General features: G+C 40.4%; 102 protein-coding genes, 1 tRNA gene, 1 pseudogene and 1 riboswitch (2 of these 105 cut by a window edge). Of the genes and pseudogenes, 49 read left to right on the forward strand and 55 right to left on the reverse strand.

Going from position 1 to position 115,343, the window contains the following annotated elements; all coding sequences use genetic code 11:
- Nucleotides 1-535, forward strand: partial view of a hypothetical protein gene (locus tag HRT96_RS00630; protein WP_293150758.1) — the 3' portion only. The gene continues 71 nt to the left of window position 1, outside the view; only the last 535 of its 606 coding nucleotides appear in the window; its start codon lies beyond the left edge, outside the window; it ends in the stop codon at nucleotides 533-535.
- A 228-nt stretch (nucleotides 536-763) separates the two neighbouring features.
- On the opposite strand, the gene HRT96_RS00635 is transcribed toward HRT96_RS00630, so the two are convergent.
- The gene (locus HRT96_RS00635; RefSeq protein ID WP_293150761.1) at nucleotides 764-1,702 is read right to left on the reverse strand and encodes a DMT family transporter; all 939 of its coding nucleotides are present in this window, start codon (nucleotides 1,700-1,702) and stop codon (nucleotides 764-766) included.
- A gap of 127 nt (nucleotides 1,703-1,829) precedes the next feature.
- Between HRT96_RS00635 and HRT96_RS00640 the strand changes: the two genes are divergently transcribed.
- Complete coding sequence (locus HRT96_RS00640; protein WP_293150763.1) at nucleotides 1,830-2,696, forward strand: LysR family transcriptional regulator; 867 nt, start codon at nucleotides 1,830-1,832, stop codon at nucleotides 2,694-2,696.
- A 294-nt stretch (nucleotides 2,697-2,990) separates the two neighbouring features.
- A complete protein-coding gene (locus tag HRT96_RS00645; RefSeq protein ID WP_293151372.1) occupies nucleotides 2,991-3,548 on the forward strand; it encodes a YdcF family protein in 558 nt (185 codons plus the stop codon).
- A 106-nt stretch (nucleotides 3,549-3,654) separates the two neighbouring features.
- Here HRT96_RS00645 and HRT96_RS00650 read toward each other — a convergent pair whose 3' ends face one another.
- Nucleotides 3,655-4,032, reverse strand: coding sequence for a thiol-disulfide oxidoreductase DCC family protein (locus HRT96_RS00650; RefSeq protein WP_293150765.1), 378 nt, complete (start codon nucleotides 4,030-4,032; stop codon nucleotides 3,655-3,657).
- Between the two features lie 65 nt (nucleotides 4,033-4,097).
- On the reverse strand, nucleotides 4,098-5,705 hold the full coding sequence (locus tag HRT96_RS00655) for a cation:proton antiporter (protein WP_293150767.1): 1,608 nt from the start codon (nucleotides 5,703-5,705) through the stop codon (nucleotides 4,098-4,100).
- Between the two features lie 312 nt (nucleotides 5,706-6,017).
- On the opposite strand from HRT96_RS00655, the gene HRT96_RS00660 reads away from it, so the two are divergent.
- From HRT96_RS00660 to arsJ, 4 genes are all read left to right on the forward strand, one after another.
- Nucleotides 6,018-6,365, forward strand: a complete 348-nt coding sequence (locus tag HRT96_RS00660) for a metalloregulator ArsR/SmtB family transcription factor (protein WP_293150769.1) — start codon at nucleotides 6,018-6,020, stop codon at nucleotides 6,363-6,365.
- Nucleotides 6,366-6,373: 8 nt separating this feature from the next.
- Nucleotides 6,374-7,402, forward strand: a complete 1,029-nt coding sequence (gene arsB / locus HRT96_RS00665) for an ACR3 family arsenite efflux transporter (protein ID WP_293150771.1) — start codon at nucleotides 6,374-6,376, stop codon at nucleotides 7,400-7,402.
- Nucleotides 7,403-7,490: 88 nt separating this feature from the next.
- A complete protein-coding gene (locus HRT96_RS00670) occupies nucleotides 7,491-8,498 on the forward strand; it encodes an ArsJ-associated glyceraldehyde-3-phosphate dehydrogenase (RefSeq protein WP_006031859.1) in 1,008 nt (335 codons plus the stop codon).
- Nucleotides 8,495-9,712 (forward strand): organoarsenical effux MFS transporter ArsJ, encoded by a 1,218-nt coding sequence (gene arsJ, locus HRT96_RS00675; RefSeq protein WP_293150777.1) that lies wholly within the window; start codon nucleotides 8,495-8,497, stop codon nucleotides 9,710-9,712. Before HRT96_RS00670 ends, arsJ begins: the two co-directional genes overlap by 4 nt.
- A 63-nt stretch (nucleotides 9,713-9,775) precedes the next feature.
- Here the strand turns inward: arsJ and HRT96_RS00680 are convergent, their stop codons facing one another.
- The 3 genes from HRT96_RS00680 to HRT96_RS00690 all read right to left on the reverse strand — a co-directional run bounded on the left by HRT96_RS00680 (nucleotide 9,776) and on the right by HRT96_RS00690 (nucleotide 11,880).
- Entirely contained in the window at nucleotides 9,776-10,351 is a 576-nt protein-coding gene (locus HRT96_RS00680) for an NnrU family protein (protein WP_293150779.1), read from the reverse strand.
- A gap of 111 nt (nucleotides 10,352-10,462) precedes the next feature.
- Nucleotides 10,463-11,407 (reverse strand): alpha/beta fold hydrolase, encoded by a 945-nt coding sequence (locus HRT96_RS00685; RefSeq protein WP_293150781.1) that lies wholly within the window; start codon nucleotides 11,405-11,407, stop codon nucleotides 10,463-10,465.
- On the reverse strand, nucleotides 11,404-11,880 hold the full coding sequence (locus HRT96_RS00690) for an ASCH domain-containing protein (RefSeq protein WP_293150782.1): 477 nt from the start codon (nucleotides 11,878-11,880) through the stop codon (nucleotides 11,404-11,406). The genes HRT96_RS00685 and HRT96_RS00690 overlap by 4 nt, the downstream gene beginning before the upstream one ends.
- Before the next feature lie 489 nt (nucleotides 11,881-12,369).
- On the opposite strand from HRT96_RS00690, the gene HRT96_RS00695 reads away from it, so the two are divergent.
- A complete protein-coding gene (locus tag HRT96_RS00695) occupies nucleotides 12,370-13,695 on the forward strand; it encodes a serine hydrolase (RefSeq protein WP_293150783.1) in 1,326 nt (441 codons plus the stop codon).
- Nucleotides 13,696-13,717: 22 nt separating this feature from the next.
- Here HRT96_RS00695 and HRT96_RS00700 read toward each other — a convergent pair whose 3' ends face one another.
- A complete protein-coding gene (locus HRT96_RS00700) occupies nucleotides 13,718-14,692 on the reverse strand; it encodes an alpha/beta fold hydrolase (RefSeq protein WP_293150784.1) in 975 nt (324 codons plus the stop codon).
- Nucleotides 14,693-14,888: 196 nt separating this feature from the next.
- Between HRT96_RS00700 and HRT96_RS00705 the strand changes: the two genes are divergently transcribed.
- The 5 genes from HRT96_RS00705 to HRT96_RS00725 all read left to right on the forward strand — a co-directional run bounded on the left by HRT96_RS00705 (nucleotide 14,889) and on the right by HRT96_RS00725 (nucleotide 19,538).
- Complete coding sequence (locus tag HRT96_RS00705; protein ID WP_293150785.1) at nucleotides 14,889-16,034, forward strand: ABC transporter substrate-binding protein; 1,146 nt, start codon at nucleotides 14,889-14,891, stop codon at nucleotides 16,032-16,034.
- Entirely contained in the window at nucleotides 16,035-17,774 is a 1,740-nt protein-coding gene (locus tag HRT96_RS00710) for a thiamine ABC transporter permease (RefSeq protein ID WP_293150786.1), read from the forward strand.
- The gene (locus tag HRT96_RS00715; protein WP_293150787.1) at nucleotides 17,740-18,393 is read left to right on the forward strand and encodes an ATP-binding cassette domain-containing protein; all 654 of its coding nucleotides are present in this window, start codon (nucleotides 17,740-17,742) and stop codon (nucleotides 18,391-18,393) included. The genes HRT96_RS00710 and HRT96_RS00715 overlap by 35 nt, the downstream gene beginning before the upstream one ends.
- Entirely contained in the window at nucleotides 18,386-18,991 is a 606-nt protein-coding gene (locus HRT96_RS00720) for a CDP-alcohol phosphatidyltransferase family protein (RefSeq protein WP_293150788.1), read from the forward strand. The genes HRT96_RS00715 and HRT96_RS00720 overlap by 8 nt, the downstream gene beginning before the upstream one ends.
- Before the next feature lie 226 nt (nucleotides 18,992-19,217).
- Complete coding sequence (locus HRT96_RS00725) at nucleotides 19,218-19,538, forward strand: cytochrome c (protein WP_293150789.1); 321 nt, start codon at nucleotides 19,218-19,220, stop codon at nucleotides 19,536-19,538.
- Between the two features lie 48 nt (nucleotides 19,539-19,586).
- Here HRT96_RS00725 and HRT96_RS00730 read toward each other — a convergent pair whose 3' ends face one another.
- The 6 genes from HRT96_RS00730 to HRT96_RS00755 all read right to left on the reverse strand — a co-directional run bounded on the left by HRT96_RS00730 (nucleotide 19,587) and on the right by HRT96_RS00755 (nucleotide 28,313).
- Nucleotides 19,587-20,021: a bifunctional diaminohydroxyphosphoribosylaminopyrimidine deaminase/5-amino-6-(5-phosphoribosylamino)uracil reductase RibD gene (locus HRT96_RS00730; protein WP_293150790.1), complete on the reverse strand. Its 435-nt coding sequence runs from the start codon at nucleotides 20,019-20,021 to the stop codon at nucleotides 19,587-19,589.
- 221 nt (nucleotides 20,022-20,242) lie between these two features.
- Nucleotides 20,243-21,166 (reverse strand): M14 family metallocarboxypeptidase, encoded by a 924-nt coding sequence (locus HRT96_RS00735; RefSeq protein ID WP_293150791.1) that lies wholly within the window; start codon nucleotides 21,164-21,166, stop codon nucleotides 20,243-20,245.
- A gap of 224 nt (nucleotides 21,167-21,390) precedes the next feature.
- Nucleotides 21,391-23,259, reverse strand: a complete 1,869-nt coding sequence (locus HRT96_RS00740; RefSeq protein WP_293150792.1) for a M4 family metallopeptidase — start codon at nucleotides 23,257-23,259, stop codon at nucleotides 21,391-21,393.
- A gap of 232 nt (nucleotides 23,260-23,491) precedes the next feature.
- On the reverse strand, nucleotides 23,492-25,300 hold the full coding sequence (locus HRT96_RS00745) for a hypothetical protein (protein WP_293150794.1): 1,809 nt from the start codon (nucleotides 25,298-25,300) through the stop codon (nucleotides 23,492-23,494).
- A gap of 350 nt (nucleotides 25,301-25,650) precedes the next feature.
- Nucleotides 25,651-26,838, reverse strand: a complete 1,188-nt coding sequence (locus HRT96_RS00750; RefSeq protein ID WP_293150796.1) for an acetate/propionate family kinase — start codon at nucleotides 26,836-26,838, stop codon at nucleotides 25,651-25,653.
- Nucleotides 26,839-27,125: 287 nt separating this feature from the next.
- Nucleotides 27,126-28,313, reverse strand: coding sequence for an acetate/propionate family kinase (locus tag HRT96_RS00755; RefSeq protein WP_293150798.1), 1,188 nt, complete (start codon nucleotides 28,311-28,313; stop codon nucleotides 27,126-27,128).
- 300 nt (nucleotides 28,314-28,613) lie between these two features.
- On the opposite strand from HRT96_RS00755, the gene HRT96_RS00760 reads away from it, so the two are divergent.
- From HRT96_RS00760 to HRT96_RS00775, 4 genes are all read left to right on the forward strand, one after another.
- Nucleotides 28,614-29,222 carry a hypothetical protein gene (locus tag HRT96_RS00760; RefSeq protein WP_293150800.1) on the forward strand — a complete coding sequence of 203 codons (609 nt, stop codon included), beginning with the start codon at nucleotides 28,614-28,616 and terminating at the stop codon, nucleotides 29,220-29,222.
- Between the two features lie 40 nt (nucleotides 29,223-29,262).
- Nucleotides 29,263-30,210, forward strand: coding sequence for a LysR family transcriptional regulator (locus tag HRT96_RS00765; protein WP_293150802.1), 948 nt, complete (start codon nucleotides 29,263-29,265; stop codon nucleotides 30,208-30,210).
- Nucleotides 30,211-30,389: 179 nt separating this feature from the next.
- Nucleotides 30,390-31,499: an NAD/NADP-dependent octopine/nopaline dehydrogenase family protein gene (locus tag HRT96_RS00770; protein ID WP_293150804.1), complete on the forward strand. Its 1,110-nt coding sequence runs from the start codon at nucleotides 30,390-30,392 to the stop codon at nucleotides 31,497-31,499.
- Between the two features lie 18 nt (nucleotides 31,500-31,517).
- Nucleotides 31,518-32,921: a YfcC family protein gene (locus HRT96_RS00775; protein WP_293150806.1), complete on the forward strand. Its 1,404-nt coding sequence runs from the start codon at nucleotides 31,518-31,520 to the stop codon at nucleotides 32,919-32,921.
- A 191-nt stretch (nucleotides 32,922-33,112) separates the two neighbouring features.
- Here the strand turns inward: HRT96_RS00775 and HRT96_RS00780 are convergent, their stop codons facing one another.
- Together HRT96_RS00780 and HRT96_RS00785 are read right to left on the reverse strand one after the other, a co-directional pair.
- The gene (locus HRT96_RS00780; protein ID WP_293150808.1) at nucleotides 33,113-34,999 is read right to left on the reverse strand and encodes an EAL domain-containing protein; all 1,887 of its coding nucleotides are present in this window, start codon (nucleotides 34,997-34,999) and stop codon (nucleotides 33,113-33,115) included.
- 272 nt (nucleotides 35,000-35,271) lie between these two features.
- Entirely contained in the window at nucleotides 35,272-36,108 is an 837-nt protein-coding gene (locus HRT96_RS00785) for a TOBE domain-containing protein (RefSeq protein ID WP_293150810.1), read from the reverse strand.
- Between the two features lie 364 nt (nucleotides 36,109-36,472).
- Here HRT96_RS00785 and HRT96_RS00790 point away from each other — a divergent pair, with 364 nt between their 5' ends.
- From HRT96_RS00790 to modC, 5 genes are all read left to right on the forward strand, one after another.
- The gene (locus HRT96_RS00790) at nucleotides 36,473-37,747 is read left to right on the forward strand and encodes a serine dehydratase subunit alpha family protein (RefSeq protein ID WP_293150812.1); all 1,275 of its coding nucleotides are present in this window, start codon (nucleotides 36,473-36,475) and stop codon (nucleotides 37,745-37,747) included.
- A gap of 152 nt (nucleotides 37,748-37,899) precedes the next feature.
- On the forward strand, nucleotides 37,900-39,063 hold the full coding sequence (locus HRT96_RS00795; protein ID WP_293150814.1) for a diguanylate cyclase: 1,164 nt from the start codon (nucleotides 37,900-37,902) through the stop codon (nucleotides 39,061-39,063).
- A gap of 117 nt (nucleotides 39,064-39,180) precedes the next feature.
- On the forward strand, nucleotides 39,181-39,978 hold the full coding sequence (gene modA / locus HRT96_RS00800; RefSeq protein WP_293150816.1) for a molybdate ABC transporter substrate-binding protein: 798 nt from the start codon (nucleotides 39,181-39,183) through the stop codon (nucleotides 39,976-39,978).
- Nucleotides 39,979-40,024: 46 nt separating this feature from the next.
- On the forward strand, nucleotides 40,025-40,711 hold the full coding sequence (gene modB, locus HRT96_RS00805; RefSeq protein WP_293150818.1) for a molybdate ABC transporter permease subunit: 687 nt from the start codon (nucleotides 40,025-40,027) through the stop codon (nucleotides 40,709-40,711).
- Nucleotides 40,711-41,799: a molybdenum ABC transporter ATP-binding protein ModC gene (gene modC / locus HRT96_RS00810; RefSeq protein WP_293150820.1), complete on the forward strand. Its 1,089-nt coding sequence runs from the start codon at nucleotides 40,711-40,713 to the stop codon at nucleotides 41,797-41,799. The genes modB and modC overlap by 1 nt, the downstream gene beginning before the upstream one ends.
- A 77-nt stretch (nucleotides 41,800-41,876) precedes the next feature.
- Here modC and HRT96_RS00815 read toward each other — a convergent pair whose 3' ends face one another.
- The gene (locus HRT96_RS00815; RefSeq protein ID WP_293150822.1) at nucleotides 41,877-42,362 is read right to left on the reverse strand and encodes a hypothetical protein; all 486 of its coding nucleotides are present in this window, start codon (nucleotides 42,360-42,362) and stop codon (nucleotides 41,877-41,879) included.
- Between the two features lie 147 nt (nucleotides 42,363-42,509).
- Entirely contained in the window at nucleotides 42,510-43,181 is a 672-nt protein-coding gene (locus HRT96_RS00820; RefSeq protein ID WP_293150825.1) for a hypothetical protein, read from the reverse strand.
- Between the two features lie 180 nt (nucleotides 43,182-43,361).
- On the opposite strand from HRT96_RS00820, the gene HRT96_RS00825 reads away from it, so the two are divergent.
- A complete protein-coding gene (locus HRT96_RS00825) occupies nucleotides 43,362-44,069 on the forward strand; it encodes an AraC family transcriptional regulator (protein ID WP_293150828.1) in 708 nt (235 codons plus the stop codon).
- Between the two features lie 115 nt (nucleotides 44,070-44,184).
- The gene (locus HRT96_RS00830) at nucleotides 44,185-45,042 is read left to right on the forward strand and encodes an EamA family transporter (RefSeq protein ID WP_293150831.1); all 858 of its coding nucleotides are present in this window, start codon (nucleotides 44,185-44,187) and stop codon (nucleotides 45,040-45,042) included.
- A 27-nt stretch (nucleotides 45,043-45,069) separates the two neighbouring features.
- On the opposite strand, the gene HRT96_RS00835 is transcribed toward HRT96_RS00830, so the two are convergent.
- Nucleotides 45,070-45,825: a hypothetical protein gene (locus HRT96_RS00835; protein WP_293150834.1), complete on the reverse strand. Its 756-nt coding sequence runs from the start codon at nucleotides 45,823-45,825 to the stop codon at nucleotides 45,070-45,072.
- Between the two features lie 121 nt (nucleotides 45,826-45,946).
- Nucleotides 45,947-46,046: riboswitch (purine riboswitch) on the forward strand.
- 29 nt (nucleotides 46,047-46,075) lie between these two features.
- On the opposite strand from HRT96_RS00835, the gene add reads away from it, so the two are divergent.
- Entirely contained in the window at nucleotides 46,076-47,071 is a 996-nt protein-coding gene (gene add / locus HRT96_RS00840; protein ID WP_293150837.1) for an adenosine deaminase, read from the forward strand.
- Nucleotides 47,072-47,208: 137 nt separating this feature from the next.
- On the opposite strand, the gene HRT96_RS00845 is transcribed toward add, so the two are convergent.
- Nucleotides 47,209-48,153, reverse strand: coding sequence for an ornithine cyclodeaminase family protein (locus HRT96_RS00845; RefSeq protein WP_293150840.1), 945 nt, complete (start codon nucleotides 48,151-48,153; stop codon nucleotides 47,209-47,211).
- A 41-nt stretch (nucleotides 48,154-48,194) separates the two neighbouring features.
- Nucleotides 48,195-49,373, reverse strand: coding sequence for a DSD1 family PLP-dependent enzyme (locus tag HRT96_RS00850; RefSeq protein WP_293150843.1), 1,179 nt, complete (start codon nucleotides 49,371-49,373; stop codon nucleotides 48,195-48,197).
- Between the two features lie 119 nt (nucleotides 49,374-49,492).
- Here HRT96_RS00850 and HRT96_RS00855 point away from each other — a divergent pair, with 119 nt between their 5' ends.
- From HRT96_RS00855 to HRT96_RS00885, 7 genes and pseudogenes are all read left to right on the forward strand, one after another.
- Nucleotides 49,493-50,407 (forward strand): LysR family transcriptional regulator, encoded by a 915-nt coding sequence (locus HRT96_RS00855; protein WP_293150846.1) that lies wholly within the window; start codon nucleotides 49,493-49,495, stop codon nucleotides 50,405-50,407.
- Nucleotides 50,408-50,446: 39 nt separating this feature from the next.
- Entirely contained in the window at nucleotides 50,447-51,436 is a 990-nt protein-coding gene (locus tag HRT96_RS00860) for a ribonuclease Z (RefSeq protein WP_293150848.1), read from the forward strand.
- A gap of 27 nt (nucleotides 51,437-51,463) precedes the next feature.
- A pseudogene (locus tag HRT96_RS00865) lies at nucleotides 51,464-51,937 on the forward strand (LysR family transcriptional regulator).
- A gap of 270 nt (nucleotides 51,938-52,207) precedes the next feature.
- Complete coding sequence (locus HRT96_RS00870) at nucleotides 52,208-53,920, forward strand: ABC transporter ATP-binding protein (protein ID WP_293150851.1); 1,713 nt, start codon at nucleotides 52,208-52,210, stop codon at nucleotides 53,918-53,920.
- Between the two features lie 94 nt (nucleotides 53,921-54,014).
- Nucleotides 54,015-55,565 (forward strand): ABC transporter substrate-binding protein, encoded by a 1,551-nt coding sequence (locus HRT96_RS00875; RefSeq protein WP_293150854.1) that lies wholly within the window; start codon nucleotides 54,015-54,017, stop codon nucleotides 55,563-55,565.
- 156 nt (nucleotides 55,566-55,721) lie between these two features.
- The gene (locus HRT96_RS00880) at nucleotides 55,722-56,696 is read left to right on the forward strand and encodes an ABC transporter permease (RefSeq protein ID WP_293150857.1); all 975 of its coding nucleotides are present in this window, start codon (nucleotides 55,722-55,724) and stop codon (nucleotides 56,694-56,696) included.
- A gap of 5 nt (nucleotides 56,697-56,701) precedes the next feature.
- Nucleotides 56,702-57,646 (forward strand): ABC transporter permease, encoded by a 945-nt coding sequence (locus HRT96_RS00885; RefSeq protein WP_293150860.1) that lies wholly within the window; start codon nucleotides 56,702-56,704, stop codon nucleotides 57,644-57,646.
- Nucleotides 57,647-58,102: 456 nt separating this feature from the next.
- On the opposite strand, the gene HRT96_RS00890 is transcribed toward HRT96_RS00885, so the two are convergent.
- From HRT96_RS00890 to HRT96_RS00900, 3 genes are all read right to left on the reverse strand, one after another.
- Entirely contained in the window at nucleotides 58,103-58,258 is a 156-nt protein-coding gene (locus HRT96_RS00890; protein WP_293150863.1) for a hypothetical protein, read from the reverse strand.
- A 77-nt stretch (nucleotides 58,259-58,335) separates the two neighbouring features.
- Nucleotides 58,336-60,705, reverse strand: a complete 2,370-nt coding sequence (locus HRT96_RS00895; RefSeq protein WP_293150866.1) for a cytochrome c peroxidase — start codon at nucleotides 60,703-60,705, stop codon at nucleotides 58,336-58,338.
- Between the two features lie 674 nt (nucleotides 60,706-61,379).
- A complete protein-coding gene (locus tag HRT96_RS00900) occupies nucleotides 61,380-62,849 on the reverse strand; it encodes an oligopeptide:H+ symporter (protein WP_293150869.1) in 1,470 nt (489 codons plus the stop codon).
- Between the two features lie 336 nt (nucleotides 62,850-63,185).
- Here HRT96_RS00900 and HRT96_RS00905 point away from each other — a divergent pair, with 336 nt between their 5' ends.
- Complete coding sequence (locus HRT96_RS00905; protein ID WP_293150872.1) at nucleotides 63,186-63,767, forward strand: prepilin-type N-terminal cleavage/methylation domain-containing protein; 582 nt, start codon at nucleotides 63,186-63,188, stop codon at nucleotides 63,765-63,767.
- Between the two features lie 144 nt (nucleotides 63,768-63,911).
- Here the strand turns inward: HRT96_RS00905 and HRT96_RS00910 are convergent.
- The 3 genes from HRT96_RS00910 to HRT96_RS00920 all read right to left on the reverse strand — a co-directional run bounded on the left by HRT96_RS00910 (nucleotide 63,912) and on the right by HRT96_RS00920 (nucleotide 68,197).
- Nucleotides 63,912-63,987: transfer RNA gene (locus HRT96_RS00910), tRNA-His, on the reverse strand.
- A gap of 266 nt (nucleotides 63,988-64,253) precedes the next feature.
- Complete coding sequence (locus HRT96_RS00915) at nucleotides 64,254-65,498, reverse strand: SGNH/GDSL hydrolase family protein (protein WP_293150875.1); 1,245 nt, start codon at nucleotides 65,496-65,498, stop codon at nucleotides 64,254-64,256.
- A 524-nt stretch (nucleotides 65,499-66,022) separates the two neighbouring features.
- The gene (locus tag HRT96_RS00920) at nucleotides 66,023-68,197 is read right to left on the reverse strand and encodes a TonB-dependent hemoglobin/transferrin/lactoferrin family receptor (protein ID WP_293150878.1); all 2,175 of its coding nucleotides are present in this window, start codon (nucleotides 68,195-68,197) and stop codon (nucleotides 66,023-66,025) included.
- Between the two features lie 555 nt (nucleotides 68,198-68,752).
- Here HRT96_RS00920 and gltS point away from each other — a divergent pair.
- Entirely contained in the window at nucleotides 68,753-69,976 is a 1,224-nt protein-coding gene (gene gltS / locus HRT96_RS00925) for a sodium/glutamate symporter (RefSeq protein WP_293150881.1), read from the forward strand.
- A 197-nt stretch (nucleotides 69,977-70,173) separates the two neighbouring features.
- On the opposite strand, the gene HRT96_RS00930 is transcribed toward gltS, so the two are convergent.
- From HRT96_RS00930 to HRT96_RS00945, 4 genes are all read right to left on the reverse strand, one after another.
- The gene (locus tag HRT96_RS00930; RefSeq protein WP_293150884.1) at nucleotides 70,174-70,602 is read right to left on the reverse strand and encodes a tetratricopeptide repeat protein; all 429 of its coding nucleotides are present in this window, start codon (nucleotides 70,600-70,602) and stop codon (nucleotides 70,174-70,176) included.
- A gap of 96 nt (nucleotides 70,603-70,698) precedes the next feature.
- Nucleotides 70,699-72,186, reverse strand: coding sequence for a sigma-54 dependent transcriptional regulator (locus HRT96_RS00935; RefSeq protein WP_293150887.1), 1,488 nt, complete (start codon nucleotides 72,184-72,186; stop codon nucleotides 70,699-70,701).
- 72 nt (nucleotides 72,187-72,258) lie between these two features.
- A complete protein-coding gene (locus HRT96_RS00940; RefSeq protein ID WP_293150890.1) occupies nucleotides 72,259-73,662 on the reverse strand; it encodes an oligosaccharide flippase family protein in 1,404 nt (467 codons plus the stop codon).
- A complete protein-coding gene (locus tag HRT96_RS00945; protein ID WP_293150893.1) occupies nucleotides 73,659-73,859 on the reverse strand; it encodes a hypothetical protein in 201 nt (66 codons plus the stop codon). The genes HRT96_RS00940 and HRT96_RS00945 overlap by 4 nt, the downstream gene beginning before the upstream one ends.
- A gap of 228 nt (nucleotides 73,860-74,087) precedes the next feature.
- Here HRT96_RS00945 and HRT96_RS00950 point away from each other — a divergent pair, with 228 nt between their 5' ends.
- Nucleotides 74,088-74,891, forward strand: coding sequence for a class I SAM-dependent methyltransferase (locus HRT96_RS00950; RefSeq protein ID WP_293150896.1), 804 nt, complete (start codon nucleotides 74,088-74,090; stop codon nucleotides 74,889-74,891).
- Here HRT96_RS00950 and HRT96_RS00955 read toward each other — a convergent pair.
- The 7 genes from HRT96_RS00955 to HRT96_RS00985 form a co-directional block, all read right to left on the reverse strand.
- Nucleotides 74,877-75,779 (reverse strand): metal ABC transporter permease, encoded by a 903-nt coding sequence (locus tag HRT96_RS00955; RefSeq protein ID WP_293150899.1) that lies wholly within the window; start codon nucleotides 75,777-75,779, stop codon nucleotides 74,877-74,879. The two genes, HRT96_RS00950 and HRT96_RS00955, sit on opposite strands and share 15 nt — an antisense overlap.
- A gap of 14 nt (nucleotides 75,780-75,793) precedes the next feature.
- Nucleotides 75,794-76,687, reverse strand: coding sequence for a metal ABC transporter permease (locus tag HRT96_RS00960; RefSeq protein ID WP_293150902.1), 894 nt, complete (start codon nucleotides 76,685-76,687; stop codon nucleotides 75,794-75,796).
- Entirely contained in the window at nucleotides 76,681-77,535 is an 855-nt protein-coding gene (locus HRT96_RS00965) for a manganese/iron ABC transporter ATP-binding protein (protein WP_293135026.1), read from the reverse strand. Before HRT96_RS00965 ends, HRT96_RS00960 begins: the two co-directional genes overlap by 7 nt.
- A complete protein-coding gene (locus tag HRT96_RS00970) occupies nucleotides 77,535-78,446 on the reverse strand; it encodes a metal ABC transporter substrate-binding protein (protein WP_293150905.1) in 912 nt (303 codons plus the stop codon). Before HRT96_RS00970 ends, HRT96_RS00965 begins: the two co-directional genes overlap by 1 nt.
- Before the next feature lie 92 nt (nucleotides 78,447-78,538).
- The gene (sodX, locus tag HRT96_RS00975; protein WP_293150908.1) at nucleotides 78,539-78,838 is read right to left on the reverse strand and encodes a nickel-type superoxide dismutase maturation protease; all 300 of its coding nucleotides are present in this window, start codon (nucleotides 78,836-78,838) and stop codon (nucleotides 78,539-78,541) included.
- Nucleotides 78,839-78,855: 17 nt separating this feature from the next.
- Entirely contained in the window at nucleotides 78,856-79,359 is a 504-nt protein-coding gene (sodN, locus tag HRT96_RS00980) for a superoxide dismutase, Ni (protein ID WP_006031411.1), read from the reverse strand.
- Between the two features lie 9 nt (nucleotides 79,360-79,368).
- The gene (locus HRT96_RS00985; RefSeq protein ID WP_006031412.1) at nucleotides 79,369-79,578 is read right to left on the reverse strand and encodes a hypothetical protein; all 210 of its coding nucleotides are present in this window, start codon (nucleotides 79,576-79,578) and stop codon (nucleotides 79,369-79,371) included.
- A 229-nt stretch (nucleotides 79,579-79,807) separates the two neighbouring features.
- On the opposite strand from HRT96_RS00985, the gene HRT96_RS00990 reads away from it, so the two are divergent.
- A complete protein-coding gene (locus HRT96_RS00990; protein WP_293150912.1) occupies nucleotides 79,808-80,098 on the forward strand; it encodes a nitrogen fixation protein NifW in 291 nt (96 codons plus the stop codon).
- An 8-nt stretch (nucleotides 80,099-80,106) separates the two neighbouring features.
- Here HRT96_RS00990 and HRT96_RS00995 read toward each other — a convergent pair whose 3' ends face one another.
- Nucleotides 80,107-80,697: a DUF938 domain-containing protein gene (locus HRT96_RS00995; RefSeq protein WP_293150914.1), complete on the reverse strand. Its 591-nt coding sequence runs from the start codon at nucleotides 80,695-80,697 to the stop codon at nucleotides 80,107-80,109.
- 129 nt (nucleotides 80,698-80,826) lie between these two features.
- Here HRT96_RS00995 and HRT96_RS01000 point away from each other — a divergent pair, with 129 nt between their 5' ends.
- The 3 genes from HRT96_RS01000 to HRT96_RS01010 all read left to right on the forward strand — a co-directional run bounded on the left by HRT96_RS01000 (nucleotide 80,827) and on the right by HRT96_RS01010 (nucleotide 83,657).
- Entirely contained in the window at nucleotides 80,827-81,048 is a 222-nt protein-coding gene (locus HRT96_RS01000) for an acetyltransferase (protein WP_293150917.1), read from the forward strand.
- Nucleotides 81,049-81,440: 392 nt separating this feature from the next.
- On the forward strand, nucleotides 81,441-81,779 hold the full coding sequence (locus tag HRT96_RS01005) for a universal stress protein UspB (protein WP_293137104.1): 339 nt from the start codon (nucleotides 81,441-81,443) through the stop codon (nucleotides 81,777-81,779).
- A 279-nt stretch (nucleotides 81,780-82,058) separates the two neighbouring features.
- Nucleotides 82,059-83,657 (forward strand): AMP-binding protein, encoded by a 1,599-nt coding sequence (locus HRT96_RS01010; RefSeq protein WP_293150920.1) that lies wholly within the window; start codon nucleotides 82,059-82,061, stop codon nucleotides 83,655-83,657.
- Nucleotides 83,658-83,715: 58 nt separating this feature from the next.
- On the opposite strand, the gene HRT96_RS01015 is transcribed toward HRT96_RS01010, so the two are convergent.
- From HRT96_RS01015 to HRT96_RS01025, 3 genes are read right to left on the reverse strand one after another with little or no spacing between them, the layout of a single operon-like run.
- Entirely contained in the window at nucleotides 83,716-85,128 is a 1,413-nt protein-coding gene (locus HRT96_RS01015) for an ATP-binding protein (protein ID WP_293150923.1), read from the reverse strand.
- Nucleotides 85,115-85,813 carry a response regulator transcription factor gene (locus HRT96_RS01020; protein ID WP_293150926.1) on the reverse strand — a complete coding sequence of 233 codons (699 nt, stop codon included), beginning with the start codon at nucleotides 85,811-85,813 and terminating at the stop codon, nucleotides 85,115-85,117. The genes HRT96_RS01015 and HRT96_RS01020 overlap by 14 nt, the downstream gene beginning before the upstream one ends.
- 55 nt (nucleotides 85,814-85,868) lie before the next feature.
- Complete coding sequence (locus tag HRT96_RS01025; protein WP_293150929.1) at nucleotides 85,869-87,584, reverse strand: hypothetical protein; 1,716 nt, start codon at nucleotides 87,582-87,584, stop codon at nucleotides 85,869-85,871.
- 269 nt (nucleotides 87,585-87,853) lie between these two features.
- Between HRT96_RS01025 and dinG the strand changes: the two genes are divergently transcribed.
- The 4 genes from dinG (at nucleotide 87,854) to rsmS (ending at nucleotide 91,564) form a co-directional block, all read left to right on the forward strand.
- Complete coding sequence (gene dinG, locus HRT96_RS01030; protein WP_293150932.1) at nucleotides 87,854-89,917, forward strand: ATP-dependent DNA helicase DinG; 2,064 nt, start codon at nucleotides 87,854-87,856, stop codon at nucleotides 89,915-89,917.
- Nucleotides 89,917-90,696 (forward strand): TSUP family transporter, encoded by a 780-nt coding sequence (locus tag HRT96_RS01035; protein WP_293151375.1) that lies wholly within the window; start codon nucleotides 89,917-89,919, stop codon nucleotides 90,694-90,696. Before dinG ends, HRT96_RS01035 begins: the two co-directional genes overlap by 1 nt.
- Nucleotides 90,684-91,346, forward strand: coding sequence for a primosomal replication protein PriC (gene priC, locus HRT96_RS01040; RefSeq protein WP_293150935.1), 663 nt, complete (start codon nucleotides 90,684-90,686; stop codon nucleotides 91,344-91,346). The genes HRT96_RS01035 and priC overlap by 13 nt, the downstream gene beginning before the upstream one ends.
- Before the next feature lie 65 nt (nucleotides 91,347-91,411).
- On the forward strand, nucleotides 91,412-91,564 hold the full coding sequence (gene rsmS / locus HRT96_RS01045; protein ID WP_293150938.1) for a pleiotropic regulatory protein RsmS: 153 nt from the start codon (nucleotides 91,412-91,414) through the stop codon (nucleotides 91,562-91,564).
- Nucleotides 91,565-91,598: 34 nt separating this feature from the next.
- Here the strand turns inward: rsmS and HRT96_RS01050 are convergent, their stop codons facing one another.
- Nucleotides 91,599-93,746: a UvrD-helicase domain-containing protein gene (locus HRT96_RS01050; RefSeq protein ID WP_293150941.1), complete on the reverse strand. Its 2,148-nt coding sequence runs from the start codon at nucleotides 93,744-93,746 to the stop codon at nucleotides 91,599-91,601.
- Between the two features lie 67 nt (nucleotides 93,747-93,813).
- The gene (locus HRT96_RS01055) at nucleotides 93,814-95,205 is read right to left on the reverse strand and encodes an O-antigen ligase family protein (protein ID WP_293150944.1); all 1,392 of its coding nucleotides are present in this window, start codon (nucleotides 95,203-95,205) and stop codon (nucleotides 93,814-93,816) included.
- Nucleotides 95,206-95,471: 266 nt separating this feature from the next.
- On the opposite strand from HRT96_RS01055, the gene HRT96_RS01060 reads away from it, so the two are divergent.
- Nucleotides 95,472-97,094 carry a phosphoethanolamine transferase gene (locus HRT96_RS01060; RefSeq protein WP_293150947.1) on the forward strand — a complete coding sequence of 541 codons (1,623 nt, stop codon included), beginning with the start codon at nucleotides 95,472-95,474 and terminating at the stop codon, nucleotides 97,092-97,094.
- A gap of 111 nt (nucleotides 97,095-97,205) precedes the next feature.
- Here the strand turns inward: HRT96_RS01060 and HRT96_RS01065 are convergent, their stop codons facing one another.
- The 4 genes from HRT96_RS01065 to HRT96_RS01080 all read right to left on the reverse strand — a co-directional run bounded on the left by HRT96_RS01065 (nucleotide 97,206) and on the right by HRT96_RS01080 (nucleotide 101,107).
- Nucleotides 97,206-98,300 (reverse strand): acyltransferase family protein, encoded by a 1,095-nt coding sequence (locus tag HRT96_RS01065; protein WP_293150950.1) that lies wholly within the window; start codon nucleotides 98,298-98,300, stop codon nucleotides 97,206-97,208.
- Nucleotides 98,301-98,346: 46 nt separating this feature from the next.
- On the reverse strand, nucleotides 98,347-98,739 hold the full coding sequence (locus HRT96_RS01070; RefSeq protein WP_293150953.1) for a diacylglycerol kinase: 393 nt from the start codon (nucleotides 98,737-98,739) through the stop codon (nucleotides 98,347-98,349).
- Nucleotides 98,740-99,129: 390 nt separating this feature from the next.
- Nucleotides 99,130-99,651: a hypothetical protein gene (locus HRT96_RS01075; protein WP_293150956.1), complete on the reverse strand. Its 522-nt coding sequence runs from the start codon at nucleotides 99,649-99,651 to the stop codon at nucleotides 99,130-99,132.
- A gap of 34 nt (nucleotides 99,652-99,685) precedes the next feature.
- The gene (locus tag HRT96_RS01080; RefSeq protein ID WP_293150959.1) at nucleotides 99,686-101,107 is read right to left on the reverse strand and encodes a hypothetical protein; all 1,422 of its coding nucleotides are present in this window, start codon (nucleotides 101,105-101,107) and stop codon (nucleotides 99,686-99,688) included.
- A 17-nt stretch (nucleotides 101,108-101,124) separates the two neighbouring features.
- On the opposite strand from HRT96_RS01080, the gene HRT96_RS01085 reads away from it, so the two are divergent.
- Complete coding sequence (locus HRT96_RS01085; protein ID WP_293150962.1) at nucleotides 101,125-102,300, forward strand: hypothetical protein; 1,176 nt, start codon at nucleotides 101,125-101,127, stop codon at nucleotides 102,298-102,300.
- A 192-nt stretch (nucleotides 102,301-102,492) separates the two neighbouring features.
- Complete coding sequence (locus HRT96_RS01090; RefSeq protein WP_293150965.1) at nucleotides 102,493-105,348, forward strand: methyl-accepting chemotaxis protein; 2,856 nt, start codon at nucleotides 102,493-102,495, stop codon at nucleotides 105,346-105,348.
- Here HRT96_RS01090 and HRT96_RS01095 read toward each other — a convergent pair.
- The 4 genes from HRT96_RS01095 to HRT96_RS01110 form a co-directional block, all read right to left on the reverse strand.
- Nucleotides 105,345-105,842: a protein disulfide oxidoreductase gene (locus HRT96_RS01095; RefSeq protein WP_293150968.1), complete on the reverse strand. Its 498-nt coding sequence runs from the start codon at nucleotides 105,840-105,842 to the stop codon at nucleotides 105,345-105,347. The two genes, HRT96_RS01090 and HRT96_RS01095, sit on opposite strands and share 4 nt — an antisense overlap.
- An 83-nt stretch (nucleotides 105,843-105,925) precedes the next feature.
- Complete coding sequence (locus HRT96_RS01100; protein WP_293150971.1) at nucleotides 105,926-106,687, reverse strand: DsbA family protein; 762 nt, start codon at nucleotides 106,685-106,687, stop codon at nucleotides 105,926-105,928.
- 116 nt (nucleotides 106,688-106,803) lie between these two features.
- The gene (locus HRT96_RS01105) at nucleotides 106,804-108,858 is read right to left on the reverse strand and encodes a protein-disulfide reductase DsbD domain-containing protein (RefSeq protein ID WP_293150974.1); all 2,055 of its coding nucleotides are present in this window, start codon (nucleotides 108,856-108,858) and stop codon (nucleotides 106,804-106,806) included.
- 298 nt (nucleotides 108,859-109,156) lie between these two features.
- Entirely contained in the window at nucleotides 109,157-109,528 is a 372-nt protein-coding gene (locus HRT96_RS01110) for a hypothetical protein (RefSeq protein ID WP_293150977.1), read from the reverse strand.
- Nucleotides 109,529-109,875: 347 nt separating this feature from the next.
- Here HRT96_RS01110 and HRT96_RS01115 point away from each other — a divergent pair, with 347 nt between their 5' ends.
- The gene (locus HRT96_RS01115) at nucleotides 109,876-110,199 is read left to right on the forward strand and encodes a DUF3622 domain-containing protein (protein ID WP_293150980.1); all 324 of its coding nucleotides are present in this window, start codon (nucleotides 109,876-109,878) and stop codon (nucleotides 110,197-110,199) included.
- A gap of 64 nt (nucleotides 110,200-110,263) precedes the next feature.
- Here the strand turns inward: HRT96_RS01115 and HRT96_RS01120 are convergent, their stop codons facing one another.
- Both HRT96_RS01120 and HRT96_RS01125 read right to left on the reverse strand, forming a co-directional pair.
- Nucleotides 110,264-110,923 carry a glutaredoxin domain-containing protein gene (locus HRT96_RS01120; protein WP_293150983.1) on the reverse strand — a complete coding sequence of 220 codons (660 nt, stop codon included), beginning with the start codon at nucleotides 110,921-110,923 and terminating at the stop codon, nucleotides 110,264-110,266.
- A gap of 289 nt (nucleotides 110,924-111,212) precedes the next feature.
- Nucleotides 111,213-111,428 (reverse strand): hypothetical protein, encoded by a 216-nt coding sequence (locus tag HRT96_RS01125; RefSeq protein ID WP_293150986.1) that lies wholly within the window; start codon nucleotides 111,426-111,428, stop codon nucleotides 111,213-111,215.
- 313 nt (nucleotides 111,429-111,741) lie between these two features.
- Here HRT96_RS01125 and HRT96_RS01130 point away from each other — a divergent pair, with 313 nt between their 5' ends.
- Nucleotides 111,742-112,074, forward strand: a complete 333-nt coding sequence (locus HRT96_RS01130; protein WP_293151378.1) for an HAD-IA family hydrolase — start codon at nucleotides 111,742-111,744, stop codon at nucleotides 112,072-112,074.
- Nucleotides 112,075-112,111: 37 nt separating this feature from the next.
- On the opposite strand, the gene HRT96_RS01135 is transcribed toward HRT96_RS01130, so the two are convergent.
- Nucleotides 112,112-113,020: a LysR family transcriptional regulator gene (locus HRT96_RS01135; RefSeq protein WP_293150989.1), complete on the reverse strand. Its 909-nt coding sequence runs from the start codon at nucleotides 113,018-113,020 to the stop codon at nucleotides 112,112-112,114.
- Between the two features lie 173 nt (nucleotides 113,021-113,193).
- Here HRT96_RS01135 and HRT96_RS01140 point away from each other — a divergent pair, with 173 nt between their 5' ends.
- The gene (locus HRT96_RS01140) at nucleotides 113,194-114,363 is read left to right on the forward strand and encodes an FAD-dependent monooxygenase (protein WP_293150992.1); all 1,170 of its coding nucleotides are present in this window, start codon (nucleotides 113,194-113,196) and stop codon (nucleotides 114,361-114,363) included.
- 233 nt (nucleotides 114,364-114,596) lie between these two features.
- Here HRT96_RS01140 and hemB read toward each other — a convergent pair whose 3' ends face one another.
- Nucleotides 114,597-115,343 carry the 3' portion of a porphobilinogen synthase gene (gene hemB / locus HRT96_RS01145; protein WP_366051112.1) on the reverse strand. It continues 246 nt past the right edge of the window, so 747 of the gene's 993 nt are visible here — the last part of the coding sequence; its start codon lies off the right edge, out of view — the gene reads right to left on this strand; it ends in the stop codon at nucleotides 114,597-114,599.

The following is a 115,343-nucleotide window of genomic DNA, read 5'->3' on the forward strand; positions in this document are numbered from 1 at the left end:
GCGTCAATGGAAAAAACAATTACAAGCATCAAATGATAATGTGGAAATTGCACGTGAAAGAGTAAATAACTTTCACCGGCAGATTTATCTTTCTGGACTGTATTTGCATAATTTAGCACCCGAATTACCGCTGATTTTATCGCAAAACTTCACTCAAAATGTGGAGTTAAAAACATTTGTTAACTTGTTAGCCGCAGTTGGAGTAACTGCAGATATCACGACTGCAGCGCCAAGTCCAACAGAGGCTATATTATCTGAACAGCAATGGCAAAAGCTGACGGGCTTAGTTAGCGATATCAAAACTCAGCAAAGCCAAGTCGTCGAACAGCAAAATGTGACAGCAACACCCGACGATGCGTTATTGTTCACCTTACAGCAAAATCAAACCAAGGCCTTAGCGCAATTAAAAGCGATTCGCAGCCAGATTGATAAATTGAGTAATGGTGGAATGGTGTCAGTTGAAAAAGATGAAGTGCCTGATCTTGATGATCAACTCGCTAAAGCAAGTCGTGTGAAAGCGAAAGGTTTATGGTAGTAAGAACATTAAGATTATAACGTCATAATTAAGTATTTTCATGCTACGTCAGTAACAACAAAGGTTGATATTCCTCAGGGATATCAACCTTTTTTATAACCACGATTAATATACTCGCCGCGGTACGCACACCACAACGAATTTAAAATTAGATCATATATTTATTTTATTCTTACGGTCATAATGCCATCATCCAACCTTGAGATAACAGACTTAATTTATACTTAGTCATTCGTCGAATCTGTTGTTTTTTATTGGCCGATTGCTTTTATTGGCAAAGTACTTTTTATTAGTAAAATACTGAGTATTAGCAAACCAAACACCAATACTCACCGTTGCCATAGCAATGATTAAACTTACTTTAACAGGTTCATCAAATAAAAATAATGCACTCACACCAGCAATAACCGGTACCATCGCCATCATAGTGCCCATGTTCGCCGCACCAATAATCTGCACAGCGCGCACATACAACAGCATTTGAACTATCGTCGCCATGAAACCTTGATAAAAACTTTGCAGTAAAATGTCACCCCACAATTCTGACATTCCTAAACTGATATTTTTGGGTAACCAAAGTAAGTAAATCGGCATATAAATAGTACAAGTGATAATGGCCAAACTCGCGGTTGCTTGCCATGGCGTGATCTGCCAACGACTCAGTAATACTGAAAATATGCCCCAACAAAACGCAGCACCAGCCAGGCTTAAATGACCAATCGATAATGTTCCCTGCGCTAAAAATTCTTGTAAAAATAGCACCGCAATACCCGATGTTATCACCGCAACACCAAACCACTTACTCCAAGCGTGCTTTTGCTTGTTAACCACAACCGATAAGACAATAATCATCACAGGAATCAAGCCCGGTAGCAGTACCGCTGACTGTGAACCAGGAGTCGTTTCAAATCCTTGAAAGGCAAATAACGCATATCCTAGGCCACCAAACAGGCTACAAATAATGAACTTGGGTTGCCATAATTTGAACCTAAATTTAAACCACCAGATTGGGAGTACCAAAGCCGCACAGGTTGCATAACGAATAGCGATAACATCATAGGACAATAAGGGACTGATCCCACCCATACGTGACACTAAAATAAACCCCGACCAAATAAGCACGGCCCCAAATGCAGCCAAATAACCTTGGCGTGTTGAATTATCCATAATCGATTCCTAACTAAACTTATGAATTGGAGTATAAAAGCAATATACTGTTATTAATAATGAATTATTATGAATCCATCTTTCTCATTTGAAGAAAGTAATACAGTATAACGTGGAGATATAAACAGTGGAATTGTCTGACCTTACTATTTTTTGTGCTGTAGTCGAAATGGGCGGGATAAGTCCTGCAGCACATGCATTAAATCGTGTACCTTCCAACATTACATCACGAGTCAAAAAGTTAGAAGCTGAGTTAAATACCGATCTATTTATTCGAGAAAAAAACCGGTTAAGGCCTTCCCCTACCGGTGAACAGTTTTTTACCCACGCTAAAGAAATTCTCGCCATGGCAGAGTCAGCGGTACTACAAATCAATAATACGACACCATCTGGCAGATTACGCTTAGGCAGTATCGAAGCTGTCGCAGCATCTCGGCTATCTAACGTATTAATGGATTTTCACCAAACCTACACGGAAGTCGAGTTAGAAGTAACGACCAGCCCTACAGGTACACTCATCGAACAGGTTATTGATGGCCAATTAGACTTAGCACTCGTGTCCGATCCTCCCCAAGATCAACGGCTGCAAATAACGCCGGTATTTAGCGAGACCCTAGTGCTGGTTTCTAGCTTGCGTAATGAGGATATTAATTCACCATTAGACTTAGGACATAATCCCACGTTGCTGGGTTTCTCAACCCAATGTGTCTATCGCACACGCTTAGTCAACTGGGTGAAACAAGCAGATCTGCACCCCAAAATTGTGGAAATTAACTCCTATACGGCGTTATTAAACTGTGTAACAGCGGGTATGGGGGTTGGTTTTGTGCCAGAAAAATTATTGACGGTATATCCATTTAAAGACGGTATTAAAACCCATCCTTTACCGACCGCGATAGGTACTACAACGACTAATTTAATTTGGCGCAAGGACTCGGTAAAATCCAGTATGGAAGCATTTAAGAACATATTAATGGCAATATCAAATATTTAGTTTAACAATGAAAAATTATTTTATTGCTTTATACTGCGATGAAATACTGTGTTTTCCGTACTTCAACAAGGACAATCAATGAGCCTGCTGCTTATATCGTTACTTATCATTATCTGCCTATTATTACGTTTTTTTAACTTTCATCGCACCAAGTCAGCCGTATTATGCTGCACAATTTTGCTTACAGTGCTTATCAGTATCGGGGTCGTTCCAAAATATTTATTGGATAAATTACAGTAAGATTATGTAGCGAAAACCCCGATTCATTGGCAGGACAATAACGCTATTATCTTACTGGGTGCCGGCCTCGAAAAAGTTGGCGATACTATTAATAATGTTGATAGTATTGAACCGCCCTTCCATGCTTTTAGCCGGATCTACGAAGCGGCAAGACTTTATAATGAATGTATTGACAGTAATCAACAATGTAAAATCATTGTAAGCGGTGGTGATACCAAAAAACTGGGTGATACAGAAGCTGCAGTTTATAAAGAACGCTTAGTGTCTATTGGTATTAATGCCGTTGATATTATCACCGAACCAAACAGTCTTAACACATGGCAGAATGCACAATTCACCAGTGAAATACTCCGCAAAGGCGATTTCGACAACTGCGTTTTAGTCTCATCTGGATTACACATCAAACGTAGCCAATTGTATTTTGAACATTTTGGTGTACGTGCGACCCCAATCAGAGCGGATTATATGTCGGCAAGCATATCATTCATCCCACTTGGGTATAACTTTGCACTGACTGATTTTGCATTACACGAATGGATTGGGTTTTGGCGATATGATATCTACAACATGATTGGCGCAAATCAAAAGCGCACTAATGCGGGTGACGCCTAGTTAATGGTCTAACGTTAACCTAGATACTTAGCACAAAAGTGATAACCAAGGTAACGCGCAACAAATTAAATAATGCGAGGTACCTTCGTATTTAAAATAGATAAACTTAGTACGGCCAACGACCAGTGCGTTTAAGCCTGCGAGTCACCAAGTAATGATAATAGCGAGCCAACATAGGTTTGAGCAGTGGCAGGCCGATGAGGTAAGCCAAAGGTCGCAGCAACAACACCCGCAGCATCAGCTCAATATAAGCATCAAGTTCAGCAAGAATGCGACCGTCACTGGTTTTAACATGCAGCTCAGTTAAAGCTTTTATCGGATCAATACCCAGCGCTAGCAATACCTGCTCTTGGCCAGTAATATCAAACCAATATACCTGTTTTGCGTTACTGCCTGCCAATTTCAGGTAATTATCACGGTCTTTCACACAACGCGGGCAGGCACCATCAAAATAAACCGTGAGTTGAATACCATGATCACCCACACATACCACCAATTATATACAATACCACCTTAATCATAGCCTGTTATAACAGCCATAGCATATGCTTATTTAGTCTGCGAACCCGTAACCGGTAGCTGTAACTCAGTCCAAACATGGTGAGCGAAACCCGCACCCGCTTCTTGATATATGTTATAAACAGGATTAACCCCAAGTGCTCTCAGTTCATCTTCATCACTCTTAAAATGTGCCAATGCAGCAACTTGGAAACTACAACGATCCATTTTATGTAACTGCTCTGCGGCATAATGATTACCGTGATGATCTGGCATCGCTAATAACACCAATTTAATGTTATCGGTCATCTCCAGTTTATTCCAAAAATCAGTATCAAGCGCATCGGCAGTGATCACGCGTCGACCGACTTCACAATGATCTAAGGTCTTTTGGTTATTATAATCAAGGCCTAATACCTTATCACCATACTGGGATTTCAATTCATCATACGCACCAGCACCAATTCGACCCATACCCATCACTAATATTTCGGCATCGCCAAGCGACACGGGACGATCATCAATGTGTAAATCTGATGCTTGGAAACGCGCTAGTTTACCGGTAAAGCGGCTATAGATATCATCAGCATACTTATTAAGTAACGAGGCAATAACAAAACTGATCGATACCGCCAATGCAGTAATAATTAACCAGTCCTGCGATAACCAACCTTTATAAGTCGCTAACGCCGCCACAATCAAACCAAACTCACTGTAGTTTGCCAACGAAAATGCCGCAAATAGTGACGTACGAGCACGTAATTTAAATTTAGTCAGCGTAAAGAAATACAAGGCAATTTTACCAAACAATAAGACCGCTAAAATACCGGCCACAAACAAGTGATCAACCGTCGGCAGTCCACCTAGCCCAATGCTGAGGAAGAAACAAACAAGCAGCATCTCTTTCATGTTAAATAAAGACTTTGCCATCTGTTTGGCACTGGGGTGACCCGCTAATAACATACCCGCAATCAACGCACCCAAATCCGCTTTCATACCCACCGATTCAAACAACCCAGCGCCAAGTACCAGCGAAAGGAAAATACCGTACAGAACCAACAGTTCACCGTGACCGACTCGGTCTAACAATTTAAACAACAGTGGTCGAATTAACGGTAATACTAATAAAATAACAGCAAACAACGACGGGATCTTACCAACTGATACCGTTAAAAATACCACGGCGAAGATATCTTGCATGATCAGAATACCAATCGCGATACGGCCATATAACGAGTTTGTTTCACTCTTTTCTTCTAGGATTTTTACTGCAAATACCGTACTAGAGAAACTTAAGGCAAAGGCAACCAGTACCAATGAGAAAGTATCGAGGTTAGTAAAGAAGGTTAAGCCAACCTGCTTTAAGATAAATAACACTACTGCATAAAAAGCAATGCTGGCAAAAATATGCACACTTGCCCCACCCCATACTTCAGCCTTAAACAAAGTACGTATATCTAACTTTAAACCAATAGAGAAAAGTAACAGGGTTACACCGAGATCCGCAAATGTCTGTAGTCCTTCAGTCGCTTCAAAACCATAAAAATTAAGCGCAAAGCCCGCCAATAAGAAACCAACCATAGGTGGCAACCCGGTGAGATTAACAAGCATGCCAAAACTGAATGCGGTGGCAATAAAAAGTAAAAGAGTCGTATCCATTAGCGATGGCCTATATGAAGTGAGCGAGCTACTGAGAAAATCCAAATAAAGTATTTATCATCAACAAAACAATAGTAGCTATTGTTGCTGAATTAAAATATTAAACATTAAATTAGTTTACTAATTTTAAGATAATTAATGGCATAGAACAATCTCTTTATACTATATAGGTATTAGTTTTATATTACATATAACGAATACCTATACCTAAGCCGTAAATAAACATAACAAAAAACATATATAACGTTTGACACATATAACGAGTTGTACATATACTTAGAACATAACAAAAATCATATATGGTGAGACAGTATGGAACCGACACAACTTTTTAAAATTCTTTCTGACGAAACCCGTCTCAGAATTTTAATGTTAATTGATATTGAAAAAGAGCTTTGCGTATGTGAATTAATCACCGCTATAACAGCAAGTCAGCCAAGCATTTCCCGTAATTTATCTCAACTCCGTAAGTCTGGTTTATTAGTTGATAGAAAGTATAAACAATGGGTGTTCTATGCTATTAACCCTCAATTACCGGAATGGCAAAAAGCCATTATAGATCTTAGCGCACAACAAAATAGCAACTTAATCAGTACTGATATACAACGACTTAACGATATGGGGAAACGCCCTGAAAGAACACAACAACACTGCGAGTAGGAACGAACATGGGTATATTTGAACGGTATTTATCAGTATGGGTAGCACTTGCTATCACCACTGGTGTGATTTTAGGCGCTTGGCAACCAGGCATTTTTCAGTTCATTGCAGATTTAGAAATTGCACATGTTAACTTAGTTGTCGCCGTCTTTATCTGGATAATGATTTATCCAATGATGGTACAAATCGATTTTTCAGCCATTAAAGATGTCGGCAAAAATCCCAAAGGATTATTCCTCACCGTATTCATTAATTGGATCATTAAACCCTTTACGATGGCTGCTTTTGCCTGGTTATTTTTTAAAGTGTTTTTCGCTGACATGGTCGATCCCAGCTCTGCACAAGAATATATCGCGGGGATGATCTTACTCGGTGTCGCGCCTTGTACTGCAATGGTATTTGTTTGGTCACAACTAACCAAAGGGGATGCAAATTACACCTTAGTGCAAGTGTCCGTGAACGATATTATTATGGTGTTTGCATTTGCTCCTATCGCGGCATTCTTACTGGAAGTCAGTGATATCAATGTGCCTTGGGAAACCTTGTTATTCTCTGTTGTGCTCTATGTCGTCCTGCCATTAATTGCAGGTATCCTGACACGTAAGAGATTAAATAAATCAGCTGACAAAGCAGCAGTTCAGCATGCACTAGCGAAACTAAAACCTTGGTCTATCTTAGGCTTGCTCGCCACGGTTGCTTTATTGTTTGGTTTTCAGGCTAACACTTTGCTTAACGATCCTAAGACCATTGTCCTCATCGCTATTCCGCTGGCATTACAGACATACATGATCTTTGCGATTACTTTTTTCGCTGCAAAACGCCTTAAACTACCGCATAACATCGCAGGTCCGGCTTGCTTAATTGGCACCTCCAATTTCTTTGAGCTCGCTGTCGCCGTTGCTATCTCGTTATTTGGTCTACATTCTGGCGCGGCACTTGCCACTGTAGTGGGGGTGCTCGTCGAAGTACCGATTATGCTATCGCTCGTCGCCATTATTAATCGTAGCCAAGGTTCTTTTAACTATTCAAAGCCTTAGTGACTAAACTTACGTTAATAAAAAGAGTAATCTACGCAGTAATGAAATAAACACATAAATTGAAATAATTTGTATTTTGGAGAACGAAATGACTATTAAAATCGGTATCAATGGATTTGGCCGTATGGGTCGTCTAGCAATGCGTGCAGCCTTTAATTGGGATGATATTGAGATTGTACAAATTAATGATCCTGCAGGTAATGCAGAGACGCTGGCACATTTACTTAACTTTGACTCTATTCACGGCCGCTGGGAACACCAAGCTGAATTTCTTGGCGATCAAATGATCATCGCCGATCGTTTTATCCCTTGTACTCGCAATACAGCCATTTCCGATACTGATTGGTCACAGTGTGACGTGGTACTGGAAGCATCTGGGAAAATGAAAACATCCGCGCTGCTGCAAGGTTATTTAGACCAAGGTGTTAAGCGTGTCGTTGTCACAGCCCCAGTCAAAGAAGAAGGTGTGTTAAACATTGTGATGGGGGTTAATGATGATCTTTACAACAAAGACCTGCACCCGATTGTGACCGCAGCATCGTGTACTACCAACTGTCTCGCGCCAGTGGTTAAGGTATTAAACGAAAAAATAGGCATTAAACATGGTTCAATGACCACGATCCACAACATCACGAATACTCAAACCATTCTTGATGCACCACACGCTGATTTACGTCGAGCCCGTGCTTGTGGAACGTCATTGATCCCAACAACGACAGGCTCTGCAACAGCCATTACCAATATCTTCCCAGAATTAACCGGTAAGTTAAACGGTCATGCTATCCGAGTGCCATTAGCAAACGCATCACTCACCGATTGTGTTTTTGAAGTAGAACGTGAAACAACAGCAGAAGAAGTGAACAGTTACTTTAAGCAAGCGGCAGAAAACGAACTTAAAGACATCCTTGGTTATGAAGAACGCCCATTAGTATCAGTTGATTATAAAACCGATCCGCGCTCAAGCATTATTGATGCCTTATCAACGATGGTTGTTAATGGTACCCAAGTAAAAATATATGCTTGGTATGACAATGAATGGGGTTATGCAAATCGTGCAGCTGAATTAGCACGTATGGTCGGTCGTTCAGACAAATGATAAAAGCGTTAGCGGGTATTTCGCCACAAATAAAACAATATCTGATCATTACCGGTAATTATTGGGCGTTCACCTTAACGGATGGCGCATTGCGCATGTTGGTTGTGCTGTATTTTCACCAGCTTGGTTACAGCCCGATTAATATCGCTATGTTGTTTGTGTTTTATGAAGTGTTTGGCGTCATCACCAACTTAATTGGTGGTTGGCTAGGCGCACGGTGGGGGTTAAATAAAACCATGAACATTGGTCTGGGGATGCAAATTGTCGCCTTGATGATGTTAACCGTACCCGCTGATATGCTTACCGTTGTTTATGTGATGATCGCACAAGCATTATCCGGTATTGCCAAAGACCTGAATAAGATGAGCGCCAAAAGTGCCATTAAACTGCTGGTACCAAAAGGCAGTGCTGGTAGTACTAACAAATTGTACCAATGGGTCGCGGTTTTAACGGGATCTAAAAATGCGTTAAAAGGCGTAGGCTTTTTCTTGGGTGGTGTACTGCTCACCACATTTGGCTTTAAAGGCGCCATTCAGCTCATGGCGGTAATGCTATTATTCGTCTGGATTTGGAGCTTGTGCAGTTTAAAATCCGAACTCGGGAAAGCCAAAAACAAGCCTAAGTTTACCGAGATTTTTTCTAAAAGTAGCTCGATAAACTTACTTTCTGCAGCGCGGTTGTTTTTATTTGGTGCCCGAGATGTGTGGTTTGTGGTTGCCATGCCAGTGTTCTTAGCAACAACCTTTAATTGGGACCATTGGTGGGTTGGCGGCTTTATGGCGAGTTGGGTTATCGGATATGGCATGGTGCAGTCTATCGCTCCGCGCTTCACCGGTAAATCACCATCACCAAGATCAGCAGCACGATGGGCAGGTTATTTAGCCATTATTCCAGTGTTGATCGCCATTGCACTGCATTATCAATTCTATGTGCAATTCTCGATTATCGTCGGCTTATTAATCTTTGGCGGCTTGTTTGCTATCAACTCATCACTGCACAGTTACTTAATTGTGAGTTTCGCCAGCAGTGACCGCGTATCAATGGATGTTGGCTTTTACTATATGGCTAACGCAATGGGACGTCTGATAGGTACTGTATTATCGGGCTGGGTATTTCAAGTTTATGGCTTGGAAATGTGCTTGTGGATCTCCGCGTTATTTATTGCTACTGCGGCGGTTATTTCGTTACAATTAGACCACCGAGCCACAGGCTAAGCAACTAACATAACTTGGCAATAACACAGGCTGTTGCCAAGTTTCTACATGTAAAGTGATCAATCAATTCATCACAAACGGCGCTATACCGATTAATCGTTGATGTAAATACATAGCAAACACACCGTAAAAACCAAGTCCCAACACCACAATAATCACATCGTTCATAAGAGCACGAGGTAAATGATGTACCAGTCGTGAGCTACGCTTTTTCATTGAAATTCTATCCACCACAGCCCAAATTAAAAACGCCCCAAATAAGATCACATCAGCCAACATGCCATTGACTAATAGATGACTTACCGCCCACAGTTTCACGGCTATTAACTGCGGGTGTTTGGTCATCGCACGGATCTTACCGGGGAAATAAGGCGCAATAAACAAAATAAAAACAGGCAACATTAATAATGCACTCACATGCCCTAACCAAGGTGGTGTTACATATAACAACGTCGGTGCCAGTTTGGCTTGTGCGTAACCTTGAACTATGAGAAAAAAACCTATTAATGCAATGATGCTATAACCCGCTTTCCAAGCCAGATGATTTTTTTCTATTTGCCGATTACGGAAATCCAGGGCAAAAATTGAAATAGAATGCATCCCCAAAAACAACAACAGACCAATAATGAGTAGTGTCATATTCTAGATTCCTTAATAAATTGAATGTGAAAAATTAAGTAATGAAGTGTTTGAGTGCATAACTTAGTATTATAGACAAAAATATGGTTACGTTAGTATGACTGATACTGCTTAGCGTGACCGAACAAGCCAAGGGCCAATGTATTTAGCGCCGGATAAGATAATCGAAAAATGATTTTCATCCTGCAACATTTTTATTTCGTTACGATCTTCACCTGCATTCTCTTGCGCAAACGCGATTACTTTTACAGCATCAAAAGCTTCGTCTTGAGCCCCTATCCATAAACCAAATGGGGCGATATCAGCTAACTGCGAATCAGGTGAACGCGGCGTTAATGCATTAGCCATATTGACCGTATTAAACGTCACTATCTCTGGGTTATTTTTCAATACTTGCTCAGGAAAATGAAATATCACGGCTTTATCGTGCCCCGCAAGCAAGCCAAAAGACACCGTATTAAGTATGAACTTAGCTGTCTTGACGCTAGAGAATTTCACGCGTTCACTCTTATCAGCATCGTGATTAGTTTCTGATTTATAGCCAAAATAAGGCGCAAGAAACACATAACCGTCAATCTCGGCACGTTGCTGCCAGCTCGAATAGTTTAATGCCAGTCCGGCACCACTTGAATGACCACCAACAAAAATAGGTTGTTGCGGATATCGGCTTCTTGCTTGTTGTACTATGGTATTTATATCAGCCCAGACTTGTTCTTTATTTGGCGCATCACCGCGGGCGCCTTCAGAGCCGCCATGACCACGGATATCAGGCATATATACCGCGATATCAAAGTCATCGCGTAGACCCACACCAATATGATGATAGGACAGCCCGCTATGTGCACCACCACCGTGTAAAAAGATCAACACGGCTTGCGCTTGTTGCGGAAAATAAGGGCGATAAGCCAACAACAGGCCATCTGTTGCTTTGACATATTGGAGTGAAGATAACGGCTTTTTATCCGCTGCTTTTAACGCTGACAGCGAGAAGAAATCACTGGCGCTTGTCATCGGTGGAGACATTAATAGAAGAGTGAAAATCAGTGTTTTTATCATCCGACCGCCGCACCATGCACAACTTGAAAATGCTCTAATACCAGCACCATGTCTTCATTGGCTTCGATCTTGATCTCATTACATTCACGCGCAAAGAAATCCCAATGGGCAGCGCGCCACCAATCAAGCGTTTGATCCCCCTCACCTTCAGCATAAGCAAATTCGGCCGTAACGTCCGAGTATTTACATTCACTCACTGCCGTTATCTCGACGATTGACGTTGGTTCACCGTGCCAGTCTGTCACGACAAGCAGATGTCCTGTTTGTGGCATCACTTCTTCGCCAGAATCATACCAATACTTCATACTGCAAGTGGCGGTTTTGATACCCTTACTAATTAAATCTGCACACAGATTGGCATTGATTTCATCCGCGCAGAAGTAGTCGGCACTAAATGAGGTATAACCTTTACGCTCCGAATCAGTTAATGTGGCTAAATACTCATTAAGATAATTTTGCGTTCTTTTTTCCATACTGGCTCCGTTATATTTTAATAATTTCCTTTACTATCAAGCACCTTTACTTGTTGTTTGTTTCAACATGATAATCAGCGCTTCTCATCGAGTATATTGTTCTTCATAACTGCAAACAAGGTGCTAGTTCAAAGTTATTCAAATTGTATTTACCGGTATAACTGACGTATTTATTTCCTATTCACAGAAGATCTAAACTGAACATGGATTATTATCACTTTACTGCTAAGGTTTAGGTATTCTAAAACCATTATTTCAGCGTGGCAGTCGGCGTCTACATGGTTAAACCCGCAAACGCGAAAGAGTATATTTCCAAAGCACAAGTAAAAACACCCTATCAAGCGCCAATACCAGGTTTGCAAGGCAAAGAGATGATCGTTAAAGTGAAATAAACAATGATAACTAGCGATCTAATTGTTTATTCTAAAATATAACTCTATCGTCATTATCTAGTCACCAATACTTATTCACCTATACCTAGGCCGTCATATGATTATCGATTTTGGATTACAGAGTTTAGTTCGCATAAATAGACACCTACGCATTGGCAAGACCATCCGAATACCAAAATCACTAGCGACAGTGACGAGCATCAAACATACCGATGAAGTAGACCCCGTATCCGTCGGCATGACGGAAGAAGGGGTGGAATCGATCTGGCGTTCCGTTGAAGAAATTTACCGAACAGGTACCCATCCCGCTATTTCATTGTGCTTTCGTCGTCAGGGTAAAGTTGTTTTAAACAGAGCCATTGGTCATGCAAGTGGTAATGGGCCAAGTGCAACAGATAATAAGATCCAAAAGCTAATGCAGCCAGAAACGCCTGTTTGTTATTTTTCGGGTTCCAAAGCCATCACCGCCTTTTTGATCCATTTATTAAATGAAGATAAGCTCATTGATTTACACGACCCAGTGAGTTTCTACCTGCCTGAATTTGGCCAACACGGTAAGCAAAATATCAGTATCCATCAGGTTTTATCGCATCGCAGCGGCATGGCACAGATGCCGGATGCACTGCATATCGACTCGCTTGCAGATAATGATGAAATTTGGCAGCACTTGTGTGCAACTAAGATCCCAGCGGCACAAACAGGCAAGCTTGCTTATCATGTGCTCACAGGGGGTTATATTTTAGAGCGTATAATCAACAAAGTAACGGATATGAGTATACAAGAATTCCTCGATATACGTGTTCGTAAACCAATGAAGATGAAATACTTTCGTTATGGATTACCCCCAAAACAAGCCTGTGATTTGGCAGACAATTATGCAACCGGATTTAAGCCTGTATTCCCGATTTCGACCTTGATTAAACGAGCGTTAGGCGGATCCTTTGAACGCGTGGCAAAAACAAGCAATACCGCAATGTATCATAATGCCATCATTCCATCGGCTAACTTAATGGGGACAGCGGAAGAAATGGGACGTTTTTATCAAATGTTATTAAATGATGGTATTTGGGAGGGGACACAAATCTGTCAGCCAATGACAGTGCGACGATTAACCCGAGAATATGGTTCGCTAGAATGTGATCGCACCCTGCTGATCCCAATGCGCTACAGCGCTGGACTCATGTTAGGTGGCGAACCACTAGGCCTGTGGGGATCACACAGTGCGCAAGCCTTTGGTCATTTAGGTTTAATTAATAAACTGCTGTGGGCCGATCCAGAACGTGATATTTCAGTGTCGTTACTCAATACGGGTCTACCGCTGATCGCGAACAATGTTCCCTCATTAATTAACTTTATGGCGAGTATTAATGCACATTGTTCAAGAGAAAATAAGCAATGTTCTGAACAGTCGTTAGTCACATAAAGACGGCTATTTATGTCGTTATTTAGCTTACTAGCTCGACAATACGATCACTCGCCCAACTTTCAAATTTCCAATTTTTTATAAATGCACAATGTCCGCCTTTGGCTTGTAATTCGATGCTTAACCACCTTGATTGATGTAAGCTATTAAGGTGCTTAGCGGGGATCATCGGATCATCTTCAGAGGTAATAATCGTAGTGGGTATAGCCAGTTGACTTAAACCATTATCAATGACTGAGTAAGCTTCAAAATAGTCATCTCGGCTAGAGAAATCGGTAAAACCAGCAACAAAAAATAAGTTCATGTCGTCGAGTGTTTTTAGTTTTTTTAATGCCCTGCCATACCCTAACTGCGGGTGATGACGCAATTTTTTGATTAACGAACGTTTCCACTTAGCGACAAAATATTGTTCATATAATGGAAAGCCAGAACTTAATTCAGCCATTGTGGTAGGTGGATGTAATACCGGACAAATGGCGATAGCTTGATGTAAGTTAATGTTCGCTGTTTTTGCGATGTTAGCCACGCGTAAACAAAAATTTCCACCGAGCGAATAGCCGCATAACAGATTATGTTTGCCACCAAACTCTACACACAAGTATTTAACTGCTTCGGCAACTTCTTCTAAACGAGCGGAATTAAAGAGTTCAGCGTTTAAATGGTGGGTATCACCATGATCACGGAAGTTAAGCCGAAACACATCATAGCCAACATCAAGTAATTTTTGCCCACTGGATAATACATACAACGAATCAGCGCACCCTTCCCAACCATGGAGAATAATAGCAAGTCCTTTGGCGGATGGCGTAGCCGAGTTATGTCGGGTTAGAAAACCTTCTAACTTCACCCCTTGCGGTGTAGTGATAATATGCTGCTTAGCGAGGCGAAGTAATTGGTTAGCGCGTCGTTTTTCCAAAAACTGTCGAGGGCCTGAGCTAGACAACATTGATTGAAGATGGTTATTACTCAACCCTAATGCCGGTTTAAATTTAGTCATGCTTTTTATTTTCAACACCATTACCAAAAATGAAGCATTATATTACACCAAAATTAGCCATAGATAATTCTGTTCTTTTTAGAGTGATACCCAATGCCCACAGAGATGGGTATATTAATATAAATACAATCAGTTATAATTAAATTCATGTACATTGCAGGTTGTAATGTGGGTTTATCTAAGAAAAGGATATTTCATGCGTAAATTATTCGTTGGTCTTGGCTTATTACTTGTCAGCACCTTCAGTCAGGCAGCTAAATTAGATTGGCAAGCCGTTGAAGAAAAAGCCAAAGGACAAACTGTCTATTTTTATGCATGGGGTGGAAGTCCAGAAATAAACAACTATTTACGCTGGGCAGATAAACGGTTAAGCACAGAATACGGCGTGCGTCTAAAACACGTTAAAGTCGGTGATATAGCCGAAGCAATTACCCGTTTAGCCGCAGAGAAAACCGCACAAAAGAACAGTAACGGCAGTGTTGATATGGTCTGGGTCAACGGTGAAAACTTCAAATCAATGAAGCGCTATAACCTGATCACCGATTCATTCGCGACGCAATTACCAAACTGGCAATATGTTGATAAAACGTTACCCGTTGATAGCGACTTTTCTGAACCAACCTTAGGGCTAGAAGCACCTTGGGGTGTCGGTCAACTGGTGTTTATTTACGATACTCAAACCTTAACCAAACCACCAGCAAGCTTTAACGAACTGCTTGCTTACGCGATTAAACATCCGAATAAACTGAGCTACCCGAAACCACCTTCGTTTCATGGTACCAGTTTCCTAAAAGCCGCATTATTAGAATTAACCAACGATAATACGCCCTTATATAAGGCGGTAGACACCACGACGTTTGCAGCTATATCAGCACCGTTATGGGATTATCTCGACAAGTTTCATGCTGTAGCATGGCGTCAGGGTAAACAGTTCCCAGCCAGTGCTGCGGAAACAATTCAGTTGTTAGACGATGGTGAACTCGATATTGCGATATCATTTAACCCTAACGAAGCGACGACATCACAACAAAGTGGTAAGCTTAGCGAAACAACCGTTGCGTATGCGATGAAAGCAGGTGCGTTATCAAACATTCATTTCCTATCAATACCTTGGAATGCAGCCGCAAAAGAAGGCGCATTAGTGGCGATTAACTTTCTGTTAAGCCCAGAAGCACAGTCGCGTAAAGGCGATTTAGCGATTTGGGGTGATCCGACTGTATTAGCACCGCAACACATCACTGGCTCAGCCAAAAATACCAAGCTATTTAAATCGATTCCTGAACCACATCCAAGCTGGCAAACCGCGCTTGAAGCGGAATGGCAAAAACGCTACGGACACTAATTGAACGCTAAACTCTGCAAGTCAGTAGCCTCATTCACGTTTAACCTGATCGTGTTACTGACTGTTCTTATCAGCTTTTTACCGCTAGTACCTGGGCTGATGGGATTACTGCTCGCTGCGTTTGGTTATATACCAGCAATCGATCAATACACCTTGTCGATTACCGGCTTTAAGCAATTATTTGCTTGGCCAGGACTATCGCAATCAGTTGTACTGACGTTATTTATCAGTATGGTGAGTACCTTAGTTGCCGTCTTATTTAGCTTTGCCATTTTACAATCATGCTGGCATAGCCGCTGGTGGAAACAACTCGAAACCTTATTAGCGCCGATCATGGCCCTCCCTCATGTTGCTTTCGCGGTTGGTTTTGCATTTTTATTTACCCCCAGTGGCTTTATCGCACGCATTCAGGGTGACCAAATTAACTGGCAACTGGTGCATGACCAATATGGACTTGGCCTTATTGCAGCGTTGACACTCAAAGAGATCCCATTTTTACTGTTTATGAGTATACCGCTGCTCAAACAATTAAATATCAATACCACGCTTATCACCGCACGCAGCCTAGGTTATAACAATGCACAGGCGTGGCAAAAAATAATCCTGCCACTATGGTTGCCAAAGATCCGTTTCTCGTTATTTGCGGTGATGGCCTATAGCATTTCTGTCGTTGACGTTGCTCTCATCATAGGTCCAACTCGACCTCCGACGCTGGCAGTGCTAGTTTGGCAATGGTTGAATGATGCAGACCTTGCGACACTACCAAAAGCATCGGCTGGCGCCTTACTCTTATTACTCATGTGTTTAGCCATCTTACTCAGCATACGCTTTACTGAATGGTTAATAACGATAAAATGTCGAACTTGGCTGTCAAGTGGCCGCTACTCGCTGCCAATTGGCGGTAAAAGTATTATTATCATTACTTATTTGATAACCCTTGCGACCTTACCTATTCTACTGATGTGGTCCTTTGCTCAACGCTGGCGATTTCCTGATATTGTGCCGTCGCACTGGTCACTGCGATTTTGGCAACAAGAATGGGGGTATTTATTAAATATAATGGCTAATAGCATCATGATCGCCTTAGTTAGCGCCACGATCGCATTATTTTTTGCGATCATAATTCATGAACACAGCATTAAAGCGACCGCTAATAAACGCTTTTTAAAGGTACCTCGCTTGCTCATCGCGATCCCTATGCTGGCACCACAATTATCGCTATTGTTTGGTATCCAAGTTGCCACGTTATACATCGCCCATCAGTATTATTATTTATGGGTAACTTGGGCGCACATTTTCTTTGTTTTTCCCTACATATTTCTTGCGCTTGATGGCCCTTGGCGCAGTTATGATCAACGCTTAGATAAAGTTGCCTTGAGCTTAGGGTTGTCCCCCTTCAATGTATGGTGGCAGATAAAACGACCATTATTATTACCAGCGATCTGGATAGCCTGGGCTGTTGGTATCAGTGTTAGTCTGGCGCAGTATTTACCCACCTTAATGCTTGGCGCCGGGCGAATATCGACATTAACAACTGAAGCAGTTGCGCTATCGAGTGGTCAAGATCGCCGTATCAGTGCTATTTATGCGTTATTGCAGTCTTTAACACCGTTTTTATTTTATATCATTGCCATTGTAGCCAGCCGTAAAAGTGGTTCGCTAGAGCAACAACGCTCCGCATCAACCAGTAGGATATCGACACCTAATGTCTCTGTCAGTCAACAATCTAACCATCCTTGATAACAATCACCAGCCCTTGTTCGCACCTGTTTCCTTTACGATTGAACCAGGTGAAGTATTAACCTTAATGGGACCCAGTGGCTGTGGTAAGTCGAGCTTGTTAAGTGTAATTGCCGGACATACGTCCGCCGATTTCAGCTATCAGGGTGAGTGTTATTATCAACAACAATTATTAAATGACGTGCCTGCAGAAAAGCGCAATATCGGTATTTTATTTCAGGATGATTTATTGTTTCCTCACCTTAACATATGGGAAAATCTCGCTATCGCCCTACCCAATCACGTTAAAAAAACACAGCGAAAACAACAGGCATTAGCAACACTTACCGAGATCAACTTAGTCGAACTGGCGGACAAGTCGCCAATGCAAATATCCGGGGGTCAACGAGCACGGATTAGTATGATGCGACTATTATTAGCAGAGCCTGCGGTTGTGTTACTCGATGAACCTTTTAATAAACTAGATAAATCATTGCGCAGTGAATTTAGACATTGGGTGTTTACCCAAACCACCAGCAGACAACTTCCTGTGTTAATGGTGACGCACGACGCTGACGATGTCCCTAGCAACAGTAAATGCCTACACTGGCCATGGAATAAGGAAGCTCAAGATGCTTGATCGTTATACAATAAAAATGATCCGCGGGCCTATCAATGCCACCGCGAAACTAGTACATAAGACGGGAATAAAAGCCGATCAGGTTACCCTCGTTGGCTTTATGTTTGGGTTGATGTGTTTTCCAGCATTGGTACTACAAGAATATAACATCGCGTTGGGTTTCATACTTTTAAACCGAATTCTTGACGCGGTAGATGGCGCAGTGGCGAGGATCCAAGGGATAACCGACAGTGGTGGTTTTTTAGATATCACCTTGGATTTTTTGTTTTATTCACTGGTGCCGTTTGGCTTTGTGGTCGCAAACCCGGAGGCGAATGCTGTCGCAGGCGCATTTTTGATTTTCTCATTTATAGGTACTGGTTCAAGCTTTCTAGCCTTTGCCATCATGGCAAGTAAACGAAATATTGAGAACCCTGTTTACCAACATAAATCACTGTATTACATGGGCGGATTGACAGAAGGGACTGAGACCGTACTTTGTTTTATTCTACTGTGTTTGTTCCCTGCGTACTTTGCCACCATTGCATACACTTACGCGGCATTATGTTGGATCACGACAACAACAAGAATTTGGGCCGGTTATCAAACGTTAAAGTAACAAAGCCCAAATATGCCTCTTGAGAGCTGTATCCGCGCGCACATCAAGTTTAAGGAACACAACTCAATATCGAAATAAGCCGATATACGGCAATTAACACTCGCATTAATAGACACGGATCAAAGGTCATTCTAAATACTTTGATACACTTGCTTGCAAACGGCACAACGTAAGCATGTTGCTATGTTGAATAGCGTCCAGATCAGTTGAAAGAGTAAACTAGAAAATGAAATTCCCAGTATCTATGTTAGCCGCTTTACTTGTTGTTGCCACGAATGCGACAGCTGATTCTATCAAGGGAAATCCCACGTTAGGAAAGATAAAAGCACCAAGCTGCCAGTTCTGTCATGGCATTGATGGTATCGGAGTGAATGCTGATTATCCAAACTTGAACCACCAGCATGCAGAGTCTCTATTTGACGCCATGAAAGCTTACCAAGACGGCGAACGTAAAGGCAGCTTAGCTGAAATAATGAAACAGCGATTATCTAAGTTTAATAATCAAGATCTAGCCGATATCGCGGCTTATTATGCAGGTATGAATTAATGCGCCTTGAGTGCTGCACAAGCAGTTAATTAGCATAATGTAAACTTGCTATGCTAATAAGTAAGGGGTGATAAACGCACTAACATCGCGCTGGCAAACCCCTACTTCGACATCAATTCCAGCATTCGTCAATACAGATAGGCCTTTACCACTGTTACGCGGATCAGGATCAACTGTGGCGACAACCACACGTTTTATATTACGGCCAACAAGTGTATGTGCACAGGATGGTGTACGACCGACAAACGAACAAGGCTCTAAAGTAACATAAGCCGTAACCCCTTCCAGCGAATTTTCATATTGAGCGATAGCTTGTGCTTCGGCATGATGTTGACCAGGTGCTTGCGTATAGCCTTCACTTACGATGATGTTATCTTTGACCAATACACAACCAACAGGCGGATTAGGACGACAATTTGGTAGGGCTAATTTAGACAGTTCTAGTGCTCGAAGCATAAATTTTTCATCATTCAATAAATCCACAACTTATCCTTATAACGTAACTTTCGGTCAGACGACTCTGCTTAACGTCATATTATTACAATGCAATATTAACAGCGGCAGTGCGTAAACACTGATTAAGCTTTGATGGTAATCGTTTTACCTACAAAGATCGAATCGTGTACAAAATTACCGCAGTTTATATTAACAACAATATCGCCCAGTCCACCTTTAGCCCGTCATTTCGACTTAGCTTCAATTGTCTATTTTGATTTTTCAAGTAGGTAATCAAGACCACTGGTAATAGCGATAACTTGTGCTTGAATGCAGTTTTCATCATCAACTAATGGACTATCTGGATATACTTCTGTTGTGGTGCCATAAATACAATCACTAAAGCCAGAGCATAAACCTAACGCCTTAGTTGCATAATTAATGACGCCAAACTGTGCCAGTTTTTCACCAATAATACGACCGCTATCATCTGCGGGTGCAATGTGGGTAACTTTACTCACGGCATTAATAATATGCGTTTGGAATTCAGTATTAGGATTAAGCGTATCACCTACTAAATAAAATCCGTCGGGGATATTCCAATGATCATGCACAACCGCATCACGGGCTGCTAATGCAGGTCTAAATTCGCTATTATCGGTATCCGTCGTTTCGTGTAAATCGATATGTGCTGTGATCGTTACATTCAGATCCGCAATACATTGCATTAATGCGGCAGATTCTTCAGCTGGACTGTTTTCAACAAAAGAACGGTTTGGATCAACCGCGTTTGGGTTCCAGCGATTAATCGTTTCATAACCCCAAGGGCTCACACAAGGTGCGACAATAATATTAAACTGCGCACTATAATTCAGCGCTTGGGTTTCGATGAAGCGAATAGCACCTTGAACCCCACTGGTCTCATATCCGTGCACGCCGCCAGTCACCAAAATAGTCCGTTTCGTATTATCCCAATCTCGTGTTTTAACCACAAATAACGGAAAACGAGCAGGATCATAAGACAAGGCTCCATATTGCTCGATATTAAAATCCTGCTGTAGAGCCTCTAACTTTGCCAGCACTTCCTGCTGATAAGGTCGAACCACAGTTTGTTTCGCTAACCATGCCACTTTATCTTCCGCTGTCCATTTTTGACCTGCTGTACCAATCTCATATGCTTGTGCGTGATCCATCTTGTAACTTTCCTTAAAGATAATAATGCTATATTTTTGCGTTATTATAATGCTATATTTTTGCGTTATTATAATGCTATATTTTTGCGTTATTATAATGCGCTAACAAGACATGGATTAACAAGAGAAAGTTTTACGAAGAGTAAATTGAATGAAATGATCACCTTGTTCAACAATACAAGGCAACCACTTATTTTATGACCAATAAAACAATTCTAACATTGTTATTGTGCCTGAATGTTGAGGATCACACCCGACGTTGAACCATAACCGCGAACATCAATCTTCCAATGTCCAGCCTTTGGATTATCAATCACACAGGTTTCAATATTACCCGGTGTGTTGGAGATGCAATCCGATTTAGAGAATAATGATTTATCCTCATGTTTTACATAAAGATCGGCATTACCCGTTCCACCAGCCAATGTCACAATAAGACGCGTGTACCCTTCACCTAATTTTTGTTTAAAAGTAGCGGGCCTGAAAAAACTTGTCGATATATTTTCTTCTGTTCTATCAATGGCGCTGACCGGTGGTTTCGTGACACTACATTTGCTGCCATCGCTCACATCGGCAACAACGCCGACCGCGGTTAACGAAGCTTGTACATCATCGACGTTATAATCCAAGTCACAAGCCGCATCCATCACCCCGTTACCGGCATCATTCCAATTACTATTTGACGTCCAGTAATGTTGATTGGCCGCGGCGTATAATACAAATGCTTTTTGGGTATCCCAGCCAGCAGTTGTCGCGAGATTATAAAACGCTTTGTTATATACGCCAGAGCTATGATGGACATCCATATTAAAACGATAATCAGCTTGGTTATCTATCGAGCTACCATCCACCGGCGGATGACTCATCGAACGTAACGCTCCATTGGTTTTTAGTATTTGCCCACCGACCAGCCAATCATTACTGCCGTGCATATAAAACTTTGCCGCTTCACCGGCCATGTCAGAAAACGATTCATTCAAACCACCGGATTTACCTGAATAAACAAGCCCCGAATGTTGTTCGGTAAAACCATGGCTCACCTCATGTGCCGATACATCTAAACTAACCAAAGGATAAAAGATATCAGCACCATCACCGAAAGTCATCGATTCACCATTCCAAAACGCATTCTCATAATTTTTGTCGTAATGAACACGCATGACTAATTGCGATGTTAGCGGTGAGACATTAAGCCAGTCTTTGTACATATCAAAAATAATACCACCAAAATAATGCGCATCATTGAGTGGTGAATAAGCACCATTAATTGATTTAACTGTATTTTCAGGACAGGTAAAGCTAAACGCATCTGACCCTTCAGTGCCGTGATTTAAGTTAACAGTTTTAACCTGTGCATTGTTCATCACACAGATATCACCAGCTTGGGATACATTCAGCGCGCTGAAATCAGTGCCATAACGATACGCCCCTGTTTTTTCATTACCACCAGGGCCTGTTGCATCTGCGGTCTGCAAATTATCATAACTAAGCAGCACTGCACCAGAATGTGCATCGATAATGTAGTAAGGACGTGACGGTTTATCTGCCTGTTGAAAGAAGCTCACTTCATATACTAACTTGGCAACACCATCATCCCCCTGCCAAACAGCTAATCGAGACGTTTCATTTTCCGTTACGACCGACCTATTCGCAGCCAACGGAGATGCAGGCATACTTAATCGCTTGGTTTGTAGTAGTGCATTTACTGTCGTTATTGATGGCGTGATATCAACAATATCATCCGCAATATTATTTAATATCGCGCCGTGTGCGCGTTTAAATAACCCCTTGCTAGTACGCGCTATAATAGCTTGTTCGCCAATAACAGGCAGTCCAAAGTAGGTTTGTTGGTAACGGGTAATGCTATCACCCTTGCTGTTTCGATATGTTTTGATCACACTTAAGCCATCGTTCAATGACAAACCTAAGAGTTGTGCTGGTGCACTCATTAATATCCCCGGTTCGGCTAACGCAGCGCTTGCCAATTGCTGAATATTATCACGTAGATTCACTCTTTCAGCCGCTATCGCGTTTGCAGAGCCAAGCAGACTAACTGCGACGGCAGAAAGTATAAATTTTTTATTCATCATCATATTAAATCCATTTAATTATGCATGTAGAATAATGAGTACAACATGATTAATAGCTGGCTACGTACTAAAGTGAGCACTACAAAAGTACCAAAACTTTAATACCTTGATCAGGTATCAATTATTTTCGACTAAATCTAATACCAATCACAATAAATTAATGCCCACCAGTAAACTGATGGGCATTACATTATTGACTCTTTGATTATGCGATATTAAACACTTTCAACGCTAACTAATCATCATCAGGTACGTTCAATACTGTACTCCATAAATCCCCCCCCGCGGCATCACCCAGACCTTCAAAGGCGGTACTGCGGCTAAAGACTTTGACGCTATAATCAATACCGTTCGTTTCAATAATCGCGAGATAATTATGTGCCGTTTGGGCTAGACTATCGCCATCGATATAATCAATAACAACCTTCACAACATCGTCTTCATGCATTGTCCAAGTCATTGGCACGATAATATCATCAGCACCCTCATTATACGTGAATACGCCACTACCATTTTCATTAAATTGATATGTATCAACGTCATCGGCTTGGCTTACCGCATCACTGGTGGTCAATGTCATACCGCTGCTAATAAAACCAGTACTGAATGCAGTAAATAATTTACCTGCCTGACAAGATGTTACCGCTTGTTTAAACTCATCGTAACTTCGATAAGCTAACGGCAGATCAGTCTCATAATTCCGACCTGAGTCAAGATCTTCACACGCGAGGATATCAACAGACAGATCAACATCTGTAAAATTCCAAGTGTATATGGATTGACTGCTATTCGCATATACGCCAAATTTCAAATTGCCCTCTGTATCATCGATAAGCCGCATGAGATAATCAAGTGTCAGCCCATCTCCATAATATAATGCTAAGTTACCATCGTCATTGATTTCCCATATACGATTATACTGCACGCCATTTTGGTAAAAAGGGGCGGTATTATCGAGATTAAAGGTATACATTCTCGTTTGATCGGAATCTAGGATGCGTATAATCGAATTACCTGCTAAATCCATTTCGGGTATAAGATCACAGCTTGCTAACTGTGCATTGAAGTCATCAATAGATGCACCTGTCGGCGTATAATTAACGACACAATCATCATATTCACCGACCGTCGGATCGAGAGGATCGGCATCTATACTATCTTCAACACCATCATCATCATCATCTGGATCTGCATTATTACCAATACCATCACCATCAGTGTCTAACCACTCACTGGCATCATCATCGAGTGCATCAAGTGCATCAGGCACACCATCACCATCCGAATCGGTATCGTAATCATCTTCGCTATCGAACACGGCGGCTTGTGTATCAAAATCTTCTTCCGCAGTGGTTCCAACTACAGCTTTAATCATGCCGCTGGCTGCTGCGACTTGTTTATTAAAGGTTGAAGTATCAGAATTATCGGCAATAACGACTATAAATTCATTTTCATCATCAGGGAGTATTTGAGAATTTGCAATGTTCTCTGCCACAAATGTCGCGCTTCCGGTGCCGCTTGCAATGTAATCACTTAAAACATCGGTTTCTTGAATACCAAAATCATAGGCAACCTTATCTATCGCTGCTTGTTTTATTGCAGCCAATACTGCGACAGATTCAGTGCCATCGGTGTTTTGTTCAATATAAATATCAACCAATGTCGACAGCGGAGTAATGTCTGTCTCTCCAGGTGGCGCAGACATTATATAATCGCTTGCGACAGCGCCGTTATCTTCATCGATGGTTTGGCCAAAAATGACTTTTGCATAAATCGAATATTGCTCAGGACTTACAATATTCGTGACATCTAATTTAGCAATACCACTATCCCCAGAGAACACCAATGGTTCATTACTATCAAGCTGCTTATCACCATCAATATCAAGCCAAACTTGGGCATTTTTCAAATAACCATCAATAACTTTGACAGTATAAAAAACGGATGTAACCGGGTCCTGAATTTCATCACCTCCACTACCGCAACCAACCAACGCGATAGAGCTGGATAGGCCAAGGGCTACGACTAATAATTTTTTCTTCATGTTTTTATCCTTAACACTTCCATAACAAGAGTCAAATACAAACAAGAAAATGGTAAATACGCACAACAAATTAGAGGAACATACCATCAACACATCTTTACTATACTAGACACGGATATAGCGCATCGCACAAGATATTGGCAGCGTCAAACACTAAAATATAGCATTTAATGTTAACTAATGGTTAAGTTTAAAGTTAATGCAATGTAAACGCCATTGAATTTGTTATATTTAACAACACCCAAATTGCAGGTTCTAAAATACAGCATGACGTGTTAAATCAGCTGAAAAAAACTTAAAAAAAAACCGCTATCAAAGCGGGTTTCATTGTCATTTTAATTTAAACATGATTACAGTAGTTCGACTGACTGCTGTGCAATGACAAATTCTTCGTTGGTCGGAATTACCATAGCAACCGGTGTACCAGCTTCAGTAATTAGTCCAGCATTACCAAATCGAGCCGCTGCATTGGCTTTTTCATCTTCTTTATAACCAAATATCTTCAAATAAGCCAATACTTCGCTACGAATTGGCAGCGCATTTTCACCAATACCACCAGTGAAGATAATACCGTCAAGCGATTCAAGTGAGACCATGTATGACGCAATGTATTTAGCAACACGATAAGTAAATACTTGGAATGCTAATGTCGCGCCTTGGTGGCCCTGTTCCATTGCATCGATAATACCACGACAGTCACTGGTTAAACCTGATACGCCCATAAAGCCTGAATTAGTATTAAGCTCTTTATAAACTTCATCTTGTGACCAACCTTTGTTCAGTAAGAACTCGATAATGCCTGGGTCTAAATCACCACAACGTGTACCCATCATCAAGCCAGCTAACGGGGTAAAGCCCATGCTTGTATCAACACTTTGACCATCACGAATAGCACAGACAGACGCACCATTACCTAAGTGAACAGAAATAAAGCTGCTTTCTTCAACCGGCTTATTAATCATTTTAGCGGCTTCGCGGCTAACAAAATAATGGCTGGTGCCGTGGAAACCATAACGACGAATACCATAGTCTTTGTAAAGCTTATTAGAGATCGTACTAGTAAATGCTTTGGCTGGCATAGTCTGGTGGAATGCCGTATCAAATACTGCGAATTGTGGTAATGATGGGAAGGCATGCATTGCAGCTTCAATACCTTTTGCACCTGCAGGATTATGCAACGGCGCAAGATCTGAAAGGTCACGAATTTCGCTTAATACCGACTCATCAATTCTAATTGTATTGGTAAATTTCTCACCACCGTGCACAATACGATGACCAACAGCCACAATCTGTGACGTTAAGCCTAAGCTTTCGATTAGTGCGACGATACGGTTAATCGCCAGCTCGTGATGATTACCTTCACCTGTGATAGCTTCTTCAGACTTCTGTCCTTCATACTTCCAGCTAACAACTGCTTCAGGAAGGCCAAAACACTCTCCTAATCCATTAAGAACAGCATCACCAGTATTTGAATCGATCAGTGCGAATTTTAACGATGAACTACCAGAGTTGATCACAAGTACAAATGAGTTAGACATGTAGGTGTTGTTCCTGTTTATAATTACTATTGTGATTGATATCACTTATTGGGTAATACTCATTATTCAATAATTCAATAATCTTTCAACAAAATTCATCCACAATCAGATAACTGCTCACCATTTCGTTGATCTAAAACAACCGTAACCTCTATTCATTAACAAATTAATAAGATTTAATCTTGTTAAATAGCAAATACGCACGATTAATTAACGTCCATAAAAAAAGACTCAAACAATGTTTGAGTCTTTTACAATCACGGTGACGAATTTTAACGATAATAGAACTAGAGTAGTTCTACTGACTGCTGAGCAATAACAAATTCTTCGTTGGTTGGGATAACCATTACAACAGGCGTACCAGCTTCAGTAATTAGTCCAGCATTACCAAATCGAGCCGCTGCATTGGCTTTTTCATCTTCTTTATAACCAAAGATCTTCAAGTAAGCTAATACTTCACGACGAATTGGCAGCGCATTTTCACCAATACCACCGGTGAAGATAATACCGTCAAGTGATTCAAGCGATACCATATATGATGCAATGTATTTCGCAACACGGTAAGTAAATACTTGGAATGCTAATGTCGCACCTTTATGGCCCTGTTCCATCGCGTCGATAATACCGCGGCAGTCACTGGTTAAACCAGAAACACCCATAAAGCCTGAGTTAGTATTCAGCTCTTTATAAACTTCATCTTGTGACCAGCCTTTTTTCAATAAAAATTCGATAATGCCAGGGTCTAAATCACCACAACGTGTACCCATCATCAAGCCAGCTAACGGGGTAAAGCCCATGCTTGTATCAACACTTTTACCATCACGAATTGCACATACAGATGCACCGTTACCAAGATGAACAGAGATAAAGCTGCTTTCTTCGATAGGCTTATTAATCATTTTAGCGGCTTCACGGCTAACGTAATAATGGCTTGTGCCGTGGAAACCATAACGACGAATACCATAATCTGTATAAAGTTTGTTTGAAATCGCACCGGTAAATGCTTTGGCAGGCATAGTCTGATGGAATGCCGTATCAAATACAGCAAATTGTGGTAATGATGGGAAAGCTTGCATTGCAGCTTCAATGCCTTTTGCACCAGCAGGGTTATGTAACGGTGCAAGATCTGACAGGTTACGAATTTCGTTTAACACTGATTCATCAATTTTTACTGTGCTGGTGAATTTCTCTCCACCATGAACAATACGATGGCCAACAGCAACAAGCTGTGACGTTAGCCCTAGCGTTTCGATGAGTGCAACAATGCGCTTAATCGCCAGCTCGTGATGATTACCCTCACCAGTGATAGCTTCTTCGGACTTCTGTCCTTCATATTTCCAGCTAATTACCGCTTCAGGAAGGCCAAAACACTCTCCTAATCCACTAAGAACAGCATCACCGGTGTTTGAATCGATAACCGCGAATTTTAAAGATGAGCTACCAGAGTTGATCACTAGTACAAATGAGTTAGACATGTGAATATGATTCCTGTTTCAGACTATTGTTGTGACTTGGGTCACTTATAATGTACCTTCTATTATTCAATATTTATTGAATAATTCAACTTAATTTTACATCAAGTTGATTAACAGCCACATTTCGTTGATCTAAGACAGTTATCCAGCGACTAAAGCCAATAAAGTAGCCTTAATGCCATTTCGTGTGAAATAAAAAACTAGTTTTAACCTTGCACTCATTCATATATTTCAGTTTACACACAAAATATAATTTTTTATAATAATTAAAATAGATCGTATTTTACAACAAGGGATCACATGAAAAAGCTCATACTCACCTTATTATTATCAAGTAATGTTTATGCAAGTACAGACATTGCTGATAACTTTTCATATTTTGGTTTTGGTTATAAAGCAACTAACTATTCATCGGATGCAATGACACCTTATTTTGGTAAGCAATACCATAACTCAGAAAATAAAGATTTAGCTGGGCTGTATCTTGATGCAAGTGCTAATATCGTTGACGATATATTTATTGAAGGTTATGCAGACTTCAGGACTCGATTTAGTTCTGACATAGATACCAAGTCAGCAGGTGTTGGTTATGTGTTTGCACGTTCAGCAACATTTTCACTACCTGTCTCTTGCGGTGTGGTTAATTATCGTGGTGATAGGCAGGAACGCCCTTCTTTTTCTGAAACTGCAGGTTATTGCAACATTGGTGTAAAATCTCAAATCGCTAAACATTGGATGGCTGACCTTTCGTACCAATATGAAGCAGTTGAAGAACATAAGAATACTATCGGATTAAAAAATGTTTTCCAACTTGGTTCAACCTTTGGGCTAGTTGCTGGCCTTGAATATGCGAATAGAACCGACAATGAATTTAGCTATAATTTAGGTATACAGTTCTCGTTTAAATAATTGTAAATACGCATCTAATCTAAAGAAACATCTTATAACAATGAAACTAACCCAACTTAATGCCTTTAAAGCTGTAATCGAATGCCAAACAGTAACAGCTGCTGCTGAACGCCTCTATTTAAGCCAACCCGCCGTCAGCCGCCTTATTGCTGGACTTGAACAACGTATTGGTTTTAAATTATTCATCCGTAAAGGTAACCGCTTAATGCTAAGCGATGAAGGCCAGGCATTCTATTTTGAAGTCGCGAAGGTATTTGATGCGATTACAGGTTTGGATAGTGCAGCAGAATCTATACGAACCAACCATTTTGGTAGTCTCAATATTGCAACAATGCCATTATTGTCGCATGCTTTTTTACCTCGTATTTTAGCTTCAGTAATCAAACAATCACCACGCATGAAAGTCGCCGTCAAAACCGAGCGTTCAGAAGGCGTTGTACGACGAGTTCAGAGCCAAACCTGTGATATTGGTTTTGCCTTTATAACTCAAGATTTCCCAGGAGTAATGGCACAACAAGTGATCTGTGAATGCGTTTGCTTAATTCCAGCAAAATCTCCATTAGCTAACCTCGCTGCAATAGATATTCAAGATATCGCAGGACAAGTACTTATTCGTCATGAAAAGGACTCCACACAGTTAAAAATAGATCGGTTATTACGTCGCTATAACTTAACCACGATTGAATGTGTCGAAGTCTCACTTGCGAACACTGCTGCGGCATTAGTACGCGAAGGTGTTGGCATTGCAATCACAGACCCTTTTACTGCGCATATGGCCAGTGAACATGAACAGGTTGTCATGCGACCACTAAAATTTTCTTTACCCTTTGAATTCGAGATCTTATACCCTGCATTAAAACCTTTACATCATCATGCCGAACGGTTCGTCGAACAATTTATGTTACAGGCCGATGAAATGGGTATTTATTTAAATATTGGAGCTATGCGTGACCTAAATGACAGCAAAACCAACCAAGATCACAATTAACAGTTACAATCTGGCCATAACAAATTTAAATAAATATTAATTTAATCAACACTATAATCAATTAACATTGCAGTGGTATTACATTTTTGCATACAACCAAAACTATTCTACATTGTTCAAAATAGATGACTATTCCTTACACTGATGACGAAATTTAATCATCATAAAAAGGTATCACTATGTCTACTCGAGTATCCGTTATTGGTTCAGGTAATGCAGGATTAACTGCAGCTTATCATTTTTCATTGCACGGTGCGCAGGTATGCTTATACGGTTCGAGCGGCTTTGATCAACCGCTTAGCGATATTGAACAGCATGGTGGTATTACTGCATTAGCTGAATTTAATAATGTTGCTTTGACTTACGCTGGTTTTCAATCCATAGCTAAAATAAGCCGAGACTTGGCTGAAACCGTCGCATTTTCTGACCTACTTATTTTACCCGTGCCATCATTTGCCCAAGAGCCTTTATTCATCGATATGTTACCTCATCTACGCGATGGTCAAATCATCATGTTAATGCCAGGTAACTATGGCTCACTGGTTCTCAACCGCATAAAAACAGAGCAAGGTTATCAAAATCTTGACATTACCTTTGTCGATGCAATTTCAATCCCGTGGGCGACCCGTATCGTCGGTCCTGCACAGTTAGCCATTTTGGGTATGAAAGAGTTCTTACCTGTCGCCGCTTTACCTGCGCATAAAACCGCAGAAGCAATCGCCAAACTACAGCCAATCATGCCATTACCACTAACACCTTTGGCTAACGTGATCAGTGTCGGACTGGAAAATATCAACTTTGGCGGCCACCCATTATTAACAACCTTAAACATGGGTTTGTTAGAAAACTTCGACGGTAAGTTTAATTACTACAAAGATTGTTGCTCTCCATCAACGGCTAAGGCAGCCGCCGTAATGGAAAATGAACGTATGCAAATTGGTAATGCATTAGGCTTAGCCTTAGTACCAGAGTTAGAGTCAATGAATGCCCTGTATGCAATGCAATGTGAAAATGTTTACCAAGTTAATCGTACTTCCGAAACCCACGGTAAGTTAAACAGTGCACCAAATTCGGCATCTAACCGTTATATCACCGAAGATGCAGCGTATTTATTAGTACCTTGTCATGAATTTGGTCGTTTAACCAATATTGAAACACCGATAGTTACCGCTTGTTTACACCTAGATAATGCGTATAACGATACTAATTATTTTACTGCAGGACGCACCCTCGAAAAAATGGGCTTAGCACATATGTCGGTAGCTGACATCATGCACTTCGTGGCTTAATATAAGGAAATACCAGTAATGAGACTTAAATTCCCCTCTACTTATACGATTTTATTTCTGCTCACGGTATTGATGGCTGCACTGACTTGGGTGATCCCAGCAGGTAAATATCAAATGGCAATGAATGACGACTTGGGTAAAAAAGTACCGCAAGTAGGTTCATACCAAACCGTAGAAGCCAATCCACAAGGCATAGTTGAAGTATTAATGGCACCTGTACAAGGTTTCTATGATCCATCAAGCTATGCTGCTCGCGCTGTCGATGTCGCATTATTTGTGTTAATCATTGGTGGTTTTATTGCAGTGGTTACCCGTACTGGTGCCATTGATGCAGGTATTGCAGCAACAATGAAACGCCTTGATGGCCGCGAAAAGTGGATGATCCCAATCTTGATGGGGTTATTTGCAATGGGCGGTACTGTTTATGGCATGGCAGAGGAAACGCTGCCATTTTATACCCTATTAATTCCGGTAATGATTGCTGCGGGTTATGACAGTATTGTCGGGGTAGCAATAATTATGATCGGTGCAGGTATTGGTTGTTTAGGTTCCACTATTAATCCTTTTGCAACAGTAATCGCTTCTAATGCGGCAGAAATCAACTTCATGGAAGGTTTTGCATTACGCGCTGTTATTTTGGTATTAGGTTGGTTACTTTGTGTTATTTATGTCATGCGTTATGCAGAAAAAGTAAAACAAGACCCGTCAGCATCATTAGTATTCCATCAAAAAGAGGATAATGAGCAGCACTTTCTACACAGTAGAAGCCAACAAATACCAGCATTAACTGGTACGCGCAAAGCAGTATTAGCTATTTTCGCGGTCTCATTTGCAACTATGGTTTGGGGTGTATCCGCTGCAGGTTGGTGGATGGCAGAGTTGTCTGCGTTATTCATCGGTGCGAGTATTGTCATTGGCATTGTAGGTCGTTTGTCAGAAAGTGAACTAACTGACAGTTTCATTAATGGCGCACGAGATTTATTAGGTGTGGCCTTAATCATTGCTATCGCACGTGGTTTAGTTGTGGTGATGGATAACGGTAATATTACCCATACTATTTTAAACTTCGCCGAAGGTCTACTCGGCGGTTTAAACGAGATCGCCTTCATTAATGCAATTTACTGGATTGAAGCTGTGCTATGTCTTATCGTGCCCTCTTCTTCTGGCCTTGCTGTATTGACGATGCCGATCATGGCACCGTTAGCAGATTTTTCTGGTGTAGGTCGTGAGTTAGTGGTTACCGCTTACCAATCTGCATCCGGTTTACCCAATATCATTACCCCAACATCCGGTGTAGTCATGGGCGCGTTAGCAATTGGTCGTGTGAGTTATTCATCATGGCTTAAGTTTACCCTGCCGTTAGTAGGTATGATCTCAGTATTAGTCATGATACTACTCAGTCTCTCGGTCGCGTTTAGTTAATAGAACAATCATCAATAAGCCCCAGCCGGTGACCTACCGGCGATGTTAGAGCACCAACGGCTTAACCTACAAGCTATAGCAATACAAAACGCCTATCCGTTAACGCTGATAGGCATTTTGGCTTACGCAATTAAACAAATTTAAGCGCAGTTGAAGCAAGCCAGAAAGGTTAACCACTTATGCTAGCAAGCTTAATTAACTAATAATGATAACGGATTAACATACAACCGTGTAAACTCATCCGCACCTACCGGACGTCCAAAGAAATACCCTTGGTAAATATGCCCACCTGCATTTTTAATAAAACTCGCCTGTGTCGCGTCTTCAATCCCTTCTGCTACCACTTTTAAGTTAAATGCTGTTGCCATGGATATAATCGCTTTAACCAAATGCTGATTTAACTCCGAAGTAGCTAGACTCGCAATAAAACTGCGATCAATTTTAACCGAACTAAATGGAAAACGCTGGATGTAACTGAGTGATGAATAACCCGTCCCAAAATCATCCAACGCAATACGGATCCCCAAAGCATCAATATCTTGCAATATTTGTAGTGCGCCATCTTGATCGCCTAAAAATACATTTTCGGTAATTTCTATTTCCAGCGAATTGGCACTCACATTATAGGTTTCTAATAAATCTTGGATTTTATTAACCAGCTCTTTATCTTGAAGTTGTAGTGGCGAGAGATTAACAGCAATAAAAAATGCTTCATTGTGTACTTGTTGCCAGCGGGCTAATTGTTGGATCGCAGAGCGAAGAACAAAATACCCAATTTCAACCATCATTCCGGACTGCTCCGCGATGGCAATAAATTTATCGGGTGCGACATAGCCTAATAAAGGATTATGCCAGCGTAATAATGCTTCCGAACCTATTAGTTGATTATTAGCCACATCAAAAAATGGTTGATAATGCAAGCTCAGCTCATCATTTTCCAAGGCATTATACAGTTGCGATTCGATTTGAAAGCGATCCATTAGATCCGTTTTCATCACCGCATCAAAGAACTGATAGCTCTTATTATTTAGCTGACATTGTGATGTTGATACACTGGTATTATTCATCAATTCCAAAAAACTGCGGCTATTATCTGGGTATACAGAAGCCCCCACACAATAAGTTAAGCTAATGCGGTGCTCTTGAAATGCAACCTTCATATCAAGCAACTCTAAAATATCATCAATAATCACCATAATCGTTGGCATAAAGTCATTATTATCCTGACGATACAACAGGGCAAAACAATCATCCGAAAGTAAGGCGACATAAACACCTTTCGAGTATAACAGCCTTAATTTATCTGCCACATACTGAGTAATATATTGTGAACATAACAAGCCCAAATTATTGCGGATATGAGTTAAGTTAGTTATCCGTAAATGCAATAATGCGGTTTTGTTAGCTGATGTAAGGATATGGTCATTGAAATGCTTTTCTAATTGGTTAATATTCGGTAACCCGGTTAATATGTTGCGATACTTTTGCAACTGAATCGTTTGCTCTGCAGCAGCATGCAGATCAAGCGTCTTACTCAACTTATGATTAACCCTTTCTAGTTCAGCGGTGCGCTGCTTTACTTTCTGTTCCAATACGTACTGTTGATACAAGATAGTGAGACTAGCCTCAACCATCTTTTTAAATAATTGTAATAATTCACGCTGTGGTAGCGTATAGCTATTATCTTTAATATCGAGCATACAGAGAGTACCGAATGGCTTACCTGTCGGCCAATTAAGCGGCAAGCCGCAATAAGCAATCACCCCTAATTTAACATCTGGATTATTACACCAATGTAGATCCCGCAACATATTGGGTACCAGCAATTCCTGTTGTGAATCAATCACAGCTTCACACAAAAGCTCACCATTTAATGCCTCTCTATCTCCTACCTGATAAGGGTTGTCAATATGTGTATTTGTGACACAGACTTCTATTTCATGAGATTGTAAACGCATCACGAGTGATATCGGAATCGAGGTGATTTCCGCAATGTGTTCTATTAACCCTTGCCAATTTTCAAGTATGTCAGCAGGTATCTCAATATCGCTATAACTCTCTTGATTCATGATTTTCATCTACTCTTTAAGACATTAATTCAATTAAACAATGTGTAAAACCTTATATTTAGAGTGCCATTTATAATCTAAATAACCCTAAACATAAAATACCACTGTTTAATCAGATGAAATATCAATTTTGATAATTACTTTAATTTTAGAACAAAAATCATTTAAGAGTTCACCAACACGGAAAAAACCTAGTGACCTGTACCTAACAACCTTGGACAACGCTGAAATACTCGACTACCGCTATTGGTTAGACTGGCGTTGATATACAAAAAATACCACTAGCCCATACAAGCAACGATAGTTTGACTGGATGAAAACACCGCATAATACTCACCACCAACAACAAGCTTTAGCTCATTCGCTAATTGCGTATCAATAGAAGCGTAAATCATTTGTGGCGCCGTTTCACCTTGCGTGCTTTTCTCTAGCAGCGCAAGTGTAACTTCAGTCGTCTGACTGTTACTGTGAATTTCATGCACAATGCCCCGCAATTGATTTTGATGCTCTCCAGCTTCTTTATCACGACTAATCGTCACAGCTGGCGCTTTAAATAATAATAAAATTGGTTTGCCAATTGCTAATGACAATCGTGCACAGCTGCTTTGAGTCACACAAGCATTAAGTCGTAGTCCACTAGTTAGCTCGACCTCAAGGTGTACATTTAAATCATCATGATTAAAGCCAGCACCCGTGAGATTATTGCCTAAGGATACAATGGTGCCAGACAATTGATTGCGAGCACTGGTTTTCAAGGAAAAGTGTCCCATCACATCCAGTAAATTATTCATTGGGATAGTTTGATCTTGCAAGGCTTCTAATACCATACCTTGCATTTGGTCAGTGAGTGCATACATTTTCAATAAACGTTCACCAAAGGCTGTTAACTTAGCTCCACCACCACCTTTACCACCCTTTTCACTATTTACAACAGGTTCTGACAGACGAGTATTCATATCTTTAACCGAATCCCACGCCGTCTTATAACTCATACCAGCAAGCTTAGCTCCCTGACTAATCGAACCACAGGTTTGTATCTGTTGTAACAACGCGATCCGTTTGGGGTTAGCAAACACTTTATCGGCAACCGAGATGGTCAGTAATGCTTTAAAATCCATGGTATATCATCAGCTAAAAATGAAGTTCATATTGTGCGCCATCAGTACAATAATAACAACTCCAGCCCAGTGTACAGCCGTAGTCAGCATCAACAGTAAAAACCACACAATCAAATCAAATTAGCCAAGCTTTACATTGAAGAAGAAGAAGAAATGAGCACAACTCCGAAAATAATAGGTTATCGAGTCATCATGGGAAAATTTATGCTCTTTAATCGTGTAAATACTTTGATATAAGAAAAAATATTCTCCATGCACAGGCGTAGAGTAATAACATGAATGTAAGGAAGTGTAAGCCCGCGTATATTAACGTCAAGAGCAGGATGATGCTGAAGGTAATCTTCAGTATCAATAAGGAATATCTATGAACAATCAGTGGCAACAATATAAACATCTACTTAACACCTATGTGAAACCAGCATTAGGTTGCACCGAACCAATCTCAGCAGCATATGCATCCGCCATTGCAGCGAGCATGCTGTCGCAAACACCTGAACAAATTACGGTTCAGGTATCAGACAATTTATATAAAAATTCAATGGGTGTATTTGTACCTGGCACCGGAAAAATAGGCTTACCCATTGCGGCTGCAGTTGGTGCTATTGCTGGTGATCCGAATGCGGGTTTAGAAGTACTCGCCAAAATAACTGCAGAGCAGGTTGAAGAAGCCCAAGGGCTAATTGATGCGGGTAAAGTCATCGTTGAACGCACCCACTCCAGTGAGTTCATTTATTGTCATGTAAAAGCACAGTATCAGCATGATATTGCAATTGTCGAAATCAGTGGTGGTCACACCCACATAACAAAGACGACTCTAAACGGTAAACTCGTATTCAGTAATAATAGCTGCTCACCTACCAACGCGAGTCATATTTGCGACGATATCGATATAAGCATTCAAGGTATTTACGATTACGCAATGGGCGCTGATTTTGCCGATATTGCCTTTATCCTCGATGCCGCTAAATTAAACTCACATTTAGCTGATGAAGGTTTAAAACATGCTTACGGTCTACAAGTCGGTCGCACCATCGAAAAAAATATTCAAAGTGGTTTTATGGCTGCCGATCTTAACAATACCATTGTGATGCGTACCTCAGCAGCATCGGATGCAAGAATGGGTGGCGCAACATTACCCGCAATGAGTAATTACGGCAGCGGTAATCAAGGTATCGCAGCTACCATTCCCGTTGTGATGATTGCAAAACATTATCAAGTTAGTGATGAGCAACTTGCTCGCGCACTGATCTTAAGTCATCTTGGCGCTATTTATATAAAACAACACTACCCACCATTGTCTGCATTTTGTGGTAATACAGTGACCAGTGCAGCAGCCGCGATGGCAATGGTTTATCTTGCTAATGGCAACTATGAACAATCATGTTATGCCATCCAAAATGTATTAAGCGACTGCTCTGGGATGGTATGTGATGGTGCAAAGTCGACATGTGCAATGAAAGTAAAAACATCCACCAGCAGTGCAATAACCGCCTTTATGTTAGCGATGAATGATGCACATGCATTTGACCAAGGGATTATTGCACGTGATATTGAAACCAGCATCCGCAATATCGGTAAGTTAGTGACCAACGGTATGGCTAACACCGATGCGACAATTATTAATATCATGTCAGCATAATCAACGACGTATTTAAAAAATAAGTAAATTAATCGAAAATGATAGCGCTAACTTGACCATTAATGTATATAATCGCACGCTATGTCACATTCTGTATGTGCATAAAGATTGCACGACCTCATTAATGGAATCAAACGTTATTAGGAGTAACAATGGACAACCTATCCTCAAAGTCGTATCGACTACCACTCCAAAATAAATTGGTTGGTCTGTCAATTATGATTATCATCGGGATCGTTGCCTTTCTATTGTTCTTCTATCATTCTTTTTCAGCCAGTTTAGAAGAAGAAAAAAAAGCCCAATCCAAAAATTTCATTGAATCAGCCCTCGGTATTATTCAACACTTTCATCAACTCGAATTATCTGAAAAACTGACCACTGTCGAAGCTCAACAAATGGCGATGCGGACACTCGAGTCGGCAACGTATGGTGATGATGGTTATTTTTGGATCAATGACAGTAAAGGCAAGATTTTAATACAGCCTTACATGCCTAATTTAGTCGGCTTAAATATGATGAATTGGGCAGACAGTACCGGTAAATATATTTTCCAAGAGTTTGATCGCGAAGCCAGAAAAGGTGGGGGCTGGGTTTCTTATACTTGGCCTAAATTAAACACATCTGAAGAATTCCCGAAAATATCTTATGTAGCCCATTACGCAGCTTGGGATTGGCTTATTGGTACGGGACTTTACCTTGACGATATGAAATCAAATATTTTCTGGGCGGTATTAAGAACCTCCGGCGTCTTGTTATTTGGTTTTCTCATTTTTATTTTTACCATGGTTCTCATTATTAATTATTTTGTTCACCAATTGAGTGAACTATCGGTTCGTGACGCGCTCACCAATTTGTATACAAAACGCTTCTTAAAAGAGATCATACCGTCATTGCTTAATCAAAATAAAATGACGAATCATCATCTTGTAGCAATATTTATCGATCTTGATCATTTCAAAAAAGTAAATGATATGTATGGTCACGTCAATGGTGATCATGTACTACAACAAGTTGCAAACGTGATGAGCAAGAATGCCAAATCAAGCGATTATTGTATGCGCTATGGTGGTGAAGAATTTGTGCTTATCGGTTTCTTTGATAATGTAATTTCAGCGATTGATATGGCAGAAATGATCCGCCATCAAGTCTCTGAGTTACGCTTTCCAAATGGTGGTAATGAGTTCTCTGTTACGCTAAGTGCAGGTATTGCTTTACATAATAAAAGTCGTGATAACTGTTTTGAAGATACACTTAAGCGTGCTGATATGAAGCTGTATGAAGCAAAAGTAGCCGGGCGAAATCGCGTATCGAGTTAAAATAGCCTTGTTAATTTACGTTAACAGGGCTAAAATTTGCTTATCGATATATAACCAACTATATAACGCTTGGGTGTTTACCTCTCATTCAAATAAAATATACATAAGGCATTACTAATGACACAGCGCTATCGCAACAGATTGAAGCAACTCGTTACCATTATTTTATTAACACTCAGCAGCAGTGTAATGGCAGAAGAACGAGTCCTCATTTTTGCAGCCGCCTCATTAACGAATGCCTTAACTGAGGTCGGTGAGATATTTCAAGCAGATCCTATAGCAAACCCAACAACAATAAATCCGGTATTCTCTTTTGCATCATCTTCAACCTTGGCAAGACAAATTGCCCAAGGTGCTCCCGCACAAATCTATTTATCTGCAAACCAAAAGTGGATGGATTATTTAGTCAAGCAAAAAGCGGTCGCCGCTAACTCTAGAGTGACCTTATTGCGTAATTCACTGGTACTCATCGCACCAAACAACAGCCTTGTAGATAACATCACATTAACCAAACATTGGAATATAACGCAAGCTGTTGGAGATAGCAGAATTGCAGTGGGCGATCCCGATCATGTACCTGCGGGTCGCTATGCTAAACAAGCGTTAGAAAGTTTAGATTTATGGCAACAAGCGATGCCGTTATTAGCCCGTGCCAATAATGTTCGCGGCGCATTAGCGCTTGTTGAGCGTGGCGAGTCACCTTTTGGTATTGTGTATGCGACTGATGCACAAATAGCTAAAAAGGTAAAAACAGTTGCTACCTTCCCTGCAAGTAGCCATAAGGCCATTGAATATCCATTAGTCATGGTCAATAGTAACGCCAACGCTGCAACCTCAAGCTTCTATCAATACTTACAATCAGACGCTGCACAAACAATATTTGTCAAATACGGTTTTAAGGTACTCTCTATTTAAGGTCAACTATCTATTTAAGGTCAACTCTATTTTAAGGTAAATAGCTTTGTTAAGTGATTATGAAATTGCAGCCTTGCTGCTGAGTTTAAAAGTATCGAGTGTGGCGGTGTTATTCAGTCTGCCCTTTGGTATCGCTTGCGCATGGATACTCGCCCGTTGTGAGTTTCCGGGTAAGTCGCTGTTTGACAGCCTGATTCACTTACCTTTGGTCTTACCGCCCGTGGTGATTGGTTATATATTATTAATCTCTATGGGGCGTCAAGGCAGCATTGGCGCGGTACTTTATGACTGGTTTGGTTGGAGCTTTAGCTTTAGTTGGCGTGGCGCAGCATTAGCAGCGGCAATCGTCTCGTTTCCGTTAATGGTACATGCGATCCGTTTGTCATTTGAAAGTGTCGATATACGCTTAGAACAAGCCGCACGAACCCTAGGTAGTAATCGCTTACGGGTATTTTTTACCATTACCCTGCCGTTAACCCTACCCGGTATTGTTTCTGGTATGGTGCTGGCCTTTGCCCGTAGTTTAGGTGAGTTTGGCTCAACCATTACCTTTGTGTCTAATATCCCCGGAGAGACGCGTACTATTCCATTAGCCATGTACTCTTTTATTCAAACCCCAGGTGCTGAGCATGAAGCTGCACGCTTGTGTGTGATTGCTATTGTTATTGCCGTATTATCATTAACTGCATCACAATGGTTAGCCAAAAAAGCCCAACAGCGAGTCGCGTCATAATGTTAACTATTGATATAAAGAAACAACTGGGTGACTTAGATTTGCAAGTGAATGCTCAAATTCCGATGCAAGGTATCTGTGCTGTGTTTGGTCGTTCTGGTGCAGGTAAGACCTCGTTGGTGAATATTCTTGGCGGATTATCTACACCTGATAAGGGGCAGCTAACCTTAGGCGATACGCACCTTTACCACCAGCGACTGCGGATTAATTTACCGCCAGAACGTCGCCGTATCGGTTATGTATTTCAAGAAGCGCGTTTATTCCCCCACTACAGCGTGCGCGGTAATCTCAATTATGGCAATAAGGATAAAGACCAGGTTCATTTTGATTCTGTGGTGAAGTTACTTGGTTTAGATGAATTATTAAACCGTTATCCATCGACCCTTTCTGGTGGTGAAAAACAGCGCGTTGCCATTGGTCGCGCCTTGCTCACACGCCCACAAATGTTATTAATGGATGAACCATTAGCAGCATTAGATTTACCCCGCAAGCGTGAGCTTATTCCTTATTTATTACAACTTGCTAAGACCCTTAATTTACCGATTATTTATGTAAGCCACAGTTTAGATGAGATCTTACAGCTCGCCGATACCATGCTGGTATTAGACAAAGGCAAAGTGTTGGTGAATGGTCCGTTGCAAGACGTTTGGGACAGTGCAGAAATGCGCCCTTGGTTGCCAGCCAAAGAGCAAAGCTCATTATTGATGGCGACGGTCACTGAATTGAATGAAGGCTACCGCATGAGTAAGTTAGCGCTCACTGATGGTACTTATCTGTGGATCAATGGTTTACCTTTACCTGTGAGCAGTAAACTGCGTGTACGTATTCATGCTAACCATGTATCTCTGTGTAAAACACGTCCACAAGACAGTAGTATTCGTAATATTCTACCGACGACAATTACCGAGATTATACATTCGCAATCAAGTGATAATGTGCAGGTTAAATTGGCGTTTGGTGATGACCACATATGGGCAAACATCACCCCATGGGCCTGTGATGATTTAGCACTAACCGTTGGGCAAAGTGTATATGCTCAGATCAAAGGCGTAAGCATGACAGAAAGTGAATTAGCGCAGTCGTTTTGAGGGATAACGATTCTAATGATTCGCTAATCTAGTTGATGTAGATATTGCCCTTAGTATAAGTAGATAATTACACAATCTTATTTGTGAGCATCTTTGCGTTTTTCATCATCTTTTTTCTTTATCAGTGATGATAAATTATCAGTTCCAAATATTGTATTTATTCTTATTAGTGGAAATTTGTTATGTTCAAAAATAAAATCACATTGCTTTGCAAACGCAATTCTTGTAGCTGCTGTATGGTATGTTAAGTAACCTAAAGAACTACCGGCCTCAGAAATGTCGATGCCTTTTTCACCCTTATAAAGCTTGTAATAACTATATTCATTGCCCTTCTCTTTTTGCAAAATAGTAAAACCATTAATCATCAAGACTCCATTTTTTTTGCAAACCGAAAATCCCCTTGGTTCTAAATAACCTACCCCACCCATTTTCATATTGTCCACATTATAAAAGCCAAGCGAGTTTATGGCGTCGGAGTTCTCCATATCAATAGTAAATGCCTTAGCATTACTCACACAAAATAGCGCAAAAAAAACAAATGCATTATTTACAAACCTATTCATAACTACCTCTAACGTTAAAAATACCAAGCCAACTCTATACTACTTCGCTATAACATCTGCATCCAAAAAATCTCGCAGTTCAATTAATGCCATATTCCTGAGCTTTTTCGTGAAATAATTAGTCCATTAATATTATTAATTTAAGTATTACCAATCTTGTAAATAATCATCGATATCATCCCTGAAATTAGGTTTTACACTCTTAAGCTCAATCACCTTAACTCTCGCAGCCTCAGTACCAATAAGGTGCAATGCAGATAATACATCGTCAATAATTGTCTCTTTTTCAGACTCTAGAGCTAATCTTCCTAGTGCATCAACCGCAGCCTCATCTTTAAATACCGCAGTAGCATCAATAGCGGCCCCTACCTCATAAATATCCCCATTAAAAAGTATCTCTAATACTTTATTTTTTTCTGATTTTTTGACTCTATTATTTACCGAGGATAAATGTTCAATTCGGCTAAACAATGCCGTTAATAGAACATTCCTATTTCGAATAAAAAACCTGTTATCTTTTTTAGTCAGGCATATTTCAATATCCTTAAATTCATCATACGATATTGAAATTGAACCAATCTCATTTAAATAAGCATAAAGAGGTTTAATTTCATCTCTTCTTCTCTCAACACCAAAGAGCAGTTCTGATAATTCACTCTGGTCAATATAGGGTTCTTTATCATGAGTAAATGACTCACAACTTAGTGGCGCAGCTAACGCTAAATTAACAGGCAGTATCATGTACCATAAAAGCGCTTTGCTCACTCGGCAGAGATGTACAACTAGATACTTTAGCTGTTTTTCTTGTGTGTCATTCATATCGTCATTCTAATATCTTATAATTACTTAATATTATTCTATTAAATCATAATTTAAATGATTTTTCAGCTACAAAACACAAAATTAGCGCTATGTACTTAGATACATTTACCTATCAAAATAAACACTTACCCTTTAAGATATTAAACATTGCTCAAAGCTAAGGAAAAGCGAATTAACATGCCTAACAACCTTTCTATTCGCGCTTATACCAGCCAAATACGCAGTCATTATCATGAGTTCCACCAGCTGGTGCTGCCGTTACATGGCGCGATTAATATTAAGGTTGGCGATTACACTGGTAAAGTCAGTATTGGTGATTGTGTGATTATTAAAGCTGGGCAACAACATGACTTTCGGGCAGATGATGCAGCCCGTTTTATTGTGGTTGATATGGACAGTTTTCCAGAGAATATTACTGAATCGGGTATTGAAAAATTCTCGATAAACCCTCCTCTGCTTGCTTATATACAGTTCATCGACAAGCAGCTAGCACATCAAATAAATAAACAGCTTGAATCAACTGCGTTTGCATTGTTTTATCAACTCCTTGCTCAACAAACATGTCATGACCGTATCGACGCTCGAATAGCAGAGGTTATCCATTTCATCAAGCAAGATGTCAGTGTGCTATTTAGCATCGAGCAGTTAGCTAAAATTGCGTGTTTAAGCACCAGCCAATACAAGAAGCTATTCAAACAGAATATCAATATGACTACGCATAAATACATCACCCAATTACGTATGGAGAAGGCCTCTGCCCTGCTCGCTCATACCGATCTGCCTATTCGTATTGTCGCAGCACAAGTCGGTTATCAAGACCTGTCCGCCTTTAGTCGACGTTTTTCTAACTATTTCGGCCAATCTCCCAAAGCATTCAGCCATTAGTTAGTCAGCTATAAACAAGTAGCGTTTCAGTCAATAAAATCGTCCTTTCAGCAAACTTTACTATATATTTAAGGTTTATTATTCAGTCATTAAAATTACTTAAGGATAATAAATAATGGCTACATTATACGGTTTGATGGCAATTGGGTTATGGGGCACTTTAGCGCTGTTAGGCACAGTTACTGCGAATATACCTGCATTTCAATTACTCTCACTGTGTTTTACTCTCTCCGCAATCATTGTCATCATCAAACGGATCACCGTTAAAAAGCCCGTTTTCACCAAACCAACATTAACCCTCAAACAATGGCTGTTTGGCATAATTGGATTGTTTGGGTTCCACTTCTGTTATTTCATGGCACTTAAATTCGCGCCTGTTATCGAGGTCAGTTTAATTGTGTATCTATGGCCATTATTATTAGCCACACTGGTCGCCAACAAACAAAGTCGATTCAGAGCACTCATCGGCGGCGGCTTAGGTTTTATCGGCATCGCTTTCATTATCGTTGGTAATGGTGAACTAACGTTAAATAGCGACTATCAAATTGGTTATTTTCTTGCTGCTATTTGCGCTGTTATTTGGGGCAGCTATTCATGGTTCTTATCCACATCAAACAACGACGTGGAAGATATCGCCTGGTTATCTGCAGCAGTTGCATTATTGGCATTAATCGCACATTGGCAATTTGAAACCAGTAATTGGAGTTTTAGCGTGGCTGAATGGGGCGGAATATTGTTACTCGGATTAGGTCCTGTCGGGGGCGCTTTTTACTTATGGGACATCGCCTTAAAAAAAGGTAACCAGCAATTGCTCGCGTCATTAAGTTTTAGCACACCACTCATTTCATCTGTCATTTTGGCCATTGCAGGCTTTAACGCTTGGTCTACTAACATCATCATTGCACTCGCATTGATATTATCCGGAGCAATTATTGCTAATACGAAGACAAAACTAGCCGCTATAAAGGTCTAGTAGTAGCTGGTCTAAGTTATACCCAAGTTACTTCAATTTTTGTTTACGGAAACTTGTTAGGCAAACCACATTATCAGGTATCGCTTTGTGTTCTTGTTTACTCTCTTCAGTAATTTTTGGATAAGGGCTGGGGAAATGACCGTTGGCTGTGTCAGGATAACTATCACGGGCTAAACCTTTGGCAAAGCGAAATAAAGTATCATCAAGCAGTCGTGCGACCGGAATAAAACGCTTGTTACGCCCTTCGCTGGCAATGCGTTTCCGCATTTCATTTATGTGCATAGACAAACCATACGCTTCATCATCGTTATAAGCCGTTACATCGTTATTTTCACCACTTTGACGGATCCAAGACTCTGTATCGCTGACATGACCGTTCACACTTAAGTCAGTATTTTTAAACCAACAAAAACCCTCGGTTTCGCTGAGGAATTGCGAGGTAACTATGTCAGCAACAGATTCTTCAATCGAACCACTGTGCAGCATCAGATTAACCATTTCAATAAATAATCGCCCTAAAAATAGCGCTTCAAATTCAGCTTGAGTGGGTGGAGCCAGGTCAGGAAAGATCATCACATAACGGCTGCGGGATTCAACGGCTATCACAGTCCCGTGATGAGACTGAGCATTGTTTTTTATAACATGGCATTGCCAGGCAAGCGTCTCGGCATCAGTAGTGATTGTTTGTGTTCCAATACGTTTACCGTCGACACTTGTTATTCTGGCTAAGTCCAGCTTCATCCATTTACACAGCGCATTACTTGCTGATATTTGAATCTTCATAATAAAATCCTATGCCTTATTCAATACTAAATAGTGCTATCGTTAATCAATATGATAACACCAAGATTGACAGCGCCAAAGGATAGCCCCCACGAATTGCAGTGTTTAAACCATACTGCTAAACTACGTCATTAAATCACTTCGTATAATCCCAATAATATGGTTTGGGAGTTTCTACCAAGATCCTTAAACTCTTGATTATGAAGTCTGTAACTTTAAAACCTAAAATAATACATAAAGGTAGAGACTCATGAATTACTTTGACTTACCGAAGATTGACCTACATTGCCACCTAGACGGCAGTGTTCGCCCAGAAACAATCATTGCGCTTGCAGCTGAACAAAACATTACCCTACCAAGTAACGACATTGAAGCGATCAGAACGTTAATGATCGCACCTGAAACATGTACCGATCTTGGCGAATATCTACAGCGCTTTGACCTGCCATTGTCAGTAATGCAAACAGCGGAAGGCATTGAGCGCATCTCTTTTGAAGTATTTGAAGATGCAGCACAAGAAAACGTAAAATACCTAGAAGTACGTTTTGGTCCTATGCTACACCTCGAACAGGGTCTAACCCTTGAGCAAGTATTTGACAGTGTTGTTGCAGGTATGAAACGTGCCGAAGCCATGTATGACATCAAGGGTAACTACATTTTATCTATCTTACGTCATATGCCAAAAGACAGAATCAAAGAAGTACTGGATACGGCTGCTAAATACTTAAACGGTGGTATTGTGGCATTCGATTTAGCAGGTGGTGAAGCACCAGGGTTCTGCGCTGAATTTGTGCCTTATGCACAATACGCCATTGAAAAAGGTTACCGTGTAACCATTCATGCTGGTGAGCAAGGTGTGGGTCAAAACGTATTTGATGCAGTTTCATTATTAGGTGCAGAACGTATTGGTCATGGTATTCATATTACTGGCCATGAAGATGCGTACAAGCTTGTTAAAACCCAGAACATTGCATTAGAAACCTGTCCAAGCAGTAATGTGCAAACCAAAGCGGTTGAAAACTTAGCCAACCATCCAGTTAAAGCGTTCTACCAAGACGGCATTCAAATCACCATTAATACTGATAACCGAACTGTGTCAAATACCACCATGACCGATGAAGTACGTAAAGTAATGGAAGAGTTTAGCTTAAGCCGTGAAGACTATTTCAACATTTACAAGATCAGCATTGAACATGCGTTCGCATCTGACTCTGTAAAACAACATTTATCGACGTTTGCTGAATAAAAAACTTAAGCTTCTTGTTCATCAATCAATACAGAACATAAACAGCAAGCATCAATAATAACGACGAATAATCAGTATCAAGGCGGGCATCAAACCCGCCTTTTTAATGCCTGCGATTTGTCAACTAGCCTTCAACATCAGCACTCCATAGCATGCCCAGCATCTAGCGCTGCATTCAATAAATGTTGTCCGACAAACAAGTCCTGCACAGCAATACCCGAACTATCAAAAATAGTAATATCGCTATTATTGATACGCCCTTGTGCGCGCCCCGATAATACCGCACCAATCATGGTTAATTTATTGCTTACCACGTCTTTGTCAGCGTGCTGAAATTCGCCAATCACCACCGACTGCGACGTAAAATCACAGTATAAATCAGCGTTATCAAACAAGGCCAAAGGTAACTCTTGCTTACCTTTGGTATCAACCCCCATTGCCGAAATATGCGTGCCCGCTTGCACCCATTCTGCAGAAAACAGTGCTTCACGAGCCGTTGTTGCGGTAATGATAATATCCGCAGCGCGACAAGCCTCTTCAGCCTCTGTTACTTGAGCGTTAATCCCCACAGCCGCTAATTTATCAACCATAGCTTGTGCTTTATCATTATTACGGCCAACCACCAGAACACTACGGATATCACGTACCCGACAAACCGCAACACCTTCATAAAATGCCTGATGACCCGTGCCAAAAATAGCTAAACAGTTCGCGTCTTCACGTGCTAATACCGATACTGCAACCGCATCCGCTGCTGCCGTGCGGTAAGCATTCACAGTACTGCCTTCAATCACGGCATCCAGACGCCCGGTTTCTTGATCTAATAGAAAGATCGTCGAGGCATGACAAGGGATATTTTTCGCGGTATTACTAGGCCAATAACTCCCCGCTTTCCAACCCACTAGTTCTGCTGTGTTAGCTGATTTAAGCGAAAAGATACTGTTTTCAGCATGCCCCTCTGCGATCACAACGGGGAATAACTTGGCTTGCTCACTCGCCGCAATTAACGCTGCGGATACCGCATTGAATGCCAGTTCATGACTGATTAATTGACTCGATAATGCTTCACTCATGTATTTCATATTGTCTGAATCTTCCTATAAAATTACTGTAACAGGTATTACTACCAGCCTTGAATTCGTTGCCAATAATCAAGTTCAATCTGCGCGGGATCTGCCACGTAATAACCCGCGTGCATGGCTGCAGTAGCGCAAGCATGATTGGGTAAAATGCGTAACTGCGTGCCTACCGCTATATCCATTAACTTTCCGCTATCAATCGCACCATCAATATCGTTACTAACTGCAGCAATAATGCCATGTTCCTGATTGACGCCGATAACCTGTAAGCCGGAGATAATATTGCCGTCGTTATCGCAGACTAAGCCATAACCACAGTCTTGACGTTGCGACTGGGTACCGCGGTCTTGCGATAATGACATCCAACCCGCATCAATAAACAACCAGTCTTTCTCTTCGTTATGACCAATCACACTGGTGACAACCGACAATGCAATATCGTCAGGTTTACATACACCAATGCCCGCCATGACTAGATCAAAAAAGGTATACACGCCTGCTCTCACTTCAGTTACGCCATCTAAGTTCTCGGCAAAATGAGCTGTAGGAGTCGAACCAACGCTCACCACAGGACAAGGTAATCCACTTTCAATTAACTGAGTAGCAGCAACCACCGCGGCACTGCGCTCCCCTTCAGCCGCAGCGACTAACGCCGCTTTACTGATACAATCATAAGATTCGCCCGCATGGGTCAGTACACCTCGTAACTCAGCACCACCTTGATGCAAAATTCTGGCAATCTCGACTAAACGCGTATCGTCAGGTTGAATACCACCGCGATGGCCATCACAATCAACTTCCAATAACGTCGGGATCTTAATATTTTGCGTCTGACAAAATGCGGCTACCGCTTTTGCTTGCGCAACACTATCAAGCAAAATACTAATATTGATGCCATTATTAAGCAGTGCTTGAATACGCGGTAATTTTTGTGGGACGATACCAACGGCATAAATAAGATTGCTATAACCCGCGTCTGCAAATGCTTCCGCTTCTTTAACGGTCGAAACAGTCGCTGGTGAATCAAAACCTTCGAGTATATGCTTCGCACCCGCAATGGATTTAACAGTTTTTAAATGCGGTCTTAATATCACATTATGCGGGGCTAACGTTGCTCTTAAAAATGCCACGTTAGTATCAAACTTGGCTTTATCGACCAACAAAAAAGGCGTGTCTATCTTTGCTAAGCTTGTTGTGATTGGCATCGTGTTTCCAATTAACATAGTGCTCGTTCCTTATATTCATTCTACTGAGTTACCTGCTTGGTAATATGCGCATTGTGGTGTATCGGGATTTAGAATAATATTAACGATTACTAACTATCATATTAGGTTTGAACTTAATGCTTACCAGCGAAGATTTGCGTTTTTTCTATGTAATATCGACTCAACCCTCTTTAACCGCGGCTGCGCGTAAGCTTAATGTGACGCCGCCAACAGTGACTCAACGCCTGCAAGCAATTGAATCCAAAGTGAGCGTTAAATTGGTACAACGCCAAGCCCGTGGCATAAGCCTGACCGAAGAAGGTTATTTACTACAAAAAAAAGCCCGCTTTATTCTCGCTGAACTGGATCAAATACACACATTAATGGCCAGTAAAAAGAACCTAATCAGTGGTACACTCAAAGTATTAGCCCCCTTGGGGTTTGGTAATGATTACATAGCCCCCTTAGTTGGCGAATTTCAACAGCAACACCCAAACCTAATTGTCGAATTAGAGCTCTCGGACAACCCAAGCTGGGCGGAAAGCCACAAATGGGACATCATCATTTATATTGGTGAGTTACGGGATTCGACATTGAAGCTAGCGACGCTTGCGCCTAATCAGCGTTTTCTTTGTGCTTCTCCTCATTACTTAAAAAACCATGGCCCGCTTAAATCGCCCCGAGAATTACGAGACCACATTTGTATTGCGTTACGGGAAAACAGTGAAGACGTGACATTATGGCGTTTCACCCATAATGACAGCCAAGAACAAGAGTCGATTCGCATTACCCCCACTTTTACCAGTAACGAAGGTAGCGTTGTGAAAAACTGGGCAATCGCAGGCCATGGGATCATTATGCGCTCAGAATGGGATGTGCAACCTGAATTAAATAGTGGAAGATTAGTGCAGTTATTACCAGACTATAGCTTGCCGAGTGCCGATATTGTGGCGTTATTAGGTACTGATTCAGGCGCTCGTTCAGCCAGAACAGCACATTTTTTACAATTACTAAAAGCACGTTTTGCACAGCAACCTTGGTTAAAAAAATAGTCATTTTAGACCAAGATAACAACACAAAAGAAGCGCATCATGGAAATCGTATTTTTAGGTACATCGGCAGGTACACCGACCAAAACCCGTAATGTATCGGGGCTGGCTATTCACCGGGTTAATTCCAAAAAATGGTGCTTAGTTGATTGTGGTGAAGGTACTCAACATCAGCTATTACATACCAAACTGTCTTTAACGCAATTACAGGCGATCTTTATTACCCATATCCATGGCGATCATTGTTATGGTCTACCCGGGTTATTAGCCAGTGCCGCAATGCAAGGCAGGACAGAACCACTTTGGATTGTAGGGCCATCAGAAATTAAAACCTTCATCGAGTTGATGCAAACTGCTGTGCACCTCAATTTAAACTATGAACTAAAGTATAAGTGTATTGATGAGCCAAATAATACACTCGACGACCTAGCCATTGAATTTGATGTAGAGACGACTGAACTCTCTCACCGCTTGCCTTCTGTGGCTTATAGTTTCATTGAAAACAGATTAAGCAATAAGCTCGATGTCGATAAGTTAGCACAAGACAAGATCACTCGCGGCAAGCTTTGGGGCGAGTTGCAACAAGGGTTAGATGTACAACTCGATGATGGGCGCATTATTTGTGCACAAGATTACTTATTACCGATTCAAGATCCACGAAAAATTATCATCTCAGGTGATAACGATAAGCCATCACTGCTCACTCAAGTAGCCAAGACCGCAAACGTATTAGTGCATGAAGCAACGTATACTCAAGATATCGCCATCAAAATCGGCTCGGGGCCACAACACAGTTACGCCAAACTGGTTGCTCAGTTTGCCAATGATATTGGACTTGATAACTTAGTGTTAACCCACTTTAGCCCACGTTATCAATACGCGATAAACAGCAGCCCTTCTATCTTCGATATCGAAAACGAAGCCCGTACTGTTTATAGTAAAAACCTGTTTCTAGCCAACGACTTTGACCGCTTTATATTAAACAAACAAGGCGTTTTAACTAACGCTAACAGCCATTCAGTTTTCAAATAACAATATGATAAACAAGCGAGATATACAGTGAATTGGACGGTCGATCAATTAGAAGCATTTGTAACCGCAGTAAAACTCGGCTCTTTCTCTGCCGCTGCACGCCATTTGGGCAAAGCACAATCACGAGTCAGTACCGCAATCGCTAATTTAGAAACTGACCTTGATGTAACCTTGTTTGACCGCAGTGCACGACTACCGATACTGACACCCGCAGGCGAAGAGATATCGATAACTATCGCCATGGATGAAGCCGCACAGCTCATGGCATATTGACAGTTATTATTACATTACCGAATTAGTTATCAGAGGTATTGGCTGGGCGTTAGTGCCTGAGCATATCACTAATATACATTGTATAAAGACGCTTTATTAGAATTATCCACTGCTCACATTACCGACCCTTTATTGATTGAAATGGGCATAGTTAAACGTCGAGATCAAGCCAGTGGTCCGGTCATGAACTGGATATACCAAGTCTTAAATCGGGGTGTTATAAAATAGTAACCATATTACTTATTAGTTAATTTTACGTAAAAAGTCTATAATCCTGCGCGTAACTATTTTTGAAAAATCTAAATATACTATGGATAACCTGCCTTTTAGTGCAAAAAAGTTGCTGAATCTAGATTTTTATACCTTTTATGTTGATTTATCGCAGTTTTTTTGTCAGATTAATACCCACGTAACATATCAGTGACATCTACTGCTGATAATGAATGGAATCAATTTTTCAGACTGGATGGGGAATCATCGAGTTATAAGGGTCTGGTAATGTCTTTATTAGAAGTAAAAAATCTTCGCATCGAATATCCATCTCGACATGGGGTTCACGCTGCAGTGAAATCATTGTCTTTTTCTATCGAACGCGGTGAAATCGTTGGTATAGTTGGCGAATCTGGTGCAGGTAAATCAACTGTGGGTAATGCTGTTATTGATCTATTAAGCCCACCAGGTGTGATTGCTAGCGGCGAAGTATATCTTGACGGTAAAAAAATATCGGGATTAACAGCCAAAGAGATGCGCAAAATACGTGGCTCAAAAATCGGCTTCATCTTCCAAGATCCAATGACATCACTAAATCCTCTTTTTACCATCGAGCGTCAAATTACCGAAACTATTCTAGCCAATCTTGATGTAAGCAAAAAAGAAGCGTTCTCTCGGGCCATTACCTTAATGGAACAAGTCGGTATTCCTGAACCAGAATTACGTATTAAGCAATACCCGCATCAATTCTCAGGTGGTATGAGACAGCGTGTGGTTATCGCTATCGCATTGTCTTGTGAACCCGATTTAATCATTGCCGATGAACCAACAACCGCACTTGATGTTTCAATTCAAGATCAAATTCTAAAACTGATCCGCGAATTATGTATTAAGAAAAACGTGGGTTGTATGCTGGTTACCCACGATATGGGTGTGGTATCGAATGTAACAGATAAAATTGCCGTGATGTACCGCGGTGACCTTGTTGAATTTGGTCCAACCAAGCAAGTATTGAGCGATCCTTCGCATGAATATACCCGTAGCCTTATTTCTGCGGTACCGCGCTCTGATATCAAGTTAGATCGTTTTCCGCTGGTAAGCTATATCGAAGAAGCCGAAGAAATGAAGCAAATCGATATTAAAAACCACTGGTTAGGTCAAAGTCAGGATCAACGTGAATACACGGGTCCACTACTGACAGTAAATGATGTCAGTCTGCGCTTTGTAACTAAAGATTCATTCTTTGAAAGCAAACGTGAATACGTCCAAGCATCGAACAAAGTAAGCTTCCATATTAACGAAGGTGAAACCTTTGGTCTGGTGGGTGAATCTGGTTCAGGTAAATCAACGATTGCACGTATTATCGCCGGTCTTTATACCCCGAATGAAGGTAATATCACGTTTGAAGGCATTGATTTAACCGCATTGAAATCTGAAAAAGAACGTCGCCCAATTCGTCGTCAAATGCAGATGGTGTTCCAAAATCCATATACGTCGATGAATCCACGAATGAAGGTTTTTGATATTATTTCAGAACCAATTCGTTTCCATAAACTGGCATCATCTGAAACTGAAATTCGTCAAATTGTACACGACCTACTGGATCATGTCGGACTAGGTAGAATGGCAGGGGTTAAATACCCACACGAGTTCTCTGGTGGTCAACGTCAACGTATTTCGATTGCCCGCGCGCTTGCAACACGGCCGCGTTTATTAATTTGTGATGAACCGACATCAGCACTTGATGTGTCAGTACAAGCACAAATTCTTAATCTACTTAAAGATTTACAAGACGAACTCAATCTAACTATGCTGTTTATTAGTCATGATTTACCGGTTATTCGTCAAGTGAGTGATCGCGTCGGTGTAATGCAAAAAGGTAAACTGCTTGAAGTAGCGGCAACGGAAGACTTATTTACTAATCCACAGCATGAATACAGCCAGCATCTTATTTCGTTAATGCCTGAATTTAAAGGTTTGCGTGACAAGTTAGCGAGCTAGTTATTATTATAAAAACGAAGAAACAACTGTTTAATAAAAACAAAAAAACACAACACATTCGGGAATCACGTCCCAGCATGAAGGAGTTATGCAAATGAAAACCTTAAAGACCAAACTCGCCATTGCCCTAATGGCCGCAGGCCTAAGCTTTAGCGCTGCAGCAGCAGATATCACAGTTGCTTATGATGCAGATCCGGTATCGCTTGACCCGCATGAGCAATTATCTGGTGGTACACTACAGATGTCGCACATGCTGTTTGATCCGCTGGTTCGTTTTACCAAAGATTTCGATTTTGAAGGCCGTATCGCTGAAAAATGGGAACGTGTAAATGACACAACTTTCCGTTTTCACCTACGTAAAGGCGTAAAATTCCACTCTGGTAACCAACTAACTGCTGATGATGTTATATGGACATTCGACCGTCTAAAATCATCAATTGATTTCAAAAACGTTTTCTCTCCATACGAGAAAATGACCAAGATTGATGACTACACAGTAGAAATCATATCTTCAGAACCCTACCCTCTGGTATTACAGACAGCAACTTATATCTTCCCAATGGATAAGAAGTTCTACTCTGGTCAAGCGAACGGTAAAGACAAATCTGCCATCGTTAAACACGGTAGCTCTTTTGCATCAACCCACGTATCAGGTACAGGTCCTTTCACTATTGCTTATCGTGAGCAAGGCGTAAAAGTGGTATTCGAACGTTTCGACGGTTACTGGGATAAAAAATCACCAGGTAACGTAGACAAGCTAACGCTTGTGCCAATTAAAGAAGATGCGACACGTGTTGCGGCACTCCTTTCTGGCGACGTTGACATGATCTACCCTGTTGCACCAAACGATCAAAAACGTGTTTCAAAAACAAAAAATATCGATCTGGTAACCGTATCTGGTACCCGTATTATCACGTTCCAAATGAACCAAAACAGCAATCCAGCGCTTAAAGATGTGCGCGTACGTCAAGCTATCGTACATGCCATCAATAACGACGCGATTGTTAAAAAAATCATGAAAGGCTTCGGCACAACTGCTGGCCAACAAGGTCCTGCAGGTTACGCTGGCTATGACGCTGACTTAGTGCCACGTTATGACTTGAAAAAAGCCAAACAGTTAATGAAAGATGCTGGTTATGAAAATGGTTTTAAACTGTCAATGATGGCACCAAACAATCGTTATGTTAACGATGCTAAAATCGCACAAGCAACCGCATCAATGCTATCTAAAATCGGCATTAAAGTTGACCTTAAAACAATGCCAAAAGCACAATACTGGCCTGAATTTGATCTTTGCTCAGCTGACATGATGATGATTGGTTGGCATGCCGATACTGAAGATTCAGCGAACTTCTCTGAATTCTTAACAATGACACGTGACGAAGAAACAGGTCGTGGTGCTTACAACTGCGGTCAATACTCGAACGCTGAAGTTGATAAATTAGTAAACAGTGCAAACGCAGAAACAGACTCAGTAAAACGTGGTGTTATGCTGCAACGTGTTGAAAACATCTTGTATGACGAAGCTGCTTTCGTGCCACTACATTGGCAAGATCTAGCTTGGGGCGCAAAATCGACTCTACAAGTTGCTCCAATTGTAAATGCATTAAACTTCCCGTACTTCGGTGACCTAGTAGTTAAATAAACTTTTACAGTTAAATCAACTACGAAAACTTATCGGTATTTCATACCGTGACTACGCGGTGTTTTTATCACGATAATCTGATAAAAACACCGATTATTTTTACAAAAAATATAGCGATAAACGCTATAAATTTAATAATACTTTGGGAGACAAGGAATGTTCACATTTCTGATCAAACGCCTGTTTCAAGCCTTGATAGTAATGTTCGTGATCAGTTTGGTAGCATTTTCCATTCAAGATAATCTAGGCGATCCATTACGTGAATTAGTTGGTCAATCTGTATCTGAAGCAGAACGACAAGCACTTCGTGATGAACTAGGTCTTAATGATCCTTACATGACTAAATATAGTCGTTTTCTTGTTAATGCAGTGCAAGGTGATCTCGGCACTTCGTATTTCTTTAAAAGACCTGCAGCAGAAGTTATCTTAGATAAACTTCAAGCAACACTTGAATTGGTGTTTGGCGCAGCATTAATTATCGTTTTTGTGTCAATTCCGTTAGGAGTTTACTCCGCTATTCATCCCAAAAGTACACTCACTAAAATAATTATGGCGGTCAGTAGCATTGGTATCTCGGTACCGGTATTCCTTACTGCGATCATACTGATGTACATCTTCTCCATCGAACTAGGTTGGCTACCCTCTTATGGACGTGGTGAAACGGTCAATATCATGGGCTGGAATACCGGTTTCCTGACTAAAGATGGTTTATTGCATTTAATCTTACCAAGTGTTTCACTTGCTTCTATCATGCTGCCACTTTTCATCCGCTTGGTTCGCTCTGAAATGCTAGAAGCATTGAGCTCGGAATACATCAAGTTTGCGAAAGCAAAAGGCTTATCACTAAACAAAATTTATTATATACATGCGCTTAAAAATACCATGCTGCCAGTTATTACGGTTGGTGGTGTACAAATCGGTACTATGATTGCGTACACAATTTTGACCGAAACGGTATTTCAGTGGCCAGGGACAGGTTTCCTATTCTTAGAAGCGATTAACCGTGTAGATACACCTTTAATTACTGCTTATGTCATCTTCGTTGGTTTAATTTTTGTGGTAACAAATACCCTAGTTGACCTGTTATATGGGGTGATTAACCCTACCGTAAACATCACAGGTAAAGGATAATAGGTATGAACACAATAACGTCGTCTCATGTTCCTACTCGCTGGGAACGCTTTAAAAACTCAGATCTTATTTATTATTTCTTAAGAGATAAGGTCGCTATGTTCAGTTTTGCGATCTTTATGACTTTCTTGATCGCAGCGTTAGCAGCACCGTTAATCGCACCAACAGACCCGTATGATATCACCACTATTGATATCATGGATTCAGAGTTACCGCCGTCTTGGTTAGAAGAGGGTGACGAACGATTCCTATTAGGTACTGATGATCAAGGCCGTGATATTTTATCAACTATGCTTTATGGCTCGCGTTTATCACTGACCATTGGTTTCTTAGCCGTTGCTGTACAATTAGTCTTAGGTATTGCGATTGGTCTGTCTGCAGGTTACTTCGGTGGCCGGATTGATAGTTTCCTGATGCGTGTTGCTGACGTACAACTCTCATTTTCGACCATGATGGTAGCGATTATTGTTTCGGCGATCTTTAAAGCCAGCTTTGGGAGTGAATTCTTTAGTCAATATGCGGTGGTCATGCTCGTGGTGATCATTGGTATTGCCGAATGGCCGCAATATGCGCGTACTATTCGTGCATCGGTATTGGCCGAGAAACAAAAAGAATACGTAGAAGCAGCGCAAGTGATGGGCTTGAAATCAATGCGCATTATGTTTAGACACATACTGCCAAACTGCTTGTCCCCTATCCTAGTGATCTCAACGGTACAGATTGCCAATGCCATTATGTCAGAAGCTGCGCTGTCATTCTTAGGCTTAGGTTTACCGGTTGATCAACCTTCATTAGGTGCGTTAATCAGTACCGGCTTTAAGTATATCTTCTCTGGTGCTTGGTGGATCACAGCCTTCCCGGGTGTATTACTGGTAACACTTGTGCTGGTAATTAACCTACTAGGTGACTGGTTACGTGATGCATTTAACCCGAAGATCTATAAAGGTTAAGCAAATAAGCGTTATTGTTTATGTGTAAGTAAATGATAGTAATAAAAAAGCACTGTTCGTAAATGCGTTCAGTGCTTTTTTTATGATATGAAAACAACCTTCCACAGTATTGCGATCTGTTATTCTTATCTTCCAGTCAGGACAAAGTCCCTTGGTAGTTATGGTACGACAAAGTCCCTTGGTGTTCACACGACTTAGAGCGACACCCTAAGCCATTGATAGACAAAACCTTGATAGAGTTGTTGTACTAGCCGATAGTAATATCATTAGATTTTGTAGGGGACGTGAAGGATTTTGAATCCCTCCCATGGTCTTTTAACTAGCTATATTTACTAGGATCTAGTCAGATATTAAAAACCATGCATTTAGATTACGTTGGATCTAGCTTACTGTCATTGAGCACAGAACCAGAACATGCAAATTGTCTACAAACTGGTGGCCAGTTTTACTCATCCACTACACTCTCATAGCTCTCGACATCAGGAGATATATTATTTTCCTCTCCTCCACAGCACTCTGCATGTCTTTAATTAGCCCTGGATTTTCAACCTTTAGCTTTTGTAAAAAACCAGTTAATAAATATAAAGCTGCATCTACTTTAGCGTTATCCATACCAACTTTCCAAAGTGCTGGGGCAGGTTATGGATAAATTCGGCGTCAACTTTTAACGCCGAAATACACGAAAAGTATTAGTCACTAAGCTCAACCGAAGTGATACCCATCTCTTCCGGAGTTGCACTGTCTGTCCGCACATCAGCAGAAATAGCAGACATGAAAGAATCAAGAGCTTGGAGTTCTGCTAATGTCATGCCAAGTCGTTCTATTAGCGGAGAAACGGTAGGAAAGTTACTATCATATTTAGATTCATATTGTGGGAAGTTGCCACTACGGTTTCTTGTCATGCCGTTGTTATACATTGCCAGCAACCCAAAAGCTTTGAAATTAGGAATAGTCCACATGAGCTGGAAGAAACCAAGGTGGGTCGTTGGGTCTGTTGCTTTGATATCTCGTAGCATCGGTACTCTGAACCGGCCCATATCTTCAGGTTTGAATGTCACACTATAACGACCACGGTCTTCTAAATTGCGACCATAATAGGTTAAGCCAATGTTCTCGAACTTATTATTGGTCATCATCGAGCCACTATGACAATTCATGCAGCGTGCTTTGGTTCGGAAAAGGTGCAGTCCATGCAATTGTTGATCGGTCAATGCATTTGTATCCCCTTTCAGAAACTGATCAAAGGCACTGTCTTTGCTGATGATTGTTCGCTCGAAGGTGGCAATTGCTTTAGCAATCCGGTCAAGGGTTATGGTTGTATCACCAAATGCTGCATTAAATAACGCCGGATACTGCAGTTCTTGATCCAATTTTAGCAGCAGTTCATCGAGAGGTTGGCCCATTTCAATGGGGTTGGCAATTGGATGTAAAGATTGTTCTTCCAGCGATCCGACACGCCCATCTAAAAACAAGGTGTCATAGTAGGCCGTATTGATGATGGTTGGCGTATTTCTTGGCCCTTTTTGACCATCAATACCAATTGCAGTACTTAAACCATCAGCCCATCCTTTGGCCGGATCGTGACAACTTGCACAAGAGAGAGTGTTGTCCTTAGAAAGAGTTTTATCGAAAAACAAGGTACGGCCAAGAGTCACTTTTTCTTTAGAGTAGGGGTTATCAGCAGGAAATGGCACCGCCGGACGTAGACCTAATTCTTGCCATTCCACTCCTTCAGCTACTCTCGGCTCCGGCCAAGCTGACGGAGACTGTGAATAGACCTTTCGTAGTTCGGGTAGATTAACGGGTGTATTAATTGAAATGATATTGGACCATACATCATAGGACTCAAAGCTATACAGCAGAGCTATTCCATTATCTTCTTCTGTCGGTTGTGCTATCACCTCACCACCTGATGAAAAAGAGACAAGCACCTGCTGGCTATCTTCATCTGTTGCCCAGTATCGAGCGGATATCTCTAGGCTCGGAAATGTATTTGGAAACTTGATATCAGTGCCAGAAAATAGTGCTGATAGCTCAGTCACTGAAGGGAGGCGCCAATTCGACTTCTTACATACTTCCGAGTCATTGAGCGTTTGAATCATAGTACCGAGATCCTCTTTGGCCGAGTTCTTTTCTGCCCGTTCATTAGTATTCCAGAGCCGGATCCCATAGTCGCTGATTGGAACTCGTCGAATATCATCAACACATGACCAAGGTTGTTCATTATAGGTTAGCGTTTGATCACTAAGAGGCCAGCCACTGCTATCTAAGCGCAGGAAGTCACTAGTTTCGTCATTGGGCGTGCTTGTTTGATTGAATAATGACTTGCGTGCAGCTTGAATCAGAGTGCTGTGGGTGGCAAAGAAAGCATTTTTGGCCATTTTATCCACTTGGAATTTAGCCATCATTTCATAGGTGGTTTTATAATAGAGCTTTGATGGGGTCTGGCGAGCCACTTCTGCGGCAATCATCAAATCTTTTACTTGTGTTAAATAGTCATCTTGAGCGCTATCACTGTGCTTGATCTGGATTTCCTTTATAGATAGCCATCCATTTAGATCAGTATCCGCCTGAGCAAATTCAGCGGTTGATTGTAAGCTCACTTCAACAACAGGCGAAGAAGCCCCCTCTTGGTTCTTGATAAATAGGTTGGCTCTGGCTAGTTGAGAAGCGGCTTGGTTTTCGACAATTTTACTGAGAGTCTCGACGTTTTCACTCAGATACTTAAATGTATCTACATTCAGCGAGACACTGATCTGTAAGGGGTGATTAAGATTTGTACCGACCGGAACGGTCACATTAATACGAGCATCATTATCTACTGTACCCACTATTGTCAACTTCGTGCTGGGCTGGGAGACAGTAAAGGTGCTTCCTGCAGCTTCATCATGGGTTACTTTAGCTGAGAAAGTAAATGCTTCCTCTGACATTTCTGGCTGTGGTGTAGGCAACGGAGCCGATGAGGAGCGATTCTCTTGGCAACCATTTAGGACGAACAGTGTGCCGATAAGCACTGCCGTTGATATTGCTCTACGAGCAAATGGGAAATTGTTGGACATACTCTTCCTGTAAATGCAAATGATAACTGCTTTCATTTTAATTAAGGTCGGTGAATTTACACTGAATTTGAGTAATATTCAATATATAAATTAAGTTCTTAGAAGTTTTTTTTGTATGATATTAGAACGCTTCACTGGGTTTAAAAAGCAACTGCGATGCTATCATTTATTGTCGATATGGTTTCAAAGCAGCTTGGTATTTTAAATGCTGTTGGGATCGCGATAGTGGAAATCAGGATTACGAGTTACGACAAACCCAAGTACATAAGTGACTTGGGTTTGTTAATGCCAATAATTTTATTGCATCAATGGGTTATCAATACGTTATCAATGGGCCCACCAATATCAGGTAGAGGTAAGTGTTAATATATATTCTACCCCAACGGCCTACTTACTTGACCACAACAGATATGACAAATCACTCCAATCCCTCACATGAGAAAATATATAGCACATCGATATGCAAATATTATGACAGAGTAAGGACTCTAAGCCATTTCGGGGCAAATTCGGCTTAGCATTATTGCACTAGCCAGATCTGGACAATGCTAAGTTAGCGGTGAAATAATAAATAAAGCTTCTAATATCAATTTAGAAGCCTTCTTTTCGTCAGTAAATTCGTAGGTCTATAGCTTAGGTCATAGCCCTACCGTATTATTTAAAACCATGTGTAATTACGCTTGAGCTGTTGTCATGTCTTCAGCTTCTTTACTCTTCTCAAGCATCTTACGAATCACAAACGAAGCCATAAATGCGACTACTACCATCACTACCGCTAATCCGGTCAACAAGCTGAAGTAGTCACCGTAAACTGTTTGTACAATCTCTTGGGTGATCTCTTGGCCCTTCTCCATCGCAATCGAAGTCGAGAATACCGCACCAACAATACCACTCATTGCAATAGCAACAGAGAATAGACTTACCGAGAAATTCTCTATGTGCTTCGGCGCGACAGACAAGATAAATGCCACCACCATACTGCCTACAATAACTTCAGCGAATGCTTGGAAGAAATGAATTGCCAAGAATACTTCAGGGCGGATAATTACATTTTCTCCCACATTGAGTACTGCCATGGTAAGAATACCAAACGCAATCGCCGTTAGGATAAATGCGAAACCCACTTTCGTCGCGGTAGTAAAGTAAATATTACGTTTTTCAAGTGACGAAAATACATAGGCGATCACTGGACCACCAACAATACACCAGAGTGGGTTCATTGCCATTGCCGCTTCAGGTGCAATTGGAATGAAACCAAACAGATCACCACGCATGGTATTGATTGTGACCATCGTCATTGATGTCATCATTTGACCGTAGTAAACAAAGAACGCAGTCGTTAATACCGTCATGATAAGAATAGTACCCATCTTTAATGCATCTGCACGTTCAGCTTTAAACATCAACGAGATGAAATAAAGGATCGCAGCAACACCAATTGCATATACGATGTTTTGGCCGATATTCATGTTAGAGAACATGAAAAATACTAAACCAATCATACCTAACGATAGTACTGTAAATGCAATCCAGTTTTTTGTGCTTACCGGCGCTTGGTCAATCTCAGCACCTACTGTTAATAATGGTTTGCGTGAAACAACTAGAATAATGAAAGCAATAGCGGCCATCGTTGCTGACAACATGAAGCTGCCATTAAAGCCAACCATAAGCACCAACATCGGGAATAAGTACTGACCTAAGAAGGCACCAATATTATTCACAGAATAGTTAACTGAGTAACCATTTTCAAAGTCTTCCTGACTCGCAAATGTACGTTTGTATAAGCTTGGGTAAGAAGGCGACATAAGGCCGCGACCATAACTTGCCAATGCAATACCCACTAAACTTAATGGCACATTACCTGCTGACGCACCTAACACAAGTAAGGTATAACCAATGGTAAAGCCAAGATAAGCAATCGTTAGCGAGCGATAAGCACCTAAAAACTTATCAGCAATGAAACCACCAGCAATCGCAAACAACGGGCCGATAGAAGAAAAAGCACCAACAACCATCATAGTGTCAGCTTCGCTATACCCTAAATCTTCTAAAAAGAAGCGGGTTAAAACAACCATTACGCCGTAGAAAGATAAGCCAAATAACATTTGGCAACACATCATAGATTTATTCAATCGATTCCACATAACTTAATCTCTTATAGTATGGGTAAGTAATGAAAGGTAATTCGTCGAGATGGTAACACTTAAGGAGTAACCAGTTATAGGCGAAGATCGCATAAATAAACACAAGTCCACTATATTTTTCTATCTAAAATTGAATAAACCAAACATATACAACACCTACAGGTCATTTTGCAGATGATCACGCTAAGCCCAAACAATAATTAATATTATATAATGACAGTCCATCACTAAGTAAGCATAATTGACTAAAAACGCTAACAATAAATACCCCAATCATTTACCAATTACACACCATTAAGTGACACTTAAGACGAGTAAGCATAAAATAGGCGCGGAATGACATCTCAATCAAGAACAGCAAATGGGTTTACCCTTATTGAATTAACTATCACTATTATAATTTTGGCGGTGATGACTGCTATCGCGCTCCCTAAATTTTTAAACTTCCGTGAAGATGCGGAAATAAGCCGCGTTAAAGCGATTGCAGCCGGTTATCAACAAGCTGTTAGCTTTGTACAAATCCGCTACCAAATACTGGGGAAAAGTGAGTACATGGTTGATATCCCAGGTTATGGCAGCGGAGAACTCGATGTCAATCCAAGCGGATTTCCTATCGGTATCAACAAAGGTAATAATCAAGGTGTAATAAAAAACCCACATAATATAGGTAAAGGCACGCAAGGTTGCGTCTCATTATGGGAAGAATTATTAGCTGATCCGCCATCAGTATCGCGAATTAAAGGTGATGGTTCGGATTTTACGGCCTACCGCCACAAAGCAGACGGTGGCACAGATCAAAGCCAGTGTACTTACATTTTGAGAACACTCGGTGATACGACCAATAAACCTGCAAAAGCAAAAATATCGATAAACTATGACTCTAAAACAGGAAGAGTGACATCTATCTTTAAGGATTAACTAAAATACTGCATCTAAGCTGCTTCGGTTTTGATTCAGATAGCAGTAGTAATGGTATTGTTAAAAGATAAATGAAAGAAGTGGTTTATATTTTTATATTCATAAAATCAAAAAAGCCTGCTTATATAAGCAGGCTTTTTAATATGGGGCGACTGAAGGGATTTGAACCCTCGACAACCGGAATCACAATCCGGGGCTCTACCAACTGAGCTACAACCGCCATTAACTATCGACTTATCCCGCTAAACATTGTTAGCCAGACGTCTATCATTTCAATGCGATGGAGTATGCAGCAGTTAGTTTCAACATGCAAGCCGACTTACTGCGCATGAACACTTTCCACGCCCTTCGATTTAAATTTAAGCAAACACCCAGTAATAGAGGGGGATAACAACCGCCCCCTCTATTACAAAACAGGAATTCTACTTAGTCTTTGCTTTTAAAGATAAGTAGATTACTGAAGCATTAAAGCTAACTAGATGTAAACTAGAAATTAAACATTTCTAACCCGCTATCTAATATTTCATCCGCAATATACTTATGTGTAGCGGTTGTAGGATGGGTAACACCCCAAAATACATATTTGTCAGAACCGTTACTAGCACAGTCGTTGGTTAACCTATGACTAAGCATATAATCAATAGCAGAACTACGGTTAATATCTAAACACGCATCACTCGCGTTAGCAAAACCGTATTGCTCTGGACTTTCTGTCAACCCTTCAAATAATGCGTACGTATCATATAGTTTGACATTGTAACCTAGAACAAGGTAGTACGCCGCCTGCTCTTTAATGAAGGCATTAAGTGCTACGATTTTAGCGCGTACTTTTGCGACTTCTTCTTTAGTCGAATATTTAAACTGTGGCGCTTTTGTCGCATCTGGCAGCGTCATTAATAACAAATTCTTAGCACCTGAATCAATCAAACGAACCAATGCACTACTATAGTCAGCCTTTACATCACCCACTTCTCGGTTGTAGTTCATAAAGTCATTTAGACCAAATTCTAACGTAAAAAGAATATTCTCAGGATTATAGTGATTCGCCATTTTCATATACGTAAGATAAGACGTAACTTGCTCATAGATACCTGTTAAAGCTACATATTGGTTGGTACCTGCGGCACCACCAACAGACCAGTTATAGAGCGGTATATTTTGTGCGTTCGCAACATATTCAGTCCACACAAAACCGTTCGAAAAATGGCCTAGGAACCAAGAGTTAGGGTTAGGAAAACGCCATTGCGATGCGTTAAACATGTTTCCAGTATCAGACAAGCTATCACCAAATGCGACAACTTTATTGATCTTATTTGGTTGCATTACGACATCATTTGTCCAAATCGAGTGATTATATGAAAAACGATTATTTGCTGCAAAGAAGGTCATATCAGCATTGTCATGATCGACCCCTAAAGTATCAGCACAGCTCTTCTTTATTACGTTCTGTGGCGTATTCGTATAGAACATATTTTTAAAAGAAGTCGAAGACCACCAATATCCATCAATCTTTAAGTCATCACCATCAGCATTTTCCGCCCACTTCCAATCCGTTGCAGCATCATCATGTGAATGACTGGTGCGATACCAACAGCGTACATAGGTATATGTGTTTTCATCCTGAGTGCTACTAGCTTGTGCTGCCACAATAGGCTCAGGAACCATAGTGGTTTCACTTGCAGCAGCAGTGAAAGACAGTATCGCACTGAGTAGAATAGTTAATTTCTTCATCGCTTACCTCTTATTGACTAAGTCATCAAAAAACAATGAGAACGATTCTCACCGTGGTGATATTTTGAATAAATGCTCTATAAAGTCAACGCACTACTAATATAATTGCTCTTACTTGGGAGGCTAATTCAAGCAATACCAGCTATCATCAGTTATGTTCATGTTATAAATTAAGAGCATTTCCTGACAGTGGGGTTGGAAAATAAGCGACTGATTTGATATACTTTTATTTGGTAACCAGTTCAGTCCAAAAATTTAAAAACATAATAATTTAAACGTGAAAATTTGAGCGTTTAGCTCATAACTAAATAGAAAATTAAACCACCAAAATAATTATAGATTATGTATACCAAGTCGAGATTGTTCAATAATCAAACAAATCATATTGTCTCTTTTATACAAACAGTCAAAACCCTCAATTCGAAAGAAGCTAGCTCGAAAATTACAGACATAAAAAATCCGCTGACTAAAGTCCAGCGGATTTATAGGCTAATTAAAGCAAACAATTATATTATCAAATTTAATTAAAACGCATATTTAACAGTCACACCGTAGTTACGTTCAGCTTGAGACTGATCATTATCTTGTGTAGTTAAACCACGCACATCACTCCATGACCAGTACTGCTCATTTGTTAGGTTATAAACACCAGCGCGTAATGTTAAGTCTTCCATCGGCTTGTAGTATGCCGTTAAATCAACAACTGTTGAACTCGGGTTTTCAATTTGGTTTTCATTACCCGTTACGGTTGTATTAATATCACTTGAACCTTTCTTCGCTGTATAAACCGTTTTCAGTGACGTCCCCCAATTCGCACTCGGGCTATCATAGTTAAGACCAACGACCATGTTCCAAGGTGCGACACTATTAAGTGCTAAACCATCTTGATCTTCGCCCTCAGTATAAGCAGCAGCTAAACGTAACGTAGTACCGTCAAATGCGCCAATTAAGCTGTCTAACCAAAGGTTAGTAGCAATTTCAGCACCTTTAATCGTTGCTTTGTCTAGATTGTCATAGGTCGTAATATCAATACCATTCTCTTGATATTTAATCTTATCAATAAAATCATCATAATCACTGTAGAACAAGGCAAACTCATAATTACCCGCAGCGAAGTTCCCGCGTAGACCAGTTTCATATGAGATACTTGTTTCTGCTTCTAAATCTGGATTAGGCTGGCTTTTATAACCATGGGCAGTATTGCTCCAAGAATAATACAGTTCTTGAAAATCTGGGGCTCTAAAACCTTGGCTCACCTGTGCGAATATCTTAGTATCATCAGTTAGGTTATATAATGCACCCAATTTAGCTGTTACCGCTGAATCTGAATATTCTTTATAATCTGTCGGCTCATAACCACTGACATCATTATATGATGTTGTTGGGTCTGTATTGTCCGGCTTAGTACTGAAACTATCAAAACGAAGGCCTGGAGTTAATACGAGAGCGCCATCAAGCAATAAGATCTGATCCTGCAAATAAGCGCCCCACTTAGTATCTTCAGCTTCAGGCATATAGTAATAAAGCTTAGTACCAGTATCGCCATTTCCTTTTACATAATGGGTTAAATTAGTGTTTTCAATATCACGAGTAGCATAAGATAGACCGTAAATTAAGTGATGCTCCATTCCCCCCAATATTAAAGACTTCTCAAACTGAGCACTTACTTCATAACCTTGCTCGGCATAAAGGTATTCTTTAACTTCATCCGTATTAGGTGTAAACATACTGGTTGTTGAACTACTGCGCGTTGTTTGCGATGCTTGCTTACTTTTCTGCCAATCAAATTGCACTGACATAGTGTCAAAAGCAGCATTATTGGCGGTAAGGATATATTTAGCCCCTAAGCGTTGACGTTTACTTTGATCCGCTGCATCAACACTTTTATCCCAATTGGCATATGGAGGGTTAATATCAAGTGGAAGGTCGGTATCCGTATCTGAGACAACCTGCTCCCCGGTAAACTCAATGCGGTGATTTTCATTTAACTGATATTGCAGCTTCACTAACACATTATTATTTTCAGTTTCTTGCGGGTCCGGCTCACCAAAGTTTTGCTCTTCTTCACCAGCCCTGTTTGTATAAGCCACTAACGTCTCTAAATCACCAGTACGGTTCGCTAATGCCACCGATTGAGAAAAACTACGATCAACCGAGTAATAACCTAATTTTAGGTGACCACCGCTATTATCCCCAGCGTCCAGAAAATCACTTGGATCTTTCGTTTCAAAGGCAACAATACCAGCAATGGCATCACTACCATATAAGCTCGATGCGGCACCTTTTACCACTTCAACTGATTTGATCATATCAGGGTCAATATCTAATCGGCCTGCTTGGATGAAAGACTGACCAGAATCAAAACGATTTGCCTGTGATACACCATCAATAACAATCTTAACTCGGTTTCCTTCCATGCCGCGAATATTGATACTTTGAACACCATATCGAGGATCACTTTCGACTGTTACGCCCGGCGTATAGTCAAAGATTTCACCTACATTTTTCACTATATTTTCTTCAATATCATCAGCGGAAATAACACTGACTGACGCTGCAACATCGGTCAGTAATTGTTCTGAGCGTGTCGCTGACACCACGGTAGTCGCATCAGCCGTGTTGTTATTTGATTCAGCAATTACTGGCATTGATAAAGCTAATAAAATAGATGTGGTTAAATACTTCTTGTTCCAAGACATCGAGAGTTCCTTACAGCATCATTAATATTTAAGTGACGTCAATATAACAAGATCAAATGAGAATTGCTATCATTCTCATTGGCGTTTACATTGGGTGAGCTGGAACTGGACAAAGAATAAAGTATTTTATGTTTATTAATGGTAGTGGTTGGTTTATCACCTAGTTATTATTAGTAATTCAATTAGTTCAAATATCGGCATTTAACTATAAATAATGAATAACCATGAAAATATGCTATATTCAGGCACTATATTTCAATTAACCTATCTATAATAGATAGCTAAACTGCAAAGCTAGCCACTCACAGTGGTAAACGCTTGCATATATACTTAGGTATGGCACCTCTGTATTTAATAAGTATTTAACGCGCAGAGTAAACAATTCGGTCATCAATCATGAGACTGTGAATATCAATGGACAGGAATCATTCATCCACACTTTTTACTCCGTATTAAATATCAACTTCAATCATAAATCAGCATTTTGATCTGCTTATTCACATTCATTTCAGATTAAGCAATACCGATCAGGCTGATAAATAACCAAGAGGTAATATGAATACTATTTATTCAATTGGTGAACTCGAATCTTTTTTAATTGCATTTTTAGTGCTGTTCTTAGGGCACATCGTTAATAAAAAAATCCCCGCACTACAGCGCTTTAATATCCCAGAACCGATAGTCGGTGGGTTAATCGTCGCAATTACCATCACCCTATTACACTTTCAAAATATCACGCTTGAATTCTCTCTGCCCTTACAAAGCACACTAATGTTAATGTTCTTTAGTACTGTAGGTTTAGCGGCGAGTTATACTCAGCTATTAAAAGGCGGCTCGAAAGTATTCCTTTTCTTAGCCATAGCATCTTTCTATATTATTATTCAAAATGGTATTGGCGTGAGCTTAGCCACCATGCTTGGACTTGAACCGATCCTTGGTTTAATTGCTGGCTCAATCACCCTATCAGGTGGTCATGGTACAGGTGCAGCTTGGTCGCAAACATTTTACGACATTTACGGAATCAACACCCTTGAACTGGCAATGGCGGCAGCGACATTCGGTCTAGTTATTGGTGGCATTATCGGTGGGCCAATTGCCCAACGCCTCATCACCAAGAATAACTTAGTATCCGACTATGGTATTGGTACCAACCATCACGAACAATTCCCTGAGTTGGTGACTTATAATGAGTTAGAAGAAGACCGCATTACAGGTAAAAGTATCATCGAAACACTGTTTATTCTATTAACGTGTGTTGTCGGTGCTGGTTATGTCGAACAAGCAGTTTCATTGCTCAACATTAGTTGGTTACGCATTCCAGACTTTGTCTATGCGCTATTTTTAGGCGTGATCTTCACCAACACCACAGAAGTAACCAAAAGTTATAAAGTAAACAGTGAAGCTATTGATATCCTTGGTACCGTCGCTTTATCACTGTTCTTAGCAATGGCATTAATGAATCTTAAATTGTGGAATATTTTTGATTTGGCCTTACCACTGCTTATTATCTTAGCGGTGCAAGCCGTGGTACTCGCGCTTTTTTCGTATTTTGTCACCTTTAAAGTAATGGGTTCAAACTACGATGCCGCAATTATTGCCGGTGGTCACTGTGGCTTTGGTCTGGGTGCTACACCAACCGCGGTGATGAACATGGGCTCGCTGGTATCACGCTACGGACCTTCACCACAAGCATTTATGGTGGTGCCTATTGTTGGCGCATTCTTCATTGATATTGTTAACTTGATTATTCTACAAGGCTATATCAGCTTTATTGGATAAATTTCAGCCTATCAGGTCTGTAAGTTACAGGCCTGGTAATCGCTATACCCATTACCGCCGCTTTGGCTTAATTCTATTCGCGCGTCGAATACATATCACGATATAAAAAAACACAAGCATCACAGGTACAGCCCATAATAAATGCATAATTCCCCTCCCCTATTCCATAAACAGATGATGACTTAATGAACCTAAGATTAATGCATTGTTGGATGAGGATCTTCAAGCCATTCAGGTGATACCTGTAAAGCATCAAAGCAAGAGTCACAGATAGGGTGGCGATGGCTAAAGTCCAATAACGGCACTAAGGTAACTTTGACCGCTTGTGTGGCTAACGCCTTCAAGGCATCAGATGCAGTTTCACCGCGCAGTAATGACATCATCCACTGATGAGGCATGGTTAAATATCGTAGTGCAGTATAATGTTGACCTTGTTCTTCATACACTGCTGCTAAGTTATGTTGAGCAGATATCCAAGCCATGAATAGTTCCTCATTTTCGGGCTTCTCATCCCATTCTAGCTTTATCTGTTCAACTGCATGTTGATAGCAAACCTCAGCATCTTGCCAAAATTTTGAGTTAAAACAACTACGACCATTTTCCATTAACACTTTCCACGTTTGCATAACAACCCCCAAATAGTAATGATTCTTGTTTATGTTTGATAATCATTATCATCTAAAGCCAAGGTTATGTAAAGATAGAATATAATTTCATATTTATCAATTCACATTAATTGATGAGAGCTCAGACCAATTCTGACGTTTTCGGTAAATAGTCGACGCGCTTATATCCAGCAATGCTGCCGCCTTGGGTATATTGCCATTACAATGTGCTATCGCATTTTCAATAAGTTGTTTTTCACTTTGCCATAATGGCATGATGTTGTTATCAATGTGATTAATAACTATCGCTTTTTCCGATTGCATTGCACTATCATTAGGCAGTAAGGTTGGAAAAGTGTCATAACTAGGCTGCTTATTGGGATCTAGTTCATAGGCCAATAACGACGGATTTTTTTGCTTTTTATCAACCATGTTTGCTTGCTGTATCTCAATTGGTAACATCGAACTGGTAACAAGTTCGCTATTGTTTAACACCACTATCTGACGGATCACATTTTGCAACATACGCACATTACCTGGCCAAGCGTAATTGATAATCATCTCTTTTGCATTATGATCAAAGCCTTTAAATGCTTTCCTCTCTTCTTTGCTATAATCGGCAAGTAACTGTTGCGCAATCAAAAAACCGTCATTATTCCGCATACGCAATGGCGGTATTTCAATTGGTATTACATGTAAACGATAAAATAGATCCTCACGAAATCGCCCCGCTCTCACCTCATTCCAAGGGTGACGATTTGTCGCACTAATAAATCGAACATCAACGTGTTCTTCTTGCGATCCACCAACCCGTTGAAATATCCCAGTTTGAATAAAACGTAATAACTTACTCTGTAAATCAAGGTCCATTTCACATATTTCATCTAGAAAAAGCGTGCCGCCATGAGCCCGAGTTGCAGCACCATCACGACTGGACGTCGCACCAGTAAATGCGCCTTTTGTGTGGCCAAATATTTCACTTTCAATTAATTCTTTGGGTATTGCAGCACAATTTAGCGCAATAAAAGGTTTATTTTTACGGTTCCCGCAATCATGTACCGCTTGTGCACAAACCTCTTTACCAGTACCACTTTCACCGACAATAAAAACAGACGCTTTGCTGCTAGCTACACAATCAATGGTTTTATACACAGCTTGCATCACTAATGACTCGCCAATAAAGCCATGGAAATTAGGCTTCGGTAAGCTACTTTCATAGTTCGCCACTAAGTTAATTAATTGTCGCTGTTTAAGGGCGTTGCGGAGGGTAATTGACAGGCGCTTGGCATCAAAAGGTTTGACTAAAAAATCAAATGCACCAGCGCGCATAGCATCAACAGCAATATCAATTGAACCATAGGCAGTGATCATAATAATACTTATTTCGGGGTGACGTTGCTGTACTGTCGCTAAAATATCCATACCCGACATATCCGGTAATTGAATATCTAGAATCAATAGGTCAGGCTGCCAACGAGTAAGCTCAGCTAATGCATCTCGCCCAGATTGAACATACGTAACATTTGCCCCTTCATTACGTAAATAAGCACTGTAAATGGCGCCGACAGCAACACTGTCTTCGACTAATAACGCAGTAAACTCCATATAATGACTCCTTGTCATCTCAATCCTATGGTAAATACCTGAATATTTTTACCCTATTTACCAATAACTATATTAGTTAGGGATATGTCTTCGCCATGCCGTAAATTTTAAATCTCGCCACAAATCACGATACAAATATAATAATAGTAATGTGTTCACCCCGAGAATGGTAAATTCAATAAATCGATAACCAGTAACCTTAGTAATATTCACAATCAGCAGCACAATAAAAATTAGCCACGATATGATTAGGTGTGATTTACAATAAGGTAAATAAACCAGTCGCTGACTTATCACATAAAACAGAATTCCCCGAATCAATACCGTTAACCCCATCGTATTCAATAAACCCGTTAGCCCGTATGCCCCAACAGCCCAATAGCCCATAATTAATAGATATAAAGCACAGACACCATCAATAATTGATGTCCACCGCGCATTTTTTTTCAAAAAACAACCAATATTCAATAATTCTGAGTGGAAGCGTAACGCCATAATCAAACACATCCAAGGAATCAAACTGATACTCTCGCGGTAACTTTCAGGCAGCATAATGTCCATCAAAATAGGAGCCATGAACAACATACCACCTGCCAGCAGCATACCGATTTGCACACCGAGTACAGCATATTTAGCGCCCAGTTCTGGTTCCATTTCATGTACCTTAAAACGCCTTGCGTACCACCACATACGAAATGGTTCAAAGGCTACTGAGATCATCAAGCCAAATTGTCCAGCCGCAAAAAATATAGCTAATTGCTGCTTGCCTAGGTGGATCACGACCAGCCAGTTTTCAGCCCCATTAAGGCAATACACAAAAATACCCGAGCAAACAATAAAGGCGATATAACGGTAATGCTCTAGCGAAAAAGTAGCACGTGCACCTTGTAAATGAGAACGGAAATAAACTAACACTACGATTGCAATAGCCGAGCTACTAATTGCACTTGATAACATCATCCCCGTTACCCCATAACCAGAGATAAGCAGACCAATCGAAAGCAGTGTTTGTAAGCAGCCTTGAGCCACCGAAAAAAACATAAAAGGCAGTGCCCGATGGGTCATTCTAAAATAACAATACGGCACCGTAAGTAATGAAGATAAAGATAAACTAATCAATAATAGCTGCAGGTCAAATAAACGTAAACTAACTGGTAACCAACTCATGATTAAGCCACTTAGCGGTAACGCGAGACAGAGAAATGTCATCGCGCACAATAACGATAGTCGAAAGCATTGACGCATAACAGCATCGTTATCTGCTTTAACCTGACCACTGGCAAAACGAAATAAAATATCCCCTAATCCTAGCGTCAGAAATAAGCTCATCATGGAGGCAATACTAACCAAGAAATTAAGCTCGCCATAATCAACTTGCGTTAACATCCGCGTCACGATAGGCATCATCACAAACCCTAAGCCCTTTAGTACAAAGATGCCCAAACCATAAATAAGCATTTCCTTTATGCTACTCATTTAATTCTGGTTCCTTCAATTAAATGCGATAATCGACGAGCTTGAATTTGAGCGTTAAAGTATTGTTCAACGCACTGCCAAGCCAACACTCTCATTTGTTCCCTGACATTATTTTGACATTGCATAAAGCTTTCAATCGCTAGCTTTAGCGCAATAACATCCTTCGGAGCAACGATATAATCCGTATCTTTGGTCACTATCTCAGCCCCGCCTTCACTAATGCCTGTATTTCAGTGACGATAAAGGTTTCTGAAGCAATAGGAAATTCTGGAACAACAATCGCGATATGTTTCATTGTTATGCCTTAGGCAAGAGAGTTAACCATAAGTATAGAAATAATAATGGTATTGGCATTACTGAAGTGAATTTTCGGCTAGTCTACCGTATAATATTCTGCTTTCTAGTATTAGCGAGTGTTTCAGACCATGTATATTGATCCGCAGTGGCGCATCTTAACCGTTGGCGATGGTGATCTGTCTTTTTCCAATGCTTTATTTCAACACCATGCTCCGCAGCACTTAACCGCGACAATTTATGATTCACTCACAACTTTACAATCAAAGTATGGTGATGACTTTCATCAGCAATTACTAAATCGTCATTGCCAAGTGTTAACTGAGTTCGATATAACCAAACCCGAGACTTGGTCTCATGTCAGTAAACACAGCTTTGATTTAGTGATTTTTCAATTTCCATTAGTACCCGGATTCACGTCCAAAACAGAGTTTAATGAAAAGTGCGCTGGTATTGGGATCAATACGCTTAATCGTCGCCTGTTACGCCAATTTTTAATTAATGCCAGCGAACAGTTATTAGACCCGGAAAGTCCACAATTGTGCTATATCACCAGCAAAGACGTAAAGCCATATTCGGAATGGAATATCGAACACTCGTTAATACTCAATACAGGTATAAATTACCTTGGTGAAATGAATTTCGACATTGCCAACTTTCCGGGATACCGTATTCGTAATGTCGATCGCGATAAACATGTGAAAGACACCAAGGGTATTACCTACGTCTGGAGCCCACGTCCAACAAACCAGCTAACACAGGCGCTCAGTTCGCAACTAATACAACTACCCGAATTAGGTGACCATTGCTGTCTTTTTTGCCAGGCTGGTCCATTTACCTCTGCCCAGCATAAACAAGCCCACGAATCCTCTCGTAAACACCTACGAATGAAAGATTTTGAGCAGCAATGGCTCGCTGATTTACAAACAGCTTAACTCCCCTACCTCATCACTGCGTAAATATTTTGATGCAGTTACCTTCGCTTGGTAACTGCTGTAAATAAACACCAAGATAAAAGTAATACTCAACAGCATGATGATCGTTGGTGCTGGAGCACTGTCGAGGTAAAAACTTAAATAAACGCCGAAAAATGACGTCAATAACGAAATCAGCAAGGCGACAAGCAACATATTTTGAAATTTACTTGTCAATAAAAATGCAATCGCCCCAGGGGCAATCAACATCGCAATCACCAAGATCATGCCCACCGCTTTTAGCGCACACACTATAGTTAATGATAACAGCGATAACAGACCATAATGTAATACAGTTGTCGATAGGCCAATGGCTTTAGCATGCTGATGATCAAATACAAAAACCAGTAGATCCTTACCTTTAATCAACATGAACGCGACAACCAGAAAGGCAATAATACCAACCTCCAGAATGTCATGCCAGGTAACCCCGAGTACATCACCAAACAAAATATGATCTAAATGCACACCCGTTTCTATTTTAGTCATTAATACCAGCCCCAGGCCAAACATACCCGAAAACACCACGCCCATCACCGTATCTTCTTTCAATCTACTGTTGTCTTTAATAAAACCGGTAGCGAGAGCGCAAAACATCCCCGCGACAAACGCACCAATCACATAGGGAATAGCCAATACATAAGCAATAACCACACCGGGCAAGACAGAGTGAGAAATAGCATCGCCCATTAATGACCAGCCTTTTAATACTAAAAAACACGACAGCAGTGCAGTAGGAATCGCAACGAGTAGTACAATCACAAATGCTTGCTGCATAAAAGTAAATGAAAAAGGTTCTAATACCACATTGAGTAGTGTTTCAGATAACGTATCGAATAATGTAACCATCACAGCGTCCTTGTCTATATAGATTTGTTGTCATAAATAGGATTTAACCGCGCATTGCTAGACAGTGTTCGTCTCGCCTTAAATCTTGCGGCAAGATAACCATGCTTGGGTGCAAATACAAACGCCATCACGAAGACTAAGGTCTGCAATATCACAATGATCCCACCGGTCGCACCGTCAATGAAATAACTAAGGTAAGCTCCCACAAACGAACTTGTTGCACCGATAAACACACTGAGCATGATCACCCGAGAAAACCGGTCACTTAATAAATAAGCTGTTGCCCCAGGCGTCACCACCATGGCAATCACTAAAAATGCCCCCACGGTTTGCAGCGCGGCCACCGTGCACGCACTGAGTAAGGTAAAGAAGAGGATCTTTAATGCATTCGGGTTTAAACCAATACTGCGAGCATGGTTTTCATCGAAAAATACCACCATTAAATCTCTCCATTTTAATACTAATATGAACAGTGAAATACCCGCGATTAACAACAACTGCACTGTATCTGCAGGGGTAATAGCCAAAATATTACCCAAGACAATGGTTTGAATATTCACCGATGTCGGCGCAAGCGACACCATGAATAAACCTAAGCCAAAAAATGAGGTAAAGATTAAACCTATGATTGCATCTTCTTTTAACTTTGTGCGTTGGTTTAAAAACAACATAGTTGTTGCCGCTAAACCACCGGAGAAAAAGGCCCCTAATGCAAACGGTAAACCTAACATATACGCAGCGGCAACACCGGGCACAATCGCGTGTGATAATGCATCACCAATTAATGACCAACCTTTCAACATAAGGTATACAGACAAAAAAGCACACACACCGCCCACCAGCGCACTAATAAAAATAGCATTGACCATGTAGTCATAACTAAATGGCATCAATAATGTATCTAGCATCGTTCCCTCACTACTGGTTTTTGCTCGCTTTCTCCATAAAGTACCACCGGACGTTCGTGATCAGAAAGAACCGTCACTTGCCTTCTATCATCATCTTCATGTAATTCATCACCCGCGAGAATGAAATGACGTAATACCCCACCAAAGGTTTTTTGCAAATTATCTTGGGTAAACACATCTTTGGTTAAGCCAGCATCTAATATGGTGCGATTAATCAACACGGTTCTATCGCAAAATTCCGGCACACTACCAAGGTTATGCGTTGAGACTAAAATCACTTTGCCTTCGCCGCGTAATTCACGTAATAACGCCATGATCTGCTCTTCGGTTTTAACATCAACCCCAGTAAAGGGTTCATCAAGTAAAATGACTTGGCTTTCCTGGGCTAATGCACGCGCTAAAAACACCCGTTTTTTTTGGCCGCCAGATAACTCACCAATTTGACGGTGTTTAAATTCGCCCATACTGACGCGATCAAGCGCCTTGTTGACCTTATCGTGATCTCTTGGCTTGGCGATACGCAGCATATTCATATGCCCATAACGTCCCATCATGACCACGTCTTCGACTAAAATAGGAAAGTTCCAGTCAATTTCTTCACTTTGTGGAACGTAAGCAACTAGATTGCTTTTTAACGCCTTTTTCACCGGCAAGCCTAAAATGTTTACCGATCCCTTAGCCAAAGTAACAAAGCCCATTATCGCCTTGAATAAGGTTGATTTACCGCTGCCATTGATTCCCACTAACGCCGTAATCGAGCCCTTAGGTAAACTAAAGCTAGCATTAAACAATGCGGTATGACCGTTTCGATAAGTGACACTAATATCATTAACTTCTAATCCCATCATTATTGAGTTAGTCCTTCTGCTATGGTACTTAGCGTGACTTTAAGCAAGTCAATGTAGGTTGGTACAGGTCCATCAATCGCACTTAAAGAATCGACATACAATACACCAGCATAGCGACTACCTGTTTCACGCGCGACTTGCTGAGCAGGCCGAGCTGATACCGTACTTTCACTAAAAATTGCAACAATATTATTGGCTCTGATCTCATCGATGACTTTCCGCACTTGTTGTGGGGTGCCCTGTGCATCGGCATTGATTGGCCAAAGATAGAGTTCTTTCAAGTCATAATCACGCGCTAAGTAACTGAACGCGCCCTCACTAGTGACGAGCCAGCGTTTGTCTTTTGGTAAAGCTGCAAGTTGCTGCTTAAATGGCTTAACCGCAGCGAGGATCTGTGCACCGTAACGTTTGGCATTTTGGTTATAAATAGCCGTGTTCGTGCTGTCATATTTAACCAGAGCTTGACGAATATTTTCAACATAAACCAAGGCATTATCAGCAGACATCCAAGCGTGAGGATTGGGTTTTCCAGAATAAGGTCCTTTCGCTATGCCCATTGGCACGATGCCCTCTGTGACCACAACACTAGGCACATCGCGCAGATGATGAAAAAATTTATCAAACCATAGCTCAAGATTAAGCCCGTTATAGATAATCAAGTCGGCGCCTTGCGCACGGCGAATATCACCGGGCGTCGTTTGATAATTATGAATTTCAGCATCCGGCTTGGTTATCGATGTGACAATAGCAGCGTCGCCTGCAACATTTCTGACTATATCCGCAATCACAGTAAACGTAGTAACCACTTTAAATTTATGTTCCGCCTTTGAAGCAGAACTGGCCCAAACTGACGTGGATAAAAAAAGCGAACAGAAGAGTAATGAGGTAGTAAAACCAAACTGACGGAGCATGTTTATTCCTTGTTATTAATCCAATACCGATAATACTAACAAGGAATAAAAAACCTTTCAATACAAATGAGAATTATTATCATTTACTTTTGTTAAAATGCGGCCTTAGAGGCTATTTTAGGTGTAGAACGAATAATAAACCAAACCATTCCAATCACTTGCTTATGTTTAATCGGCCCCATATCAAGCATAGATACACTGCTTTTATGCTCCCCACGTAACCATAAAAACCCTTGATCATCAATATGATCAAGGGTTTTTATAATATCGCCATAACGGCTATGACGAACCTTAATAATCTGTCCTGGTTTTACCGATAACGCAGAACGCCAACCGTTAACCAAGACATAACTTCCCTCGGGAATACGAGGTGACATGCTCGTCCCCCGCACTCGGCTAATATTAAAACCTAGCAATCGAGTTTAGGATAAACAAGTTGTTGCGCTGGCGGGTACGGGGATGTAGCAGTAAATGTGGCTATACCTTTTGTTGTCCAAAATATCTCGGCAAATCGATTTACTTTTGCTAACAAGTCCAATGTCGCCGCTTTATCAATATTCTGTTTAGCTTTAGACGCTGCGAGCATAATGCCATGCGTCAATTCGTGTAATTCTGGGAACTGTTCTAATTGCGGCTGTTTAATGTAATCGCCCCAAATAACCCGGATCTCTTCTTTCACTTTTAAACCATGCACTTCTTTCTCGGTGATCAAACGAGCAAATTGCGCTTGATCATTTAAACTAAAAGAATCTTTACAGCCAAATTCATCCAATAAATCAACCATACGTATCATAGTGAGTACAGCTAACTGCGCCGAGATAGGATCATAGATCTTGCATGGAATATCACAATGCGCTGATACCGGACTAAATGACAATTTCTTATCCATTGCCGACACTAATTTAAATAACATACTTGTCCCTTATTTCTTTGTTGATTTGATGCGATTAGCACGACGAATACAAAACGCAGCATAGCCTGCGGCTAATACGACAGGTGCGATCCAAAGTAAATGAATTAAGCCTGATAGCGGATCACTGTGATCATGTCCTGAATGTGCTAAGACCATCGGGCTCGCTAAAGTAAGGGTTAAAGCGGTTAATGCTTTTTTGGTGGTGAGAGATTGCGTCATAAACGTCCTGTTTAATAATGATCATCAAATGATAATAGTTCTTATTTATATTTGATAATCATTCTTAAGTAAAGAAGTTTTTAGATAATGTTATATTACGTTGTTGATATGTTTATTTTGATCTACTTCAATCAAGTCCATGGTTTACATTTACGCTCACCAATCAACATGAGAAAATGAGCACTGCCACCATCCACCGTCACAGCAGCTACTCAAGATACCTACAAGCATGCAAACAACAAACGTCACCAGCATTGAAGACAAATTAAAACAACTAACGAGTATCTCGGAATTATTACACTTTTTTGATATTGGTTTCGACAGCGGCTTGATGCATGAATGGCAAGATGACCTACTTAAGCGCTTTAACGGTTATGTGATATTAACAAAACCGCAAGACTGGTTTGATTATCGCCGCTGCTTAAAGAATGCCTATTGTAAAATTCAACGCGGTCGCTTAGATCGAAGCAACAAAACCCGCTCAGCTTGCCGTGGTTGTACTTCTTGTGAAAGGCGTTAGCCTGTTTGCTAGGACTTAACAAACACTAATAACCGATTATTCGCGGGCATAGCGTGATCATCCCTTAATATCAAACCCTGTTGATTGGCAAGCTGGCTAATCGCTTCAATATCGCGGATACCACGCTCAACATCGATATTCTTCAACCACACGTCAAAATCAGCATTACTTTGACTGGTAAATTGTCCCTGATAATTAAACGGGCCATAAATACACAGTTTCCCACCTGATGACAAATGCTCACCAACCCCTTGAAAGAAATTTTTAACTAAAGGCCAGCTAACAATATGTAAGGTATTCGCAGTAAAAATACCATCCACGTTGCCAATCGGCCAAGGCTGGTTTAAATCTAATAATATAGGGCGTTGTAAATTAGCCAAGGACACACTGTCTAGCCAACTGTGTATACCAGCATGATTACAGGCTAAATCGCTGGTTTGCCAAGTGAGATGTGGTAGTTGAGCCGCAAAATACACCGCATGTTGCGCACTTCCCGTGCCAATTTCCAATATTCGCTGGGGTTGAGGAAACTCGCCAGTGAGTGCAGTTAAAATAGCTTGTTTATTATTTTCACAAGATTGTGAGAAAGGTTTTGTCATATTTCACCTGTATCCGTTGTCCGTTACCATGATTACTCGCATTAACAGTTTAACTGATAATCAAGATGATAAAAGGTTATCTCAAGCTATACTTTACTAGTAGAAAGCAGCTAATGAGTGGAGCGAATCATGTTTTTTAAACATAGAGGCAATAACGATATGATAGAGGTGATAGGACAAGATGATCTTACTAATCTATTTCATAATACCGTATTAGGTCGTTATCAGGTTGGTGAAGAACAGCAAGACCCTGAATCATTTAATAAATCAGATTTGCTTTTCCTATCAGGCGAAGAACTGCCACGTTGCTGGACCGATCCTCATTACCGAGAACATGAACATGAACATTAATGTAAACGGGAACGGGAACGTCCTGTTCCCAAAGTAGGCTGTTCACCACTAACACCGCAGCCACCGGCATCACTGAACCAAGGTTAAATTGATCCTTTGCGCCCATTAAGGATGCTGCTAGCGACACAAACCCACCACCGATCAGCGATACCACAATAACAAGTCGCGCCAATAACGGTGAAAATATCACCCCCATGCTCACTAAGCTATTGCAGCACGACAATTACACCCAAAATCCATTCAGCATTATTTACCGTAAATAGTGCTATTAAACAATATTAACGTTCCTTTTCAGGTTTATGGCTACCGAAAATTAGAATTTATATTAAACTCATTAAAGTAGGGTGAGTTATCAGTTCGACACGGTGACAGCACTCACCAAGGAGTATGATATGAATAATAGTGATCTCATCTTTATCGCATTTTCCATTATTACCTTGATCAATGTCGCACGGGCGGTATCCTCGTTACGTTGCTTATTATATCGAATGAAAGATATTGATCCGCTACTTTACCAACGTGTTAATGGACGCGTGTTTTTTAATACTGAGGGCAATTACAGCAAACAAATGCAACTATTTCATTACATTCGCCGTAATGAACATTTGCATCATTTTGACGAATATTTTATTTATCGTTGCAACAAGGTAAAAAAAATATTTACCTTGGCCAGTTATCTCGTTGCTGTCAATATTCTCCTCATTCCGGCATTAATGTACCTCGATTTATAATAGCGATACATTAACTATAAAATGCTGAATAACCTTCGCCGCGAGTATGCTTAAAAGTCTATTTTTATGCCTAAAGAGAATCGTAAGTTATCCTGCTGATACTGAAAATACCAATCAAACTAATCCGACCAGTTAGTCTATGTTCGAAAATAACGCTTTGATCGCTGAAATAGAAAATTCAACAGTAATATAATAAATCGTACGACTGTTTAAATTTATAATTCAAATGAATTGCAGTTAAATGATCACAACACAACTTAATGGAATAGGAAGAATTATATGTTATCGAATTCTGCTGTAGAAAAAATCGAATTGAATGGAATCAATTGTATTGCTGATTTAATACAAGACACATGTGAAGAATATGCGAATAAACCTGCTTATACCTGTTTAGGTAAAACCCTTACCTTTAAAGAGATTGATCAACTCTCTGCTGCCTTTGCATCTTATTTACAAAACCATACCGACCTAAAGCCCGGTGATAAGATTGCGATCCAATTACCAAGCATCACCCAATTTCCGATTGTTGCTTATGGTGCAACTCGCGCAGGATTAGTATTAGTCAATACCAACCCGCTATATACCCCAAGAGAGATGTTACATCAATTTAACAACTCTGAAGCCACTGCATTAGTTATCTTATCTGACCTACTACCCGTAGCAGAGAAAGTACTACCTGATACCAATATCAAGACAGTTATTACTACCCACGCAGCAGACTTACTCGCGCCACAAGATCAAGGCTCTACGCAACTAGACACAATTTCATTACTGGATGCTATTGCACTCGGTAAAAATAACCCTTACGTACCCGTTGCTTGCCACATTGATGATTTAGCCGTTTTACAATACACCGGCGGTACCACAGGTTTATCAAAAGGCGCAATGCTGAGCCACCGCAATGTATTAAGTAATACCATTCAAACCAAGAATCGTTTAGCCAACGAGATCGCAGAAGGCGAAGAAATACTGATATCGCCATTACCGCTGTATCATATTTATGCATTTAATATCACCTTATTGCTGTACTTCAGTACAGGTGCTCACACTGTATTAATTCCCAATCCGCGTGATATGCCAAACTTTGTAAACGCCATCAAAGACGTGAAATTCACTGCTATTTCAGGACTAAATACCTTATTTGTTGGTTTATGTACCCTGCCTAAATTTAAAGCATTAGATTTCAGCCATTTAAAAATAACAACCTCGGGTGGCACCGCTCTCACCAGCTCAACGGCCAAGATATGGAAAGAAGTGACTGGCTGCGATATTTGTGAAGGTTATGGCTTATCTGAAACATCGCCAGTTGTTACTTTCAATCGCCCAGGAGAAACCTTAGTCGGCTCTATTGGTGCAGCCTTACCTGGCACTGAGATTAAGCTACTTGATGACAATAATAATGAAGTCGCCGCAGGTCAATCTGGTGAATTGTCTGTTCGCGGTCCACAAGTGATGCAAGGTTACTGGCGTAGTGAAGCAGCAACCACCGAAGTCATGACTGATGATGGTTTCTTCAAAACAGGTGATATTGCAGAACAATTAGACAATGGTTATTACAAAATTGTTGATCGTAAAAAAGACATGATCATCGTATCTGGTTTTAATGTTTATCCTAATGAAGTTGAAGAGATCTTATCAAATCATACGGGTATTTTAGAAGCCGCCGTGATTGGTGTACCACTAGAAAAAACCGGTGAAGCCGTTAAAGCCTTTATTGTCAAATCTAAAGACAACCAAGACCTTAAAGAACAAGATGTCATTTCTCACTGTAAAGAATTTTTAACTGCCTACAAAGTGCCGAAGCAAATTGTGTTTATAAATGAATTACCAAAAACAGCGGTTGGCAAAATTCTACGTCGCGAACTGCGTACTGTTTAGTTAACAATTAACAAGGTACTGTAGTTAACAAGCTCTAGTTTAATGTAAGCACTCGACATCAGTTTGAGTGCTTAAATGTCACCACAAACAACGCCCCACCCATTTCACTCGTTTTAATTTCGATTTTCCCTTTCATGGTCTTAACCGCCGTATTCACAATCGCTAAACCTAAACCAAAACCACCCGTTTGCCGACTTCGACTGTTATCTAAACGGGTAAACGCATCTAATACTTGCTCACGTTGCAGTGGGCTAATCCCATCGCCATCATCTTCGACAATAATACAGCAACAATCTGCATGCTTTTTAAGCGTGAGTTTAACGCGTGAGTCTGCGTATAAGCAGGCATTCTTGACGAGATTATCAATAATCAGCTGAAGATAGCGCGGATTACCATCCACACTCACCAAATCAATGCTAGATGAAATGCAGACATGTGGGTATTGGCGCTTAAATTCATTTTCACGTGACGTCATCAACCCGCTTAAATCAATGGTCTTATTTATTGACGATGGATTATGTTCAATCGTTTGCAACATCAGAATATCATTAGCCAAAGCTTCCATTTCGACTGCATAACGACTTAAATCACGATGTAATTCTGCCGTATACTCGCTATGTTCTTCATCACTTAATAAACCCATTACCAATTGAATTCGCGTTAATGGTGTACGAAGTTCATGCGCAATTGCATTCGCCATTACACGTTGTTGGTGCTGTGAATACTGCAACGATTCAGCCATTTTATTAAAACTTGCCGCCATTTGATGCAAAGGAGCGGGGATTTTATCATTGACTCGGGTATCTAGTTCCCCCTTTGCCAGCGCTAAACTAGCAGCACTTAACCGATAGACATGATTGGATATATTTCTAACGGTCGAATACAGCACTAAAGCGATACTTAAAAAGATAAAACCTAATAAAAATAATTCAGCATAATCATCTTCCCAATCTTCAGGCCCGTCTATCGGGTACATAGTTTCAGAACTATCAATGATGAGCAATAGTCCATCATTATGCGGAAGGACCACGGCAAGACGCTCATCTTCCTCATCATGTTGGTATACAAATACCCCCCACTTGCCTATTCCAGCAGGTAACGGGGGATAATTTTTATTGGGTTCTATATCAACCACATCCAATAACTCATGTTGTTGATGATAGAGTAATGCTTGCTTCATCGAGATATTTTCAATGGTAAAGCCAGTAAATCGGCTCAATAGATCAACTTCCATATTCCAGCGTTCGGTATCTTCGACAAAATCATCAAGTAACTTGGCCGCAAAACTCGCATCATGGACAAATGTAATATCATCAAGGTTCTCGTAGTAATAATCCATCGACATACTAACAAGGACAATACTGCCAATGATCACGGCGGTAACACTGATATACAGCTTGAAAAAAAGCGTATTCGGCGAATTTTCACGGATGAACTTCTTCAGTTTTGGAAACTGATCATTGTTTAACAAACAGATAACCCTTACAACGAATTGTTTTGATAATTTGGTACGGTGCTACATCATCTTTTATCTTTTTACGTAAACTTGATAAGCGCATATCCAATGCTCTATCTAGACCATCAAATTCAACACCTTTCAGTGCGCGATAACACTCATCACGACTGACGATCGTCCCTGCTTGTTTGGCTAAATATGCTAACATTTCATATTCTGCACCCGTTAAGATGATCTCTTCGTCATCACGCTTCACCAATCGCTTCAAGGTATCTATGGTTAAACTGCCAGTATGATTCAGCGCACTATTGTGGTTCTTAGTTCTATTCTCACGACGCAAAAATGCTTCGATATGCGATAATAAAATGTGTGGTCGCAGCGGTTTGTGTAAATAACCGTCAGCGCCCGTATCTAACGCTGCAATTTCGGATATTTCTTCACTGCAAGCGGTGAGCATGATAATAGGCCCGCTATAGTGCTCACGACTTTGCTTACATACTTCGATACCGTTCAAGCCTGGCATCATAATATCTAATACCACTAGGTCTGGTTGCAACCGGATGATGTCAGAGAGTCCATCAATGCCATTATTACTGAGCGATACTTGGTATCCTTTACTGCTTAAAAACATGTCAAGAAGGCGACAAATCTCTAAATCATCTTCAACAATTAAAATGTGTTTTTGGTCATCTTCCAACATGTTCAACGAAACCTTATGTCATTATAAATAAGTAAAATACAGGGCGACCAAGTGTTTAAGCGCTCGGTAAATTTAGCTCACTGTCATTAAATTCAATTTTCTGAATATTCATCAATTTATCCGTACCATTGCGGTTATTGACCTTATCTTGTATCAAGAACCCCATACCATCAGGATTAACGTCAAACTCAGATTGTAAACCATCAACTTTATACGTGTTTACGCCGCCTTTACCATCAATTTTGTTATCCCCTTGATTACCCATCAAGAAGTTATTTTGGCTATTGCCTGAGATATGGCTGTTATTGGTACCCGTTAAACGTACAGACTGCAAATATTGTGATTTGGCGGTATAACTTAATGCCGCGTCATAATCCAGATAGAAAGTACTACCCGCTGCAAAACTAGGGTCGATATCCATGGTCGTTGGAATATATTCAGGTAAGAATTCAGCAATAATTTTCTGTCCGTTGCTGTCACGCGCCGTTTGTAATGCACGTGAATTGCCCGTGTAACCATCCATACCCACGGGTAATCGTGCCCACATACCATAATATGCTTCAACTGTGGCGGCAAAATATTCATGAGAAACACTATTGCCCGTTTCCAAGTCACCTTCAGCACGCCACTCTGCTAGTTGGTCCACTTCTGGGTTCCACACTTTATTTGTTAACGCGACCTCAGCTTGGTCCGCAATTTTCTTTTGCAATGATGCCATCGCAGGTGCTATACCTTGCGCTTGAGTCAAGTGTAATACTTCTTCAAAGGTTGCATCACGCGCAGATGATGGCGCAGCCAAGTAGCGGCTATCACCTTCTACAAAAATTTCGGTCGCGTATAAATCCTGACCAAACTCCGCTATTTTACTATTACCAAACTCCCCTTCCATGGCTTGCTCTGAGGCTGGTTCATCATTAAAAATAAATAATGACGCCCCTCTATTACCCATACTGTTTGCGACCAGTGTTTTCTTTACTGTCGCGGTATCGGTTAAATAAAACTCAAGTGTATTTCGAGCTTTAAGTAATTGTGCTAAAGATACCTTTGATTGAGCGAAAATATGAATCGCTTTACCATTGGGTGCTGTAACCCAAGTATAGCGATCAAATAAATCAGTAGCCGCTTGGCCAAACTGACTTGGCACAGCAAACACGTTAGCCTGTTCGTTGGCTGTCATCTCGCGTGTTGCAATGTCGTACTTGGCAATGTCTGCTGCACTCATCCAGTGAATATTATTAGCACTCGCTGCATTTAGCGTATACCAGTAAAAACTTGGATCAAAGCCAATTTTATTATAATACGTTAAATAACGTTGATGCTCAGGATGACTCGTCGGTAAGTTTTTACCTTCTGTACCACTCCCGTCCGCCCAAGAATGTACACCGATTCGAGCACTCGGATCAACAATACGCTCTACACCAGCAAGGAAAAAATCGGTTCCACCCGAAGCGATCATGGCATCGGCAGGTAGCATGGTTTTTAAATTTTTACTGCGTACTAACAATGACGCTTTTAAGTTCGCTTCATCATCTCTAGAACCGGGCACTTGCACCATCACAATCGTATCGACCTGTGGGTTTGCAGCGGTCATCGTATTTAACTGTGCAACAATATCGCTATTAATCTCGCCATTCATATAGGCTTTATTACCATAAACGGTGAATAACGGTGTTTTACCGCCCGAACTTGTTGGTGAACCACTGTCATCTGAGCTATTGCAGCCAGTCAATAATAACCCTAACAATACTGTGATACTAACGAATTTATTCATATGAATTCCTTTGCTCTATGACGTATAAATAACAACGCCATCATATAAAACGAAACATAAGCTTTCCGTCTCTAATTTGTCAGTTTTGTAAGCTTTGTAAGAGGTAATCAAGCCGCAAGTCGATATTTTTGCAAACTACTGTAATTTTATCAGTGTTCCTCGACTTAATATCTATACAGATTTAATAATTGCGCTAAAATACATGCTAATAACCTTGGCTTTAAATCGTGCTTGCAGAAACAGTAAGCACGCTTCAGATAAGAGTAAACATGCTTTCAGATAAGAGTAAAAAAGCTATTCGTGATGTTTATCAAAACATCCGTGATTCACTACCTGACTTCGTAGTCCGACGATCACAAAATATCCTTGTAGCTGAAATGGCAAAAACCCTCGCCGGTAATTTTGATAAAAACCGCCGTTTGATTATTGCTGAAGCAGGAACAGGCACAGGTAAATCATTGGCTTATTTGATTGCAGGGATCCCACTCGCTACCGAAGCGAAACAGACGTTAGTCATATCGACTGCGACGATCGCCTTGCAAGAGCAGTTATTGCACAAAGAGTTACCTTTCTTTCGCCGTCAATCTGGACTGAAATTTGAGTTTGCCTTAGTAAAAGGTCGCCAACGTTATTGCTGTGAACAAAAACTGGCGATGCTTGCCCAAGCTGACGATCAAATGGAACTGCTTGCTGACTTAGCGACGATACCGAAAAAACGTGATTTACAATTGTTCAAGCGCTTGTTTACTGCTTATGCGGCAGGAAAATGGAAAGGTGATATCGATAGCTGGCCCACTCAGATCCCCGATGATATCTGGCAATTAATCGTTTCTGATCGTCATAGTTGCAGTAAATCATTTAGTGCACACCGTAACTGTCCGTTTCATAAAGCGCGTGAAGCCTTAGACCAGTGTGATGTGCTCATTGTTAACCACGCATTATTACTGGCCGATTTAGAGCTCGGAGGCGGTATTATTTTACCCAAGCCTGAAGACTGCTATTACGTACTTGATGAAGCCCATCACTTACCGCGCATTACGCGAGACTTCTCGTCAGCACATGCGTCAGTGTTAGGTGCGAAAGCTTGGTTACAAACCATGGCGGTAGCAATGCGCCAACTCACCCAAGCCATTGCGTCAAGTGAGATATCTGATCCAGTCACCAAACTACTCAGCTCAATCAATAGCATTAATAAAGAGCTTACCAAGATCCACAGTTTAATGGCGGCCAATGACAACCAATTTAGCAACGATTCATGGCGATTTACCAATGGTGAACTACCTGAAGCATTAGCTGAATTAGCGGCAAACATGAATCATGAAACCAAACGCGGTGTTAGCCAAACAGCTAAAATTATTGATATTTTGGCTGAACAGTTAAAGCAAGATCAGTTACCGCAAGCGAAAGCGAACAAACTCATTGCCGAGGTTGGTTTCTACTTACAGCGTATCGAAAATCTCCATCAAGTGTGGAACATGCTGATTAAAGAAACCAAAGGTACACCACTGGCTAAATGGGTTGAGAAAAGCGGCAGCCGCCAAGACGATCATGTCTTTGCTGCGAGCTTGATTGATGTGGACAGCAAGCTAGAACACATGTTGTGGTCGCAATGTGGCGCAGCGATCTTGACCTCTGCAACACTAACCTCACTCGGTAACTTTAATTATTTCCGCCGTCAAGTGGGGTTATTGAATGATGAATCTACCCAACATCTGCAACTCGACTCACCGTTTGACTTTGAACAAGCAGAGCTGTATATCCCTAACTTAGCACTGGCACCAAATGAACCAGGCTTTACTGAATTATTAGGTGAAAAACTCCCTAGCTTGTTGCCAGACAAAAAAGCCTCATTGGTGTTGTTTAGCTCGTATCGTCAAATGAACCAAGTAGCAGAAATTATCCGTAGTACCACTAATCTCGAGCTATTGGTACAAAAAGAAAGTTCACGCAGCGAGCAATTAAAAAAACACGCCGAAAATGTCAAAGCCAATAAAACCAGTATCTTATTTGGTACTAGCAGCTTATCTGAAGGGCTTGATTTACCCGGTGACCTACTCACCAATTTAATTATCACTAAGATCCCATTCTCAGTACCCACCTCGCCAGTAGAGGAAGCGCAGTCAGAATGGATCACCAAATCGGGCGGTAATCCGTTTATGCAAGTGTCGGTACCCGAAGCCAGTAAAAAATTAATCCAATCTTGTGGCCGATTGCTGAGAAAAGAGAAAGATTCTGGTAGAATCACGCTACTTGATCGTCGAGTTGTTAGTAAACGCTATGGACCAGCATTACTTAATTCGCTTCCCCCTTATAAAAGAAATATAGAATTTTGATATTAGAACTTGGTTTAGAACCTTCGGTTTTTATAATTTTATGCAGCGTTGCACTGGTTGCAGGTTTCATCGACGCTATTGCTGGCGGCGGCGGGTTATTAACAGTGCCCGCATTACTCAGTGCAGGTCTACCGCCACACCTTGCATTAGGTACCAATAAATTGGCTGCCAGTTTTGGTTCATGCGCTGCGGCAATCACCTTCTATAAGAAGCGTTTGTTTAACCCCAAATTTTGGTGGCGATCATTTGTATTCACAGCCATTGGGGCAATATGCGGAACCCTAGTCGTTAACGTCATCAGCACAGCTTGGTTAGACAAGTTATTACCGGTAATTATTATCTTTACGGCTATCTACTCTATCTTTAGCAAAACCCAAGAACATACTGGTGAAACCTTACCCGATGATAATCCCGCGCTGCATAAGAAACAGGGCTTACAGGGTTATATTATAGGTTTCTATGACGGTGTAGCAGGGCCAGGTACAGGTGCATTTTGGACCGTATCAACGATGGCGTTGTACAAACTCAATATTCTGTTTGCTTCGGGCGTTGCTAAAGCAATGAATTTTACCAGTAACTTTACCTCACTACTGACTTTTATTTATCTTGGTCATATCAATTGGTATCTGGGTTTAAGTATGGGGGTGTGTATTATGGTTGGCGCCATTGCAGGTGCACATACCGCTATTCATTTTGGTGCTAAATTCATTCGCCCATTATTTATTACAGTGGTGATCATTATCGCTTGTAAACTGGCTTATCAAGCATGGCTACAATAAACCGTCAGCAGCAACAGCTAAACCAACTCGCTCAGCGTATTCAACAGCTGAATGCGTTGAGTAAGCAAGTCAACTCGAATCACACCGCTACGATCAACTATAAATTACGTGATCGCGCCTTGTTCTATCCGGGGTTATTCATCAATAAAAATCACGATATTCATCAATACGTGGCCGAATTAGAAAAAAGTATGATCCGTTTGCAGCACTATTTTGATAAAAGGTTTGATAAGAGTTTTGATAAAAGCTTTGATAACAATGTGGATAAACAAGCAGACAGCGCTAAACCATCAATATCATCGTCAAACGATACGCTATCAATAGAAACAGTATTATTAGAAAAGGTGGCGCATCAATTTAGAGCGATTAACGGCGTATTACAACAGTGTCATTTTAGACGTGGTGAAGTAAAAGAAGAACCGAAGAATTACGATATTCTCGCGAAAAAATTATTGCAGAAATCACACTATTTATATCAAAAACTAGCACAACAAATAGACTATGAACGCCGTTTGCAAGCAATGATAGATCAGCAAAGCGACCCAGTTCAATTACAGCAAACGAAACAAAGGTTACAACGTTGTCAGGCCGCTACAGCAAAAGTCCGCCAACAATTACAACGCTATGAACAAAAGAAAGACCTTAGCTAGTTTAGCTCTAGTGCTAGAAGCAAACCAATTAAATAAGTTACTAAAATAATGAAGGATTCTTTATCATGTCGCTAGAAAACGCGCCGAAACATATAAAACTAGCAGTCGATCTCATCCAATTACTGGAAGAAAACCAGATGCCGACAGAAACAGTCGTGAAAGCATTAGCTATCGCACAACAAGACTTCCAACGTAAACTTGAAGCTGAAGCCAGCTAACAGCTATTAATAAGCGCAATTAACAACAGCAGTCCTACTTTTCGATGGTGATGGCGTAATCGCCAGCCACCAGCTCTTCAATAAACGTCGATGGTTTGTCTTCATTACACAGTAAATATACTTGCTGACGCGCGCGCGTTAACGCAACATAAAACAGTCGGCGTTCTTCAGCATCAGGAAAACCTGAGGGTTCAGGTTGTAGTATTAACGCAAATGGATGACGACGTTTATGACAAGGGAAACCATGCTCTCCCGCTTCCATTGCTAACACGATGACATTATCGGCTTCCTGCCCTTTCGCACTGTGCACCGTCATTGATTTTATATCTAACTGCGGATATTGTGTGGATAATGCCGTCAACGTCTTGCTATCAGGTAACTGAAAATTAAAACGAGCCAGTAAGAGCACCGATTGTTGTTGGCCTGCGCCTTTATTTACACCTTTATTAGCCGCCGCTAATTGGGTTAATTTCTTTTCTAGCCATAATGTCGCTGCATCATCTTGCTTGTTGCTACTTTTATGATCGTTACTAAGCTGATAATAACTGACCTGGATACAGGCTTTCTTGGCTTGGATATGCGTGGTTATCTGTTTATGCATTTGCTCTGGATTCGCCATCACAAACTTACTGGCAACCGCACTGATCTGATCGTTGAAGCGAAACGTGGTATCAAGTGGTAGTGTACTGGTGATACCAAAATAATCACTGAAACGCGTTGTCACCGCAATATCACTACCTGCAAATTGATAAATAGCCTGCCAATCATCACCAACACAGAATAGCTTACTGTCATCGACCTGGGTTTGTAAGTGTCTAACTAAGGTTGCGCGCGCCTGCGAAATATCCTGAAACTCGTCAACGAGAATATGTAACCAAGGAGAGCTGAATTGACCATCACACACATAATCACTTGCTTTAGTGATCATGCCATCAAAATCTATCTCATTGTTTTCATCTAAATCATGCTGGTAATGTGCAAGCAGAATCGCCACAATCTCATGTGTTAATGCGGCGAAGTCGGTATCAGGTGACGCATTTGATTTTTGCTCAGATGTTACCGTTAAGGTATTTTTATACTGCATAGTCAATTCTACCAGCTGACTTAACAGTTTTTTATAACCGCCCTTACCTGCTAATAACCGCTTCACCTCGGCGTCATGTTTATCATCAGGCAGTTTGCCTAACCAAGCGACATACGCGTAACAATACTCGCTAAACAAGGCATTAAAGTCTTTATCGAGTAACAGTGTGGTGATGATTTGTTTGAAAAACTGCTGTTTGGCACTGTCACTACTGGCTAATTTACTGACTTGCGGCCTTTCATTATCCACCTGCTTAATAATATCTAACGCTAAGGCATGGAAGGTTTTCACGGTTATCTTGGCATTGGGTAAGCGCTCGGCAAGTCTTGTCTTCATCTCTTGGGCAGCATCTTTGGCAAACGCTAAAATCAGGATTGAATCGGCTGTTGCTTGCTGCGACTCTAATAAATAAGCACAGCGCCCAAGCATTACACTCGTTTTCCCACACCCAGCGCCCGCTAACACCAAGTTTGCATCATTAGCGACAATGCAGGCATCACGTTGTTTCTCTGTCAGTGGGTGGCGTTCAAGGCCATCAAACAAGCTTTTATAACGTTGCTTGTGCTTATTCATCACTGCTTGGTTATATTTATCTAAATTTTCGACCTGACTTTGTTGCCAAAAACGTAAACGTGCTAAAGGTAATTTAAGTGCTGCAGGGACTTTGTTAATTGTCGGTAATATTTCCAACCAATCAGCCCAAGGTGCTAGCTGGGTTTGTAAAAATATCCATTTTGAATAGGGTATATAGCCCCGCTCTATCACCTGTGTAAGCTGCTGATATAATTCGAGGATATCTGCTTCTTTCCCCGTTAATGCATAGAAATACAAATCATCAATAAGTCCAGCAACCTCCGTCTTGGCAATACCATTTAACCGCACCCGTTGATTTTCCCAAGACACCACTAAGGTATCAAAAAATGATCCTCGGTAATGTTTCAGCCGTGGCTCAAATGTCGCCCAAGTATAGTGATAAATTTGTTGCTGTTTAGTGGTAAACACAGCACCTTCAGGACGAAACGATAAGGTGCGACAATTGGCCCCTAATAGTTGTGCTAAGGTAGAAAAAGAATAGTCAGGCAATGCGGATAAACTCAATAAAAAACCGTAGGGAAAACATAGCACAAACCCCCGTATTATTTAACTCATGAGGTTAATTTTATCACTAATTTGCAGTTTCTTTGACGACTTTAGTTAGATCTTCATCGGCGAGTCTTTCCGACAAGATTTTAGCTAAAGCCACAGTCATCGATAATAAGATATACAGGGGCCAAGTAAAACCTTGACTCAAAAATGTCCCCGCCACACAAAATGCTATCAACCCAGCAAAAATACCATCGTTACAAGTCACAATCGAATTACGTTCCTTAATCGGTAACAACCGGCACTCAACTTCAGTGCGCCACAACCGTCTAAATAACAGCATAATAAGGGTAATAAGCAGTCCGAATCCGACAAAGCCCGTTTCAGCTAAAACTTGAAACCAAGTACTATGGGCAGCATGGTTTTTACCATCCCAATACGGACTAAATAAATAATAATTAAGATAGAAATTATTGATGCCTACGCCCGTAAAGGGATTCTCTACAGCCATACCCCATGCTGCCATCCACGCATAAATACGGCCCATTGCGGATTCATCAACCCCACTTGACCCACGGTCGGAAACACCCGCCATCACGAATAAAATAGGCAGCAATATCACGCCACCAGCCAATACGTATACCTTGTTTTTGATGCGCTTAAACGCAAAATAGCCCGTTACCGCCATGATCCCCATTAACCCACCGCGACTTTCCGTGGCAATAATGGCCCAAAGTAAAATAACAGACACGACCGCTAATAATACGCGGTGTATTTTACCTATGCTCGGTTGCAGTAAATTAGATAAGGTAAACGACATGGGGAACATCAGCACGAGCGACAAATCATTCGGATCACCAATTATCGACCCTATATTTCGAGAAATAGTGACCCGCGTCCCTTCAACAAGCCCAATGCCTTCGAGCTTATTGCTAATTGCTTTTAATCCAATAATTGCGCCAGCGACCACATATAAATAAGTGGCAATACGAAAGTGATGGATACTGCGTACCAGCCAACAGATCGCGATCGTCATCACCCATACTTTACTTAACACGCCACTGAAGATGTTAAACGCGGCCTCTTTATTATAAGCAAACATCATCCCAAACATCGCCCAGCCTAGAAATAGACAGACCAATGTCAGCTCTATCGACCAGTAAGCTTTGATATTATTGCTTAAGAAAATATGCCAGCCCAATACAAAAAATGACGTTAACGAAAATGCCAAAGGAATATGTAGCGGGATCAGTATCGGAAAGGCTTCATGAATACGAAAATAGGAAAAAATAATAAAGGTAATGACAATATAAAATGGGATCCTTAACAACCCAATTAACACCAGCGGCGTGACCACAAACACCACAGGAACTAACCACACTTTGGTCTTATACCATAATAGACCAACCACAAGGGTTAGTATCAAACTTAATAGTATTTGTAAACGCGGGGTAAAGTGGCTGAAATCTATCATTAAACATCCCTGCTTATTGATCTAATAACCTAAGTAAAGCAGGGATATACAAAAGTGAGGTTAGCACCGCAGAAAAACAATGTTTATTTTGATCAGGTTAGAAGTGACTAGCCAATTTCATGAACCCTTACACAGGCTGGGCTAACGTTTTTGGTCACTACTATCGTAACGACAGGATGCAAGTAATAACTTCACATTCAGCACTTCACTTCAACTTTTATCGCCTAATATTATGTATACTTATCGTTAAATGGGTTATGTAATAAATGTTAAAAAAAGCACCTGTTGATTCACCTAAAAATATAATATATTTAACGATTTATATTTCATTAATTTATATATATTATATTTTCATTATTGTAGATTCGAAGTATTTAGGCATCGACTTAAACTATGAAAATGTAAAATACATTATTGGCGTTGCACTTAAAGCCAGTATTAGCACTGTTTTCATTTTAATCATATCTTCAATTTTCAAATCAAAATATATAAATTTATTGTTATTTATTATTATTAGTGCCATTTCATCAATAATTCTATTCGTTAGTATTCAATATGGTCGCTTTGAACTTGGTAGTTATACCAGCATCATGGAAACAAATCCTAAAGAAAGCATCGAAATGTTTTACACTTTTGATATCCCATTAGTTGTATTCCTACAATTTATTATAACGCCGGTTATTTTATTTAGAATAAACCAATATTCATTCGGTTTAAAAATAAATTCAATGCTAATTGCCACTCTAATTTTATTAATTGCGTTATCGTCTTCACAAGCTAAGAACAACTTAATACTCACTGTTTCTGCAACAGGAGAAGTGGTGCGAACCCCTATGAGTAGAGCCTATTACATATTATTTAATATGCCGTTATTAAAGCCAATTCCCTTAGCACAATCATATTCACAATTGAAAAAAATTGAAAATAGCCCAATCACAGTAGAATGGACAAATATCGCAGTTGCAAACTCATCCAACCGCAAAAATTATGTGGTTATTATTGGTGAGTCGGTACAAAAATCATCTTTATTTTCATACGGATATCATAGAAAAACGACTAAATCTCTAAAAGAAACAAATGGTATGACGCTAATTTCAGATCCTGTTGCGCCGGCTCCCCAAACTGGTATGGCCTTAAGCAGAGTTTTAGCCATCAATAATAAGCTCAATATTAATAACAACTTAAACATTATCGACTTAGCCAATATTTCTGGTTTCAATACATTCTGGTTTTCTAATCAAGGTCAGATTGGGGTATATGATAGCCCCATCACTAATATTGCGAAAAGAACAAATTTAACCATATTTCACAATCAGAATTATCAACAAGCAAATTCTGATTTAGTGTTAATCGAGGATTTAGCAACGCATTTAGATGGTAATTCAAATAATATATACTTTCTTCATATGATTGGTTCTCATTTCGACTTTTGTGAAAGAACAAAAAACGCAATAAAATTAGAAGATGCTTATAGAGCACAATTGAACAATGACCAAAACTGTTATGATGATAGTATCCTAAACACGAGCATATTCATCAATAAAGTAGTTTCGCGGCTCAAATCGACGTCTTTAGATTATGAAGTCATCTATTTTTCAGACCACGGGTTAGTGGATATAGAAAGAAAACCATATAAATCACATGGTGTGGGGAATTTATTTCAGAGAAAAGCACTTGAAGTACCCCTTATATTTATTTCAAGTAGCAAAACCAACAGTGACGTTCAAAATACCACATATTACATGAGAGATTTCCCACATACTTTCGCAGAATGGTTAGGCGTTACTGCAACACAAATTGATTATACTAAATCTGTTTTCCACCCAGGCATTAAGCAAGAAAAATATGCAGTGAATGACTCTTCAGAAATAATATACTTTACCAAATAGCTATATTTAAACATAAACGCTCAGTGAAACGAGGTCATATACCCAAGCGACTTCAAGATGCACAATCAGTAAACCAAAAGCTGAGGGTATTCAAGGCATGACGTCGAGGATTTACCGTTTTAATAAACGATGACATTTATTATTGACCTTCAACAAAAACACTGAATAAAGCGAAGCGATTGTCATAAACAATAAACACAATATAATGGTTATTAATTCATTGTTTATCCCACGGGCCATGCTTTCCCAAGGCGTTCTTAAGAAGCCATTAACCAAAAATAACGGCATTGAGATCGAGCCAAAAAACATACATGTTTTGAACACCAAACTGCCCTCTTCAATGTGTTTCAATATAAAACTAAAAACAAAGAGCAAGATAATACAAAAAAAGAAATGACTAACTAAGAAGGCATATTCATTAAAATTGCCTGCGGCGAATGCGGCAATTGAAATACCAAACAACCAATTTGGTAAGTTTACCGGCTTATCTTGCGCTAAATAAATCCCTAAACACAATACCGGCATGTGACCAATAACGGTAATGAACACACTGACATCACTATATAAATAACCGTTAGTCAGCAACGAAATAGTTATACAGACTAAGCTAATAGCGATTAAAAATACATTTCCAAACCGCTTGAACATAGCCAGTATAAATGGAAAGATTAAGTAAAATTGAAAGATAAACGATAGAAACCACCAGGGTCCAACTAACGATAGACCTTGATTAGGATAAAAGTTATATAACAGAGATAATTTTAAAATAAGTGGTTTTGAAAGAGGGACAAACCATTCAGCAAACCCCATACCATTATAAACAACATTAAAAGTAAACATAAAAATAAAGTATGACACGATTGCGAGTAAAAACATCGGATAAATTTTTACAACGCGATCGGTAATAAATTTTATATATAACAGCTTATTTTCATTTTTAGCATATTTTTTCATTAAGCCATAAGCACTTAAAAAGATAAATATCTGCACGCCAAAATGGCCGAAATAGCTAAATAGTGCACGAATAATACCAGCGGGCTCAGTGAATAAAATATCAAATAAATTGAACACTTTTCCCGACGTAAATTCCATTTCATTTTCGCTTGGGGTAGGAAAACGATGCATGAAATTATGAATAGCAATCATTAAGATACCCAACCCTTTTAAAATGTTCGAATCTACCTTAGTAATGCCATTCCAAATCATATGCTGATCCCTTTTGTAACTTTAACGAGGCGAATTATATTTCTCACTATAAAACCACAATCATAAACCATACAAATATAGCAAGGCAGAGGCTCACAAATACTGCGGCAGACCCTATATCTTTAGCACGACCACTTAACTCATGGTATTCACTCCCAATGCGATCAACCGTGCTTTCTACTGCAGAGTTCAATAATTCAACAATCAACACTAATACTAAAGTTCCAACCAATAAGATCTTCTCGATATTAGTCACATCTAGCATTAATGCGACAGGCGTCAATATCAGTAATAACAGTAATTCCTGTCTTACCCCAGACTCATATTTAATCGCTGCATGTAGCCCTTGCATCGAATAACCAGTCGCTTTAAATATTCGTTTCAAACCGATATAACCTGGTTTTCCGCTTTGCTGATTCAAAGGGCGGGATTGCTTCATGAATATCCTCAATAAAATAAGTTGCATATTAGAGGTCGGATACGAGCGACTATAGAAAATTATCTTTAGCTCGGTGCGCTCTGGTATTGATCCATATCGCTTAATCTGATTGATCATTACACTATATTAAAATGATAGAGCATTTCTGTTGTTACAACATATTAAATATTGCCGAGTAACACTTGTTACCAATAGAAATATCTTTTTGGTATCGATTAAAGGTATATAACAAAAATGACAACGTTCGGGGGGATGTAGTGGTAGATTGAAAGATATACTTGGTGCTGCAGTCTATTTCCGACTAAAAAAAGCCTGTTCTAGACAGGCTTAGTATCAGATTAATTAGCATCGCCGACATCAAATGCCAGTGCATACGCTAGCCAGCAATGCTTATTTACGCTCAATCGCCAGTGGTATTTGGTCTAACACCGTGGTGCCTTTGGTGACGCCATCGGCCAATTTTAAATATTCACGGGTAAAAATAGGGCGGAATTTATCAGCGTCCATCGCCATATAATTGTTTAATTGGCGATATAGGGTATACACAAAATTATCCCCAGTCGCGGCACGTTCCGCCGGACTCTTACGTTTAAATTTGAACAAACGCTCATACGCTTTATCGTGATCGGAATGGCCCATTAATACGATAGACTCACGCATAATCATATCCGCGACCACAGGTAAACTAGGCGGGAAATCATAAGGTAAACCATTGCTGCGACGCAGTGTCGGGATCTGCTCTGCGACCTTGATAACCGCTTCTGGCGCATATTTGGTAAATGTCAGCTTCCAGATATTAAATTGTGCCGAATCATAATCATAATTAAATGACGGAAAACTACTTGCAAGCATGGTGTACATAGTTGCAATCGCTTCTGTTTGTGGCTGAGTTAAACTAATTGTTTGTTCCATACGCCCTACTATTAAAATTTAGTGTTTAAATGCGTTAATCATCACCGTCGGTAAAACCCGGATCAATAAAGTGTGCTGGTAATGTTTTTAATGGCGCTTGTGTTACCGTTCTCTCATTCATCACAGGTCGTAATTGTCCGCCGTTCTGCGCTGTCATGCCTACGGTTAACTTACTGATCCCCATATCAGCTAAGGCTTTATTTAAGTTGCTATCTTTACGACTGGCTTTCGACACATTTTGCTTACCATTCAATGCTAATGATATAAGGCTATGCACACTGGTATCATCTTTAAATAATAGACCAAAAGCAAAGTTAACCGATTGATAATAGGGGTCAACCTGGGCACCATCAATCGCTAATTTAAGATCAGCTTCGGCGAATACTTCCAAGCGCAGTAATAACTTATCACGTTGCTCTGCGGTCATGCGTAAATTAATGCCGGCAGCCGTTTGTGTGCGTTCAAGCCAATAATTAAAAATGCGTAACGCTGGAGAATCAGCTTGGCTGACTTCCATACTATCCGCTAAACTAATCAGGCTCTCAATATTGCCCGAGTTAGTAAAAATATCATTAAAATTACGACCCTTATTGACCAAGTCACGACGATGGTCAACCCCATCTACCGCACGCTTGAGCTCTGCAATAGAATGTAACATTAGCAAACTATGCAGTTTCTCAAAATGCGCTTGTTTTGGTGCAATATATTGCGACATCTGTAAGCGTTTAGAACTAAACCAATAGTCATAAACTTGCTTAATGTCCGCCATCTTTTGTGGATCTTGCCTAATTTGATGGTAGTTCGGCATAAAACCACTTTGATTTTGGATATGCCTAACGCCTTGGCGGCTGAGCGTTGGTTGAAAAGGCTGGCGCGCTTCAGAGACTGGGTTATTCATCGGCTTAATACTTGCTGGCGCATTCACTCGATTAACCGCTGAGACGTCCTTAATATGTTGTAATTCAGTACCATCAAGCTCATACCAATCAAAGGCAGAGTTACGGCTATTCAGCTGAATACAGAGCACCTTGATATGCTCGATAGTAAAACCTTGACGCATAAATTCATCACAGCGCACCCGGAATTTACCATTATTAAAATTCAGGCGTTTCTGGGAATACTCAGCCACCAAGTCAAAGACCTGCTGGAAATATTGCAGGCTTGGATCCACGGCTGACACTGGCGCTGCGGCCTGTTCTTTAAAGTCTTCATACATAATGGCATTATTGATGTACAAGCCTGTATCATCTTGCTGAAGATAGTTTTTATTAATCAGTTCAGTAATGCTATGCTGCTTATCAGATTGCAGCGAAAAACGCGAAAAATCCGCAATACGATCTTTATTCTTTTTACATAACATCCATACTAATAAGCGAAATCCAGCATCAGAAAGTGATGATGATTGCGCGATATGATCGGGCACGATAAAGTATGTGCTCTCCATTTTTCTATTCATAACTGTTTAACACCACAATGCCATATTTAATTACAACTGAGCAATACGCTAACCTAAAGTCTACCATAGAAGACTTACTTGCACCTTTTGATTCCTTTGCTTTTTCAGACTTTGTTACTGTTAATCCAGTCTCGGCGCTGACAGTAAAAAAAGCAGACCAACTGGTGACAGCTCAAGGTTATGAAATTACATTAGAACTATTAGAACAAAGCGACGCGCGATATATTATCGAAGCCTATTATGATATCACTGATAACAAAAATATCTATGCGATAAATGAATATGCGCAACCAATCAACTTATTAAAAAATCCAAGTTTCACCCGCATTTGTAGCATCTGCAATACCACTACGAATCGTAGTCAGGGGTTGATATTTAGTCATCCGCAACAAGGTGACTTCTGCGCGCATTTAACGTGTGTAAAAAAACGCTTACCCGAGTTAATGCCATTTGTGCATTATTTACAAAAACTACCTACATTAGTTAAGCATCTTGAACAACTGCAACACAGTGTATTTAGTCAAGCTTATTCATCCGGTGCCCCGCTACGTTTATACTTAGCAATTGTCGAAGACGAAATTCGCCAACATGGTTTTGTCAGTAAACAAGACGCGATCCAGTTTCATCATGACTTTAAGCATGCCAGTTACAACAAAGCGGCTCAGCGCTATAAAACATCATCATTCCCTAAAGACCTCAGTTTTGAATTTGTTGAAAAAGCCATTTTGTATACCAAGCAAATGAAATCAACCAGCTTAAACGATAAGTTAAAACAGCTGTGTGGACAAAGTGTATTGGCTGAAAATGAACTCGCCACAGCGGCATTAATCATCTCGAATTACATCGTCAATAACCAAGGTTTATTAAGTCATAAATCACCACTAGCAACTGACAAAAAACTAGCATTACATAACGATGGCAGCAATATTAGTGAAACTTTACGCTTAAAAGGCAAGCTAGGTGATGATGTACGTTGTCGTATTACGATAAATAGCTGTAAATACCAAATCGTCACCAAACGCTACGATATACGGGGTAAAGATGATCTCGGTCGCGTGGTACAATTTAATCATAGCCAGTCGATCACTGAAAAATCATACATTTACATCAGTGGTTTTATCTCTAAGTTTTATCAAAACCAATACGGCTATACGGTCTCGGTATTGAAAGGCGTAAAACTATTATCTTCTTAGTATGACTAGAGCGCTTTTGTCTGATGCCGAGCACCGCATAATTTTATGGATAGAATATGTTTTATAAGCTCTAGATCGCAATAATTTGATTTCTATTACTAATGCCTCTCATATTACCAATTTATAACTAGGGTTGTTCATACCCAAGTTACTTGGGTATATAGGAATTTACCCAAGCTGGAGGCAATGGCAATGAAAATCAACATGCCAATTACGGATACTGAACAGTTTATGAAAGAAGGAGATATTCTTGTCTCCAAAACAGATCTAAAAGGGTCTATTACCTTCGTGAATAGAGCATTCCTCGAGATCAGCGGTTTTACCGAGGCTGAATTGTTACGTAAAAGCCACAGTATAGTGCGGCATCCAGACATGCCACCCGCGGCCTTTAAAGACCTTTGGGAAACAATACAACAAGGTAACCCTTGGACTGGTATCATTAAGAACAGAGTGAAAAATGGGGATTTTTACTGGGTAGTCGCCAATGTCATCCCCATCAAGAAAAACGGCCAAGTGATAGAATATATGTCGGTTAGAACCAAACCGACTCAGCAAGAAATCAAAGAAGCTGAGCTCACCTATCAAGCCATAAACACGGATAACCAGCCCCGTAAAAACCCCATTGTTGCGTTCAAGCAATTACTGACTACCGCAGGACTAAAAACCAAACTGTCAATATTGACCACCTTTGTCGCCTTTATCTTAATAGCAGGTGCACTCGTTCAATATGATAACGTGCACAAAATTGATACGGCTTGGGATCATTACCAAACGAACATTGCAGCGCGTAGTACGCTTATCAATGAGATAACGGCATCATTAGGCTATGGCGGTGTTATTCATCAATTCAAAAATTATATTCTCCGTCAAGATGACAATTACAGAGCACAATTTATTCAAGGTTATACAGGATTACTGAGTCAAATCAGCCGTTATCAAGCCTTATCTGGTGTTAGTTCACTCGAACAAAATGCATTAAAAGACATCATCAATGTTGCAGAACAATATCGACAACATCTAGATAGCGTTCAAGCTCTCATCACTAATGGTGCAGGAATAAGCCAGATTGACGCCAGTGTGAAAGTAGATGACAAACCCGCGCTTAATGCCATTGTACAATTACAACAAAACTACGCATCACTCACACAGCAGGCCTCGAATACCCTGCATACGCAAATCACCGATTCATTTATTAGTTTAGGTGCAGAAAGACTCGCTACGTTCCTTATCTTGGCCTTACTTGGCATAATGGTGCTAAGTCGAGCAATCATTAAGCCAATCAAGCAGCTCATTGGTATTTTCAGCAAAATTAATGAAGGTAAATACGAGAACAAATTTGAAATTCGTAATAACAGTGAATTTGGTAAATTATTCCAAGCAATTTACGTCACCCAGACCAAACTCAACTTTGATATTCAAGAGTCACGTTTAACCGCTGAAGAAGCATTACGTATCAAAAATGCCTTAGATAACGTGACAGCAAATGTCATGGTGGCAGATGGACAACGTAATATTATTTATATGAATGAGTCGGTGAATAAATTACTTAAGAATGCTGAACAAGATTTCAGAAAAGATTTACCCAACTTTAATGTAGACAATTTACTCGGCGAGAGTATCGATGTATTCCATAAGCGCCCACAACATCAACAGCAGATGTTACAAGGGCTGTCATCTACCCATCAGGCAAATATCAAGATTGGTGGCAGAACGATGCAGTTAACACTTAACCCGGTGACAAACGCAGCGAATGACCGTCTAGGTACTGTGGTGGAATGGAGTGATAAAACCGCAGAACTGGCAATCGAACAAGAAATCGACGAGATTGTTGCGGCGGCGGCGAATGGTGATTTATCCAAACGTATTACGCTTGAAGGTAAAAATGAGTTCTTTACTAAATTAAGCACAGGATTAAATGAGTTACTTGAGAGTTCATCATTGTTTGTCAGCGATGTGGGGGGCTTGTTCTCTCGCATGTCCGAAGGGGATTTAACCCAGTCAATCGAGCAAGAGTATAATGGTGAATTTCAACAAATTAAAAATGATGCCAATAACACCATCGACAAGCTAACCTCTATTATCAGCCAGATCCGAACCTCTGCAGAGACGGTCAGTACCGCATCACACGAGATCGCACTGGGTAATACAGACCTCAGTCAACGCACGGAAGAACAGGCTTGCTCATTAGAAGAAACAGCGTCGAGTATGGAAGAGATCACAGCTACCGTGAAACAAAGTGCCGCCAATACCGATGAAGCGAATAAGTTGGCGACGGAGGCCAAAAATAAAGCTCAAAATGGCGGTAAAACCGTACAAGAAGCCGTTTCGGCAATGAAAGAGATACTGACTGCGAGTAATCGTATCAACGATATTATCGGTGTCATTGATGAAATAGCCTTCCAAACCAATTTATTAGCCCTAAACGCCGCGGTCGAAGCAGCACGAGCTGGTGAACAAGGACGTGGTTTTGCTGTCGTTGCTGCTGAAGTCAGAAATCTATCACAACGCTCAGCTGATGCAGCGAAAGAAATTAAAGACCTGATCCGCGACAGTGTTGAAAAAGTAAAAATAGGTTCATCATTAGTCAATGAGTCAGGTGAGACATTACAAGAGATTGTGCATTCAGTTGAACACGTAGCCAATATGATTGCTGAAGTCAGTAATGCGGCGACAGAGCAATCTAGCGGTATTGAGCAAGTAAACCAAGCCGTGAATCAAATGGATGAAGTGACTCAACAAAATGCGTCACTGGTCGAGCAAGCATCCGTTGCAAGCTCAGCCATGTCTGAACAGGTCAATCACATGACCCAGTTAATCCAATTCTTTAAGCTGGTACAAACAGAGCAAGAAGAACAACAAATGCAAAATGTATCACATTATCAAGGTACACAGCGTCAGCAAGGTACCCAACCCCGCTCAACGAATGCGAACCGCAACCGACGCGGTGGACAACAACCGACAGCTCAACCAGTAACAGTGCAGAAAAAACAATCCAATGACAAGGCTATCGCCGCATTATCCAATAACGACAATTGGGATGAGTTTTAACTCATCATTAAACGCCACCAGATCCCAGGTAAACTGGTAAATCCGGTAGTAAACCATTTAATCTCACCATCTTTGATAATTAAGATGGTTGGGGTTACTTTAATTTTCCAGTCACTCCCTAAATCATAATTTTCATCGCTAATGACATCAAAGCTATATTCATGATGTTGTAAATATTTCTTCACCCGCAGATCTTCGCCTGAACTTAATGCCACCGTCACCACCGGATAGTATGCCGACAAGGTATCAACAGCCGGGCTAACAAAGCTACACACAGGACACCATGTGGCCCAAAAGTAGACAACCACAGCTTTATTTTTACTTAGCTCAGCAATATCGACCATTTCACCCGACAATGTCGTCCCAACTAACGCTGGAACGTTATCTTTAAGAAAGTCTTTGCCACGCCATACATCTACAACCGCCGTAATAATAAATGCTAAAAGCAGAAATATGGCTAACTGTTTACCCCAACCCAGCAGTCGTTGTTTCATTTATTCGTTTCCTTTGATAATACCAATCACAATAAATAATTAATCACTTATTTAATGCAATAGGTATCAATATGAAGAGTAAATTACTGCTTACGTTGCGCTTCTAATGCACGTTTCACTTGTTGTTCAAGCTGCTCGTAAGGCACGAGGCCACCGACAATTTGATCGGCAAAGATAAGACCTGGCGTGCCACTTAGTCCAAACTCACGCATCAACGTCATACTACTTTCAATTGTCATTTCAACACTCGCAGCCGTATTATCTAACCATTCTTCCGTGCCTGTTATCTGACCCACTTTAGCGATAGCACCACTGTCTAAACGACTTGGGCGTGACATTAATTTTTTATGTAATCCCGCAAATTTAGCGGGCTCATTTGCCCACACGGTTAAGGCTAAATCAGTTGCTTCTTTCGAACTTGCACCTAAGATCGGCACCAATTTATAAACCACACGTACTTCTGGGTACTTTTCAACTAAACGGTCTAATAATGGCTCAATTTTCTTGCAGTAAGGACAATTGAAGTCAGTAAAGTAAGCAATGGTTAATTCAGGATTTTTAGCACCCATCCACGGATCCATTTTGTTGTTAAACAACGCCGCTTTGTTGTTATCTAAACTTTGATCTTGTTGTGCTTTCACTTTATTTTGTTCGTGTGCCTGTAGTGCAATAATCGCTTCTTTTAATATTTCAGGATTATTGACCAACGCTTCTTTCAGCATTTGATTAAACTCTGCTTGTGGTAACGCTGTCGCGTCTGTTTTTGCAGGTGCAGCCCAAGCCATTTGCGTTGCAAAAATACCGATTGAAAGTACGGCTGATATTACTGATAGTTTCATTTTCATGGTTATTCCCATTAATAAATTTGTGTCTATAAATTTATGTCTATACATTTTATAAATAGCGATAAACTTCGACAAATCGCGCTACCCCATGCATCCACACGGAATAGCCATTAATATTATTCACCGCTCGCTTGCTGAATCGCATTCATCACGGCATCGTCAGTTAAAATGACCGGTAGTGGAATACCGTTTGGCGCTTTCGGGCCGTAAACGATATTAAATGGCACACCAAAACGACCATTGTTTTGCAGGTAATCAGTCACCTTGTCAGAACGAACTGTCCAGTCGCCCTTCATCGTTACTATGTTTTCTGTTTGTAGTTTGCTGTAAACAGGGTCTTGTAATACCACACCAATTTTATTGGCCTTACAGGTAATACACCAATCAGCCGTAATATCGACAAAGACCGTTTTCCCCTCTTTTACTTGCTGTTCGATAGAGGCAATATCAAGTTCTTGCCACACTAGCTCATCGGGAAGTCCTTGCGACCATTGACTGGTTGTTAAAGAGGCTGCCAACATACCCGCACTACCAAGTAACAAACCAACACTGACGCTAATAAGTACTGCACGTTTACCTTTAAGCTTTATCATAAAACCAATAAAGACCAGACTAACAAAGCTAAATAAACTATAAATAACCAGCGTAGGTAAGAAACTAGACAGTAAGGTCACTAGCCATAAACAAGTCAGCATTAATAAGCCAGCAAACACCGTTTTTACTGAACCCATCCAACGGCCAGGTTTAGGTAATAGACTGACAAGGCTTGGGAAAGTGGCAACGAGTAACCACGGCAACGCCATACCAATCGCTAAGGCAGTAAAGATAACAAATAAACTTACCGTATCAGCACCCAGAGCATAAGCAACCGCGGTACCCAAAAATGGTGCGCTACAAGGCGTGGCGAGTAATGTAGCGAACATACCTTGCAAGAAATGCCCACGATTACTGTCATCACCTGCGGTTGCTAATTTCGTTTGTACATTTGACGATAAACTAAATTCAAATGCGCCTAACATGTTTAATGAGAACACGGCGGTTATCACTACCATGCCAGCAATAAACCAAGGACTTTGGAATTGGATACCCCAACCTATCGCTTGACCTGATACTTTTAATGCAAAGATGAAAGCGGCAAGTAACCAGAACGACACGATGATACCCGCAGCAGAAGCCAGAAACTGTTGTCTGATTTTACCTTTCTCGAGTCTTGGCGCATCGATAATCGTGCTCAATTTCATGCCTAGAACCGGTAATACACACGGCATTATATTGAGGATCAAACCGCCTAATAAAGCGAACAGTACGATCCCGATCAGAGACTGACCTGCAATAGTGACTTGCCCTGCAATAACAGGCGCCGAGAACTCTAACGCTTGCTCTGACGTGATAACGGTTAAGTTTAACGTTTTATCGATTAATTCAACCTCACCCAACCAGCTACTGGCGTTAAATACCGCCATTAAACTATCATCAGACTCTTCGACCGTCTTTAGTTTAAATGCCGTGTCTAAGTCGCCATCGATCAATAATCTTGGGGTTTCGCCCCAGTTATAGCCAGATATTGTCACCTGCAATTGACTATTAACGTGATCCCACACTAATTGGATCGCGTTATTATCATCCACTTTTCTCGGTACTTTAGTGATGCTTTTATTATATAAAAACATTGCTTCAGCATCCGCTTGCAAGTTTTGAATATCAACCGACATGTTGATGTCATAGTCCGTTAACACACAAATAGTCGTACACGAAGATAAGGTTAATGTACCCGCTAACATTAACGGTTTATTAATGTCTTCGAACTGTAACTGCATGGGAAAACTGACCGCATCGGTATAACCATAGGTCTCTAATCCAAGCAATGAGAAATGCTTGGGTACTGGCCACTGCCAATCACTGTCAACAAGGTTTGTCGAATCCTGCCAATCAATACTTGGGGCGATACCACCTTCACCAGGTGAGCGCCAATAGGTTTTCCAGTCGTCAGAAAGTTTGACTTCGAGTACGGCAGGCACAGTATTGTTAATTTTATCCACTTGCCCAGTTAACATAAAACGTAACTGAATCGGTGGATGCGCTGGGTCTTGTAACCAACCTGTTGTTTGCGCCGAAATACTCGCCGAGATAAACAGTAAACAAGTTACAAATAAGGTTTTTATTGTCTTCAAATCATGTCTCCAAAAAGTATTTACAGTCATCTTATCGATACTTCAATACCAATTGCATTTAGTCGGTTGTCAATAAACAGGTAATGCCGAGTGCTTATCTTGTCAAGAAAAGTCACGCATACCTTATCTATAGATGATGATCATAATAATTTAATATACCTGAGTTACAGAAAAGACTTAACTTTTAAGTTCAAATAGTAAATATCAAATGGTTATTAACTATTAGCGCCTTTAACTATTAGCGCCTTTAACTATGTCCAAGCGATAGCAACTTGAAGTAACTTGGGTATACAGAATATTACTCGTCGAATTTACACAAGATGAGATGGCGGCGTTGCGAAGGTACAAATGTATTGGAGAGGTAGGCAACATTAAGCGTCTGGCGCGTGAAATAATGACTAAACAGGATGATCATCAAAATGACCATGACCAGTTCATCCATGTGAGTACTGGCTTTTTGCAACAGTTTTTCTGTCAGCTTACAAACGCCATCACTGCTATCAGCATAACTGGCATTATAAAGTTCAACAGTCGTTGTAGCACTCAACGGTTCACCACTAGAGATAGGCTGATTAAATGCGTAAGCATTGTTGACCATACAAGCAATCAAAAACACGACTATTAATAGCAGGTTGATATTGGCATTGTTTGTTGGTTTAGTGATGCGCATATTTTTTATGATTAAGCTTATTGGTTGAATTCGTCATAGAGTCTCTTTTTACCGATAATCAGTAAATATCACAAGTCAGGCTTATTAAAATTACCCTTCTTTACGAAAAATAGCTAATAATCGCTGCTTTATACTAAAATGTAGTGATGAATTTAATTAACTGCTGGTATTTTTGTGATTTTAGCCTAGAATCCCGCCCTCTAGTTCATTTCTCTTTATCCAGTGTTGATAACAAAACGTATCGCGATGATTAAGTAGAATGAAAAAGCACAAAAAAGTTACCTGAGCTAATCTCTGATAAAGTAGCTTGGGTATATAACACTGAATAATCGCTAGGAAATAGACACATGGCTAAAGGTAAAAAGTACGATTTTAATTTGGTATTAGTAGACGGTTCTTGGACTGCTGAAATCGTGAGAAAAATCACATCTAAAAAAACAGTTGTATCAAAAAGCCAAGCGGGCTTTGCTTCAGAAGAAGAAGCAAAAATTTGGGCTGAAACTGAATTAAAAGGTTTCTTACAAAACCAAATCGAACGTAACGCACGTCGCATTCGCCTCGTTTCAGAAAGCGTTGAAGAGAATGCAGAAGAGAGTGCTGAAGAGTCAGACGAATCTGATGAATCAGAAGCATCAGAAGCATCAGAAACATCAGAAAAAGACGACGTTTAATATCACCAAGATATAAACAACGTCTTACTACCATCGCTAATTACGCTTAATTAGCGATGGACTCTCACATCAAATCTTCTATCGCTTGTAACACACTAACAACCTCAAACGCTTCTATCCGTCTTGTACCCACATACAACAACGCATCACTTGAACCACCATATGCCTGCGCCAGAATGTTATAACGGATTTTCGCTTCACTGTTGTTATTAATATCCCATTCAATATACTCAATACCATATGAATCAAAATCATCGCGAAGATCGCTACAGCGAGCACAGCCTCGAGCACTGTAAATCACCACCTTAGGTTGATTAAACTCATTAAAATGTTGCTTATAAACACGCTTATCTCGCCAAGAAAAAATGCTGTCACCTTTTATCTCGTACAGAAACTCATTGTAGCTACGTGCATTAAACCCGTTATAGATGTTATTGCCCACCACCAATACCGGTAGCGTTGTACTATCAACATATCTCAGTAATAGCGTTCTACCGTCGGCATTGTCTTTTAGGTCTATTACATCAGGCTTTATCGATTTGCTTTTAAGGTGCTCTAACGCAGCGTTACAAGGCACACCACATTCGCCATGCACGAACAGCAATGCTTTAGCTGTGCCACTGGCGTTAAACGCCCCGTCCTTTTGCCAAATAAAACTAAGTAGGCTTGGATTATAGTGATTCACAAATGCAATCGCGGCTATAAGCACAATCAACTTTTTCATATCCCTTAATCCTTTCTATGTTGCGTTAACATCCATGGTCCACACTTGCGACTTTAACCATTGGAGTAAGTGAAATAACACTAATGATACAGGTCAATATCTTACAAATTGTTAATGGGCGAAAGTGTAGCGAATTGTGAGTAAAGCAGGCAATCAGGGAATAGTATGAGATGAGCATTAACTTTCAATGTCTAATGCGTAACTAGAAATGTCGTCCTAATGATGGAGGAAATATGAGGATGTTAAAACAACCTCATATTTGGTAGAAGCTAAGTTTATAGTGGTACAGTTAATCTTTTTTGTCAGCATGACTCAAAATTAAATTGCTGCCGTCAATTTTAACGTCTTTGTAGCCCGTTAATTTTTCAGCAAGTACATCAAGCACTTTTTCAGTAAGAGCTTCATCTGATAATTTATAAGTAGTTATATTTTTACCAGACGTAGCATCATTATTTACTTCAGATTGAATGCTGTTTAATAAATTTTCAAGGTCATCATTGTTCATATGTATACTCCACATCGAATGTATATTGTTTAAGTTTTATTGATATTTTTTATGGTAGGCTCTTTGTTCTTTCGTTTCAATATATTGTTTTAAAATGACATAATTCAGCGATCGCGGCATGATTAGTGTGCGTTAGCTGCATAAACGGTATAGATAGCGTTATGTTTCTTGTTGCAACAATTAGTCAATTATTTATTTTTGATGTTGACGCTGCTCTCGTAAACACAACTCAGGTTATAAACAATATTTGGAAGACATGGGCATTACAAAAAAACATTGAATTTTCAGACATATTTCCTCATGTTCATGGGCTATAGCAACGAGTAGGCCTAGAAAAGTAGCAGAAACGAGTTTACTTGCATCTGGGTTTGAACTTCCAGATAGCATGGTTTGCGCCGAAGATGTGACTTATGGGAAACCTCATCCTGCTCCATTTATTCTAGCGGCTAAAAATCTAGGTTTAGATCCTAAAAACTGTATCGCATTTGAAGATTCTCCAGCAGGGATAAAATCAGCAAAAGACGCAGGATGTTTTACTATTGCGCTATTAACAAGTCATAAAAAATCTGATTTAGCGTTAGCGGACTTAATCCTCGATAGCTTTTCGGTATTATCCATTAGGAAAAAAATGCGGCCTATGAGCTAAGTTGGTAAAGAGTTAATGGAAAACCCGAAGGTGAACTTCATATAAGTTGAGCTAAATCAGCTTTTAAAAATTCAATAAATACCCGGAATTTTTCAGGGAGAAATACTCGATGAGAGTATACAGCGTATAGATTCAACGGTGCAGCATTGGATGCAAAATTTAATTCAATGAGACGGCCATCTTTTATATGTTCATCACAAGCATAACGGGAAAGGATAGCAAAACCAATCCCCGATAAAGCTGCCTTGAAAGCCATTTCTCCGCTGTTGACTTTAAAGTTACTAGACACGCTTACGTGATGAAATCCCCCACTGTCTTTAATAAATTGCCAAGCTTTCCCTTGGAGTGCAGTTGCAGTGGTTATACAAGGTAATGCACTAAAATCATTGATGTTACTGGGTTTACCCCATTGCTTAATGACCTTGGGTGCGGCCACAATGCAACATGGGAACTCAGCTAGTTTTTGTGCAATATAATCACTGTCTGGTAGGTCCCCCCTCGTCATAATAATTGCAATGTCGATATCCTCAATTAAAGACTCAAACCCGGCTAAGTTCGTCGTACAGTTAATACTAACTTCAGGATATTTTAATGCAAAATTAATAATAGAATCTCCCAATAATTTAGGGCCTATTTCATTAGGAATACAGAGCCTTAGTGGGCCTTTCAGTTGCGTTTTATTTGATGTGATGTCAGATTCGAGTTGCGCTAAGCCGTCGAGTAATGTACCAGCCCGAGAATAAAGCAGCGCACCTGACTCAGTTAACCTCATATGTCGTGTACTGCGTTCAATTAAGCGGACTTGTAGTTTAGCTTCCAATTGAGAAATGGTACGACTCACGTTTGAAGATGGCATTTGTAATGCCTTTGCAGCACCGATAAAACTGCCTTTCTCAGCAACAAAAGAAAATATCCTGAGCGAAGTGAAATCAATATTATCCATCATACTGTCCCATTATTGATATCAATAAGTCCAACTTATACCACCTAATAATCATAAATGATATGAATTATATTGTTTGTTATTAATAACGATTCAGCTCAAAAAGATATAACTGACAAGATTAAAAATTAGCTGGAATACAGGTTTTCTCTAATTATTCGAATAAGGACTCATTTATGAAAATAGGTATACTAGGTGGTGGTATCGGCGGGTTAAGTACTGCCATTGCATTGAAACTAGAAGGCTTTGAGGTTGATGTCTATGAACGACATAGTCGACCAAGCGAGATTGGTGCCGGTATTGTATGCTGGCCGAATGCTTCATTTGTTTTAGACCAACTTGGAGTGTTAAGCCAAGTGGCCAAAGTGGCAGGTTCACTCAACTATATGCACCGTTTTTCTAGTCATTGCGAACCGCTAGGCTCATTAGACATAACTCAACTAAATCAATTAATGGCATACCCTAGCTATTCTGTTATTCGTAAAGATCTGATGGCTATATTGACTCAACGGGCTCTTGAACTAAGTATCAATATACATTATCAACATGATGTAACTGCACTTTCGAATAACGATAACAACAAAGTTTGTGTGCAATTTACCAATGGTAAAAATATCGAACCAGATATCATTATTGGCGCTGATGGCCGTATGAATTCATTTGCGAGAAAGTATGTAAATGGTAATAACGATCCTGTTTATCAGGGTTTTATTAACTGGATTGGTGTATTTGAGTGTAAGAATGAGGTTTTCACTGATCTTTCAGTTTCAGATTACTGGGGAGTTGGAGAGCGTTTCGGAATAGTACCAGTATCAAAAACAAAAGCTTATTGGGCTGGAGGTGTCGTATCTCAAAATATAGAAGAGGTAAACCCTGACTTGTATAAATCCGAACTCCGTTCACTGTTTGCCCGTTGGCCAGATCCTATTAATGAGATCATCAATGAAACACCTTTATCCCGTATTAATAAAATCTATGTTCATGATCATAATCCGATAAAAATCTGGCATAAAAATAATGTCATATTACTCGGTGATGCTGCGCATTCCGCTTTACCTACTTCTGGTCAAGGAGCTTGTCAGGCGCTAGAAGATGCATGGCACTTTGTTCATTGTTTAAAAGAAAATGTGAATGATATACCTAAGGTGTTTAAGCAGTTTACCGAGTTAAGATCGGCGAAAACGTCAAAAGTCACAATAGGTGGTCGCCAAGCTGCCTCATCGATTTTTAACCAAGACCAAGGGTTTTGTAAACAAAGGGATTTAGCGAGTAAAAATATGGATCATAAAAGCACTGTTGTTAGTATCGCTAAACTCTGGGCTAACGGTTTACCTATCAACATTTAACACTGCCGTAAATTTCGGAGTTTAAGCGATAATCAGTTTCTGTGGATCATTGGCTTAGCGTGATCCTCTAAGACTGTTTATGCTCTTTAACCTATTTCCTATCATGGATATACCAGCTTAAATTGATTCTTTTTTAAGAATGGTAAAGCTTTCCTTTGAACAAAACATACAAATAAAAAAGGCAACCTTTTTGGTTGACCTTTCTTTGAGTTAGGACCGGATAAACAATTGAATTATAGTTTATCTTTCGCCAACCACTCTGCGACTTGTTTAGTATAATAGCTAACAATTAGATCAGCACCTGCACGCTTAAAACCTGTTAATGTTTCGTACACAACACGCTTTTCATCTAAAGCTCCAGCCAAAGCCGCAAATTTAATAGCAGCATATTCCCCTCCAACTTGGTAAACAGCAAGAGGTAGATGTGTTTCGCGACGAAGATTTGCAACTACATCAAGATATGGCGTACCAGGTTTAACCATGAGAATATCTGCACCTTCTTCAGCATCAAGTAAGGCTTCTTGCAGTGCTTGACGACCATTTGCACAATCCATTTGATACGCTTTACGATCGCCACTTAATTCACAGTCAACGGCGACACGAAATGGGCCATAGAAAGAAGAGGCAAATTTTACCGCATGAGCAAGAATAGCCACATGTTCAAAACCTGCAGCATCTAAGCCCTCACGAATAGCTTTGACTTGACCATCCATCATAGCTGACGGTGCTAGCATATCAGCCCCCGCTCTGGCAGCTGTTACACTTTGTTTAACTAAGAGCTCTAATGTCTCGTCATTTAATACATGTCCATCATGGTAAACACCGCAATGACCGTGAGTCGTATATTCACAAAAGCAAATATCAGGGATCACCATCATGTCTGGGCATACTGATTTAATGGTTTTCACCATACGAGCAAGTAACCCCTCATCATTCCAAGTATCACTACCAATCTCATCTTTAGTATGCGATATACCAAA

Source organism: Moritella sp. (genome assembly GCF_013215705.1).
In the GTDB taxonomy this organism is placed as follows: Bacteria; Pseudomonadota; Gammaproteobacteria; order Enterobacterales; family Moritellaceae; genus Moritella.

Bases quoted from the DNA above. Each gene is read 5' to 3' on its own strand.
- HRT96_RS00635 (WP_293150761.1), bottom strand. From the start codon at position 1,702: ATGGATAATTCAACACGCCAAGGTTATTTGGCTGCATTTGGGGCCGTG.
- HRT96_RS00655 (WP_293150767.1), bottom strand. From the start codon at position 5,705: ATGGATACGACTCTTTTACTTTTTATTGCCACCGCATTCAGTTTTGGC.
- HRT96_RS00660 (WP_293150769.1), top strand. From the start codon at position 6,018: ATGGAACCGACACAACTTTTTAAAATTCTTTCTGACGAAACCCGTCTC.
- arsB (WP_293150771.1), top strand. From the start codon at position 6,374: ATGGGTATATTTGAACGGTATTTATCAGTATGGGTAGCACTTGCTATC.
- HRT96_RS00670 (WP_006031859.1), top strand. From the start codon at position 7,491: ATGACTATTAAAATCGGTATCAATGGATTTGGCCGTATGGGTCGTCTA.
- arsJ (WP_293150777.1), top strand. From the start codon at position 8,495: ATGATAAAAGCGTTAGCGGGTATTTCGCCACAAATAAAACAATATCTG.
- HRT96_RS00680 (WP_293150779.1), bottom strand. From the start codon at position 10,351: ATGACACTACTCATTATTGGTCTGTTGTTGTTTTTGGGGATGCATTCT.
- HRT96_RS00685 (WP_293150781.1), bottom strand. From the start codon at position 11,407: ATGATAAAAACACTGATTTTCACTCTTCTATTAATGTCTCCACCGATG.
- HRT96_RS00690 (WP_293150782.1), bottom strand. From the start codon at position 11,880: ATGGAAAAAAGAACGCAAAATTATCTTAATGAGTATTTAGCCACATTA.
- HRT96_RS00695 (WP_293150783.1), top strand. From the start codon at position 12,370: ATGATTATCGATTTTGGATTACAGAGTTTAGTTCGCATAAATAGACAC.
- HRT96_RS00700 (WP_293150784.1), bottom strand. From the start codon at position 14,692: ATGACTAAATTTAAACCGGCATTAGGGTTGAGTAATAACCATCTTCAA.
- HRT96_RS00705 (WP_293150785.1), top strand. From the start codon at position 14,889: ATGCGTAAATTATTCGTTGGTCTTGGCTTATTACTTGTCAGCACCTTC.
- HRT96_RS00715 (WP_293150787.1), top strand. From the start codon at position 17,740: ATGTCTCTGTCAGTCAACAATCTAACCATCCTTGATAACAATCACCAG.
- HRT96_RS00720 (WP_293150788.1), top strand. From the start codon at position 18,386: ATGCTTGATCGTTATACAATAAAAATGATCCGCGGGCCTATCAATGCC.
- HRT96_RS00725 (WP_293150789.1), top strand. From the start codon at position 19,218: ATGAAATTCCCAGTATCTATGTTAGCCGCTTTACTTGTTGTTGCCACG.
- HRT96_RS00735 (WP_293150791.1), bottom strand. From the start codon at position 21,166: ATGGATCACGCACAAGCATATGAGATTGGTACAGCAGGTCAAAAATGG.
- HRT96_RS00740 (WP_293150792.1), bottom strand. From the start codon at position 23,259: ATGATGATGAATAAAAAATTTATACTTTCTGCCGTCGCAGTTAGTCTG.
- HRT96_RS00745 (WP_293150794.1), bottom strand. From the start codon at position 25,300: ATGAAGAAAAAATTATTAGTCGTAGCCCTTGGCCTATCCAGCTCTATC.
- HRT96_RS00750 (WP_293150796.1), bottom strand. From the start codon at position 26,838: ATGTCTAACTCATTTGTACTTGTGATCAACTCTGGTAGTTCATCGTTA.
- HRT96_RS00755 (WP_293150798.1), bottom strand. From the start codon at position 28,313: ATGTCTAACTCATTTGTACTAGTGATCAACTCTGGTAGCTCATCTTTA.
- HRT96_RS00760 (WP_293150800.1), top strand. From the start codon at position 28,614: ATGAAAAAGCTCATACTCACCTTATTATTATCAAGTAATGTTTATGCA.
- HRT96_RS00765 (WP_293150802.1), top strand. From the start codon at position 29,263: ATGAAACTAACCCAACTTAATGCCTTTAAAGCTGTAATCGAATGCCAA.
- HRT96_RS00770 (WP_293150804.1), top strand. From the start codon at position 30,390: ATGTCTACTCGAGTATCCGTTATTGGTTCAGGTAATGCAGGATTAACT.
- HRT96_RS00775 (WP_293150806.1), top strand. From the start codon at position 31,518: ATGAGACTTAAATTCCCCTCTACTTATACGATTTTATTTCTGCTCACG.
- HRT96_RS00780 (WP_293150808.1), bottom strand. From the start codon at position 34,999: ATGAAAATCATGAATCAAGAGAGTTATAGCGATATTGAGATACCTGCT.
- HRT96_RS00785 (WP_293150810.1), bottom strand. From the start codon at position 36,108: ATGGATTTTAAAGCATTACTGACCATCTCGGTTGCCGATAAAGTGTTT.
- HRT96_RS00790 (WP_293150812.1), top strand. From the start codon at position 36,473: ATGAACAATCAGTGGCAACAATATAAACATCTACTTAACACCTATGTG.
- HRT96_RS00795 (WP_293150814.1), top strand. From the start codon at position 37,900: ATGGACAACCTATCCTCAAAGTCGTATCGACTACCACTCCAAAATAAA.
- modA (WP_293150816.1), top strand. From the start codon at position 39,181: ATGACACAGCGCTATCGCAACAGATTGAAGCAACTCGTTACCATTATT.
- modC (WP_293150820.1), top strand. From the start codon at position 40,711: ATGTTAACTATTGATATAAAGAAACAACTGGGTGACTTAGATTTGCAA.
- HRT96_RS00815 (WP_293150822.1), bottom strand. From the start codon at position 42,362: ATGAATAGGTTTGTAAATAATGCATTTGTTTTTTTTGCGCTATTTTGT.
- HRT96_RS00820 (WP_293150825.1), bottom strand. From the start codon at position 43,181: ATGAATGACACACAAGAAAAACAGCTAAAGTATCTAGTTGTACATCTC.
- HRT96_RS00825 (WP_293150828.1), top strand. From the start codon at position 43,362: ATGCCTAACAACCTTTCTATTCGCGCTTATACCAGCCAAATACGCAGT.
- HRT96_RS00830 (WP_293150831.1), top strand. From the start codon at position 44,185: ATGGCTACATTATACGGTTTGATGGCAATTGGGTTATGGGGCACTTTA.
- HRT96_RS00835 (WP_293150834.1), bottom strand. From the start codon at position 45,825: ATGAAGATTCAAATATCAGCAAGTAATGCGCTGTGTAAATGGATGAAG.
- add (WP_293150837.1), top strand. From the start codon at position 46,076: ATGAATTACTTTGACTTACCGAAGATTGACCTACATTGCCACCTAGAC.
- HRT96_RS00845 (WP_293150840.1), bottom strand. From the start codon at position 48,153: ATGAAATACATGAGTGAAGCATTATCGAGTCAATTAATCAGTCATGAA.
- HRT96_RS00850 (WP_293150843.1), bottom strand. From the start codon at position 49,373: ATGTTAATTGGAAACACGATGCCAATCACAACAAGCTTAGCAAAGATA.
- HRT96_RS00855 (WP_293150846.1), top strand. From the start codon at position 49,493: ATGCTTACCAGCGAAGATTTGCGTTTTTTCTATGTAATATCGACTCAA.
- HRT96_RS00860 (WP_293150848.1), top strand. From the start codon at position 50,447: ATGGAAATCGTATTTTTAGGTACATCGGCAGGTACACCGACCAAAACC.
- HRT96_RS00870 (WP_293150851.1), top strand. From the start codon at position 52,208: ATGTCTTTATTAGAAGTAAAAAATCTTCGCATCGAATATCCATCTCGA.
- HRT96_RS00875 (WP_293150854.1), top strand. From the start codon at position 54,015: ATGAAAACCTTAAAGACCAAACTCGCCATTGCCCTAATGGCCGCAGGC.
- HRT96_RS00880 (WP_293150857.1), top strand. From the start codon at position 55,722: ATGTTCACATTTCTGATCAAACGCCTGTTTCAAGCCTTGATAGTAATG.
- HRT96_RS00885 (WP_293150860.1), top strand. From the start codon at position 56,702: ATGAACACAATAACGTCGTCTCATGTTCCTACTCGCTGGGAACGCTTT.
- HRT96_RS00890 (WP_293150863.1), bottom strand. From the start codon at position 58,258: ATGGATAACGCTAAAGTAGATGCAGCTTTATATTTATTAACTGGTTTT.
- HRT96_RS00895 (WP_293150866.1), bottom strand. From the start codon at position 60,705: ATGTCCAACAATTTCCCATTTGCTCGTAGAGCAATATCAACGGCAGTG.
- HRT96_RS00900 (WP_293150869.1), bottom strand. From the start codon at position 62,849: ATGTGGAATCGATTGAATAAATCTATGATGTGTTGCCAAATGTTATTT.
- HRT96_RS00905 (WP_293150872.1), top strand. From the start codon at position 63,186: ATGACATCTCAATCAAGAACAGCAAATGGGTTTACCCTTATTGAATTA.
- HRT96_RS00915 (WP_293150875.1), bottom strand. From the start codon at position 65,498: ATGAAGAAATTAACTATTCTACTCAGTGCGATACTGTCTTTCACTGCT.
- HRT96_RS00920 (WP_293150878.1), bottom strand. From the start codon at position 68,197: ATGTCTTGGAACAAGAAGTATTTAACCACATCTATTTTATTAGCTTTA.
- gltS (WP_293150881.1), top strand. From the start codon at position 68,753: ATGAATACTATTTATTCAATTGGTGAACTCGAATCTTTTTTAATTGCA.
- HRT96_RS00930 (WP_293150884.1), bottom strand. From the start codon at position 70,602: ATGCAAACGTGGAAAGTGTTAATGGAAAATGGTCGTAGTTGTTTTAAC.
- HRT96_RS00935 (WP_293150887.1), bottom strand. From the start codon at position 72,186: ATGGAGTTTACTGCGTTATTAGTCGAAGACAGTGTTGCTGTCGGCGCC.
- HRT96_RS00940 (WP_293150890.1), bottom strand. From the start codon at position 73,662: ATGAGTAGCATAAAGGAAATGCTTATTTATGGTTTGGGCATCTTTGTA.
- HRT96_RS00950 (WP_293150896.1), top strand. From the start codon at position 74,088: ATGTATATTGATCCGCAGTGGCGCATCTTAACCGTTGGCGATGGTGAT.
- HRT96_RS00955 (WP_293150899.1), bottom strand. From the start codon at position 75,779: ATGGTTACATTATTCGATACGTTATCTGAAACACTACTCAATGTGGTA.
- HRT96_RS00960 (WP_293150902.1), bottom strand. From the start codon at position 76,687: ATGCTAGATACATTATTGATGCCATTTAGTTATGACTACATGGTCAAT.
- HRT96_RS00965 (WP_293135026.1), bottom strand. From the start codon at position 77,535: ATGATGGGATTAGAAGTTAATGATATTAGTGTCACTTATCGAAACGGT.
- HRT96_RS00970 (WP_293150905.1), bottom strand. From the start codon at position 78,446: ATGCTCCGTCAGTTTGGTTTTACTACCTCATTACTCTTCTGTTCGCTT.
- sodN (WP_006031411.1), bottom strand. From the start codon at position 79,359: ATGTTATTTAAATTAGTGTCGGCAATGGATAAGAAATTGTCATTTAGT.
- HRT96_RS00985 (WP_006031412.1), bottom strand. From the start codon at position 79,578: ATGACGCAATCTCTCACCACCAAAAAAGCATTAACCGCTTTAACCCTT.
- HRT96_RS00990 (WP_293150912.1), top strand. From the start codon at position 79,808: ATGCAAACAACAAACGTCACCAGCATTGAAGACAAATTAAAACAACTA.
- HRT96_RS00995 (WP_293150914.1), bottom strand. From the start codon at position 80,697: ATGACAAAACCTTTCTCACAATCTTGTGAAAATAATAAACAAGCTATT.
- HRT96_RS01000 (WP_293150917.1), top strand. From the start codon at position 80,827: ATGTTTTTTAAACATAGAGGCAATAACGATATGATAGAGGTGATAGGA.
- HRT96_RS01005 (WP_293137104.1), top strand. From the start codon at position 81,441: ATGAATAATAGTGATCTCATCTTTATCGCATTTTCCATTATTACCTTG.
- HRT96_RS01010 (WP_293150920.1), top strand. From the start codon at position 82,059: ATGTTATCGAATTCTGCTGTAGAAAAAATCGAATTGAATGGAATCAAT.
- HRT96_RS01020 (WP_293150926.1), bottom strand. From the start codon at position 85,813: ATGTTGGAAGATGACCAAAAACACATTTTAATTGTTGAAGATGATTTA.
- HRT96_RS01025 (WP_293150929.1), bottom strand. From the start codon at position 87,584: ATGAATAAATTCGTTAGTATCACAGTATTGTTAGGGTTATTATTGACT.
- dinG (WP_293150932.1), top strand. From the start codon at position 87,854: ATGCTTTCAGATAAGAGTAAAAAAGCTATTCGTGATGTTTATCAAAAC.
- priC (WP_293150935.1), top strand. From the start codon at position 90,684: ATGGCTACAATAAACCGTCAGCAGCAACAGCTAAACCAACTCGCTCAG.
- rsmS (WP_293150938.1), top strand. From the start codon at position 91,412: ATGTCGCTAGAAAACGCGCCGAAACATATAAAACTAGCAGTCGATCTC.
- HRT96_RS01055 (WP_293150944.1), bottom strand. From the start codon at position 95,205: ATGATAGATTTCAGCCACTTTACCCCGCGTTTACAAATACTATTAAGT.
- HRT96_RS01060 (WP_293150947.1), top strand. From the start codon at position 95,472: ATGTTAAAAAAAGCACCTGTTGATTCACCTAAAAATATAATATATTTA.
- HRT96_RS01065 (WP_293150950.1), bottom strand. From the start codon at position 98,300: ATGATTTGGAATGGCATTACTAAGGTAGATTCGAACATTTTAAAAGGG.
- HRT96_RS01070 (WP_293150953.1), bottom strand. From the start codon at position 98,739: ATGAAGCAATCCCGCCCTTTGAATCAGCAAAGCGGAAAACCAGGTTAT.
- HRT96_RS01075 (WP_293150956.1), bottom strand. From the start codon at position 99,651: ATGGAACAAACAATTAGTTTAACTCAGCCACAAACAGAAGCGATTGCA.
- HRT96_RS01080 (WP_293150959.1), bottom strand. From the start codon at position 101,107: ATGAATAGAAAAATGGAGAGCACATACTTTATCGTGCCCGATCATATC.
- HRT96_RS01085 (WP_293150962.1), top strand. From the start codon at position 101,125: ATGCCATATTTAATTACAACTGAGCAATACGCTAACCTAAAGTCTACC.
- HRT96_RS01090 (WP_293150965.1), top strand. From the start codon at position 102,493: ATGAAAATCAACATGCCAATTACGGATACTGAACAGTTTATGAAAGAA.
- HRT96_RS01095 (WP_293150968.1), bottom strand. From the start codon at position 105,842: ATGAAACAACGACTGCTGGGTTGGGGTAAACAGTTAGCCATATTTCTG.
- HRT96_RS01100 (WP_293150971.1), bottom strand. From the start codon at position 106,687: ATGAAAATGAAACTATCAGTAATATCAGCCGTACTTTCAATCGGTATT.
- HRT96_RS01110 (WP_293150977.1), bottom strand. From the start codon at position 109,528: ATGCGCATCACTAAACCAACAAACAATGCCAATATCAACCTGCTATTA.
- HRT96_RS01115 (WP_293150980.1), top strand. From the start codon at position 109,876: ATGGCTAAAGGTAAAAAGTACGATTTTAATTTGGTATTAGTAGACGGT.
- HRT96_RS01120 (WP_293150983.1), bottom strand. From the start codon at position 110,923: ATGAAAAAGTTGATTGTGCTTATAGCCGCGATTGCATTTGTGAATCAC.
- HRT96_RS01125 (WP_293150986.1), bottom strand. From the start codon at position 111,428: ATGAACAATGATGACCTTGAAAATTTATTAAACAGCATTCAATCTGAA.
- HRT96_RS01135 (WP_293150989.1), bottom strand. From the start codon at position 113,020: ATGATGGATAATATTGATTTCACTTCGCTCAGGATATTTTCTTTTGTT.
- HRT96_RS01140 (WP_293150992.1), top strand. From the start codon at position 113,194: ATGAAAATAGGTATACTAGGTGGTGGTATCGGCGGGTTAAGTACTGCC.